The organism is Acinetobacter sp. Q85-2 (assembly GCF_013420555.1).
GTDB classification, from domain to species: domain Bacteria; phylum Pseudomonadota; class Gammaproteobacteria; order Pseudomonadales; family Moraxellaceae; genus Acinetobacter; species Acinetobacter indicus.
In genome coordinates, this window is the sequence record NZ_VOXW01000007.1 from 57,672 (window position 1) to 147,708 (window position 90,037).

General features: G+C 46.5%; 89 protein-coding genes, 1 tRNA gene, 1 other RNA gene and 1 pseudogene (1 of these 92 running past the window's edge). 37 read left to right on the forward strand and 55 right to left on the reverse strand.

The annotated features are described in order from the left end of the window. Window positions 1–841 carry the 5' end (the start) of a mechanosensitive ion channel gene (locus FTT68_RS05425; RefSeq protein ID WP_127798642.1) on the reverse strand. 950 nt of this gene lie to the left of the window's left edge, so the window shows 841 of its 1,791 coding nt (coding positions 1–841); its start codon is at window positions 839–841; its stop codon lies off the left edge, out of view. A gap of 199 nt (window positions 842–1,040) precedes the next feature. Beyond that, a complete protein-coding gene (locus FTT68_RS05430; protein ID WP_005179600.1) occupies window positions 1,041–1,373 on the reverse strand; it encodes a hypothetical protein in 333 nt (110 codons plus the stop codon). Between the two features lie 442 nt (window positions 1,374–1,815). Between FTT68_RS05430 and FTT68_RS05435 the strand changes: the two genes are divergently transcribed. After that, the gene (locus FTT68_RS05435; protein ID WP_034598216.1) at window positions 1,816–2,238 is read left to right on the forward strand and encodes a hypothetical protein; all 423 of its coding nucleotides are present in this window, start codon (window positions 1,816–1,818) and stop codon (window positions 2,236–2,238) included. A 147-nt stretch (window positions 2,239–2,385) separates the two neighbouring features. Here FTT68_RS05435 and FTT68_RS05440 read toward each other — a convergent pair whose 3' ends face one another. The 3 genes from FTT68_RS05440 to FTT68_RS05450 all read right to left on the reverse strand — a co-directional run bounded on the left by FTT68_RS05440 (window position 2,386) and on the right by FTT68_RS05450 (window position 3,826). Continuing rightward, window positions 2,386–2,682 carry a hypothetical protein gene (locus FTT68_RS05440; RefSeq protein WP_180056400.1) on the reverse strand — a complete coding sequence of 99 codons (297 nt, stop codon included), beginning with the start codon at window positions 2,680–2,682 and terminating at the stop codon, window positions 2,386–2,388. A 93-nt stretch (window positions 2,683–2,775) separates the two neighbouring features. Further along, the gene (locus FTT68_RS05445) at window positions 2,776–2,994 is read right to left on the reverse strand and encodes a hypothetical protein (RefSeq protein ID WP_180056398.1); all 219 of its coding nucleotides are present in this window, start codon (window positions 2,992–2,994) and stop codon (window positions 2,776–2,778) included. Window positions 2,995–3,064: 70 nt separating this feature from the next. Beyond that, complete coding sequence (locus FTT68_RS05450; RefSeq protein ID WP_034597870.1) at window positions 3,065–3,826, reverse strand: ferredoxin--NADP reductase; 762 nt, start codon at window positions 3,824–3,826, stop codon at window positions 3,065–3,067. An 85-nt stretch (window positions 3,827–3,911) separates the two neighbouring features. Between FTT68_RS05450 and gigC the strand changes: the two genes are divergently transcribed. Next, window positions 3,912–4,793 carry a LysR family transcriptional regulator GigC gene (gigC, locus tag FTT68_RS05455; RefSeq protein ID WP_005179612.1) on the forward strand — a complete coding sequence of 294 codons (882 nt, stop codon included), beginning with the start codon at window positions 3,912–3,914 and terminating at the stop codon, window positions 4,791–4,793. Between the two features lie 50 nt (window positions 4,794–4,843). Here the strand turns inward: gigC and FTT68_RS05460 are convergent, their stop codons facing one another. The 16 genes from FTT68_RS05460 to ndhC form a co-directional block, all read right to left on the reverse strand. Next, window positions 4,844–5,545, reverse strand: a complete 702-nt coding sequence (locus FTT68_RS05460) for a cold shock domain-containing protein (protein ID WP_016659365.1) — start codon at window positions 5,543–5,545, stop codon at window positions 4,844–4,846. A gap of 112 nt (window positions 5,546–5,657) precedes the next feature. Then, window positions 5,658–5,951, reverse strand: a complete 294-nt coding sequence (locus FTT68_RS05465; protein WP_005179613.1) for a cold-shock protein — start codon at window positions 5,949–5,951, stop codon at window positions 5,658–5,660. A gap of 80 nt (window positions 5,952–6,031) precedes the next feature. Then, window positions 6,032–6,667, reverse strand: a complete 636-nt coding sequence (upp, locus tag FTT68_RS05470; RefSeq protein ID WP_045796291.1) for a uracil phosphoribosyltransferase — start codon at window positions 6,665–6,667, stop codon at window positions 6,032–6,034. A gap of 122 nt (window positions 6,668–6,789) precedes the next feature. Next, window positions 6,790–8,283 carry an NADH-quinone oxidoreductase subunit NuoN gene (gene nuoN, locus FTT68_RS05475; RefSeq protein ID WP_005179615.1) on the reverse strand — a complete coding sequence of 498 codons (1,494 nt, stop codon included), beginning with the start codon at window positions 8,281–8,283 and terminating at the stop codon, window positions 6,790–6,792. Window positions 8,284–8,286: 3 nt separating this feature from the next. Beyond that, window positions 8,287–9,900, reverse strand: a complete 1,614-nt coding sequence (nuoM, locus tag FTT68_RS05480; protein ID WP_104491474.1) for an NADH-quinone oxidoreductase subunit M — start codon at window positions 9,898–9,900, stop codon at window positions 8,287–8,289. Between the two features lies 1 nt (window position 9,901). Next, window positions 9,902–11,797 (reverse strand): NADH-quinone oxidoreductase subunit L, encoded by a 1,896-nt coding sequence (gene nuoL, locus FTT68_RS05485; protein WP_104487499.1) that lies wholly within the window; start codon window positions 11,795–11,797, stop codon window positions 9,902–9,904. After that, a complete protein-coding gene (gene nuoK, locus FTT68_RS05490) occupies window positions 11,794–12,102 on the reverse strand; it encodes an NADH-quinone oxidoreductase subunit NuoK (protein WP_005179622.1) in 309 nt (102 codons plus the stop codon). Before nuoK ends, nuoL begins: the two co-directional genes overlap by 4 nt. Then, the gene (gene nuoJ, locus FTT68_RS05495) at window positions 12,102–12,620 is read right to left on the reverse strand and encodes an NADH-quinone oxidoreductase subunit J (RefSeq protein WP_171065113.1); all 519 of its coding nucleotides are present in this window, start codon (window positions 12,618–12,620) and stop codon (window positions 12,102–12,104) included. Before nuoJ ends, nuoK begins: the two co-directional genes overlap by 1 nt. After that, window positions 12,620–13,162, reverse strand: a complete 543-nt coding sequence (gene nuoI / locus FTT68_RS05500) for an NADH-quinone oxidoreductase subunit NuoI (RefSeq protein WP_005179629.1) — start codon at window positions 13,160–13,162, stop codon at window positions 12,620–12,622. The genes nuoJ and nuoI overlap by 1 nt, the downstream gene beginning before the upstream one ends. 16 nt (window positions 13,163–13,178) lie before the next feature. Beyond that, window positions 13,179–14,180, reverse strand: a complete 1,002-nt coding sequence (gene nuoH, locus FTT68_RS05505; RefSeq protein ID WP_005179637.1) for an NADH-quinone oxidoreductase subunit NuoH — start codon at window positions 14,178–14,180, stop codon at window positions 13,179–13,181. A gap of 3 nt (window positions 14,181–14,183) precedes the next feature. Continuing rightward, a complete protein-coding gene (gene nuoG, locus FTT68_RS05510; RefSeq protein WP_005179641.1) occupies window positions 14,184–16,862 on the reverse strand; it encodes an NADH-quinone oxidoreductase subunit NuoG in 2,679 nt (892 codons plus the stop codon). A gap of 11 nt (window positions 16,863–16,873) precedes the next feature. Then, entirely contained in the window at window positions 16,874–18,205 is a 1,332-nt protein-coding gene (gene nuoF, locus FTT68_RS05515; RefSeq protein WP_005179643.1) for an NADH-quinone oxidoreductase subunit NuoF, read from the reverse strand. Next, entirely contained in the window at window positions 18,202–18,711 is a 510-nt protein-coding gene (gene nuoE / locus FTT68_RS05520) for an NADH-quinone oxidoreductase subunit NuoE (RefSeq protein WP_005179645.1), read from the reverse strand. Before nuoE ends, nuoF begins: the two co-directional genes overlap by 4 nt. Window positions 18,712–18,725: 14 nt before the next feature. Continuing rightward, the gene (nuoC, locus tag FTT68_RS05525) at window positions 18,726–20,513 is read right to left on the reverse strand and encodes an NADH-quinone oxidoreductase subunit C/D (RefSeq protein WP_005179647.1); all 1,788 of its coding nucleotides are present in this window, start codon (window positions 20,511–20,513) and stop codon (window positions 18,726–18,728) included. 87 nt (window positions 20,514–20,600) lie between these two features. Further along, window positions 20,601–21,278, reverse strand: a complete 678-nt coding sequence (locus FTT68_RS05530; protein ID WP_005179652.1) for an NADH-quinone oxidoreductase subunit B family protein — start codon at window positions 21,276–21,278, stop codon at window positions 20,601–20,603. 6 nt (window positions 21,279–21,284) lie between these two features. Beyond that, a complete protein-coding gene (gene ndhC / locus FTT68_RS05535) occupies window positions 21,285–21,830 on the reverse strand; it encodes an NADH-quinone oxidoreductase subunit A (RefSeq protein ID WP_005179655.1) in 546 nt (181 codons plus the stop codon). A 470-nt stretch (window positions 21,831–22,300) separates the two neighbouring features. On the opposite strand from ndhC, the gene FTT68_RS05540 reads away from it, so the two are divergent. Then, on the forward strand, window positions 22,301–22,657 hold the full coding sequence (locus tag FTT68_RS05540) for a hypothetical protein (protein ID WP_104505625.1): 357 nt from the start codon (window positions 22,301–22,303) through the stop codon (window positions 22,655–22,657). A 36-nt stretch (window positions 22,658–22,693) separates the two neighbouring features. Here FTT68_RS05540 and FTT68_RS05545 read toward each other — a convergent pair whose 3' ends face one another. Then, window positions 22,694–23,602 (reverse strand): farnesyl diphosphate synthase, encoded by a 909-nt coding sequence (locus tag FTT68_RS05545; RefSeq protein ID WP_005179661.1) that lies wholly within the window; start codon window positions 23,600–23,602, stop codon window positions 22,694–22,696. 207 nt (window positions 23,603–23,809) lie between these two features. Beyond that, window positions 23,810–25,000 carry a 2-methylaconitate cis-trans isomerase PrpF gene (prpF, locus tag FTT68_RS05550; protein WP_180056396.1) on the reverse strand — a complete coding sequence of 397 codons (1,191 nt, stop codon included), beginning with the start codon at window positions 24,998–25,000 and terminating at the stop codon, window positions 23,810–23,812. 328 nt (window positions 25,001–25,328) lie between these two features. Between prpF and FTT68_RS05555 the strand changes: the two genes are divergently transcribed. Both FTT68_RS05555 and FTT68_RS05560 read left to right on the forward strand, forming a co-directional pair. Beyond that, window positions 25,329–26,684 (forward strand): amino acid permease, encoded by a 1,356-nt coding sequence (locus tag FTT68_RS05555; RefSeq protein ID WP_034597873.1) that lies wholly within the window; start codon window positions 25,329–25,331, stop codon window positions 26,682–26,684. An 85-nt stretch (window positions 26,685–26,769) separates the two neighbouring features. Then, window positions 26,770–26,845 (forward strand) — tRNA-Arg (locus FTT68_RS05560). 105 nt (window positions 26,846–26,950) lie between these two features. Here FTT68_RS05560 and FTT68_RS05565 read toward each other — a convergent pair. Further along, window positions 26,951–27,727 (reverse strand): IclR family transcriptional regulator, encoded by a 777-nt coding sequence (locus FTT68_RS05565; protein ID WP_005179671.1) that lies wholly within the window; start codon window positions 27,725–27,727, stop codon window positions 26,951–26,953. Between the two features lie 233 nt (window positions 27,728–27,960). On the opposite strand from FTT68_RS05565, the gene fahA reads away from it, so the two are divergent. The 7 genes from fahA to FTT68_RS05600 all read left to right on the forward strand — a co-directional run bounded on the left by fahA (window position 27,961) and on the right by FTT68_RS05600 (window position 35,048). Continuing rightward, on the forward strand, window positions 27,961–29,271 hold the full coding sequence (gene fahA / locus FTT68_RS05570) for a fumarylacetoacetase (RefSeq protein WP_104511580.1): 1,311 nt from the start codon (window positions 27,961–27,963) through the stop codon (window positions 29,269–29,271). After that, a complete protein-coding gene (maiA, locus tag FTT68_RS05575; protein WP_104500483.1) occupies window positions 29,258–29,896 on the forward strand; it encodes a maleylacetoacetate isomerase in 639 nt (212 codons plus the stop codon). Before fahA ends, maiA begins: the two co-directional genes overlap by 14 nt. 25 nt (window positions 29,897–29,921) lie before the next feature. Beyond that, window positions 29,922–30,497, forward strand: coding sequence for a VOC family protein (locus tag FTT68_RS05580; RefSeq protein WP_005179677.1), 576 nt, complete (start codon window positions 29,922–29,924; stop codon window positions 30,495–30,497). An 18-nt stretch (window positions 30,498–30,515) separates the two neighbouring features. Continuing rightward, window positions 30,516–31,217 (forward strand): CoA transferase subunit A, encoded by a 702-nt coding sequence (locus FTT68_RS05585; protein ID WP_180175236.1) that lies wholly within the window; start codon window positions 30,516–30,518, stop codon window positions 31,215–31,217. Window positions 31,218–31,220: 3 nt separating this feature from the next. Further along, window positions 31,221–31,868, forward strand: a complete 648-nt coding sequence (locus FTT68_RS05590; protein WP_180056392.1) for a 3-oxoacid CoA-transferase subunit B — start codon at window positions 31,221–31,223, stop codon at window positions 31,866–31,868. A gap of 454 nt (window positions 31,869–32,322) precedes the next feature. After that, window positions 32,323–33,585 carry an OmpP1/FadL family transporter gene (locus FTT68_RS05595; protein ID WP_168399310.1) on the forward strand — a complete coding sequence of 421 codons (1,263 nt, stop codon included), beginning with the start codon at window positions 32,323–32,325 and terminating at the stop codon, window positions 33,583–33,585. 311 nt (window positions 33,586–33,896) lie between these two features. Next, window positions 33,897–35,048: an OmpP1/FadL family transporter gene (locus FTT68_RS05600; protein ID WP_168397507.1), complete on the forward strand. Its 1,152-nt coding sequence runs from the start codon at window positions 33,897–33,899 to the stop codon at window positions 35,046–35,048. Window positions 35,049–35,175: 127 nt separating this feature from the next. Here FTT68_RS05600 and thrH read toward each other — a convergent pair whose 3' ends face one another. Further along, window positions 35,176–35,793 carry a bifunctional phosphoserine phosphatase/homoserine phosphotransferase ThrH gene (gene thrH / locus FTT68_RS05605; protein WP_075168141.1) on the reverse strand — a complete coding sequence of 206 codons (618 nt, stop codon included), beginning with the start codon at window positions 35,791–35,793 and terminating at the stop codon, window positions 35,176–35,178. Between the two features lie 202 nt (window positions 35,794–35,995). On the opposite strand from thrH, the gene FTT68_RS05610 reads away from it, so the two are divergent. Together FTT68_RS05610 and FTT68_RS05615 are read left to right on the forward strand one after the other, a co-directional pair. Continuing rightward, window positions 35,996–36,730, forward strand: a complete 735-nt coding sequence (locus FTT68_RS05610; RefSeq protein WP_180056390.1) for a phosphoadenylyl-sulfate reductase — start codon at window positions 35,996–35,998, stop codon at window positions 36,728–36,730. Between the two features lie 163 nt (window positions 36,731–36,893). Beyond that, on the forward strand, window positions 36,894–38,285 hold the full coding sequence (locus FTT68_RS05615; RefSeq protein ID WP_005179696.1) for a wax ester/triacylglycerol synthase family O-acyltransferase: 1,392 nt from the start codon (window positions 36,894–36,896) through the stop codon (window positions 38,283–38,285). 110 nt (window positions 38,286–38,395) lie between these two features. Here the strand turns inward: FTT68_RS05615 and FTT68_RS05620 are convergent, their stop codons facing one another. From FTT68_RS05620 to FTT68_RS05645, 6 genes are all read right to left on the reverse strand, one after another. Beyond that, window positions 38,396–38,569, reverse strand: a complete 174-nt coding sequence (locus FTT68_RS05620; RefSeq protein ID WP_005179698.1) for a PA1571 family protein — start codon at window positions 38,567–38,569, stop codon at window positions 38,396–38,398. A 132-nt stretch (window positions 38,570–38,701) separates the two neighbouring features. Continuing rightward, window positions 38,702–40,156: a ribonuclease G gene (gene rng / locus FTT68_RS05625; protein WP_005179701.1), complete on the reverse strand. Its 1,455-nt coding sequence runs from the start codon at window positions 40,154–40,156 to the stop codon at window positions 38,702–38,704. Window positions 40,157–40,196: 40 nt separating this feature from the next. After that, window positions 40,197–40,766, reverse strand: a complete 570-nt coding sequence (locus FTT68_RS05630) for a Maf family nucleotide pyrophosphatase (RefSeq protein ID WP_168370681.1) — start codon at window positions 40,764–40,766, stop codon at window positions 40,197–40,199. Then, window positions 40,751–41,245, reverse strand: coding sequence for a rod shape-determining protein MreD (gene mreD, locus FTT68_RS05635; RefSeq protein WP_168407983.1), 495 nt, complete (start codon window positions 41,243–41,245; stop codon window positions 40,751–40,753). Before mreD ends, FTT68_RS05630 begins: the two co-directional genes overlap by 16 nt. Further along, the gene (gene mreC, locus FTT68_RS05640; protein WP_005179707.1) at window positions 41,232–42,089 is read right to left on the reverse strand and encodes a rod shape-determining protein MreC; all 858 of its coding nucleotides are present in this window, start codon (window positions 42,087–42,089) and stop codon (window positions 41,232–41,234) included. Before mreC ends, mreD begins: the two co-directional genes overlap by 14 nt. A gap of 16 nt (window positions 42,090–42,105) precedes the next feature. After that, complete coding sequence (locus tag FTT68_RS05645) at window positions 42,106–43,152, reverse strand: rod shape-determining protein (RefSeq protein ID WP_005179708.1); 1,047 nt, start codon at window positions 43,150–43,152, stop codon at window positions 42,106–42,108. Between the two features lie 132 nt (window positions 43,153–43,284). Here FTT68_RS05645 and gatC point away from each other — a divergent pair, with 132 nt between their 5' ends. The 6 genes from gatC to FTT68_RS05675 all read left to right on the forward strand — a co-directional run bounded on the left by gatC (window position 43,285) and on the right by FTT68_RS05675 (window position 48,745). Further along, the gene (gene gatC / locus FTT68_RS05650; protein ID WP_005179709.1) at window positions 43,285–43,599 is read left to right on the forward strand and encodes an Asp-tRNA(Asn)/Glu-tRNA(Gln) amidotransferase subunit GatC; all 315 of its coding nucleotides are present in this window, start codon (window positions 43,285–43,287) and stop codon (window positions 43,597–43,599) included. A 49-nt stretch (window positions 43,600–43,648) separates the two neighbouring features. After that, the gene (gatA, locus tag FTT68_RS05655) at window positions 43,649–45,127 is read left to right on the forward strand and encodes an Asp-tRNA(Asn)/Glu-tRNA(Gln) amidotransferase subunit GatA (RefSeq protein ID WP_180056388.1); all 1,479 of its coding nucleotides are present in this window, start codon (window positions 43,649–43,651) and stop codon (window positions 45,125–45,127) included. Continuing rightward, entirely contained in the window at window positions 45,127–46,602 is a 1,476-nt protein-coding gene (gene gatB / locus FTT68_RS05660) for an Asp-tRNA(Asn)/Glu-tRNA(Gln) amidotransferase subunit GatB (protein WP_180056386.1), read from the forward strand. The genes gatA and gatB overlap by 1 nt, the downstream gene beginning before the upstream one ends. Before the next feature lie 60 nt (window positions 46,603–46,662). After that, window positions 46,663–47,637 carry a hypothetical protein gene (locus FTT68_RS05665; RefSeq protein WP_180056384.1) on the forward strand — a complete coding sequence of 325 codons (975 nt, stop codon included), beginning with the start codon at window positions 46,663–46,665 and terminating at the stop codon, window positions 47,635–47,637. After that, window positions 47,637–48,242, forward strand: coding sequence for a hypothetical protein (locus tag FTT68_RS05670; RefSeq protein ID WP_180056383.1), 606 nt, complete (start codon window positions 47,637–47,639; stop codon window positions 48,240–48,242). The genes FTT68_RS05665 and FTT68_RS05670 overlap by 1 nt, the downstream gene beginning before the upstream one ends. A gap of 281 nt (window positions 48,243–48,523) precedes the next feature. Beyond that, a complete protein-coding gene (locus tag FTT68_RS05675) occupies window positions 48,524–48,745 on the forward strand; it encodes a hypothetical protein (protein WP_180056382.1) in 222 nt (73 codons plus the stop codon). A 13-nt stretch (window positions 48,746–48,758) separates the two neighbouring features. Here FTT68_RS05675 and FTT68_RS05680 read toward each other — a convergent pair whose 3' ends face one another. The 3 genes from FTT68_RS05680 to sbmA form a co-directional block, all read right to left on the reverse strand. Then, window positions 48,759–49,259 carry a hypothetical protein gene (locus FTT68_RS05680; RefSeq protein ID WP_180056381.1) on the reverse strand — a complete coding sequence of 167 codons (501 nt, stop codon included), beginning with the start codon at window positions 49,257–49,259 and terminating at the stop codon, window positions 48,759–48,761. Between the two features lie 136 nt (window positions 49,260–49,395). After that, window positions 49,396–50,361: a hypothetical protein gene (locus FTT68_RS05685; protein WP_180056380.1), complete on the reverse strand. Its 966-nt coding sequence runs from the start codon at window positions 50,359–50,361 to the stop codon at window positions 49,396–49,398. 230 nt (window positions 50,362–50,591) lie between these two features. Continuing rightward, window positions 50,592–51,788, reverse strand: coding sequence for a peptide antibiotic transporter SbmA (gene sbmA, locus FTT68_RS05690; protein ID WP_104492124.1), 1,197 nt, complete (start codon window positions 51,786–51,788; stop codon window positions 50,592–50,594). A 375-nt stretch (window positions 51,789–52,163) separates the two neighbouring features. Here sbmA and FTT68_RS05695 point away from each other — a divergent pair, with 375 nt between their 5' ends. After that, on the forward strand, window positions 52,164–52,361 hold the full coding sequence (locus tag FTT68_RS05695; protein WP_127798682.1) for a hypothetical protein: 198 nt from the start codon (window positions 52,164–52,166) through the stop codon (window positions 52,359–52,361). 101 nt (window positions 52,362–52,462) lie between these two features. Here the strand turns inward: FTT68_RS05695 and pgaD are convergent, their stop codons facing one another. From pgaD to pgaB, 3 genes are read right to left on the reverse strand one after another with little or no spacing between them, the layout of a single operon-like run. After that, window positions 52,463–52,900, reverse strand: coding sequence for a poly-beta-1,6-N-acetyl-D-glucosamine biosynthesis protein PgaD (pgaD, locus tag FTT68_RS05700; RefSeq protein WP_180056379.1), 438 nt, complete (start codon window positions 52,898–52,900; stop codon window positions 52,463–52,465). Between the two features lie 32 nt (window positions 52,901–52,932). Then, window positions 52,933–54,192, reverse strand: coding sequence for a poly-beta-1,6-N-acetyl-D-glucosamine synthase (pgaC, locus tag FTT68_RS05705; RefSeq protein ID WP_180056378.1), 1,260 nt, complete (start codon window positions 54,190–54,192; stop codon window positions 52,933–52,935). Window positions 54,193–54,210: 18 nt separating this feature from the next. Further along, window positions 54,211–56,136 carry a poly-beta-1,6-N-acetyl-D-glucosamine N-deacetylase PgaB gene (pgaB, locus tag FTT68_RS05710; RefSeq protein WP_228289517.1) on the reverse strand — a complete coding sequence of 642 codons (1,926 nt, stop codon included), beginning with the start codon at window positions 56,134–56,136 and terminating at the stop codon, window positions 54,211–54,213. Window positions 56,137–56,712: 576 nt separating this feature from the next. Between pgaB and tehB the strand changes: the two genes are divergently transcribed. After that, a complete protein-coding gene (gene tehB, locus FTT68_RS05715) occupies window positions 56,713–57,579 on the forward strand; it encodes an SAM-dependent methyltransferase TehB (RefSeq protein WP_180056375.1) in 867 nt (288 codons plus the stop codon). A gap of 138 nt (window positions 57,580–57,717) precedes the next feature. Here the strand turns inward: tehB and FTT68_RS05720 are convergent, their stop codons facing one another. The 3 genes from FTT68_RS05720 to ssrA form a co-directional block, all read right to left on the reverse strand. Then, complete coding sequence (locus FTT68_RS05720; RefSeq protein ID WP_005179737.1) at window positions 57,718–57,828, reverse strand: hypothetical protein; 111 nt, start codon at window positions 57,826–57,828, stop codon at window positions 57,718–57,720. A 67-nt stretch (window positions 57,829–57,895) separates the two neighbouring features. Then, window positions 57,896–59,070, reverse strand: a protein-coding gene (locus tag FTT68_RS05725) for an IS3 family transposase (RefSeq protein WP_168407313.1) whose coding sequence is annotated in 2 segments (ribosomal slippage) — window positions 57,896–58,836 and window positions 58,836–59,070 — 1,176 coding nt in all. Because the reading frame shifts where the segments join, the coding sequence is not laid out codon by codon here. 152 nt (window positions 59,071–59,222) lie between these two features. Then, window positions 59,223–59,582, reverse strand: a transfer-messenger RNA (tmRNA) gene (gene ssrA, locus FTT68_RS05730). A gap of 132 nt (window positions 59,583–59,714) precedes the next feature. Here ssrA and glpK point away from each other — a divergent pair. Next, window positions 59,715–61,199 (forward strand): glycerol kinase GlpK, encoded by a 1,485-nt coding sequence (gene glpK, locus FTT68_RS05735; protein ID WP_180056373.1) that lies wholly within the window; start codon window positions 59,715–59,717, stop codon window positions 61,197–61,199. A 120-nt stretch (window positions 61,200–61,319) separates the two neighbouring features. On the opposite strand, the gene FTT68_RS05740 is transcribed toward glpK, so the two are convergent. Further along, complete coding sequence (locus FTT68_RS05740) at window positions 61,320–61,817, reverse strand: thioesterase family protein (RefSeq protein WP_035363265.1); 498 nt, start codon at window positions 61,815–61,817, stop codon at window positions 61,320–61,322. Between the two features lie 108 nt (window positions 61,818–61,925). On the opposite strand from FTT68_RS05740, the gene hemB reads away from it, so the two are divergent. Beyond that, a complete protein-coding gene (gene hemB / locus FTT68_RS05745) occupies window positions 61,926–62,939 on the forward strand; it encodes a porphobilinogen synthase (protein ID WP_005179750.1) in 1,014 nt (337 codons plus the stop codon). Window positions 62,940–62,955: 16 nt separating this feature from the next. Beyond that, the gene (gene thiO / locus FTT68_RS05750; protein WP_180056371.1) at window positions 62,956–64,080 is read left to right on the forward strand and encodes a glycine oxidase ThiO; all 1,125 of its coding nucleotides are present in this window, start codon (window positions 62,956–62,958) and stop codon (window positions 64,078–64,080) included. 54 nt (window positions 64,081–64,134) lie between these two features. On the opposite strand, the gene FTT68_RS05755 is transcribed toward thiO, so the two are convergent. Then, window positions 64,135–64,596, reverse strand: a complete 462-nt coding sequence (locus FTT68_RS05755) for an ABZJ_00895 family protein (protein WP_104495246.1) — start codon at window positions 64,594–64,596, stop codon at window positions 64,135–64,137. A 407-nt stretch (window positions 64,597–65,003) separates the two neighbouring features. On the opposite strand from FTT68_RS05755, the gene FTT68_RS05760 reads away from it, so the two are divergent. From FTT68_RS05760 to FTT68_RS05770, 3 genes are read left to right on the forward strand one after another with little or no spacing between them, the layout of a single operon-like run. Next, on the forward strand, window positions 65,004–66,254 hold the full coding sequence (locus FTT68_RS05760; RefSeq protein ID WP_180056369.1) for an exonuclease SbcCD subunit D C-terminal domain-containing protein: 1,251 nt from the start codon (window positions 65,004–65,006) through the stop codon (window positions 66,252–66,254). Window positions 66,255–66,263: 9 nt separating this feature from the next. Then, window positions 66,264–69,869, forward strand: coding sequence for an AAA family ATPase (locus FTT68_RS05765; protein WP_180056368.1), 3,606 nt, complete (start codon window positions 66,264–66,266; stop codon window positions 69,867–69,869). A 3-nt stretch (window positions 69,870–69,872) separates the two neighbouring features. Continuing rightward, window positions 69,873–70,970 carry an acyltransferase gene (locus FTT68_RS05770; RefSeq protein ID WP_104489467.1) on the forward strand — a complete coding sequence of 366 codons (1,098 nt, stop codon included), beginning with the start codon at window positions 69,873–69,875 and terminating at the stop codon, window positions 70,968–70,970. A gap of 45 nt (window positions 70,971–71,015) precedes the next feature. Here FTT68_RS05770 and FTT68_RS05775 read toward each other — a convergent pair whose 3' ends face one another. Then, entirely contained in the window at window positions 71,016–71,702 is a 687-nt protein-coding gene (locus tag FTT68_RS05775) for a YggS family pyridoxal phosphate-dependent enzyme (RefSeq protein WP_180056577.1), read from the reverse strand. 123 nt (window positions 71,703–71,825) lie between these two features. On the opposite strand from FTT68_RS05775, the gene FTT68_RS05780 reads away from it, so the two are divergent. Next, on the forward strand, window positions 71,826–72,863 hold the full coding sequence (locus tag FTT68_RS05780) for a type IV pilus twitching motility protein PilT (protein WP_180175237.1): 1,038 nt from the start codon (window positions 71,826–71,828) through the stop codon (window positions 72,861–72,863). Window positions 72,864–72,890: 27 nt separating this feature from the next. Then, the gene (locus tag FTT68_RS05785; protein ID WP_005179770.1) at window positions 72,891–74,009 is read left to right on the forward strand and encodes a PilT/PilU family type 4a pilus ATPase; all 1,119 of its coding nucleotides are present in this window, start codon (window positions 72,891–72,893) and stop codon (window positions 74,007–74,009) included. 74 nt (window positions 74,010–74,083) lie between these two features. Here the strand turns inward: FTT68_RS05785 and fur are convergent, their stop codons facing one another. Then, complete coding sequence (gene fur, locus FTT68_RS05790) at window positions 74,084–74,521, reverse strand: ferric iron uptake transcriptional regulator (RefSeq protein WP_005179771.1); 438 nt, start codon at window positions 74,519–74,521, stop codon at window positions 74,084–74,086. Window positions 74,522–74,633: 112 nt separating this feature from the next. On the opposite strand from fur, the gene FTT68_RS05795 reads away from it, so the two are divergent. Further along, entirely contained in the window at window positions 74,634–75,032 is a 399-nt protein-coding gene (locus tag FTT68_RS05795; protein ID WP_005179773.1) for an outer membrane protein assembly factor BamE, read from the forward strand. 42 nt (window positions 75,033–75,074) lie between these two features. Here FTT68_RS05795 and FTT68_RS05800 read toward each other — a convergent pair whose 3' ends face one another. From FTT68_RS05800 to FTT68_RS05845, 10 genes are all read right to left on the reverse strand, one after another. Continuing rightward, window positions 75,075–75,398 carry an RnfH family protein gene (locus tag FTT68_RS05800; RefSeq protein WP_180056366.1) on the reverse strand — a complete coding sequence of 108 codons (324 nt, stop codon included), beginning with the start codon at window positions 75,396–75,398 and terminating at the stop codon, window positions 75,075–75,077. Beyond that, entirely contained in the window at window positions 75,398–76,480 is a 1,083-nt protein-coding gene (locus FTT68_RS05805; protein ID WP_163145485.1) for a hypothetical protein, read from the reverse strand. The genes FTT68_RS05800 and FTT68_RS05805 overlap by 1 nt, the downstream gene beginning before the upstream one ends. A gap of 166 nt (window positions 76,481–76,646) precedes the next feature. Beyond that, window positions 76,647–77,102, reverse strand: coding sequence for a bacteriohemerythrin (locus FTT68_RS05810; protein ID WP_005179777.1), 456 nt, complete (start codon window positions 77,100–77,102; stop codon window positions 76,647–76,649). 256 nt (window positions 77,103–77,358) lie between these two features. Next, window positions 77,359–78,207, reverse strand: a complete 849-nt coding sequence (locus FTT68_RS05815; protein ID WP_075168090.1) for a class II glutamine amidotransferase — start codon at window positions 78,205–78,207, stop codon at window positions 77,359–77,361. Between the two features lie 86 nt (window positions 78,208–78,293). After that, complete coding sequence (locus FTT68_RS05820; protein ID WP_160241045.1) at window positions 78,294–79,106, reverse strand: GNAT family N-acetyltransferase; 813 nt, start codon at window positions 79,104–79,106, stop codon at window positions 78,294–78,296. A 114-nt stretch (window positions 79,107–79,220) separates the two neighbouring features. Next, a complete protein-coding gene (argB, locus tag FTT68_RS05825; RefSeq protein ID WP_005179783.1) occupies window positions 79,221–80,123 on the reverse strand; it encodes an acetylglutamate kinase in 903 nt (300 codons plus the stop codon). A 10-nt stretch (window positions 80,124–80,133) separates the two neighbouring features. Beyond that, window positions 80,134–81,558: a phosphomannomutase/phosphoglucomutase gene (locus FTT68_RS05830; RefSeq protein ID WP_127801487.1), complete on the reverse strand. Its 1,425-nt coding sequence runs from the start codon at window positions 81,556–81,558 to the stop codon at window positions 80,134–80,136. A gap of 183 nt (window positions 81,559–81,741) precedes the next feature. Then, the gene (dut, locus tag FTT68_RS05835) at window positions 81,742–82,194 is read right to left on the reverse strand and encodes a dUTP diphosphatase (protein ID WP_104473366.1); all 453 of its coding nucleotides are present in this window, start codon (window positions 82,192–82,194) and stop codon (window positions 81,742–81,744) included. Between the two features lie 30 nt (window positions 82,195–82,224). Then, window positions 82,225–84,264: a UvrD-helicase domain-containing protein gene (locus tag FTT68_RS05840; protein ID WP_005179787.1), complete on the reverse strand. Its 2,040-nt coding sequence runs from the start codon at window positions 84,262–84,264 to the stop codon at window positions 82,225–82,227. A 127-nt stretch (window positions 84,265–84,391) separates the two neighbouring features. Continuing rightward, window positions 84,392–85,042: an OmpA family protein gene (locus FTT68_RS05845; protein ID WP_005179792.1), complete on the reverse strand. Its 651-nt coding sequence runs from the start codon at window positions 85,040–85,042 to the stop codon at window positions 84,392–84,394. A gap of 242 nt (window positions 85,043–85,284) precedes the next feature. Here FTT68_RS05845 and FTT68_RS05850 point away from each other — a divergent pair, with 242 nt between their 5' ends. The 6 genes from FTT68_RS05850 (at window position 85,285) to FTT68_RS05875 (ending at window position 89,769) form a co-directional block, all read left to right on the forward strand. Beyond that, a complete protein-coding gene (locus tag FTT68_RS05850; protein WP_180175238.1) occupies window positions 85,285–86,205 on the forward strand; it encodes an acyltransferase in 921 nt (306 codons plus the stop codon). Window positions 86,206–86,223: 18 nt separating this feature from the next. Beyond that, window positions 86,224–87,279, forward strand: a complete 1,056-nt coding sequence (locus FTT68_RS05855; RefSeq protein ID WP_035363269.1) for a hypothetical protein — start codon at window positions 86,224–86,226, stop codon at window positions 87,277–87,279. A gap of 121 nt (window positions 87,280–87,400) precedes the next feature. Continuing rightward, on the forward strand, window positions 87,401–88,123 hold the full coding sequence (minC, locus tag FTT68_RS05860; protein WP_005179806.1) for a septum site-determining protein MinC: 723 nt from the start codon (window positions 87,401–87,403) through the stop codon (window positions 88,121–88,123). Window positions 88,124–88,191: 68 nt separating this feature from the next. Then, entirely contained in the window at window positions 88,192–89,004 is an 813-nt protein-coding gene (gene minD / locus FTT68_RS05865; protein ID WP_005179808.1) for a septum site-determining protein MinD, read from the forward strand. A 2-nt stretch (window positions 89,005–89,006) separates the two neighbouring features. After that, window positions 89,007–89,279 (forward strand): cell division topological specificity factor MinE, encoded by a 273-nt coding sequence (gene minE / locus FTT68_RS05870; protein ID WP_005179812.1) that lies wholly within the window; start codon window positions 89,007–89,009, stop codon window positions 89,277–89,279. 202 nt (window positions 89,280–89,481) lie between these two features. Further along, window positions 89,482–89,769 carry a PA4642 family protein gene (locus FTT68_RS05875; RefSeq protein ID WP_005179823.1) on the forward strand — a complete coding sequence of 96 codons (288 nt, stop codon included), beginning with the start codon at window positions 89,482–89,484 and terminating at the stop codon, window positions 89,767–89,769. A gap of 47 nt (window positions 89,770–89,816) precedes the next feature. On the opposite strand, the pseudogene FTT68_RS13965 reads toward FTT68_RS05875, so the two are convergent. Beyond that, window positions 89,817–90,037 (reverse strand): annotated as a pseudogene (locus FTT68_RS13965) (DDE transposase); the annotation flags it as partial.

A 90,037-nucleotide genomic window follows, 5' to 3' on the forward strand; every position in this document is an offset into this window, starting at 1 on the left:
TCGCCTCAATACCCAAGGCTTCAAATGCAATGATTAATGCAGTAATGATGATCAGGGCAAAAACAAAAGAACCGACCAGCTTCGGCAAGTTAGAGTTCTTGAACAGGCCAATTTTTTGCGCCTGCTGTTGCAGATTCAGACTGCCAATTAAACCTTCGACAATACCACGGACAATTTTAGCCAGAATATAACCGACAAAAATAATCACGCCGGCAATAAAGATATTCGGCAGATAAGAAATGGCTTCAGTCACCATGTTTTGTACTGGATACAACAGGCCGTTTAAGCCCAGAATCGACAGCACAATTGGCAAGAACAGTAGCAGGATTAACCAGTACACAATATCACTGATATTGCGGCTAATCGGGCTAACCCCGACATCGGCACTGAGCTTTTCATCCAGCTGGGTACGATTCAGTACGCGCTGCAGGCCCATTTTGACCAGCGTTGCGACAATCCAGGCAATAAAACCGACCGCAATGGCTGCCAACAACTGGGGAATAAAGACCAGGAAGCTTTGAATCATATTGCTAAACGGCCCACTGACACTGGTCAGATTCAGCACATTCAGCGCCGCGATAATCGCGATAATCATGATGATCCAGAAGGCAACTCTGGACAGAATACTTTCTACATTGGGACGGTGCCCGGTGGCATGCGACAGCTTCTGGTTGGTGCCCAGCTTTTCTAAGCCTTTTTTAATGGCTGCACCGACAATTAATGCAATAATCCAACCAATAATAAGTATGGCAATCGCCGATAAAATGGGATGAAACTGTTCCCAGTAGTACATGGCATCGAAGCCTGCACCTCTCGGGTTTCCATCAAAATAATCATTCATATGTCTTGCCCTCTTGTTATGACTTTCTACATTCGTTGTTCATGGCAAAAGATGCGCATCTTGATCATGGTAAAAATGAAAGGTTTAAGTACTTTGTATTTTTAAGTACCGTGTTTTTATGAAGTACCAAGCGTGTAAGAATGCACGGCTATCGCAAAAAACCCTGAGCTGACGGTCAGGGTTTATGCAATCTTCAGACTTATTGAGCGGTGGCCGTAGCGGTATCGCCATCAGTGGCAGTGGCTGAATCACCATCTACAGCGGTACCAATGTCGCCATCCACACCTGTGGTCGCCACACCTTCTTCAGCCATTGCGGGCGTACTGTTATTGGGTGTAGCCTGTTCTACATTGGCATTCGGATGCCCAGGTGGTGCCTCACTCGGTTTAGGATCACGATCCGCAAACATATACACCACCAGTGCCAGCAGAAAAACACCCACAGCAATCAAGATAAAAACTGGCATACGTTTTTTCTTTTGTACTTCTTCTGCGCTTGTGACATGAGGTGGCTTGTTAAAATCATGGCTCATGTTTCCCTCACTTCTTTTCTATTCGCTTGTCGAATTTCTATACTAACAAGAAGCATTGTTGTGTTGTGTGACAAAGCATTGTGAGATGGTGAAAAATGTAATTACAAAAATTGAAGTTTATTACTGCTTTCATTTTATTCAAAATTTTGACGCAAGCCGGGTTCAGCAGCTGATAGATCTTGTATGCTTTTTAATCACAACAAGCAGATGGATAACTGATGCAAAATTAGAAGAATAAGCACATGAAAAGGAATATAGAATCGCCTAGATGAGAGAAAAAATTCAGCAGCCTGAGCATTCTCCAGTGCTGATCAGCCCCTCCTTGCTTGATACAGCAAAATGCTAGGTAACAATTTGCTTCAGCTCGCCCACCACAAGCGCTGCCTTAACGCATACAAATGCGCTATAATATGTCACTCTTTTTTTCATGCTCCAGAATTTTATGGCGTATCGTCAACAAAGTGTAACGCTTGATCTTGACACTGACGTCACACATCAATGTGCTTTGCACTACACGCGTGATCAGCATTTAATCGGGATTATTGAGTTCAGTAAACCGAGCTTTCTTCTGAAATGGGGCGATCTGGAATATTTCCGCCGTCGTACTGAAGAGTTTTCAGTGATGCCGTTTCCAGACTGCATTAATGCCATGGTGATTGATGTGCGTAATGTCGCGGCCTGGCTCGATAATGAAGTGCCGATTATTCCATGGCGCTTACTGGAAGAAGAATGTCCAGTGCGTCTGGTGGTCCCTGCAGACCGTGTCGAACACTATGCCGGCTTTTTTGAACCGACCTGGCTGACTACTGATACAGAAACAGCGATTCAGGAAATCCGTCATTTTATGGATATGTTTGTGCATTAAGCATATTCAAGTGGTGCTGACACTTCATCAAAAAAACCTCATCTGAATCATACAGATGAGGTTTTTTAATAGAATATACGTTTCATTTAATCCGCTAGCGAATGGTAAAAATACACTGCTGCTTAAAACTGGATTTGGGTAGCCAGATCAGCTGTTTATAGCGCACCTGATCAATTCCAAAACTTTGCATTTTCTGGCGTGTATAGCGCCAGCCAATACAATCTTGATAGCGCGCATATCAGACGCTTGCCCTGCTATGGTCGATGCCTGCTGGACCTGAATTTTCTGGAAAAACGCAGTTTCTCTGGCGCGCATCGGGCCAATATACTGCTGATAGGCCTGCTCCATGTCTGCATCATCAAACCGCATTGGTTGCATGGCGCCGCCATACCAGCCCAGCTGACTGCGCCAGTTCAGATATTTGACCTTTCCGGCCGGAAACACATAATTGGCGCAAGAAGAAAAACAGTATTACCCGACTTCTACATTCAGTTGACGGGCATAGACCAGATCACCCAAATCCATCCCCAAGCCAATTTAACCCCCTTGACTGGTGATTTTCAGGGTCTGTACTTGCGGGAACTGCTTTAACAAGGCAGCTGCACGGGTATTGGCATCTTGGCTGAGCGGGCCAGTATAGATCAGCACATTTTCTTGTACCGTCACTTCTGTTTCCGTGCCTGTGATATTTGCCTGCAGCGTAGTTGCCGCCACCAGCGCGACGCTGGCCATAAGCATGGATTGAAACACTTGCATCACATCCTCACAGAACAATAAACCAGGCTGAGAACAGCAGACCATTGAAGTAAGCCTGTAGCACTCAAGCTTACCAGTAATTCTCTACCGCGATATTGCCTTCTCCACGGCGATTCATGCTCAGGCCACGCGCTTTTAGGGCTTCTTTGGTATCTTCCACCATTTGCGGGTTACCACATAGCATCACATGACTGCTGTCCGGATTAAAAGACAGGCCCACAGCTTTTTCCAGCTCGCCATTGGCGATTAACACTGGCAGACGGTCATGCAAAGGTGCGTTCGGATCACGGGTAATAATCGGCACAAATTTAAAACCTGTATGCCCTTCGCCAAAAGTCGCTGCAATTTCTTCAATCCGCTCGACATAGGCCAGTTCAGCGGCAGTACGGACACTATAGACCAGATGGATATGCTGGTATTTATTCCAGGTGTCGAAGTCTTGCAGCATCGACAGGAATGGTGCCAGTCCGGTGCCGGTACCCAAGAGCCATAAGTCTTGTGGCAAAGGCAACTGATAACGCGCCAAGGTTAAAAAGCCATAGGGGACTTTTTCCAGATACAGCTCATCGCCAACCTGTAGATGTTGCAGATTGGAGGTAAAGGCCCCATCGGGTACGACAATTGAAAAGAATTCCAGGGTTTCATCAAAAGGTGAGGACACCACTGAATAGGCCCGCACCACCAGTTCATCGCCGACTTTAAGGCCAATACGCGCAAATTGCCCGGCAGTAAATTTAAAGTGGGCTGGACGCGTCATGGTAAAGCTGAACAAAGTATCGGTCCAGCGATGTACAGATAACACCGTTTCTAGGCTAAATTTTTCAATTGACATAATTTGTACGTGGCATGAAAGACTGCGCTCATGGTAGCATGGCAGCATAATTTATTAATATTTTTTAAATGTTAAGGCTATATTCATGCGCATGACTTTACGCCAATTGGCTGTTTTTGTAGCAGTCGCTCAAGAAGGCACAGTAACCAAGGCCAGTGATGCCGTCAAACTGACGCAAAGTGCGGCGAGTATGGCTTTAGCAGATCTGGAAGATGGTTTAGGCGCACCATTGTTTGACCGTTTAGGTAAACGCCTGCAATTGAATGATCTGGGCCGTTTTTTACTCCCGCAGGCGCTTGAAATTCTAGGCCGCTGTGAAGCCTTTGAACAGGCCGCCAAAGGCGAGCTGCAAAGCATTGATTTGCGCCTGGGCGCGACCCTGACCATTTCCGATTATCTGATGCCGGATTTAATGGCCAACTTCCTGCAAATTCAGCCACAGGCGCATTTACAGCTGCAAGTCGGTAATACCCGTCAAATGATTGAAGCAGTCAACCAGTTCCAGCTCGATTTAGCCCTGATTGAAGGTTCCTGTCATTTACCGCAGCTGCAATGTATCCACTGGCGTGATGATGAACTGGCGGTCTGCTGTTCACCGAATCATCCGCTGGCGCAGCTAGACCGTGCCTTAACCGCAGAAGACTTTAAACAGGTGGAATGGATTTTACGAGAAGAAGGTTCAGGCACGCGTGAAGTGTTTGATAACGCCATTTTAAAAGATGTGCCAGATGCCAAAATCCGTTTAACCCTGGGTCATAATGAAGCCATTCTGAAAATTGTGGCCGGCGGCTTAGGCATGTCCTGTATTTCAAAACTGGCGATTGAGCCTTTACGTGAAAAAGGCCAGCTGGTGATTTTAGACACTCCATTCTGGCAACTGGCGCGGCCTTTATTTATGCTGGTGCATCGTCAGAAATACCAGGGTCCAGGTCTGAAAGCCTTTATGAAGTTCTGTGACAGCAAATAAGACTGTATTTAATCCATAAAAAAAGCGCCTGCAGGCGCTTTTTTCATACCTTATCGAAATTGGCTTTCACATGGAATCCCGTCGCCATCACCATCCATTTTGGTATTTGGGCAATTACGAATAAAGAATAAAGCCTCCTCATAAGACTTCATCTGACTACAATGCTCGCGGCCATCACATTTAAATTGTTCAGATGAGCTGCTACTTACCGGCAGCGCTTGCTCTACATTCTCTTGGACATTTTCTAAATTCTTTTTCCCTTTTTCACTAAGTCCAAGTTCCGGTAATTCGCCATGTACCGCTCTTTGCTCAGCTACGATCTGTTGCTGAGCAATCATCAGTTCTTCAAGTTTTTGCTGTTTCTGAGCTTGATATTCTTGATATTTCTTATATACCAAAATACTTAATCCTAAAATAATGATTAAGCCTAATACAGTAATGATCTTTGAGTTAAGCCATGAAGACTTCTTTTTATCTCTTGACGAAACTTTACCCTCGATATTTCTGTATCGTAGATTGTTCTGTTCAGCAGGCTCTGATACTTTTAGGTCTAAGCGCACAATATTCGCGGCTTTAAATTTTCCTGCATCTTCAACAATTATAAATTTTAGATTTTCACCGATTTTAGGTGGAACATTCTTATTGGGAAAATCTTTGATGTGGAAAAATAAATCTTTTGACTCTTTCTCTATCTGAATAAAACCAAAACCACGATCTTCATGATAGCTTTTGATTTTCCCCTCTTGAAACATAATGCGCTCTTATCTTTGATATTTTTAATAATTGTAATAAAAAAGAAGCTAAAAAGCCTCTTTTCTATTCTTATACTCGACTTAAGCAGAATATATAAATTCTACCTCAGTACTAACGTCGGAAATTGGACAGCAGGGAAGAAGTAATCGACTGGTTATGGGCGGCCACTTTGGATTTTTTGGCTTTGGCCGACTGGTCTTCAACCCGCTCAATTTTCACTGCTTTAAACTTGTTGCCGTTTTTGACCACATTAAATTTCACCCGGTCATTTCGCTTCGGTTCTATCCCATCGGCCGGGAAATCGGAAATATGAAAAAACACTTCGCCTTCCGGACAGGCAATAAAGCCGTAACCCTTGTCTGCGTTGTATTGCTTAACTTTACCCTGATATTGTTCGTTGCTCATCGACCTGTCCCCCTTTTGCGCTTCAAGCTTAGTATATAAAAAAGAGGCTATAAAAGCCCCTTCTCTGTTCACTAGCAAAATCAGTCTTTTTGCACGGAACCGAAAATTTTGTCACCGGCATCACCCAGGCCCGGTACGATATAGCCATTTTCATTCAGGCCCTGATCCACAGAGGCAGTGAAAATTACCACATCCGGATGCGCTGCTTCTACACGCTGAATGCCTTCTGGCGCAGCCACCAGCACCATCACGCGAATATCTTTACAGCCGCTGGCTTTTAACACATCAATCGCCGCCACTAAAGATGAACCGGTGGCCAGCATTGGATCAATGATCATAGCAATACGGTTTTGTACATCCGGCACCAGTTTTTTATAGTAGGTACGTGCTTCCAGCGTTTCTTCATCACGCTCTAAGCCCAGTACAGACACTTTGGCGCTTGGAATCAGGTTCAGGAAACCATCCAGCATGCCAATACCAGCACGTAAAATTGGCACCACAGTAATTTTTTTACCGGCAATACGGTCTACCGTGACCGCACCATTCCAGCCGTCAATTTCATGCTCGACCATTGGCAAATCTTTGGTCGCCTCATAGGTCAACAGCATGGTCACTTCTTGCGCCAGCTCGCGGAAGTTTTTAGTGCTGATATCTGCACGACGCAGTAAACCAAGTTTATGACGAATGAGCGGATGACGAATTTCATGGATAGCCACGGGAGAACACCTAAAAGGTTAAGATAAAATTCCGTCTATTATAATCATTTTTTAACCCTGATAAAAACAAAAAAGCCCTCAAATATTGAGGGCTTTTTGCTAGACAATTCTCTTTTTCAAGATTATTGCTGAGACAGCATGAAGTGAATTGGAGATAAAATCTCGGCTTCAAGCGCCATCTGGATAATTGGATCCGGATAAACACCAATCACCAATACCGCCAGTGCAGCCAGCAGAACCATGATCCCGCCAACACGTTGACCCCAGTGATCGACTGCATCCATTTTTGGTGTTTCTGGCGGAGTCATATACATCACCACCATCACACGTAAATAGTAATACAGACCAATACCCGAACCGACAATAATCATCGCTGCCAGGAACCAGTGCTGGGTTGTTACCGCAGCCATGACAATCAGGAACTTACCAATAAAGCCTGCAGTCAGTGGAATACCGGCCAGAGACAGCATCATCACGGTTAATACAGCAGTCAGCACTGGACGACGCCAGAACAGACCACGGTATTCAGCCAGACTTTCTGCTTCTGAAGTGTTGTTATATGGACTCGACATTAACGCTACGGCACCGAAAGCACCAATCGTGGTTAATACATAGGTAATCACATAAACAGTCACATTACCCAAGCTGGCATAAGTCAGACTGATCAGACCAATCAGCAGATAACCGAAGTGTGCGATTGAAGAGTATGCCAGGACACGCTTCAAGTTCACTTGGCGTACCGCCAGGAAGTTACCGACCACAATCGACAGTACGGCAATAATGGTCAGCAGTGTAATAACTGATTCTTGCAGGATGGCACCTGAAGTCAGCAAGTAACGTACGAACAGACCAATGGTCGCCACTTTGGCAGCCGTTGCCAGGAAGGTCGCGATTGGTGCTGGTGCACCCGCATACACGTCTGGTGTCCATTTGTGGAATGGTGCCAAAGATAGTTTGAATGCAACCGCAAAGATAATTAAGGCAATACCTAAAATGACCAGTGGCTGGTGCAGGTTCTGCATAAGCGCCTGTACAGAGTCATAGAATGACAGTGAACCGGTGTAGGCATAAATATACGCCATACCCATCAGCAACATCGCAGATGCGGTTGCTGAAAGTACCAGGTATTTCACCCCTGCTTCTAAAGACTTCGAACGCTGATGTGTATAGGCCAACAAGCCATATACCGGAATTGACATCAATTCCAGGCTGATGAAGAATGAAGCATAGTGCGAGCTTGCCACCATGAGCATTGCGCCTGCAACTGAGGACAACATCAGGATGTACAGCTCTTCACGATTGTCTTTATAGCTTTCAATATAAGCATGTGACAAGGTACAGCAAGCCAGTGCAGCAACCAGGATCAGTAACTGATAAACCAGTGTGAACTGATCAATCATAAACATGCCCATGACATTCGCTGGTGCAAAAGCACCACCGAATAATGAGAGCAGAATATACGCTGCAGCAAGGTTTAAGCCCACTACAGATGCTGTCGCAATCAGGTTATGGTTACGCTTGATTGCGGTGAGAATCATCACGACGATCGCAGTTAAAGCCACGATCATCACAGGAGCTAATGGCATAAGCTCGGAAAATGACATTGTGAAGTTCATGACTTATTGGATCTCCACATTTTCGAGTTGAGTGCTTACCTGTTCGGTCACTTCAACTAGCTCTTGAACTGGAATGTAGCTGTTTGCTAACCACGCCATGCTTGAATTGGAAATATCAAGGAAGCTTTGTGGATACAGACCAAGCCATAACAGACCAACGGCACAAATTAACAGAATCACAATTTCACGCGCATCCAGATCTTTTAACGGATTGCTGTAATGCTGTTTTTGCTCTTCGTTTGGTGTACCAAATAATGCTTTGTGAATCAGGATCAGACCATAAAGACCTGCAAACACCAGACTCACTGCAGCAATGATTGTAAATACAGGGAACTGGTTGAATGAACCCATCAGAATCAGGAATTCACCAATAAAGTTACCCAGACCCGGGATACCGACCAATGCTGCCACGAAGAACATCAGGAAGAAGGCCAGATACGGGAATTGACCACGAATACCACCCATCAGACGCATGTCACGGGTATGCACACGTTCATAAACCTGACCACACATAATGAACAATGCAGCAGATGACAAGCCATGTGCCAGCATCATGATCATTAAGCCTTGGTAAGTCAGGATATTACCTGCGTAAATCGCCAGTAACACAAAGCCCATGTGCGAAATAGAGGTATAAGCCAACAGGCGTTTCATATCGGTTTGCTGGAAGGCACACCAAGCGCCGTAGAAAATACCAATTAAACCGAAAATAATCGCGATGTCTGCAAACTGTGCAGAAGCCGCCGGGAAGAATGGAATCACAAAACGGAGTAAACCGTACGCTGCAGTCTTAATCAAGATACCTGCAAGGTCAACAGAACCTGCTGTTGGTGCCTGTGCGTGGGCATCTGGTAACCAGCCGTGTAACGGGAAAACTGGAAGTTTTACCGCAAAGCCGATGAACATACAGATCATGAAGGCATAAGCCACTGCTGGTAACTGTGCATCAAGCGTATTCGCCACCGCTAACAGATAGTGGTAGTTGAACGAGATGGTACCTGACAGCATGTAACCGTAAATCACCAGACCCAGGATGCCGATCAGCATGATCAGACCTGCAACCTGTGTATAGATGAAGAACTTGGTTGCTGCGTAAACACGCGATTTACCATCTGCCCCTTTATGCCCCCAAAGCGCAATCAGGAAGTAGATTGGAACCAGCATCATCTCCCAGAAGAAGAAGAACAGGAACAGGTCAATCGCCAGGAATACACCAATTACGCCACCTAAAGACCATAATAGGTTCAGGTGGAAGAAGCCCACGTTCTTCTGGATTTCACCCCAAGAACAGCCGACGGCCAAAATACCCAGCAGCGCTGTCAGGCCAACCATGAGTAATGATAAGCCATCTACCGCCAGGTGAATGTTAATGCCCAGGGTTTGAATCCAAGGCAACTGGAATTGGGCAGCCCAGCTTGGAACCTGTGCACCCAATTCATATTGATACGTACCTGATTGCCATAACGCCAGGGTCAGACCCAGCGTTACCAGCATACCCACCAGCGCAATATAGCGCGGCAGTTTGTCGTCGAGCTTGTCGACGATCCAACAAATAAAACCTGCAATGAACGGAACGAGGATCAGTGCGGGTAAAATGATATTGTTTGGAGCTTCCATCTTATTTCCCCACGACCTGAGTCACGACCACGACCAGCAGTAAAACAACAACACCGAGGGCCATACTAGAGGCGTATTCGCGCAATGAACCGGTTTGACGTGAACTGGTAAAGCTGTTGCCTGCTTTAACAATTGCAGGAAGCACCAGCCACAAGCCATCAATCGGATCGCGACCTAAAATTTTAGCGATAAGCAGGTAAGGCTTCACGAATACGATGTCATACAACGCATCGAAACCAAGTGCATTACGGCAGATATTGGCCAGACCTGAACCCAGAGAAGTCTGAGCAAAGCCTTTCACGGCATTGTAAGCAAACGCAAACAGCACCACGCCAACAGCAAGACCTGCCAAAGCAACCCCAATCGCGATGTATTCAGCACCATGTGCACCGGCTTCAAGCGCTTCAGGAATAATGAAGGCTGGAATTCGTGCAGCATCCAGAATGCTCATGACTGGTGCTTTCAGCACAATCGCCAGACCCGTTGAAAGCACTGCCAGAATTGCCAGTGGAGCCCAGTAAGTAATGCCTTTGATTTCATGATAAGGCGTGTTTTCTTTGCCGAAGAATACTACCCAGATTAAACGGAAAGTATAAATAGACGTTAAGAACGCACCTGCAACACCCACCCAATACAGTGTATTGAAGACTGGTACGCCAGCTAAATGGCTTTGTGTCCACACCGCGGCCAGAATCGCATCTTTAGAGAAGAAGCCGATGGTCAGGAATGGAATGGCTGCCAAGGCACCGCCACCAATCGCGAAACATGCAAACAGGAATTTGTTCTTGTAGAACAGACCGCCCATCTTGAAGATGTTTTGTTCGTGATGGTAAGCCAGAATCACTGCACCTGAAGACAAGAATAATAATGCCTTGAAGAATGCGTGAGTCAGCATGTGGAACAAACCTGCCTGGTACGCTTCAGCACCCACGGCCATAAACATATAACCGAGCTGACTCATGGTTGAGTAAGCCAGAATACGTTTGATATCGGTTTGAACCAGCGCTGCAAAACCAGCCACCAGCAAGGTTACCGCACCGGTAATAGAAATGAAGATCATCACTTCTGGTGCAAGTTCAAATACGCTGAACATACGGCAGCATAGATAAACACCCGCAGTCACCATGGTTGCCGCGTGGATTAACGCAGATACTGGCGTCGGACCTGCCATCGCATCTGCCAACCAGGTTTGTAACGGGATTTGCGCAGATTTACCAGCAGCACCCAAGAACAACATTAAGGCAGTCCAGATGGTAATTGATGAGCTTTGGGTCATAACCGCAGCAGCATTCTCAACGATATACTGTGTATTCAGGGTACCGAACTGTTGGTACAGCAAGAACAGTGCAATCAGCAGGAATACGTCACCCACACGCGTTACGGTAAATGCTTTAATGGCAGCAAAACCGTTGGCCGGGTTCTGGTAGTAATAACCGATTAACAGGTAAGAACACAGACCTACACCTTCCCAACCCAGGAACAATAACGCCAGGTTATCGCCCAGTACCAGCAGTAACATGCTGGCCACGAACAGGTTGAAGTAAGAGAAGAAACGTGCGAAGTCTTCCTCACCACGCATATACCAAGATGCGAAGATATGAATCAGGAAACCAACACCGGTAATCATGCCCATCATCAGCAACGATAAGCCGTCAAGCTGCAAACTGATGCCTGGGGCAAAATCACCCACGCTAAACCACGTCCACAAATGCTGAACGTAAAGTTCTTTACCGTTATTGACAAAGTCAAGGCCAGCAATCAGGGCAAATAATGCCGATAGACCAACTGCCCCTACCCCGATAATCGCCGCAACTTTCTCAGGAAGATTGTGACGCCCTGCCGCTAATAAAATAAAACCGATTAGCGGGAACAAAATTGTTAAATATAAATAACTCATCCGCGCATCTCACTAGCAGCATCCACATCCAGGTGATGGAAGCGATGATAGAACTGAAGGACGATCGCAAGACCGATACACGCCTCTGCCGCAGCCAGCGTCAGAATCAAGATGAACATGATCTGGCCATCTGGTTGTACCCAGGCACTACCCGCCAGAACGAACGCAAGTGCTGCTGCGTTCATCATGATTTCAAGGCTCATTAAAATGAATAACAGGTTGCGTCGCACCATTACACCGTAAAAACCCAGTGCAAAAAGAATGGTTGCAACGATCAAACCATGTTCTAAAGGGATGTTGCCCATTATTGTTTTTCCTCTTCTGCACCTGGTTCACGTTTACCTAAGTGGAATGCTGCAACCAGGGCTGCTAGCAATAACATCGCGGCAACTTCAACCAATAATAAATAGTGAGTAAAGAGTGCTTGACCGACTTCTTTAGGACCAACAATTTCGGTTCCCATGACAGCTGGCGTGCTGGAGTAATCCGATGCAAGCATCCATACCAGAACCAGACCCATCAGGAAGCTCATTAATGCTGGATATGCCCATGCAGATGAGTTGAGCCATTTGCTCTCTTGTTCAACAGTTTGCTGACCCAAGTTCAACATCATCACCACGAACACGAATAACACCATGATCGCGCCGGCATACACAATAATTTCCAGGGCACCGGCAAACGGTGCACCCACAATCATGAACATCCCTGCAACTGCAAGTAATGACACGATCAAGCTCAGTAACGCATGTACTGGGTTCGTGTTGGTGACAACACGAACAGTAGAGATAATGGCCACGAGTGCCATCAAATAAAACGGCCACATCATGGTAATAGACTCCGTACATCAACAGGTGCACTTTCTTTTTGTGCTTGACCTTTGTCTTTACCTGTAACTGCCATACCGGTTACACGGTAGAAGTTATAGTCAGGATATTTACCCGGACCTGAAATCAGCAAGTGTTCTTTTTCATAGACCAGGTCCTGACGAACATATTCACCCAATTCAAAGTCTGGTGTCAGCTGAATTGCAGTTGTCGGGCAGGCTTCTTCACACATACCGCAGAAGATACAGCGAGAGAAGTTGATACGGAAAAATTCCGGATACCAACGACCATCTTCCTGCTCTGCTTTTTGCAGTGAAATACAACCCACTGGACATGCAACGGCACACAGGTTACAGGCAACGCAGCGCTCTTCGCCATCTGGGTCACGTGTAAGCACGATACGACCACGGAAACGCGGTGGTACGATTTCTTCGGCTGGCACTTCCGGATATAAAATGGTGTCACGTTTGCGGGTTGCGTGGCTGAACACCATCCACAACGAGCGCACGATTGACCCAAATCCAGCTAGAAACTTATACATTTTGTTCTCCCTGCCCTTACCACAAGATAACCGCGCCAGTAACCAGCAGGTTCACCAACGCTAATGGCAAGCAAATTTTCCAGCCAAAGTTCATTACCTGGTCATAACGTGGACGCATTAAAGAACCACGTGCCAGAACGAACATCATTACAAAGAATGCTGTTTTGATAATGAACCAGAATGCTGGAGGTAAGAAATCAAGTCCGAATGGCGCTAACCAGCCACCGAAGAATAACGTCACGATCAGCGCAGAGATCAGCACCACGTTGACGTATTCCGCAACGAAGAACATCCCCCATTTCATACCGCCGTATTCAACGTGATAACCTTCTGCCAATTCCTGTTCTGCTTCTGGTTGGTCAAACGGGTGACGGTGCGTTACCGCAACACCTGCAACCACGAAAATCAAGAAGCCCAAGAACTGAGGAATTACAAACCAGACATCTTGTTGTGCTTCTACAATTTCACGCATGTTGAATGAGCCGGCAATTGCCACCACACCCATCAGGGAAATACCCAGGAACACTTCATAAGAAATGGTTTGCGCTGCAGAACGTAGACCACCCAGCAATGCATATTTGTTATTTGATGACCAGCCACCAAACAGAACCGCATAGACTGCAATACCCGCCATTGCCATAAAGAACAGCAGGCCGATGCTCATGTCTGCCACACCTAAATACGGTGATACAGGAATAACCATGAACGACAGTACCGCAGTTGCCATTGCAACTGCAGGTGCCATACGGAAAGTCAGCTTGTCAGCGAATTTTGGTGTCCAGTCTTCTTTGAACATGATTTTCAGCATGTCGGCGACAATCTGGAACATACCGCCCGGACCTACACGGTTCGGACCATAACGGTCTTGCCATAAACCGAGCAGACGACGCTCGATAAATGACATTAATGCTGCAACCAGTACCACAACCAGCAAGATCACAATCGCTTGAATGACTGAATAGGCAATTGGCCAGTTCTCAGCCCAAAGCGGTGTTTGACGCATTAATTCTTGTTCCATGAATTATACTCCTACCGCGACTGACACAGGCTCAGCAAGAGATACCGTCGGTGCTAGACCAATTGGGTAACCAATATAACCTGTAGGTAAATATTCAATCACTTGAACTGGAAGAACAATTGAAGTCTCGCCTGCTTTCACAGTGATCTTCTGACCATCTTTCAGGTTCAAACGGCTTGCATCCTGTTCACCCACGGCAAACATGGCTTCAGGAATGCGTGATTCCATCGCTGGTGTTTTAATGGTGAATTCACCTGACGCAAAAATATGATGCATTGGCACCAAACGGAAGCTGTCCGGATTGGCCAATACAGGGCTTGGTGCTACGAAGCTACGTGCTGGACGTTTTGGTAAACGGTCGAATAAACGTACGCCTGAATCACCACCTTTTAAGTGACCGCCCACGTTGTCCTGGAATTTGTTCCAGGCCTGTGGCGAGTTCCAGCCTGCAGACCACGCAAATGGCACCAGTGCAGATGGCGTCTGATTACCGACATAACCTTCCATCGAGAAAGTTAATGCAGAATCGACATCGGTCGGCTGTTTTGGTTCGTGAATCGAAAGCGGTGCACGAATGGCAGTACGGCCTGAGTAACGACGTGGTTCACGTGCCACTTTCAGACCATGGACACGGAAGCCCGCATCTGGTGCAACGTCTAAAATACCTTCTAATGCAGGTACGTTTTTCGCTACAGACTCGATCACATCATCCAGCAAGGTCCATGAAATCGCTTTGCCTTTCATGCCAGTTTCAAGGGCATGTAACCAGCGCCAAGATTCTTTAATCGCCAGTTCCGGCTTGTAGTAGCTTGGGTCATACACTTGGTAGAAACGCTGTGCACGGCCTTCTTGCGATACCACAGTACCATCACCTTCAGCGAAGCTTGCTGCTGAAAGTACGATGTCTGCTTTCGCCACAGTCGCAGTTTCAGAGTGGTCCAGCACAATAATGTCTTTACCTGCAAGTGCAGCATCGACCTGAGCCGCTGGTAAACGACGGTAAAGGTCATTTTCCACCACAATCACAGTGTCATAGTCTTGTGCAAAGGCTTGCTCCAAGCTCTGACCACCAAAGATCGCCAAGCCCATTGAGTTCACTTCAGGAACAGTCAATGTTAAGCCTGCATTACCAAGGTTTTGAGCCACTTGAGCCGCAGCTTCCATGATGGCAGCGTCTTGTAAGCTTGTACCAGAGATGATTAAAGGCTTCTTCGCCGCTTTTAAGGTATCTGCGATGGTTTGCGCAAATGCTTTGGCATCGTCATCTAAACCGGTAATCACTTCGCCTTTTACGCCAGCTGCAATAGCAAAGCCTAAACGCGCGATGTCATTTGGAGATGCAACCACTTCACCAGTTGCTACATCTGCTAGACGGGTTTGTGTTGCAGCCAGAATGTAAATCGGAGATTTCGCATCTTGCGCAATACGTTGTACTGGTTCAGCCAGCCATTCTTGAGTACGACGCTCTGCCGCCATTTCTTTGGCTTTGTTTTTCGCCGCTTGACGAACAGATAAAGCCATACGTGGTGCAGTTTGTGTCAGGTCTTCACCCAGAATTAACACGGCGTCATAGCTTTCAATTTCACGCATACCCGGGTTGTAAACACCTTCGGTTTGCATGATTGATGCCGCCAGTTCCACCAGACTTTGCTCTTTTTGCGACATACCGGTTGAGTAGTTGTCCTGACCAACCAGTTCGCGCAGTGCAAAGTTCGATTCAAGTGATGCACGTGGCGAACCAATACCCAGCACTTTTTTGCCTTGAAGATTCTCAATCACGGTGTCTAATGCCTGATCGACAGACACAGTCGTGACATTTTGACCATCACGGAATTGTGGCTGACGCGGACGATCTTCACGGTTTACATAACCGGTACCGAAACGGCCTTTGTCACACAGGAAGTACTGGTTCACTTCACCGTTGAAACGGTTTTCTACACGACGCAGTTCACCATAACGCTCACCCGGAGAAATGTTACAGCCTGAAGAACAGCCTTGGCATACGCTTGGCGCATACTGCATGTCCCACTTACGGTTGTAGCGTGCAGAGTGAGTTTTGTCGGTGAATACACCTGTTGGGCAGACCTCAGTCAGGTTACCCGAGAATTCAGATTCTAAAGTCCCTGATTCTGGACGACCGAAGTACACACGTGATGCGTTGGCATATACGCCAAAGTCGGTACCACCAGCATAGTCTTTGTAGTAACGCACACAACGGTAACATGCGATACAGCGGTTCATCTCGTGCGCAATAAACGAACCCAGTTCCTGGTTGTAATGCGTACGCTTGGTGAAACGGTAACGACGACGGTCGTGTTGCGTCATTACAGTCATATCCTGTAAATGACAGTGACCACCTTCTTCACAGACCGGACAGTCGTGTGGGTGGTTGGTCATCAAGAATTCAACAACAGAAGCACGGAAATCTTTTGCTTCTTTGTCTTCAATCGAGATGTAGGTATTGTCAGCAGCAGGCGTCATACATGACATGACCAGACGACCACGCGTATCTTCAGGATTCGCGTATTGCGTCACAGCACATTGACGGCAAGAACCGACAGAACCTAAGGATGGATGCCAACAAAAATATGGGATGTCGATGCCAAGGCTTAAACAAGCTTGCAGCAAGTTTTCTGAGCCGTTGACTTCATACGATTTTCCATCGACATGAATTGTAGCCATAGTCGAATTCCTTAAGCTTGTTCTACGTTGCTGGTCTGAGCTGCGGCATTCACCACTTTCGCTTCAAACTCGCCACGGAAATATTTGAGTGCGCCCATTAACGGTTCCATCGCACCTGGTGCGTGTGCACAGAAAGTTTTACCAATCCAAAGCTTACGGGTCAGTTCCTGTAAGTGATCGATGTCTTCTTTCGTACCCGTACCATCTTCGAGTGCTTTCAGTGCCTTCACCGCCCACGGTAAACCATCACGGCAAGGTGTACACCAGCCACATGATTCACGCGCAAAGAATTCTTCTAAGTTACGGGTTGCTGAAACCATACATTGGGTTTCATCGACCACCATCAGCAGACAGGTACCTAAACGTGAACCCGCTTTCATGATGCTTTCTGCATCCATTGGCAGGTCAATGTGCTCAGCAGCCAGGAAGTCTGTTGATGCACCACCGGGTAACCATGCTTTCAGCTTCAGGCCGTCACGCATACCACCGGCATGTTCTTCAATCACTTCACGTGCAGTGGTACCAAAAGGCAGTTCCCAAAGACCCGGGAATTTCACCTTACCTGATGCACCGTAAATTTTCGTACCTGGATCTTTAGATTTACCCGCAGACAGGTTGATGTACCACTCAGGACCACGTAACAAAATAGCTGGCAAGTTGTTGTAGGTTTCTACGTTGTTGACAATCGTAGGACGACCCCACGCCCCTGCAACTTGCGGAAATGGCGGTTTGGTACGCGGATTGGCACGGCGACCTTCCAGCGAGTTAATCAGTGCAGTTTCTTCACCACAGATATAACGACCCGCGCCGGTGTGCACATACAGCTCGAAGTTCCAGCCAGAACCCAGGATGTTGTCACCCAGGTAACCTTTGGCACGAATCTGCTCAATTGCTTCATTTAAGTATTGTGCAGCTTCGATGTACTCGCCACGGATAAAGATATAGCCGTGAGTCGCTTCCAGTGTATAAGCTGCAATCAGCATGCCTTCAATCAATTGATGTGGAAGTTTTTCCATCAACAAACGGTCTTTGAAGGTACCCGGTTCCATTTCGTCGGCATTACAGATCAGGTAACGTGGACCTGAATTGTCATTTGGCGCCATCAGCGACCATTTGATGCCTGCCGGGAAGCCTGCACCACCACGACCTTTAACGGTTGCAGCTTTCACCACATCCAGCACTTCAGCCGGTGTCATGCTAATGGCTTTTTTGAAGCCGGCATAACCATCAAGCGCTTCGTAATCATCTGCATTACGAACATGCTCTTGTTTACTCAAACGCCAAGTTAATGGATGAGTTTCTGGGTTACCGTCGCCATAAATTGGTTTTGGTTCGGTATTCATACATACTTCTCCAATAACTGTTTAATTGATGTCACTTCAACCAGACCGTGAGTATCTTCATCAATCATTAACGTTGGACCTTTGTCACAGTTGCCCAGACAGCAGATTGGCAGCAAAGTGAAACGACCATCTGCAGTCGTTTGACCAAACTGAATACCAAGCTCGCGCTGGAACGCTTCTGCCAAAGTTTCCGCCCCCATCAAGAAGCACGCGATAGAGTCACACAAAAGAATAACGTGACGACCTACCGGTTGACGGTAAATACGGTTATAGAACGTTGCTACCCCTTCTAAATCAGCAACACTGATTGAAAGCAGTTGAGCAATCGCATTGAGCTGTGCGTCATCAATCCAGCCATTACGGCGTTGTACACACTTCAGCGCATCCAGAGATGCTGCACGTGGGTACGGATAGTGACCAATGTGATGTTCGATTTCGTGGATTTCATCCGCAGTTAAAATCCCTTCAACATTCACACGTGGCTTTTTATCAGTCAAAATCATCATAATGCGTTTACCCCTTAGCGATCCACGTCAGCCATTACGACATCAATTGTCGCTAAATAAATAATCAAGTCAGAGACCAGACTGCCGTTAATCACCGAAGGAATTTGCTGTAAGTGCGTGAAGGTTGGTGTACGGATACGGGTACGATAACTCATGGTTGACTTGTCTGAAGTCAAGTAGTAGTTCGACGCCCCTTTCACCACTTCTGCCATTACAGATGCTTCACCTGCCGGCATGACAGGACCCCAAGACACGCTCAAGAAGTGCGTAATCAGGGTTTCAATATCTTGTAATGTCTTGTCTTTTGGTGGTGGAACGGCCAGAGGATGATCCGCTTTATATGGACCAGATGGCATGTTATCCAAGCACTGCTTGATGATTTTTAAAGACTGTTCGATTTCGCGGTAGTGAACGATGACACGCGCATAGGCATCACCTTCGTACTCCACCGGCACTTCGAAGTCATAGTTTTCATAGCCGCTGTATGGACGGTATTTACGTACGTCAAAGTCGATACCTGTTGCACGTAAACCGGTACCTGTCACACCCCAGGCCAATGCAGATTTTGCATCGTACTGCGCTACATTGCGGGTACGGCCTTCAAACACCGAGTTTTTCAGCGCTGCAGTATGGTATTCTTTCAGACGTTTTGGCATCCACTCCAGAATCTCGCGGATCAGGTGCTGCCAGTTGTTTGGAAGGTCATGCGCGGTACCGCCAATACGGAACCAGGCTGGGTGCATACGGTAACCGGTGATCGCTTCAATCGCGTCATAAATCTTCTGACGGTCGGCGAACATATAGAATACTGGGGTCATACCGCCGGCATCCTGAATTGCTGTACCGATATAAAGCAAGTGGTTATTGATACGGAACAGTTCCGACATCATCACACGGATACATTGTGCACGCTCTGGCACCTGAATACCGGCCAGCTGCTCCACACCCATCACATACGGCATGTTTTGCGCACAACCACCGAGGTAGTCGACACGGTCGGTATACGGAATGAATGAGTGCCAGGTTTGACGCTCAGCCATTTTTTCCACACCACGGTGGTGGTAGCCGATGTCGGGTACACAGTCTTTTACTTCTTCACCATCCAGCTGCAAGATGACACGGAACGCACCGTGCGCAGATGGGTGGTTAGGACCTAAGTTCAGGAACATGAAGTCTTCGTCTTCGTTACCACGGGTCAGACCCCAGTCTTCCGGTACAAAACGCAAGTGTTCCTGTTCAAAATCCTGCTTGGCCTGGTTCTGCATATACGGGGTATATTCAGTGGCACGTGCAGAATATTCCTTGCGCAGCGGGTGACCTTCCCAATAGGTTGGCAGCAAGATACGACGGAGCATTGGATGCCCTTCGAAGTTAATGCCGAACATATCGTAAGCTTCACGCTCGTACCAGTTGGCATTTGGCCAGATATTGGTCGCAGTCGGAATATTCAGATCGTTCTCATTTAGCGCAACTTTGACACGGATATCGCTGTTACGTTCTAACGACAACAGGTGATAGAACACGGTAAAGTCAGATGCAGGCAATCCGTCGCGGTGCGTACGTAAACGCTCATCTACCGCAGACAGGTCAAACAGCATCACGTATGGACGTGACACTGTACGCAAGAACATCAAGACTTCTTGTACGCGTGCGCGCTCAACCCAGACCGTTGGAAAATCTTCAAAAGTCGTTTGCACATAGAAGTTCTCACCAAATTTGGTTTTGAGCTCTTCTACAATTGCAAATGCTGGGCGGGAATCAACTGCTGTTGATTCTGGCATAGCAATGTCAGTTTCAGCCATTGGCTTGGCTTCCTATTTAATACAAATTCAGTCAACCTAAACGACAACTACACCCATAACGGGTGCACCACGATTTTGTCGCTTAAATTATTTAATTTCATCCATAGAGCGCAGGTTTTTCACCGCAATACGCTGTGCTTGCTTACGGTCACGTTCTGGCATCATCTTTGGCTTATACACTGGCTTAAGATCATCACCAATCACCGCAGACAGCGGACGGCGCTCTAATTGAATTTGGTCTTGCAACAACATTAATGCCTGAATTAAGGCTTCAGGACGTGGTGGGCAACCTGGGATATACACATCGACAGGAATGATTTTATCCACACCTTGTACAACCGAATAAATATCGTACATACCGCCTGAGTTTGCACATGCACCCATTGAGATGACCCATTTTGGCTCAAGCATTTGCTCGTACAAACGCTGGATTACTGGGGCCATTTTCACGAAACAGGTACCGGCGACAATCATGAGGTCGGCCTGACGAGGTGAAGCACGAATAACCTCGGCACCAAAACGTGACAAGTCATGCACGCCGGTTAAAGTCGTTGCATACTCTACGTAGCAGCAAGATGTACCAAAGTTAAACGGCCAAACTGAGTTCTTACGCCCCCAGTTTACTGCTGTATGTGCCAAGTCTTCTAAACGAGTCATGAACACATTTTTATTCACTTCTTCTTCAAGCGGATCGGTAACGATCTGGCGCTCCTGAAGTGGATATTGATCAGCATCCGGATTCGCACGGGTTAAGGTATATTTCATCCCGAGTTACTCCTTATCAGATGATATAGCCTGTGATTTTTTCACATGACCAGCAGATTGAGCAGGAATTTGACCAGTAGGGTCGATTACCAGCTCTTCAATTGAGTTAAAGCGGGTAATTTCTGCAAGATCCATATTTGGTGAACCGATTTTAGGTTTAATCCCTGCAGCTTTACGTTTGTCAGATGGAGCCCAGTTCAGTGCACCGGTTGACAGTTCGTAAATCAAACCAACGAGTAAAACTAAAATAAATACAGCAGCAGTTGCAAAACCAACCCAGCCTACTTCACGAACAGAAGCTGCCCATGCGTAGAGATAGAGGGCTTCTAAGTCGAACACAACGAAGAAAATCGCAACTAAATAGAACTTGGCAGACAAGCGAATGCGTGCACCACCTGCACTCACAACACCTGACTCAAACTGCTCCTGCTTGGCACGGCCCCATGATTTACCCCCTAGGAGTAACGGGACAGTGAGCATAAAGACGCATAAAAATGTAACGCCGATCACGAAGGCAATAATTGCCCATTCGTATGGAGTAATGGCACTCATGCGGGGATAACTCCTGGCAGGCCTATTTATTAACAAAGAATGTATGTATTGGCCTTCAAATACACCAAACACAAAATTAATCCCGCCAATTGTACCTGATTTATGATTTCACTTGCTAGCTTATAAGCCTTAGTCTTTCGGATGATTTTTCCGCGAAACAAATGCCAGAGCACCATTCTGTTGGCCCCTACAGGCCATAATCGCTTTACTAAATCAAGATGTGTTTATTTATTAATTTTTCCAAAATTTTGCATGAGTCGCTGCTATTGATCACTAAATTTGCAATGGCCAATCCTGCCAGCCGTATTCGGCTTCATTTACACCGAATTAAAATGATGATCTTATTCTGCGCCTGAATGCCGGCGTGATTTGTATATTTTTGCAATTTAAAGCGCTTAAGGCTTCATCAATCTGAAGGCTTATGGTATTCCTAAGAAGAACTATAAATTTCAATAATAAGGAGTACATACATGAGCTTAAAATTTACCCATCATCCTGAGTACTTTCTTTTTGCCCAGCTAATTATGCGTCATATTGAAAATTATATTGAGAAACATCCAGACGCGAACAATGCCATTTTCGATTTACGTGATATTTACGAGCTGTTCCGTCAGGACAAAGCCTCAGCCAGTATTAACCTCGATGGTATTTTAAATATTGCTGATGAGTACACGGTGGATACCCTGGACGGTGACCAGAAACTGATTAGCCGTTACAATATTGATGCCAAAGACAATAAGCTGCTGTTTGACTTTAATCAGGCTGCACTGGAAGGCCTTAAGAAAGGCAAAGCCCTGATTGCTCCGGATGCCAAAATCCAGGAATAAAACAAAAAAGCGTGTTTTGACAACACGCTTTTTTAATTAACTTTTACGTTGCCATAAAAATTGTGAAATGGCTCTTAATGCGGCGGCATCTTCAGCAAAATAGTCTAGCGCCTGCAGGGCCTGATCATGCAAATCTGTGGCATAAGCCTGTGCCTGCTCCAGCCCCATCAATGCCGGATAGGTCGATTTCTCCACCTGTTCATCCTTCCCGGCAGTTTTTCCTAACACTTCAGTATCAGAAATAATATCCAGAATATCATCCTGGACCTGGAAGGCCAGACCAATCACTTGCCCATATTCACGCAGTTGTGGAATCGCGCGATCGGTACCCTCAAAAATCGCTACCGCGGCCATCATAATCGCCGCAGAAATTAAAGCACCGGTTTTATTGCGATGAATCGTTTCTAACGCAGCCTGATCAACCTGTTTGCCTTCGGCCTGTAAATCCAGCACCTGTCCGCACACCATCTTGGAAGACGCGGTCGCCAGAATCTGCATCTGCTTTAGCACAATTGTCGCATCTACTGCCGCCCCCTGATCAAACAGACGGCTGCCCAATACCTCAAAGGCCATTGACTGCAAAATATCACCCGCCAACAGTGCAGTATCTTCACCAAAAGCCGCATGACAGGTCGGCTGGCCACGGCGCAGCAAATCATTGTCCATACAAGGCAAATCATCATGCGCCAGCGAATAGCAGTGAATCAGCTCAATCGCCACCGCTGCACGGCGCACTGCCGCCATATTGGTATTCGGTTTTAAGGCTGCTGTGGCATAACACAAGGCCGGACGCACGCGTTTTCCACCCAGCATTACTGCATGATAGACCGCCCCTTTTAAAGGCTCAGGAATGGCAAAAGCGTCTAAGGCTGTCAATAAATCTTGTTGGATACGTTGTTGCGCTTCAGTCAACACGGTTACAGGGACGTCAGTGAGAGATGACACATTTGCCTCGAATTGGTTATTCTATAAGATTGTTAGCCGTCACTGGCCAACCCCCTGTCCGCATTGTACCTCTAATTTAAGTTTTTTTAAGCCTTAACTACAGACAAGCGGATATTTCAATTTTTCAGCTTTCAATCTCAACCCATAAAAAACGCCCCTATTGAACATAGAGGCGAATTCATTAATTCAGGCAAAATCAAGTCAGCGTTATTCCAGCACCTCGGCCGGTACACGTACCCAGCCTTCCATCAGCACCCGCGCACTACGGCTCATCACCGCTTTTTTCACCTGCCACTGACCGTTTTCCTGTACCGCTTGCGCGCCGACGCGTAAAGTCCCGGAAGGATGGCCAAAACGCACCGCTTCACGCTCGCCACCACCAGCAGCCAGATTCACCAAGGTCCCCGGCACGGCAGCAGCTGTCCCAATGGCCACCGCAGCAGTGCCCATCATGGCATGATGCAGTTTACCCATCGACAAGGCACGCACCAGCAAATCGACATCTTCAGCCTGAATATTTTTACCACTTGATGCAGTATAGTTCTGTGGACGCGCGACAAAAGCAATTTTTGGAGTATGCTGACGTTTTGCCGCTTCCGCTACATCATCAATCAAGCCCATCTGCTTGGCCCCATAGGCCCGGATTTTTTCAAAACGCGCCAGCGCCTCCGGATTACTATTAATATCATCCTGCAATTCGGTGCCGCTATAGCCAATTTCATCGGCATTTAAAAAGATGGTCGGAATACCGGCATTAATAAAGGTCGCCTGAAAAGTCCCGACATCTGGTACCACAAAGCTGTCCACCACATTGCCAGTCGGAAACATGGCCCCGCCCTCTTCGCCATCATCGGCCGGATCTAAAAATTCAATTTGTACTTCTGCTGCCGGAAAAGTCACACCATCCAGCTCAAAATCACCGGTTTCCTGCACCTGACCATCGGTGATTGGCACATGCGCGATAATGGTTTTCTGAATATTTTTCTGCCAGATGCGTACGGTACACAGACCGTTTTCCGGAATTTTATCGGCATCCACTAGCCCCTGACTGATGGCAAAAGCACCCACCGCAGCAGTCAGGTTGCCACAGTTACCGCTCCAGTCCACAAAAGGCTGATCAATTGCCACCTGACCAAATAGATAATCGACATCATGCTCCGGCTGGCTGCTTTTGGCCAGAATCACGGTTTTACTGGTACTGGAAGTGGCGCCGCCCATGCCATCAATCTGCTTGCCATAAGGGTCCGGGCTACCAATGACCCGTAGCAGTAGCTGATCACGAATTTTTCCAGGCACTTGCGCTTCGACTGGTAAGTCATCTAATTTGAAAAAGACACCTTTACTAGTACCGCCACGCATATAGGTGGCTGCAATTTTAATTTGTGGAGCGCAGCGCATTCTTATCTAATCCTTTGATTTTTCGTTGTATTACATAATCCAAAGCAAGGTTTTTGCTTGCTTTAAATGATAACGTCTTTTACTTAAAAAATCAGGCGAACTGGACTTAAGTATAAAATTTACCCAAATCTTGGGCTGTAGACTTGAAATTTTCAAGCCTAAAAAAATATAGCCAATAAAATTAATATCTTGATTCAATTATTGTTTCAACAAAATGACCATTTTTCGATTTTATGAGCTGTTCTGAAGCGACTGGTGATCTACTAGGCTAATTTGCAACTATCTATTACAATCGAGCCACTTATTATACATTGTCGGGCTGAACACTTTGAACAACGAGTCTTCTCAACTTCAGCGTGGCTTAAAGAACCGTCATATCCAACTCATCGCCATGGGCGGCGCGATTGGTACTGGCTTATTCTTAGGTTCCGCTCAAGTCATCCAATCCGCAGGTCCCTCTATTATTTTAGGCTATGCGATTGGGGGTTTGATTGCATTTTTAATTATGCGCCAACTGGGCGAAATGATTGTTCATGAACCGGTTGCAGGTTCTTTCAGCCATTTTGCTTATCGCTATTGGGGGAAATTCCCTGGCTTCCTGGCCGGCTGGAATTACTGGATTTTATATATTCTGGTCGCCATGACCGAACTCACCGCTGTCGCCAAATATATTAACTACTGGTGGCCGCATATTCCGGCCTGGTCCTCGGTCCTGTTTTTCTTTATTGTCATTACCCTGATCAACCTCGGCAATGTAAAATTTTATGGGGAATCAGAATTCTGGCTGGCAATTATTAAAGTGGCCGCAGTAGTATCGATGATCATTTTTGGTCTGTACCTCCTGTTGACCGCAGATGCCAACTCGACTGCTTCATTTAGCAACCTCTGGAGCCATGGCGGATTCTTCCCGCACGGCTTTGAAGGCTTATTCTTCATGCTGGCCTTCCTGATGTTTGCCTTTGGCGGGATCGAGCTAATTGGTATGGCAGCAGCAGAAGCGCAGGATCCGAAAAAGACTATTCCCAAAGCCATCAATCAGGTGGTGTTCCGTATCCTGATTTTCTATGTTGGTTCATTGACCATTTTACTATCGTTAGTGCCATGGAATCAGCTGGAACTGGGCGGTCTGGATAAAAGCCCATTCGTGATGATCTTTAGCCAGTTAGGCATTGGCTGGGCGGCACATCTGCTGAACTTTATTATTTTAACGGCGGCGCTGTCGGTTTATAACAGTGGTATGTATGCCAATAGCCGGATGCTGTTCGGTCTGGCCCAACAAGGCAATGCGCCAAAAGTATTCCTGAAAGTGAACAAGCAAGGCGTGCCAATTCCTGCGGTGCTGTTCTCTGCCCTGCTGATTTTTGGCTGTGTATTGTTGAACTACTTTGTACCGGAAGATGCTTTAAGCCACCTGATTTATATTGTGGTCGGTGCCTTGGTACTGAACTGGGCCATGATTACCCTGACTCACCTGAAGTTTATTCAGGCCATGAAAAACTCAGGTCAAACCACCTCTTTCCCTGCACTGTGGTCACCTGTGGGTAACGTGATTGTGCTGCTGTTTATTGCCACCATCCTGTACATTATGTGGACCCAAGGCTTTAGCGAATCGGTGTATATGATTCCGGTCTGGATTGTGCTGATGTGGGGTCTGTTTAAATTGCTAAAACAAAAAAACAGCTAAGTTATTTTTACTGACAAAAGAAAAAGTTATTACTTCGGTAATAACTTTTTTTTCAGCTTTTTTTCAGCTAAATTAAGGGCGTTTTGTGCCCTTAGCTTAACTGGATAGAGCAGTTGCCTCCTAAGCGACCGGCGTGGGTTCGAGTCCCGCAGGGCACACCATCGTATCTATAAAAAAGGAAGGTGCATCTCCTTCCTTTTTTATCTTCAGCACTTCACCGAGATGAAGCAACTCGCGTAGCTGCCTTGGCGAATTCCCCCACCATTTTAAATCGGCTGTAACTGTGCGCTTAAACGTGCTGCCATCTCTCTTAAATACTGGATTTTTGGATGCTGCATATCCAGCGGCAAATCCGAAGCAGTGCCCAACACCGAAATCGCATATTCAATTTCATGGTGCTGATTTAATACCGGCACACAAATCGCATGAATTCCGGCCAGCAAATCGCCTGCGACCGTGGCCACACCTTCACTTAGAATCTGCTGTTTTAATGTTAAAAATTCATCCCAGTTCTGCGGATAGACCACTTTCTGCTGTGCCTGATGCTGCTGCCATTCTTTTTCCAGCAAAGGTCGCACCAATGCTTCCGGCATAAACGCAGCATAAGCCCGGCCGGTGGCCGAATTCAGCATCGGCATGATCGAACCGACACGGGTAATTACCGAAACTGGCTGATTCGGCTCTAGCCACTGTACAATCAGTGGGCCTTGCGTCGTCCATTTGCTAATCTGCAATCCACAATCCAAATGCCGGTGCAGTTCATTAATCTGTGCCTGTGCCGCCTGCAGACTGTCACTGCGCTGGATACAGCTCAGACCAAAACGATAAGCCTGATCGCCCAGTGCATAACGACCATCTTCCAGCTGCTTGGCATAATTCATACGTACCAGACTGACCATATAACGGTGCACCTTGGCCGGATGCATGGCCAGTTTTTCAGATAAATCTTTGAGCATGACCGGATGACGATAGGTCATCAGCGCATCCAGCACGGTTAAACCCACCTCTAAAGATTGCACGCCCACCTGATTCTTTTCTGACATAAGAATTTTACTCTCCTGTAAACACCGAGCATTTTAGCGTGCTGTTCTGATTTATAAATGCATCTCTGCAGAATTCTTTTATTTACTTTTTTACGATATTCGTAATTTAATTAACCATTGTGTAATTAATAAAAATGAGTATGATGAGATTTATGACAAAAATCAAGTGATCCAGATCACTCCCCAGATAGAAAACACTGGACCGTTTTCATCGAGATATGCAGGAACCCCATATGACTCAGCAAGCATTTGTAGACGTTGCAGCACATTCAGATTTCCCGATTCAGAACCTGCCGTATGGCGTATTTAGCGAAAGCCCAACGGGCCATCGCCGTATTGGGGTGGCCTTAGGTGAATGGGTGGTGGATTTGGCTGTGCTGGAAGCGAACGGTTTTCTCAGCATTCAGGCCGGCGAAAGTTATTTTAATCAGCCGACCTTGAATAAATTTATTGAATCGGGTCAACACAACTGGCGCAAAATCCGTCAGGAATTACAAAGCCTGCTGTCTGCCGACAACCCGACATTACGTGACAATGACAGTTTACGTGCACAGGCTTTCTTCGCTCAGGCAGAAGTGCATATGCATCTGCCGGTACATATTCCGGGCTATACCGATTTCTATTCATCTAAAGAACATGCCACCAATGTCGGCTGCATGTTCCGCGATCCGAAGAATGCCCTGCTACCAAACTGGTCAGAATTACCGGTCGGTTATAACGGCCGCGCCAGTTCTGTGGTGGTGAGTGGTACACCGGTGGTACGTCCATCTGGCCAGATCAAGTTACCGAATGCCGAACGTCCTATTTTCTCGGCCTGCCGTAAACTCGATTTTGAACTGGAAACCGGCTTTATTGTTGGCAAACCGAACAAACTGGGTGAACCCATCTCGATTGAAAATGCCTGGGAGCATATTTTTGGTATGGTGCTGTTCAATGACTGGTCAGCACGTGATATCCAGCAATGGGAATATGTGCCTTTAGGGCCGTTTAATGCCAAGACCTTTGCTTCATCCATTTCACCATGGATTGTGACCATGGAGGCGCTGGAACCGTTTAAAACCCGTACCCCGGTGCAAGAGCCACGTCCCCTGGCCTATTTACGTGAAGAACAGGTCGATAACAGCTATGACATCCATTTGTCGGTTGAGCTCAAAGCCGCACAATCGGAACAGAGCGATGTGATCTGCCAGACCAACTTTAAATATATGTACTGGTCGATGGCACAGCAACTGACCCATCACACTGTTTCAGGCTGTAATGTTCAGGTTGGCGATTTAATGGGTTCCGGCACCATTTCTGGTCCAACGCCGGATTCTTATGGCTCCTTGCTGGAACTGACCTGGAACACCAGCAAACCGTTAACTTTGGCCAACGGTCAACAGCGTGGTTTCCTAGAAGATGGCGACACGCTAATCATGAAAGGCTACTGTGAAAAAGATGGCCTGCGCATTGGCTTTGGTGAAGTCAGCGGCACCGTCTTGCCTGCAGTGCAATTTAACTTTGCCACAGATGAAGCGCAGGATGCTGCCCATGAAACTGTATAGTTATTTTCGCAGTTCAGCTGCTTACCGGGTGCGGATTGCGCTGAACCTGAAGGGCTTAAAAGCTGAGATTATTCCGGTACATTTGCTAAACAATGGCGGCGAACAGCATCAGCCTGCCTATCGTCAAATCAACCCAAGCGGCCTGATTCCGGCCTGGGTGGAGGATGATTTTCAGCTGAGCCAGTCGCTGAGCATTCTGGAATATCTGCAAGAAAAATATCCGCAGCCAGCCCTGCTACCGGCCGATCTACAGCAACGCGCCAAAATCCGCGCCTTTTGCCAGAGCATTGCCTGCGATATTCATCCGATTAATAACCTGCGCGTGCTGCAATATTTAAGCGGAACGCTACAACTCAGCGATGAACAGAAAACGGCATGGTATCAGCATTGGGTGACTTTGGGCTTTCAGAGTCTGGAGGCACAATTGACCGATTCCAATGGCCGTTTCTGTTTTGGCGATCAGCCCACTTTTGCAGACTGCTGCCTGATTCCACAGGTCTATAACGCCCAGCGCTTTCATGTCAATTTAACCGACTTTCCAAAAATTGCCGCGATTTATAGCCATTGTTTCACTCTGCCTTCATTTCAACAGGCCGCACCCGAAGCACAGGCAGATGCCGCTTAAGATTCATCAATAAGGATATTGAACCATGACCATTCAAATTGAAAAAATTCACCACGTTGCCTATCGCTGTAAAGATGCCAAAGAAACCGTCGAGTGGTACAAAAAAAACCTGAATATGGACTTTATTCTGGCTTTTGCCGAAGACTATGTACCGTCGACCAAAGCCTTTGACCCATACATGCATTTATTCCTGGATGCCGGCAATGGCAATGTACTGGCCTTTTTTGAACTGCCGACCCAGCCAGAAATGGGCCGTGATGAAAACACGCCGAAATGGGTGCAGCATATCGCCCTGAAAGTCAAAGACCGCGCTGCACTGCTCGAAGCCAAAGCGCATCTGGAAGCCAATGGTGTCGAGGTTTTAGGCGTGACCAATCATGGCATTTTCCATTCAATTTACTTTTTTGATCCGAATGGCCATCGTCTGGAACTGGCCTATGATGATGAAGCTGCGCCAGAAAAAATCGCCCTGATTACTGAAGACATGAAGCATGAAATGCTGGAGCAATGGAGCAAAACCAAACGCGCGCCGCATCACACCCATTTCCTGCATGCCTCCGAGTTAGACAACAACGCTGGCAGTGCCAAAGTCGACAGCTAAACAAGCAGGTTAAAACAGATGAATAAAGTAGTAGCAACTGCTGAGCTGGCGTTGGCCGATGTGGTGGCCGATCAGCAAACGCTCGCGGTGGGTGGTTTTGGTCTCTGTGGCATTCCTGAAGCCTTAATTGAAGCGCTAAAAAATACCGGAGTGACTGGACTGACTTGTATTTCCAACAATGCTGGGGTCGATGATTTTGGTTTGGGCAAACTGCTACAGACCAAACAGATTAAAAAGATGGTCTCCTCCTATGTTGGTGAAAATAAGGAATTTGAACGCCAGTATTTAAGTGGTGAACTGGAAGTGGAACTAACCCCTCAAGGCACACTGGCAGAAAAATTACGTGCTGGCGGCGCGGGGATTCCAGCCTTTTACACGCAAACCGGGGTCGGCACGCTGATTGCCGAAGGCAAAGAAGTTCGTGAATTTGAAGGAAAATCCTATATTCTGGAACACGCCTTAACAGCTGATGTTGCCCTGATTAAAGCCTATAAGGCAGATAAAGCTGGAAATCTAATATTCCGCAAAACTGCCCGTAACTTTAATCCTGAATGTGCCATGGCCGGCAAATTTACCATTGCGGAAGTCGAGCAGATTGTGGAAATCGGCGAGCTGGACCCGGACGAGATTCATCTGCCTGGAATTTATATCAACCGTGTGGTACTGAACAGCACACCCGAAAAACGGATTGAACAGATGACCTTAAAGGCGGAGGCTTAAACCATGACATGGACGCGAAATGAAATGGCCCAGCGTGCTGCGCTTGAGCTGCAAGATGGCTTTTATGTTAATTTAGGGATTGGCCTGCCCACCCTGGTTGCTAACTATATTCCAGAACATATCAACGTCTGGCTACAGTCTGAAAATGGCCTGCTGGGCATTGGTGAGTTTCCGACTCAGGACACGGTTGATCCCGATCTAATTAATGCCGGGAAACAGACTGTAACCGCACAAGCGGGTGCATCATTTTTCTCGAGCGCAGAGTCCTTCGCCATGATTCGTGGCGGACATGTCAACATTGCCATTTTAGGTGCCATGGAAGTGTCGGAACATGGCGATTTGGCTAACTGGATGATTCCAGGTAAAAAAGTCAAAGGCATGGGCGGCGCCATGGATCTGGTGGTTGGGGTACAGAAAGTCGTGGTGCTCATGGAACACTGTGCCAAAGATGGCAGTCCAAAACTGCTTTCCGAATGTAGCCTGCCTCTGACCGGTCAAGGTGTCGTCAACCGGATTATTAGTGATCTCGGCGTGATTGATGTGACTGAACAGGGCTTAAAGCTCGTAGAACTGGCCAAAGATGTGACCCTTGCACAAATTCAGGCTGCTACAGGGGCAAAGCTGATCACAACGGGGCTAGATGCAGCTTAAATTCCACAGATCAGGAGCAGCGATATAGCTGCTTCTGTTTTTAACCCACTAATCACCTGATTTTTGAGAGCATGCCGGTTTCTAAAATTTTGAATTAAATCTCAAAAATTATAGTTTCAAAGAAATAAGCATCAAATTTTCAGCCATTAAAATTGATCAAATTTCAATCAATTAAAAACATTCAAACAAGAGATTGATTTTAAATTTTATTCTTTAATTTTCAATCACTAACAAGCAAAAAACCCACACCAATTAGAACAAATACTCTATTCAGCGTATTTTTTATACTGATTAGTTTTTTCTAGAGCATTTACTCTTATTTTAATTGTGATATTTTTGTCACATGGAGTAACAAATGGTCTCGGTTTGCACAAATCGAAATCATCCAAAATGAAAGCTTAAAGCATCAACAAAAACTGTCATAAAAGACTTTATAGCCCAAGGGAAATGTATAATGAAATTAAAAGCACTTAGCACAGCAATGATTTTAGCAACTGTACCAATGACAGGTGCTTTTGCTGCAGCAATGGATCGTTCTGGTCAATCCATCGCTGCGTTCTTACAGCCGGGTAACTACTTTGAAGCAGGTATTTCTGTATTAGACCCAGATGTTTCTGGTAAAACTACAGCAATGACCACTCTTACGGGGCAGCAAATTCCATCACACGCAACAGGTGATATGGCGAGTGATTATTACTTCCCATCAGCTGCCTTAAAACTACAAGTCACAGATCAGTTTTCTTTTGGTGTAATTTACGATCAACCATTCGGGGCAGAAGCTGAATATACCGCTCAATCAGCAGCATTTAATCCGACAGGAAGTGATGGTACCCGCGCTGAAGTAACAACTGAAAATCTAAGCTTCTTATTTGGTTTCCAACCAACTGAAAATTGGAATATTTATGCAGGTCCAGTTTATCAAACAGCTAAAGGTAGTGTAGCACTACGCGGTGCAGCATATAGTCTATTAAATGGTTACGATGCAACCATGAAAAAAGACAGTGAAATTGGTTGGTTAGCAGGCCTAGCTTTCCAAATCCCTGAAATTGCACTTAAAGCTTCTTTAACTTATCGCTCTGAGGTTGAGCATGAGTTAGCAACTACTGAAGCAATACCCCAACTAGGTATTGGTCCGATGGTGCTTGCGCCAGCAATGCCTCTTACACCAACAGGAAATACCAAGGTAACAACTCCACAGTCTGTTAATTTGGATTTCCAAACAGGAATTATGGCAGATACCGTTGCTTTTGCTAACGTACGTTGGGTAGATTGGTCTGACTTCAGTATTCGCCCACCTGCTTTTGGCGAAACTTTAGATGGTTTAGCAGAAGCATCTGCTTCACCACTCGTACCTGCTCCATTAAAACCTACGCTAGCAAGCTTAAAAGGTGGCAACCTTGTTGAATATAACGAAGAGCAATGGTCAGCTACGGTTGGTGTAGGCCGTAAACTTACCGACAAGTGGGCAGGCAATGTCTCTGTAGGTTGGGACTCTGGTGTCGACAATCCTGTAACTACTCTTGGTCCAACTGAAGGCTACTGGAATGTAGGTCTAGGTGTACAATACTCACCTGCACCAAACTACTTCATTGCGGGTGGTGTTAAATACTTCTGGTTGGGTGATGCAAAGGCTTTAACAGTTGCTAACCCGAATGTTGGTGAGTTCACAGATAACCATGCAATCGGCTACGGTCTAAAAATGGGTTACCGCTTCTAATTCCAATATTTTTCAAAAGAGCCACCCTTCGGGGTGGCTCTTTTTGCACTTAAAACTCCTCTTTTTTATACAAGTGTTAACTAAATGTTTAAATTTAAAGCAATTAAACTCGTATTTACCCAAACATTACCCTAAAAAAATTATTTAATAAAATTCAATTACTTAAGATCTAAAAATAGTACTTTTACTCTAATCAACTGCTATTTATAACTTATTCAGTTCATTTATTCTGCGAAGTTGAGCATTTACTCTTTTTTTAAATATGTTACTTTTCCTGCACTTTTTGTTACATAAAGCATCAGGGAACGACCATGAAGCTCAATAAAATTTATTCGGCTATATTACTTAGTACACTCCCACTTACGCCTGCGCTTGCTGCTGGTTTAGACCGTTCTGGTCAATCTATTGCTGCATTTTTACAACCGGGTAATTATGCAGAAGCAGGTATTTCAGTTTTAGATCCCAAAGTTCAATCTAATCAATTGAAAGTTAACGATATGGCAGAAGATTATTATTTCCCTTCTGCTGCGATTAAAGTACAAGCAACTGAGCACATTTCTATAGGTCTTTTATATGACCAACCATTTGGCGCCGAATCTCTCTACCCTTCAAATAATCTAGTTTTTGGCGCGAATGGTGAAGCAACCCAAGTAGAAGTAGAAACACACAATCTTTCAGCTTTAATTGGTTACCAACCTACAGAAAACTGGAATTTCTACGCAGGTCCTGTTTATCAAACAGTTAAAGGTAATGTATCTTTACGCGGTACAGCCTACTTATTACTTTCTGGCTACAACATTGACCTGAAAGAAGACGATGCATTTGGTTGGTTAGCTGGTGCAGCTTACCAAATCCCTGAAATTGCTCTAAAAGCAGCGATCACGTATCGCTCTGAAATTAAACATGAATTAGATACTACAGAAACTTCAAATGTTTATATTCCATCATACGGTATTGATCTACGTTCTATGACAAGCCAAACAGAAGTGGTTACACCACAATCTGTGAACCTTGATTTCCAAACAGGTATTGCAAAAGATACTTTAGCTTTTGCTAATCTACGTTGGGTACATTGGGATCAGTTTGCCGTAAGCCCAGCAGCTTTAGCAAGTGCTAGTAAACTCGCTAAAGGTAAAGCTCAAAATTTAATTGACTATTCAGATGATCAAATTTCTGCAACCGTTGGTGTAGGTCATAAATTTACTAGCAAATGGTCTGGTTCTGCATCTGTAGGTTGGGATTCTGGTGCAGGTAACCCTGTAACTACTTTAGGCCCTGTTGAAGGCTTCTGGAGCGTAGGTTTAGGCGGTCAATATAGCCCTGCGGAAAATTATTTTATTCAAGCTGGCGTAAAATACTTCTGGTTGGGTGATGCCACTGCACGTACGGGTACAACAGACGTTGGTGAATTTGAAGACAACTATGCTTTGGGTTATGGTCTAAAAATCGGCTACCGCTTCTAAAACACTCTCTTGATGCAAAGCTTGTTTGGGGGCGCCTTCGGGCGCCCTTTTTTATTGTTTTAATGAATGAAAATCTCAATAAAAAAGCCGCATAATTTGCGGCTTTCCTTAGTTCAGCGGGTATCCATTAAGCTGGAATATCACGCACAGAAGCTTTACGGATCGCTTCTTTTAGCGCTTCATAGCCATGAATGGCCGGGAACTGTGGAAATTCTGCAATCACATTTTCAGGTGCATCAAACAGGAAACCGGCATCGGCTTCGCCAAGCATAGTGGTGTCATTATAAGAATCGCCTGCGGCAATCACACGGAAATTCAAACCATGTAATGCTTTTACCGCCTGACGCTTCTGGTCAGGTTGACGCAGCTTGTACGCGGTGATCATGCCATTTTCATCAGTTTCCAGTTTATGGCAGAAAATAGTTGGCCAGCCCAGTTGCTTCATTAACGGATGAGCAAATTCATAGAATGTATCAGATAGAATAATTAGCTGGAAATGGGTACGTAGCCATTCCACAAATTCTTTGGCACCCGGAAATGGGCCCATATCGGCAATCACTTCCTGAATATCATTTAAACCCAAACCATGCTGTTTTAAGATATTCAAACGCTGTGTCATTAATACATCATAGTCAGGAATATCACGGGTTGTCGCTTCTAGCTCTTTAATCCCAGTTTTTTTTGCAAAGTTAATCCAAATTTCTGGAACCAACACACCTTCAAGATCAAGACATACAACTTCCATGAATGCTCCCCATATCTGTCATTGAAAAAAATTTGCTCTATCATAGACCAAGATCGTGCTTTTGACTTGTTCTTTTTTAAATCTATTTTTTTCATAAGCATTGATTTTTTAGTGATAAGTCGGTTTTGGCATTTCTATTAAAATACAGCCGAAATAAATTAATATAGGTTTTGTCATCTCCAAGCCTATAGCCAGGAATATTATGACTACCATTCCCACTATTGATCTCGTTGACGCGCTTGCCGCCGAATATGCAGATAAATTTCCAAGTGAAATTCTAAAACTGGCACTCAGCCAGCCAGGTGAAATTGCGATTTCCTTTTCAGGCGCTGAAGATGTGGTGCTGATTGATATGGCGGCCAATCTGGGTCTGCCTTTTCGTGTCTTTAGCCTGGATACCGGCCGTTTGCATGGCGAAACCTATCAATTTATTGAAACCGTTCGCAAGCACTATAATATTCCAATTGAAATCTGTTTCCCGGAAACTGAAGCGATTCAGCAACTGGTTAATGAAAAAGGCCTGTTCAGTTTCTACGCCGACGGTCATCAGGAATGCTGCGGCATCCGTAAGGTTCAGCCGCTGCGTAAAAAGCTGGCCACGCTAGATGGCTGGATTACCGGTCAGCGTAAAGACCAGAGTCCAGGCACGCGTAATGAAATTCCGGTGGTTCAGGCTGACCCGGGTTTTTCTGGTCCTGGCAAACAGCTCATCAAGTATAATCCTTTGGCCAACTGGTCCAGTAGCGATGTCTGGAATTACATCCGTTTAATGGAAATTCCATATAATCCATTACATGAAAAAGGTTTTATTTCGATTGGCTGTGAACCGTGTACCCGTGCGGTGCTACCAAACCAGCATGAACGCGAAGGCCGCTGGTGGTGGGAAGATGCAACCCATAAAGAATGTGGACTTCACGCCGGAAATCTGAAAAAATAAATGCGCTAGACCACTGCCCAGCAGTGGTTTATTTTTTTACGCAACAGAATAAACAAAGTTCCGCGTTTATATGATAAACACTATATACTAAGTCAGTTCACCTATAATTCTAAAAAGCCGTTCCAATGAGGGTCGGTCATATTGCAGTGAGGCAATTAACGCTATGCGTCCATTACATCCGATTGATTTTATCTTTCTGTCTTTAGAAAAACGCCAGCAACCAATGCATGTTGGGGGGTTATTCCTATTTCAGATTCCAGAGAACGCACCTGAAACCTTTATTCAAGATCTGGTCGAAGACATCCGTAATTCTCAATCGATGCCGATTCCACCATTTAACAATAAATTAAATGGACTATTCTGGGATGAAGATCCTGAATTTGATCTGGACCACCATTTCCGTCATATCGCCCTGCCTCATCCGGGACGAATTCGTGAATTACTGACCTATATTTCTCAAGAACACAGCGCGCTGATTGACCGCGCCAAACCGCTGTGGACCTGTCATATTATTGAAGGCATTGAAGGCAACCGCTTTGCTATGTACTTCAAAATCCATCATGCCATGGTTGATGGCATTGCCGGCATGCGCTTACTGGAAAAATCGCTCTCACACGATCCGGATGCCAAAAGTATTGTACCGCCTTGGTGTGTAGAAGGCCGCCGCGCCAAACGCCTGAAAGAGCCAAAAGCCAGCCGCTTTAAAAATATTGCAGCAGGCCTGAAAAGCCAGCTGGAAGCCACACCGCGAGTCATGTACGAGTTATCACAAACCGTAATGAAAGATATGGGCCGTAATCCGGATTATGTCTCCAGCTTCCAGGCGCCAAGTTCAATTCTGAATCAGCGCGTCAGTTCTTCACGCCGCTTTGCTGCACAGTCCTATGAGTTTGCCCGTCTGCATAAAATTGCCAAGGCCCTAGGCGTGACGATTAATGACATTGTGCTGGCCATCTGTTCAGGTGCCTTACGTGAATATTTACTCAGCCAGAATGCCCTGCCAAGAAAACCACTAATTGCCATGGTGCCCGCCTCAGTCCGTAGCGATGATTCCGATGTATCCAACCGGATTACCATGATTCTGGCCAACCTGGCGACGCACAAGGACAATCCGCTGGAACGTCTCAGCATTATTCGCCGCAGCGTGCTGAATGCCAAAGAACGCTTTAAACGCATGAATGCCAACCAGATTCTGAACTATAGCGCCTTTGTTTATAGCGCCGCCGGCCTAAACATTGTGTCTGGTTTAATGCCAAAACGTCAGGCCTTTAACCTAGTCATTTCCAATGTGCCGGGACCGCGTGAAGCGCTGTACTGGAATGGTGCCAAACTCGAAGCGCTGTATCCGGCTTCAATTGTGCTGGATGGTCAGGCGCTGAACATCACCATGACCAGTTATCAGGACAAGCTGGAAGTCGGTTTAACAGCCTGCCGCAATGCCCTGCCAAAAATGCAGAACCTGTTACAGCATCTGGAAGATGAAATTCAGCGTTTCGAACGGATTATTGAAACGGTAGATGTGACCTTGGACGAGGTGGAACAAAAAGTCAGTTAAAAGACTCGGCCCAGGCCGGAAGAACATCGAGATTCAGACGAAAAGTATGAATCTCTTTTTTAAAATTGTGATGATAAGAGAAAAAATTAAGGGGCTTTCAAAAAGGCCCCTTAACTTTTAATGGTTCGACATTGTTTTAATAATTGCTGACAGACGGTGCGAATCATGGCGGTAGTAATTTGTACTTCTTTACCTTGCTCATCTACGATATACGCCGCACTGTGTACAGTTTTTGGTTCTAAAACTTTAAGACTTTTATTAATCACGACTTCGCTCATACCCATGATAGACCTCATTTTGCTGAAACCGTAAGGGAGATTACGGCTTTGGCTCTGGTGTATGCTTAGTATTGTGAATCTACCTAAAAAAGTAAAATTTCAGATGTAACAACTGTTTAACGATATCCTGTTACAATTTCAGCTTAAAATGATATCGTATTGCTCTTGCGTGTATAAATTTTCAACCTGGAATTTTATGACACGATTCACGAAATGCTCCAGATCCGCGACAGCTGGTGCTTCTGCGGTTAACAGCCGGTCAATCACTGATGGATGGGCAACGACAGTAAAGCCACGCTGAGATTCGAAGGCACGTGCATAGCGCATAATTTCTCGAAAAATCTCGTAACACACTGACTCGGCTGTTTTCACATAACCGCGGCCCTGACAGGTTGGACAAGACTCACACAGCAAATGTTCCAGAGATTCACGGGTACGCTTACGGGTCATTTCCACCAGACCCAGTTCAGACACCTGGGTAATTTTGGTTTTGGCATGATCGCGTTCCAGCATTTTCTCGAACTGGCACATCACTTCTTCACGATGCTGCGCTTCCTGCATGTCAATAAAATCAATGATGATAATCCCGCCCAAGTTACGCAGTCGCAACTGACGTGCAATCACCTGTGTGGCTTCCATATTGGTTTTAAAGACCGTGTCTTCCAGACTACGCCCGCCGACATAAGAACCGGTATTGATATCAATGGTGGTCATGGCTTCGGTCTGATCAATCATCAGATAGCCACCCGATTTCAGCGCCACGCGGGTTTGGAGCGCCTTCTGGATATCTTCTTCGACATTGTATAAATCGAACAGCGGCCGCTCACCCGGATAATGCAACAAGCGATTTTGCATATTCGGCACAAACTCATCGACAAAGTCTTTTAGCTTGGCATAAATTTCACGTGAATCGACATAGATTTTGGCGGTTTCTTCATTGGCCAGATCGCGAATCACACGCTGCGGTAAAGGTAGCTCTTCAAAAATTAAAGACGGCACCGCAATAATTTTCTGTTTACGCTGAATATGCTCCCACAGCTTGGCCAAATAGGCCATATCCTGGGCAATGGCGGCCTCTTCCACCCCTTCTGCGGCGGTACGAACAATCACCGAGCCCGGCAGTTTATGCTGTTTCTGAATGCGTTCAATCATCGAGCGTAAACGGTCACGCTCTTCATCCGATTCAATCCGCTGTGATACCCCAATATGGCTGCCAAACGGCATCAATACCAGATAACGCGAAGGAATTGACAGATCGGTCGACAGACGCGCACCTTTGGTACCGAGCATGTCTTTCATGACCTGCACGGTAAGGATTTGCCCCGGCTGTAACAGCTCGAAAACATTCGGGGTCGGCTGGCTGCGTGGCCAGACCATGTCATTGATGTGTAAAAAAGCGGTACGTGACAACCCAATATCGACAAAGGCGGCCTGCATGCCTGGCAGCACCCGTACCACTTTGCCTTTATAAATATTTCCTACTAAACCACGTTTGGCGGTACGTTCAACAAATAATTCATTGACCGTGCCGTTTTGAATTAACGCGACACGACATTCCATAGGCGTGACGTTAATCAACAACTCGTCAGACATAATACAACTCAAAGCCTTATAAAAATTCTTGTAGCAGCAGTTAATTTAGTGCCTTAACTGTCTGTAATAACTGTACGGTTTCATGCAGCGGCAATCCCACCACATTGCTATAACTGCCTTCAATACGCGGAATATAACGTGCTGCAATGCCCTGTATGGCATAGGCTCCCGCCTTGCCCACCGGCTCTCCACTGGCCCAATAACGCTCCATGTCAGCTTGGCTCAGCGCTTGAAATTCAACCTGGGTACGTACCACTATACTGTATTTTTCTGCTTTTGTGCGTACGCAAACACCTGAAAATACATCATGTTTTCGACCAGAAATCTGCTGCCACATGGCAAAGGCATGCGCCTTGGATTCTGGTTTTCCTAAAATCTGCCCATCAACGCCCAAACTGGTATCAGCGGCAATCACAATCGCCTCTGGAAAACGTGCCAACACAGCATCAGCTTTGGCACAGGCCAGCCGCTCAACATACTGCTCAACTGGCTCATCTGGCAAAATAGACTCGTCGATGTCCGGGCTGTAAATCTCAAATTGCAGCCCCAACTGTTCAAGCAGCTCACGGCGTCGAGGTGAGCTGGAGGCCAGAATTATACGCTGCGCCATTTTCGTAGCAGATAATACAGCACCGGCCAGACCAGAATGCTGGACAGCACCGGTTGCCAGTGACGGGCAAATGGAAATTCAATACCAGCCATAACCTGTAACAGCCAGATCAGCGCCAGATGGACCACAATGGCAATACTGGCAATCACCCATAAATTGGCAAAAGTCATCACCCGGCGTTCACGGGTCAAGAATCGCGCCACAAAAGTAATTAATACAAAACTTAAGGCATTCATGCCCAGCGGTGCATCCAGCAGCAAATCTGTAAACAGGCCGGTGCCAAAGGCAAACCAGACGCCGCACCAGGTCGGCTGGCTCATGACCCAGAACAGCATTACCATCATCATAAATACCGGACGCCAGCCCGATAAGGCATAAGACAAGGGATAAACCAGCAGCACCGAGGCAATAATGACCGAGAAAATAATCGGGAATAAAGGATCTTTGGGTTTGCGCTGGCCCATTTTAGCGATTGGCATGTGGCTGCTCCCGTGATAAGGATTCAGAGAATAACACCACCACATGATGTCCACCGGCCAGCTGTGCAGCAGGAATCACATCAATTTGCGCAAACTCGCCTGAGTTATGCCGGCTGACCTTGGAAATGGTTCCGACCAGATAGCCTGCCGGGAAATGTTCACCAAGTCCGGAGCTATAGACTTTTTCACCGACTTTGATATTGGCACTGGTCGGCACATATTCCATTTTTAAACGGCCTAGATCACCCGTACCCGAAACAATCGCGCGCATACCGGTATGTTCCAGACGTACCGAGAGCGAATGTTCTTTATCGGACAGCAGCATTACCCGGCTACTATGCGGATAGACATCAACAATCTGGCCCATAATGCCACGATCATCCAGCACGGTTTGCCCGACTTTGAGCTGACGGTTGGCACCACGGTTAATCACAATAATATGCCGTAGCGGATCGGCATCGGTACCAATCACTTCGGCAATTTCCATGCGTCCGTCAATGATCAGCGGCGTATCGAGCAGGCCACGTAAACGGGTATTTTCGGCAGACAGTTCGGAGAGTTTTTGCAGGCGTACCTGTGCCTGAAGCAGCTCGGCCTGCATCGCGGTATTTTCACGACGCAGCTGGGCTTCAGATTTACTTTGTTGACTTAGCCATTCTCGCGACAACACCGGATAACTTGCCAGCGCATAAATCGGATTATATGCCGCGTACAAGAGATCCCTTGCCGGTTGAATTACATGCGGCATGCGCCAGTTAAAAAACAGCACCACCAAGCATGTAATGACCGCAATAATAAAGGAGCGAAAAGATGGCGGTTGTCTGGAAAACAGATGTGATTGCACCGCCGGGTCCTTTTGATTAGCCTACAAATAACATGTCATGGTTTGGATTATCAAAGAATTCCAGTACCTTGCCACCACCACGGGTGACACAGGTTAAAGGTTCTTCAGCCACAACCACTGGCAAGCCGGTTTCTTTGGCCAGCAGCTTGTCCAGATTACGCAGCAAGGCACCACCGCCGGTCAGGACAATACCGCGCTCGGCGATATCTGAAGATAATTCTGGTGGTGTTTGTTCCAGCGCCGATTTTACTGCGGACACAATATTTTGTAACGGGTCAGAAATCGCCTGAGTAATTTCATCAGAAGTCACGGTAATGGCACGTGGCACCCCTTCGGCCAGGTTACGGCCACGTACTTCAATTTCCAGAGGCTTCGCACCTTCTTCCGGAACTGCCATGCCCACTTCTTTCTTGATGGTTTCTGCTGTGGTTTCACCAATCACACAGCCATGCGCTTTACGGACATAGTTGATGATCTGCTCATCAAACACATCGCCCCCAATACGCAGTGAATCTGCATAGACACAACCTTGTAGCGAAATAATCGCAATTTCAGTTGTACCACCGCCCACATCGACCACCATCGAACCACACGCCTGCTCAACCGGCATACCGGCACCAATTGCTGCAGCCATCGGCTCTTCAATTAAACGGACATCACGCGCACCGGCATTAAACACTGCCTCACGAATGGCGCGACGCTCAACCAGCGTCGATTTGCATGGCACACAGACCACCACGCGCGGTGCAGGCGGAAACAGGCGCTTTTCATGCACTTTACTGATGAACTGGTTCAGCATGGTTTCAGTCACTTCAAAGTCGGCAATGACGCCGTCTTTCATGGGACGAATGGCAGAAATATTGGCAGGTGTACGACCCAGCATCTGTTTAGCATCCAGACCGACTGCGGCAACGATTTTCTGTGAACCGCTGTGACGAATTGCCACAACCGTCGGTTCATTTAATATAATGCCTCGTCCTGGCGCATAAATAAGTGTATTTGCTGTACCTAAATCAATGGCTAGATCTGGTGAAAACAAGCCTATTAGTCGTTTTAGAATCACGGAGTCGTTCTCGATTAAACTTTATGTGGACGCAAGTTGGCAACTTTAACTAAATGTGATGCTTTGGACAAGTCAATCGCTTATTATAACGCACGATATTTTGAAAATTTTTAATACTGATTAGGTGATGTTATGTCTACATCGGATGCACAGCATTCTGCAGATTTAAATGCACAAACAGTTTCAGCAATCGCCAATCTTGCTCGGTTGTCGCTCAATGATACGCAATCTGCTGAATATGCTCAAAGTCTAAATAAAATTTTAGGCATGATGGAAACCTTAAAAGGCATCGATACCGATGGCGTTGAGCCACTCAAAAGCCCATTTGACCACCCTCAACCGCTACGTGAAGATGTGGTGTCTGAAGATAACCATCGTGAGGAATATCAGGCCGTTGCACCTGCCGTGCAGGACGGTTTGTATCTGGTACCACGCGTAATTGAATAATTTTTTCAGCGCTCATCTTTTTGTTGAATTCAGGTAAAGAATATTTCTCATGACAGATTTACATCGCTTATCCATTCGTGAACTGACTGAGGGTTTAGCCAATGCAAAATTCTCTGCTCGCGAATTGACCGAACATTATTTAAAACGCATCGAAAAAATTGATGCCCAGGTCAATGCCTATGTCACCGTAACTGCGGAACAGGCGCTGGCCCAAGCCGATGCTGCCGATGCGTTGCGTCAAGCTGGCGGCGCTGGTGTGCTGACCGGTGTGCCTATTGCGCATAAAGATATTTTCTGTACCCAAGGCATTAAAACCACCGCTGGTTCTAAAATGCTGGATAACTTTATCTCGCCTTACGATGCTACGGTGGTTGCCAAAGGTAAAACTGCTGGCTTAGTCACTTTAGGTAAAGTGAACATGGACGAATTCGCAATGGGTTCGACCTCGGAAAGCTCATACTTTGGCGCAACCAAAAACCCGTGGGCACTGGATCGTGTACCGGGTGGTTCTTCAGGTGGTTCGGCTGCGGTGGTCGCGGCTGATCTGGCGCCATTTGCAACTGGTACCGATACCGGTGGTTCGATTCGTCAACCAGCTTCTTTCTGTGGCTTGACCGGTTTGAAACCAACCTATGGCCGTGTATCGCGTTTCGGTATGATCGCATACGCATCATCTTTAGACCAAGGCGGTCCTATGGCGCGTTCTGCGGAAGACTGTGCGTATCTGATGAACGTGATGGCGGGTCATGATACCAAAGACTCAACGTCGGTCGAGAAAGATGTCGATGATTACGTGGCGAACCTAAACGGTACATCGGTAAAAGGTTTACGTATTGGTATTCCAAAACAGTACTTTAATGTTGCCGGTCTGGCCGCAGATGTAAAAGCGCGCGTTGAAGAATCGCTGAAAAAATTAGAAGAGATGGGTGCCATTCTGGTTGAGGTTGATCTCAACATGACTGAAGCCTATGTACCAACTTATTACCTGATTGCGCCAGCGGAAGCATCTTCTAACCTGTCACGTTATGACGGCGTACGTTATGGCTATCGCTGTGAAGATCCAAAAGATATTCTGGACCTGTACAAACGTTCTCGTTCAGAAGGTTTCGGTGCCGAGGTACAGCGCCGTATCCTGATTGGTACCTATGCCCTGTCTGCCGGTTATTACGATGCCTACTATGTAAAAGCGCAGAAAGTCCGTCGTTTAATTCAGCAAGACTTCCTGAAAGCCTTTGAACAGGTGGATGTGATTGCTGCGCCATCTGCACCGACTACCGCCTATAAAGTGGGTGCTGACCTGACTCCGGTAGAAATGTATCTGGGTGATATTTACACCCTTGCGGTGAACCTGGCCGGTCTGCCTGCCATTAATGCCCCTGTTGGTTTTGACCAGAACAACCTGCCAGTTGGCTTACAGCTGATTGGTAATTACTGGTCAGAATCTCAATTGTTGTCTGTGGTGCACCAGTACCAACAAGCCACCAATTGGCATACACAACGTGCGGCAATTGCTGAGGAGAACGCATAATGGCGAAGAATAACGCGAAACCAAAATCTAACCTGATTGATGGCTGGGAAGTCGTGATTGGGATCGAGATTCATACCCAGCTTGCGACCAATTCTAAAATCTTCTCAGGTTCATCAACCGAGTTTGGTAATGACCCAAATACTCAGGCCAGCCTGGTAGATTTGGCCATGCCAGGTGTACTGCCTGTACTGAACAAAGAAGTGGTTGATCTGGCAATTCGCTTTGGTTTGGGGATTGATGCCTACATCGACCAAGCCTCTGTATTTGCACGTAAAAACTATTTCTACCCGGATTCGCCTAAAGGCTATCAAATTAGCCAGATGGACAACCCGATTGTGGGCCTCGGTCATATCGACATCCAGCTTGAAGATGGCACCACCAAACGTATTGGCGTAACCCGTGCGCATTTAGAGGAAGATGCAGGTAAATCGATCCATGACCAATTCGAAGGCATGTCAGGCATCGACTTAAACCGTGCAGGCACACCACTTTTAGAAATCGTATCTGAACCCGATATGCGTTCTGTTGAAGAAGCGGTTGCCTATATTAAAGCGATTCACACGTTGGTGCGCTGGTTAGGGATTTCTGACGGTAACATGGCGGAAGGTTCATTCCGTGCGGATTGTAACGTATCTTTACGTCGTCCGGGTCAACCATTCGGTACACGTTGTGAATTGAAAAACCTCAACTCATTCCGTTTCATTGAACAGGCGATTAATGTTGAAATTGAACGTCAAATGGAAATTTTGGAATGGGATGGTACGATTGACCAAGAAACGCGTTTGTTTGACCCTGTGAAGATGGAAACGCGTTCAATGCGTTCGAAGGAAGAAGCCAATGACTACCGCTACTTCCCTGATCCAGACTTGTTGCCTGTGATTATTCCTGACGCGCAAATTGAAGCCATTAAGGCGACTATGCCTGAACTTCCTGCTGCACGTCGTGCACGTTTCGTGGCGGACTTTGGTGTGACTGAGTATGATGCTCACGTGCTTACATTAACTCGTGAAATGTCAGAATTTTACGAAGCTGTAGTTGCTGCGGCTGGCGGTGCTGCACAAGGTAAGATTGCGGCAAACTGGGTAATGGGTGAATTCTCAGGTGCTTTAAATAAAGCAGGCTTAGATTTGGCTGATTCTCCTGTATCTGCGGAAAAACTTGGCGGTATGATCGCGCGTATTGTCGATAACACCATTAGCGGTAAGATTGCTAAACAGGTGTTCGGCTTTATGTGGGACGAAGGCAAAACTGCGGACGAGATTATTGCGGAAAAAGGCTTGAAACAGGAAACTGATACAGGCGCAATTGAAGCGATTATTAAAGAAGTTCTTGCTGCCAATGAAAAAATGGTTGAAGAATATAAGTCTGGTAAAGACAAAGCTTTCAACGGTCTTGTTGGTCAAGTCATGAAAGCGTCTAAAGGCAAAGCCAACCCTGCTCAAGTGAATGAATTAATGAAGAAATTGATTGGTTGATTTATTCGCTAATTGGTTGATTTCGTGTTATAAGAACCTCGCTTAATGCGGGGTTTTTTTATGATTAAAATACTTAGTGAACTTCAACAAGATTTAAATGATGCGAAAGAGTTTAATCAAAAGCTTCAAGACCCTAATATTATTAAAAATCCACTTCTTGAATCACAATTACAGCAACTAATAAATCAACTAGAAAACCTACAAAATAAAATTAAAAGCTATCAAGATGAACTAGATACCTTTGATAATCTGAAGGAATTGTTATCAAATACAATAGGCAATGTAAAAGAAAAATTTAATATAATTATGCTTGATACTTCAAATAATTACTCTCGTTTAGATCTGCAAAAGCAAATTAATTATATAAATTCAGCATTAGATTTAATTGATAATTTTCAACATAGCTATCGATATATAAATGACGTTATCAAAGTAGCAATTGATCAACAAATTGAAGTAGCAAACCAAAAGTTAGAAAAATTTGATCAGGTAACAAACAAATTACAAGGGGTTGCAACAGAACAGGTTTATTATGAAGCACACACTACCTATAAAACTAGATATAAAAATCTCGAAAATTTAGGCTATGGCATAATAGCTTTAAGTTTTGTTTCTACATTTGTTTGTCTATGGATATACCATCGCTATCCACATTTACTTTATTCTCTAATCACTTTTAAAATTACCTTTATCTTAGTCGCGATATTTCTTATTACCTATTTTTTTAAACAGGCTACCCAATACAGAAAATTAGCTGATAGTGCTGAACAGCGTCATCTAGAGTTACAAGCGATTCCGTCCTTTTTATCTACAATGAGTAATGAAACTCAAAATGATGTAAGGAAAGAATTAGCTTTAAAATATTTTGGACAGCCCCTAGATGAAAAACATTACTCTACTACAGAGAGTTTAGTACAAGACCAAATTAAGTCATCAACTGAAGTACTAAAAATGACAACAAGCTTATTAAAATCCGAAAGATCACTTCTCAATACTGTAAATGATAATGATCAATCTTCTAAGACTAATGCATAATGACCATCAAAAAAGTATCCTCTATCGCCAAACTCGAAGACTTAGGACGTATTCAGCTTTCAAAGTCTTTATTTATGCGTGACTTCCTCTATAGCGAAATCGCCAACTGGTACGGTGTACCCAACTTCCCCGATCATCCTGACATTGCCATTCGCACAGGCAAAGAACTTTGCCAACAATTGTTAGAGCCACTCCAAGACAAGTTTGGACGTATTGCGATTCGTTCAGCTTATCGCTCTCCAAGCGTGAACCAACTCGGCAATGAAAAAGGACATAACTGCGCAACGAACGAGAAAAACTTTTCCAGTCATATTTGGGACTATCCCGATGCAAAAGGTTATGGAGCAACAGCGTGTATTGTCATTCCATCATTTTTAGAACTTTATGAGAAAGACCAAAGCAATTGGAAACAACTTGCTTATTGGATTCATAACCATCTGAACTATAACCATCTGCAATTTTTCCCAAAACTATGTGCTTTCAACATCGGTTGGCATGAACAACCTACTCGGGAAATTTATAGCTATATTCAGCCTAAAGGCTATTTATTACGTGGTGAGGCGATGAATAAAGAATTTGAGCAGTTTTATCCCGATCTTATTTAATAGCCCTCCTTGCGAAGCTTCGCTTCTCACCTTTTAAAAAGGGAGACTTTGTCACGTAATCCATTAGAACCGCGTAGTTCCCTCTCCTGAGCAAATTTTAAAGCACTGCTTTAAAATGAAGCGCAAGAAAGGAGAGGGTTAGGGAGAGGATTATTAAAAGCTTCTCGCTCCTGAGCAAATTTTAAAGCACTGCTTTTAAAACGAAGTGCAAGAAAGGATAAGGGCTAGGGAGAGGATTAATATTCATGTTATAAAATCTAAAACATCAAAGAAAAACAAAAATGACACCTGAACTTTTACTCTTCGCTATCCAAATTACCATTGGCATATTCGCACTGGTTATCATCATTTTGCTGATGATTCCTAAATGCCGTAAATGGCTCTCTGAAATGCAGCCTGAACCACGTAGAAAACAACGCGGATTAGATTTTTCCTATGGAATTGAAGTGATCTTCTACCCCATTTACTGGCTGATTAAAATCATCATCGCTATCTTCAAATAAACCCCAAAACCACTTATTCCCCCCGGATCACCCCCAACTTATTCCACACATCTGGCGTCAAAAAGGTCATCATCAACTTGTTTAAATCCAGATAACGCAGTACACCACTCAGCTGACTTTTAATTTCAGGCGTCTTTAAAAGTTCTTCACCGGTAATTTGTCCCAGCTCCTGAAAACTACTGCCGACCGCTTGGATGCCTTCAGTCTGAATCACTGCTTTGGCCTGCGCAGAACATTGCTCTACCAGTATCCGCTGCAAAACGGTTGCCAGCTTTTGATCTAAAACCTGTTTTTGTTCTGGCGTCACCTGACTCAAATGTTTTAAATCCGGATGTGCAGATAGCGCCACAAAGGTCCACTGCAAGACCGCAGTTTTATCGGTTGCCGTGGTCGACTTCACCAGACAGTCACTCAGCTGATCAACGGCCGGACCAGCCGTACTCACTTGTGAGCAACCCAAGAGCGCAATCGCCAGGCCCCATCCTCGTAGCTGCTTTAGACTCAACTGCATCATGCTATACCTCACTAATATCGGCTCATACCAGAAATAGCCTATTTGTAGCATGCAAGCAGCAATCTCACCTGTTATGACTGTGTAACGCGCATAAAAAAAGGAGAAGTGATGTGCTTCTCCTTGTGACTTATACTGACTATTTCATTTGCCTGAGCATACGCTTGGCACCGGCATGATTATGCTGGTTGGCCAGCTCCTGCAAAATCCGTTTGGCTCGGGCTTTGGGCTGGGAAAAACGGTTACTAAAACTCGGCACAGCGCTTAAGCAACGCGCCAGCAAAATCCCCGATTCAGCATAGACATTCCGCGCATTGGTGCCCTGCAACCGGCCATAATTATAGGCCCGCTGTGCGCTGTTACAGGCATTTAACTCATTGCGGCCGCTGTTTAAATCACGGCGTGCAGCGACATAATATTTCATCTGCTGCTGTTGTGGGGTCGCAGCCACCACAGGCGCCGCTTTTACGGGTGCAGGGGTTTTCTCGGCTGGAAGTTCCGGTGTTTCTTTTGGTTCGGGCTCTTTGGCAACAGCTTTAGTGTTTTTATTATTCCGATTAGTGCTGGTATTAGCCTTCTTGCTACTGGAAGATGCCGAACGATAAAAACGCCGTGCTTCATCTTCCGTCATGACTTGAGTAAGTAAATGCACAATGCGGACTTCACCCTGGCCATCGCGTTTACGCTCGCTGACCGGCTCAATTGAAACAATCCAGTCCGGGCCATTTTTTCTGACACAGCGATAGGCACCAATGCCCTGATTAACATCACGATAAGTCGCCAACAGTTTTTTGGACCAACTGTTTTTCAGCATCGACATCGTACTTTTATAGGCTAGTTTTAAATGGCCTTGCTGCGACTGACAATAGCTGCCCATATATTTGCGCGGAATCAGCGATTCTGCCGCCAGCTCTTTACGCTGCGGTCCCCAGTCATACACATAGGCTTTGGCTGAACCATTGGTCTGATTCAGATTTTTTTTCGCAATCAGCTCTTGTGGCGAAGCAAAGTGCTTCAAGGCATCTGGACTAAAACTTTCTACACTGACACAGCCCGAAAAGACGACACCGACCCCAGCCAACATCATGAAGGTTTTGACATTCACGTCTTTATTCTCTATTTTTCCCCACTCAAAACATAGCTCAAATAGGCGCAAATAACAAATCTAGCCAATTGATTTTACTTGATATTTCTCGTTTATTTATTACTACTGCCCCGCACTATCATCTGATAAATGCAAAATATCCAGAGTTTTAACAACGAAACCTGAACGCCTTAACACTTTCATCCGATCATTAAAAAACCCGCCTTAACAGCGGGTCAGTTGGGAATGACTTAATCATCCAGGGTCGATTCAAAGGCTTTTAAACGTTTATAAATCGACAGCAGTTCAATAATGGTTGGCCAGGAGGCAATTAAATACTGGAACGATTCACGTACCTTACCGAACACGTTACCAATCTGCATCATCAGGCCAAGGGTAATCGCTCCCGCAGCAATACTTGGGAACAGCACAAACAGACCGTAAATATTGTCCAGCTGCATGTACCAGATTCGTACCAGGTTAAAATAGGCATAATGGAAATACAGGCGGAAATAATTCAGACGAACCTTGCTAAACAGCTCTTTTAAAGTCAGCGGATCGGCACGCTCGGCATGATCTTCACCATAGACCAGCTCTTTACGATAAGCCGCTTCCACCTTCTGGTTATTAAATTCCAGTCCTGGCAGTTTATAACCGACCACCATCAGTAGTACGGTACCAAACACCGCCCAACCAATTGCCGCCCACACCAGCGCATAAGGAATTTCGCCCAGAATTGGCAGGGTTTTCACATGGCTCGATAGCGTTACCAAAACCGGTAAAAAGGCAATCAGGGTAATGAGCGCTTCAATCAGACTGACGCCCAGACCTTCGGTGGTACGGGCAAAGCGCATGGTATCTTCCTGAATACGCTGCGATGCCCCTTCAATATGACGTAACCGGTCCCAGTAGGCGGTGTAATAATTGTTCATTGCCGTCCGCCAGCGGAACACATAGTGGCTGACAAAGAACAGGTTAAATACCGAAACCGTGACCGCCACAATTGCCACATACAAAAAGGTCATGATCTCGGCATAGAGATTATTCACATCACCGCCGCCATTACTCAGCATTTGCTGGATCAGGTCATAAAACGGGCTGTACCAGGCGTTAATGACCACGCTCACCTGCACCCAGAACCAGATATTAAACAGAATGAAAGATGAGCCCCACACTGACCAGCGCTGCCAGGGATTATCCGATTGAATCCGCCAGAAAATTGCAAAAATGGCTGTGGCCAGAAAATACCAGAGATAGAACCAGAGAAATGCCGGTGACCAGAAACGGCTAACCCCAATCGGGAGTTCTGCTTCATGATAGCCTTCAGGCAAACCGATGAGGGTGCCCCAGCCTTGTCCACCGGAATACCACAGCACCAGATTAAGAATGAACCAGAGTAACAGCGAACTAAAAAACCATTTCGGATGTGGAAAAAATGACTTAAACATGCAGTGTTCTATTTCCTTTATTCTTTTCAAGACGTTGAAAAGCCGCGTTTACAACATTGCAGCGTGCAATGCGCCACGCGATGACTTCAACATGAGCAATATACAAGATTTCCCCGACAGCGCATGTACTTTTCAGTACCGATTTTTCCACTAACCGGTATTTAAAGCGATATAAACCCCCGGAAATCACCCTGACTATTTTCAGTAAAATAATGAAAAATCAAGAGTTTACAATAACAATTTTTAGACTAAGAATTTAACTTTATTTTTTAAGATATCAATCACTTATTTATAATCTGACGAATAAAACCCATATTCCCGACCAGACAATGCTAAAATAAACATGTGATACATAATACATTTTTAAGGGAAATCATGATGGAAGTGAAAGCTGTTGAACTTATTCAGCCTCTGGTACTTGAGAAAGAGAACTGCCCACCTATCCATTTTGAGACAGGCACTATCTTAAAAGTCCTGATGACCACGCCAACAGCATATCTGGTCACGGCCGGCACGGAATTTAATTTCACCATTTCATTTCAAGATGAACACAAGGTCTGGCGCAAGCTTTAATCCTCATTCCAAGCGCGATTCTTATCTCCATTCAGGCAGCTTATCAGGCTGCCTGTTTTTTTGCAGATATAAAACCAGAGCAGCCGAATTCCAGCCAACCTTTAAGATACAGGGTGCTGGGAATGTGCCTGTAAATCGACAATCTTGCCCTCCTGATCATGATAGACCGTGACAATTTTGGCCTGACGGGATTGCGTTAACATCACCGGTTCCAGCTGAAAATGCTCGGCAAACTGGTTTAGCGGTGCCGGTTGCATGGTCTGGATGGAATATGCCGGAATATAGTTGGTCCACAGCCATAAACTCAAGCCACAAGCCACCAGCGCACTAAAACCGTTTTGCAGAATACTTAGCATCAACTGGGCCACTTGCTGAATCAGTGCATCCCGTTCCAAATCCAGTAAACCCAGACTGCTTAAAACCGGCTGCCACAACAGGCCCCAGGTCAGCCATAAGCCGGCGGTACACACGTTCGAGGCATAACGCTTTTGCCACGGCAATGCATAGCGATAATCAATAATTAAAGTATTGGCTTTCACAACTTTACTCTCAACACATCACATCGCGACAGTTAGCTGTCACGTTTAATTCCACGATCGGGACTGATCCAGCGTGCACGTTTCCCTTCCCCACGCAGCAGCATTTTTGGAAACGCCACAATACTGGCCGATACGGTAATCAGCCAGAACATGAACGGATACCAGATCATCCAGAAATAGTTTCTGGCCAGATTTTTTTCATAGCGGCTGTCCATCCATTTGCTGACCATAAACTGGAACAAACAGGTCGCGCCCAGCACAATACCCACCCCTTGCGGTAAAAACGGCGATTGCAGTTCCGGCAACGGTAAAATAGGCAGGCAGAAACTTAACATCCAGAGCAGACACAGCAACAGCAGCAGATATGACCAGACCAGAGTCAGCATCATTTCCAGAATCAGCGGCCACAAATAATTCAGCTTGGGCTTAAAAATTACATCAATATTTTTATTTAACACCTGCGCCCCACCCATGGCCCAGCGCAAACGCTGTTTCCATAAGCCTTGCAGGGTTTCCGGCATCAGTACCCAGACCAGTGCATTCGGTTCAAATTCAATTTTCCAGCCGGCACGCTGCAGTTTCCAGGAAATATCAATATCTTCGGTCAGCATATCGTGCGACCAGTAACCGACCTGATGTACCGCGCTTTTACGAAAGGCGGTAATAGCGCCGGAAACAGTAAAAATACGGCCATAGGTGCGCTGGGCACGTTTAATCATGCCAATAATCGAGGAGAATTCTCCGACCTGGACCCGGCCCAATAAGGTCGAGCGATTGCGAATTCGCGGATTGCCCGTAACGGCGGCCACCGCCGGATCACGCTGGAAATGGCGTAACATCCAGCTGGCGGCATGCGGATCGAGCAAGGCATCACCATCAATTCCAAGCAGGTATTCGGCATCGGTGACCAGACTGCCAGCTTGCAGGCCCATGGCCTTGCCCTGATTTTCTGCCAGATGCACCACCCTTAACCGTGGATGCTGGGCCGCCAGACGGTTCAGTACCTCGCCAGTATTGTCCGAGCTGCCATCATTAATCGCGATGACTTCAAAGTTGGGATACTTTAATGCCAGTGCCTGGGTGATGGTTTCCTCGGCATTATCACCTTCGTTAAAACACGGAATGAGCACCGCCACCAAAGGATATTCCTGTAAAGCTGGCGGCTGAGTAAAGGTCGGATCTTTGCGTTCTTTGACATAGAAAATCAGCGCGCCCATCATCCATAAATAGGACATGAACAGCGGATAATAAAACACAAAGTTCAGCACCGATTGCCAGAGTTCTTGCAACATGGTTGTTCCTCTAGCCGGTTACGGTGCAGATGCGGGCAGAGACTGGAAAGCTTGACGCAGCACAGCCGGATCAGGATGATTCTGGATTGGATCATCCGGATAATAGGCAATGTGCTTCACACCGGCCTGATAGAGTTTCTGAATTGTTTCCGCAATTTCCGCAGATGGAATTTTATTGCCACTGCGCCAGTCGACCGCCTGCAATTCAAACACCGTTTTACGCAGCCCTTGCGGATACTGCTGCACCCGACTCAATAGCTGCTGATAAAACTGCGCCGGATCATCGACCTGTTCCATATATGGCATGGCCATAATCGCGGTAAAGTCATAACGGTTTAGCGACTGTTCCAGCGACTGGGCATACCAGTTTTCTGAATAGGCCGATAGTGCCACCTGTGCATACAGGTTACGCGAGGTCTGCAAATAAGGCTGATACTGACGTACGGTCTCGGCCAACTCCATGGCAAAATCATCAATCACTTTGACTTTATAAGCTGTCCATTTCTGTAAGGCGGCATCATCAGCACGCAGTTGTGCCAGATCAGTCGCTAAGCCCTGCTGCTGATAGGCCTTTTTGGCCCAGCTGCTGGCATCTTCATAATCGGACAAGGTGGCATCATCATGGAAAATAATGCCGTTGAACTGTGCCGATTTGGCTAGATCTTCATAAATGCCTTTAATGGTGTTGCGGGCGCGCGGCGAAAATGGGCTTAAACGGTGATAGCCCATGTTCAGATGCTTACCGCTATGCGGCTGCTCGGTTTGCACCAGATCTTGGGCCACCGGATTCGAGACCGGTAATTCCCAGGCAAATACCGGCATCCAGGCATAGACACGACGTACCTGAGTCCGGGTCTGGATTTGCCAGGCCACACGGTTAAACAGGTCGGCACGCATTGGAATATAACGGTTCGGGAAATAGACCAGATCGGCCGAGCCATTGCCATCCGGATCAGAAAATGCCTGCAAATATACGGTATTGACGCCAATCTGCTGAATCCGGTCCAGCAATAAGCCTAAATTACGTTCCTGCTGCTGCGGGTCCGGATCATAAATATAGTCAATATCGACATGCATGATCTTTTGCGGACGATCATTGTCCGTGCGCTGCTGCTGATGTTTCTGGATTTCTTTGGCCAGTAGCGCTGCATCCATGTGTTTTTGAATCAGGATTCGCGGCAATCTGGAAAAACTGTTTACAGGTTGATTCTCGGCATCATCTAGCGTCAGGCTGATTGGCATCTTCAGTTTTTCGGCAATTTTTACCGTATGCAAGTTATAGCGACCATAGGGCCAGACCATAATTTTGGGCGCTTTCAGGCCATGTTTTTGCAACAGGCGCTGATTGGCTTTTAAGTCCTGCTGAATACGTTTCTGATAAGCGTTGTTATCTTCATAACGCTGCTGCTGCGGAAAATAGGCACGTGCTACGGTGGCTGGCAATTCATTGCCCTGCGGATTGGCCACAATGCCTTTATGCAGGTCATAACTGTGGCTGGCAATTTCCACCAGACCGCTGGCCTGTAATTCTTTTAACTGTGCCCAGCTTAAAAAATGCTGGCGTGACACCAGTTGCCCGCCAAAATTAACCTGTTGCTGTTCTGCTGGTTCTAACCAGCGCCCAACCACCGACAACACGGCCGGAATATTCCGCTGTTTTAAAACAGGATAGACATGCTGATAAAAACTTTGATAGCCATCATCAAAACTGAGCAAGACTGATTTTTCCGGTAGCGCCTTGTTGTGTTGCTGTGCCTCTAACAGTTGCTGACTGCCAATAAACTGAAAGCCATTTTGTACCAGCCAGTCCAGATGCTGCTGCAATTGTTTAGGCTCAATCGCATATTCAGGCATTAACGGTTGTGGTTCAGAAGTGACTTCGTGGTAGGCAAGGATCGTCAAGTTTTTCATTTCATTTCCCGCCTGTGCCCAACCCATGAGCATACTACAAAGAAAGAAAACAAAAATCTGGACCGCTTTAATAAACTGAAATAGAGGAGACATAAGGCGCGCGGAATTCATGGTACAGACAAGAAGATACGATGCTACATTCGAGCAATTGCGCAGATTCAACCATTATTTTATTATTATTTGTGTATACATTTGTTAGTTAATCCCGTTTTTTTGCTTTTTGCCCTTGCTTTCAAAATAAAGCAATAAAATATTTATCATTTTATATCATTCACTTAGTTTTACTTATTTTTTAGCCACCCGCCAACGGGTCAGTTGATAATTTTCTAAAGTGTATAGGCTTTTCTAAGCCCAAAATGCGACCTGGTTTTCACTTTTAAATTCTCACTATTTGATACTGAAGCATTTTTCAAAACGCTAATACATCTGCAAAAATGGAAATGTGGAGATCATTTTGAGCTGAAGATTCACCGCTAAAATAGTATGGATTGAGTCATCTAGATAATTGGAAGTGGGCCGATGAAATCATGCCCTTTCCCCTTCCTTCTCTGGCATATTGTGCAGGCTTAAGGTTTAATGACATTTACCCCAAGTGCACATGGAGAAAAGATGCAAACGCTCGTATGCTATAAACAGCTACCGATCTGGACACAAGACACTATCCCGCCTGGCTTTTTACGCCAGCACAATACCAAAGCCGGCACTTGGGCCCAACTGAAGGTTTTAAAAGGTGAATTACATTTTGCCTTGCTCGATGAAGCAGGCACGCTGTTGTCTGAACATCTGTTTAGCCCGGAACAGCAACCGCCCATGCTTGAGCCGCAAGTGTGGCACAAGATTGTTTCGGCCAGTGCCGATGTCGAATGTCAGCTCAGCTTTTATTGCACAGCCAATGACTACTTTGCCAAAAAATATAAACTGACCCCGACCCATTCAGAAATTCTGGCCGCACAGCCATCTTTACAGGGCAACACGGCGCTGGATGTTGGCTGTGGCAGTGGTCGTAATGCGCTGTTTTTAAGTCAGCACGGTTTTCAGGTCGATGCCTGGGATGTCAATGCCCAAAGTCTGGAGCGCCTGAACGAGATTATTCAGCAGGAACAGATTCAGAACATTCATACCACGCTACGGGATTTAAATATTAATCCACAGATTCAGGGTCAATACGATTTTGTGTATTGCACGGTGGTGATGATGTTTTTACAACCCGACACCATCCCGACTCTAATTCGGCAGATGCAGCAGGCCACCAAAGCTGGCGGCCTCAACCTGATTGTTTGTGCAATGGATAGTGAGGATTATCCGGTTCAACCGGACTTCCCTTTTAGCTTTAAAGCCGAAGAGTTAAAGGCTTATTATGAGGGCTGGAATTTGCTGAAATACAATGAAAATATCGGTGAACTGCACCGTGTCGATGAGCAAGGCAAGCGTATTCAACAGCGCTTTGCGACATTATTGGCACAGAAAACAGCGTAAAATTTACCTTTACCATGTAAAAGCTGATCGTCTAGATGAGGGTCTGCTTTAGAGGAGGACTACAAAACAGTGATGGTCAGCAAGTTTAAGAACTTGCTGATGATTCAATAATTATTGGATAAAACGAATAAGAAAATGTTACAGCAGATATTCCCAGATCACATAGCCCAGACCAAAACCAATCAATGAATACAGTGTAATAATAAAGAAGACAAAACTCGCGCTATTTTTCTTTTTTAAAAAGCTCATTGTGATCTCAACGGTAAAATCTGTTGTCACATCTTACCCCCAGTTTAAGGATTTTTAAAGAGTGATCCTAGACAGTATTGTGGACAGTCGGTCCCTCTAAACTCTTAAAATGTTTCTGTTCAAATGCTTCTGGGCTTAACCAGCCGTTTGCGGAATGCCTTCTGACCCGATTGTAATAAATCTCAATATAGTCAAACAAGACAGCAGTCGCCTCTTTTCGAGTGGCAAACACACTGCCATGTATCACATGACCTTTCAATGTATGAAAGAAGCTTTCGGTCACTGCATTATCCCAACAGTTCCCCCTGCGTGACATACTTTGAATACAGTTATTCGTTAATAATAGCACCCTAAAATCACGACTACAGTACTGTGAGCCTGAGAAGCACTGCTTCGCAAGGGAATGCACCATGACACCCGTTGGATAACCCTGACGAGCCATTGCACAATTAAATGCATCACACACCAATTGACGGTCTATTCGATGGCTGGTTTGCCAACCCACAATACGACGACTAAATAGATCCAGCATCACACATAAATACAGCCAACCTTGCGTGGTACGGATGTAGGTAATATCCGTTGTCCAAACCTTGTTAGGCTGAATGACTGTAAATTGACGCTCCAACAGATTTGGTGCTGTAGGCAAACGATGGTTTGAATCTGTCGTATGCTTGTATTTACGTGCAATCCTGCTACGTAAACCAAGCTTTTTAAGCATTCTTCCAACGGTTCGTTCGCTCATGCTGTAACCTAAATCATGCATGTCATGTACCAATGAAGGTGCACCCAATCGTGCATGATGCTGCCAATATACGGCTTTTAAATCATTATATTTTTGCGCTGTATTGGCCTGGCGTTTTCGCCAGGCATAATAGCCTGAAGTGCTGACACCCAGGCATTTACAGACAGAAGATACAGTGACTCCATTCACAGCTAGATCTTGAATTACCGTGTACTTTTCTTGGAATGATCTGTCAGAAAGTACACATGCGCTTTTTTTAAGATGTCATTGGCTTCCCTGAGCTGTTTGACTTCTTTCTCTAATTCCAAGATCCGCTGTTGTTCTGGTGAAAGTTGACGTTTGCTTGAACCTGCCGGATTGGTTTCACGAATCCATTTATCTAATGTTGAATAACCCACACCTAATTTCTGGGCGATTGCAGCTACAGACTCGTGTGAGTTTGAAAGTGCATAATCAATTGCTTGCTGTTTAAATTCAGGACTAAAACGTTTAGCCATTTCGGATAAGAACAAGCAAGAAATTGCAAAATTAAGCGTGGCACACACAGCATAAGGCCACTGATATTTCTACTTGTTGGAATAAAAATGTGGCAAAAATGTGGCAAATAAAAAAGCTACTTACATAAGTGGCTGATTTATAAAATAAATTCTGGTGGAGGTGGCGGGAGTTGAACCCGCGTCCGCCAACACTACGCTCGAGAATACTACATGCTTAGATATCGTCTATTGTTTTAACACTTTAAGACCCGACGAACAGGGTTCAAAGTGCGATCCTCTAAGTTTGGTATAAAGCCCCGAGGCTTGGCTCTATACGGACTTGTGTGCGTTCGCTTCAGTCGGGTTCACTGACCACAAGTATTCAGTGAAGCGGACAAGCGGCCCTTAGGCAGCTAGAGCGTAAGTTTCGTCGTTTGCGACTATTTAAATGCAAATTTGATTTACGAGAGAAAATGCGCTCTCGGCATGCATCTATGAGTTTCATCATCAGCGTCGAAGCCAATAACACCCCCAGACTACAGCGCCATCATAGCATAAAAGTTGAAAATTACGAGATCATTTCACAACTATTCACCGCAAGATCTGCGCTTAATAACATAATTGCGCTAATATTTTAAATTTCAAGTCAGATAACAGTATAAATTATGACTTATTTACTCGCCCTTGATCAGGGCACGACCTCAAGTCGCGCGATTATTTTTAATGAACATGGACAGGTTCAGGCCAGCGCGCAACGCGAAACCCAAATCAACACCCCGCAATCCGGCTGGGTGGAACAGGATGCCCAGGAAATCTGGAGCAGCCAGATGGCTGTGGTGCAACAGGCGCTGGCGTCCGCACGGATTCTGGCCAAAGATATTCAGGCCATTGGCCTCACCAACCAGCGGGAAACCACTATCGTCTGGGACAAACGCAATGGTCAGCCCTTGGCGCCGGCCATCATCTGGCAAGACCGGCGCGCAGCCAACTGGTGTAATCAGCTGCTGCAACAGGGACTGCAACAAAAAATACAGCAGACCACCGGATTATTAATTGACCCTTATTTTAGTGCCGGCAAGCTGGTCTGGTTGCTTAAGCATATTCCCGGTCTGGCCGAACTGGCAGCGCAAGGTCATGTTGCCTTTGGTACCGTCGATAGCTGGCTAATCTGGAACCTGACCCAAGGCGCCGAGCATGTAATTGAAGTCAGCAATGCCTCACGCACCATGCTCATGAATTTACAGACCCAAAGCTGGGATGAAGAATTGCTGCAACTGTTTCAGATTCCCGCTTCGGTCTTACCAAAAATCATCAGTTCCGACCATTATGTGGCCGATACCGCTGCCGGCTTACTCGGCGCCCGACTTCCAATCAGCGGCATTCTGGGCGATCAGCAATCTGCCCTGTTCGGCCAGTCCTGCTTTGAGCCGGGCATGGCCAAAAACACTTATGGTACCGGCTGCTTTATGCTGTTTAATACCGGTTCGACACTGCAATACAGCCAGAATAAACTGCTCAGCACCTTGGCCTGGCAATGCCAGAACCAGACCCATTATGCGCTTGAAGGCAGTGTGTTTATGGCTGGTGCGATTGTGCAATGGCTACGCGATGGTTTGGGCATCATTCAACAGAGTGCCGAGGTCGAACAGCTGGCCAGTCAGGTCCGCGATACCGATGGCGTGGTGCTGGTGCCGGCTTTTACCGGTCTAGGTGCGCCGCATTGGGACAGTGATGCACGTGCCCTGCTCTGCGGTATGTCGCGTGGCACTCACAAAGCCCATATCGCCCGGGCAGCGCTTGAAGCAATTGCCTTTCAGGTGGCCGATGTTCTCAGCGCGATGCAGTCAGATATTCAGCAACCGCTCAAAGAATTACGGGTCGATGGCGGCGCCAGCTGTAATGATATGCTAATGCAGTTTCAGGCCGATCTGCTCAATGTGCCAGTGTTAAGGCCGCAAATGCGAGAATCCACCGCCTGGGGCGCAGCGGCAATGGCCGGGCTTAAATCCGGGGTATTTAATAGCTTAAGTGATATTGCTGATAACTGGCAGCTGGAACGCGCGTTTGAACCCGGCATGGGAGAAGATCAGCGCCAGGCACATTTACAAAAATGGCAACAGGCGTTAAAACGTGCCCGTTCTGATCTTTAAACGGTGCACATCCTGCGAAATCGCTCAAGCTTGATTTTTACGCTATTCACCGCGACTGATCCAAATAAAAAACAGGCCCGATTGAGCCTGTTTTTTTATCTGCCAATCAATCCATTTGGATTAATAAGCATAAGACGCAATTGCGGTGGCAATAGCTTTATGTTCATCATTGACCAGAGTCATGCGCATGGTACAGCCTTTACGGCCCAAACGCAGGGTTTCAGCACGGGCCGTAAAATATTTGCCTCGCCCCGGCGCCAGATAATCCACCCGCATATCCACCGTGGCCAATCGGGTCACTTTCTTGATGGTATCAGGTAACTGCTCCGGCTCGGTGCGCTTATACAGCTCGCCCATCGCCACAATCCCGCCCACACTGTCCAGAATTGTCGCAGCCACCCCGCCATGTAAAATCTGGAAAGCCACATTGCCAATCAGCTGCGGCTGCATCTTGATATAGGCTTCAATCTGCTGATCCACCACGCGCATCTGCATACCGTTATGCTTAAAAAATGGTGAACTGTTAAAGGCCTGACACAATTGCTGTAAGACGACATCAATATCTACTTTCGAACCCAAATGAATGCCTCCGGTCCACTTTTTTGCCATATCGCTCATAAATTGGCCAATTACCTTAAATTGAGAAAAAACGCATGTATTTTGCCCCACAATCCTGTTTATGGGTCTACAATATTGCCTAGTTTAATACTGATCAGTGAGATTGTTATGACTTATACGTTCAATCGTCCCGCATTTCCTGCCACTCGTATGCGTCGTATCCGTAAAAATGACCAGCTACGTGCCATGGTGCGAGAAACCCAGCTCACGGTTGATCATCTCATTTATCCAGTATTTGTTTTACCCGGTCAAAACCAGACCCAAGATATTCCAAGCATGCCCAACATTCAGCGCCTGTCGGCCGATCTGCTGCTGAAAAAAGCCGAACGCCTGCTGGAACTGGGCGTGTCTAAACTGGCGCTGTTTCCGGTCACCCCACAAGAAGATAAAAGCCTGACCGCCGAAGCCGCCTGGCGCGAAGATGGCCTGGTACAAAGCACGGTCCGTTTACTGAAAAAAGAACTCCCGGAGATGGTGCTGATTACCGACGGCGCCCTCGATCCGTACACCACTCATGGTCAGGACGGCATTATTGATGACAGCGGTTATGTGCTGAATGATGAAACCGTAGCAGCCTTAATCAAGCAATGCTTAAGCCATGCCGAAGCCGGTGCCGATGTGGTGGCACCAAGTGACATGATGGATGGCCGTATTGGTGCTATCCGTCAGGCACTGGAAGCACAAGGTCATATCTATACCAACATCATGGCTTACTCGGCCAAATATGCTTCCAGCTTTTATGGCCCGTTCCGTGACGCCGTCGGCTCGGCCAGCAATTTAAAAGGCGGCAATAAATACAATTACCAGATGGATATTGGCAACCGTGCAGAAGCGCTGCATGAAATCGCGCTGGATATTCAGGAAGGCGCCGACATGGTGATTGTCAAACCAGGTATGCCGTATCTGGATATTGTCCGTGAAGTCAAAGATACCTTTGCTGTGCCAACCTTTGTTTATCAGGTCAGTGGCGAATACGCGATGCTGGCTGCTGCCATTCAAAATGGCTGGTTATCCGACAGCGTGATCATTGAATCGCTGATGAGCTGCCGCCGTGCCGGTGCCGATGGCATCTGGACCTACTTTGCAGAAGAAGCCGCACTCAAACTCAAAGACATGAAATAAGGATATTGCCACTGCAATGAAGCACATTGCCATGATTGGCGCCGGCATTAGTGGACTGATGTCGGCGCTGGAGCTCTTGGAACAGGGCTGCTCGGTCAGTATTTTTGATCAGCAGCAATCCGGTCAGGCCGCTTCCTGGGCCGGTGGTGGTATTCTCTCTCTAATGTATCCGTGGCGTTATCCGGCTGCGGTAAATGTGCTGGCGCAATCGGCCAAAACTGAATATCTGCGCTGGAATGCCAAACTTCAGCCTGACACCGGCATTGATTTTCAGATCCATGAAACCGGTATGCTGATTTTTGATGAAAGCGATTTTGACATTGGCCTGAATTTCGCCGAGCTGTTTCAGCAACCCATGCAGCAGGCAAAGCATCTGCACAGCGCCGAACTGCATCAGCTGAATCCGCATATTTCCGCACAGTTCCAGCAGGCCATCTATTTCCCGCAGCTGGCCAATGTGCGTAATCCGCGTTTATTACAGTCAATTCTGTGCTATTTAAAGCAGCATCCACGGGTGCAGCTGTTTGAACACTGCCCGATTGAACGCCTAGAACTGCACGGTCAGCAGGTATGCGCTATTGTTGATCAGGCCGGACAGCGTTATCAGGCCGATGACTATGTCTTGACCACCGGCGCCTGGTCAGCGCGCTGGGCCGAGCAGCTTGATGTACAGATTCCGGTACGTCCGGTGCATGGACAGATGGTGCTATTCAAAACTCCAGAAAACTGGCTGCCCACCATGTGCATGAATCAAGTCATGTATCTGATTCCGCGTCAGGACGGCCATATTGTCTGTGGTTCCAGTATGGCAGAACAGGGCTTTGATACCCGTTTGAATGCCGATACCACGGCCCATATTCTAGAGGCCAGCTATGCCATGGTGCCGGCCTTAAAAGACCTGCCAATCGTCAAGCAATGGGCCGGTTTACGCCCGGGCTCACCAGACGGCGGTATTCCCTATATTGGCTTGATGCCCGAGTTTGACAATCTGTGGGCCAATTTTGGCCATTTCCGTAATGGTCTGTGTATGGCGCCAGCCTCTGCACGTTTGCTGCGTCAACTGCTATTGGGCCAGACCCCGGATGTATCTCCTGAGGCTTATAGTCCGACCCGTTTACAGCGTGCTGCACTGGCCAGTTAAGATCGGATCGATTCCCCTACCCGAGATGAGGCGAAGGGAAATACACCAGATAATTTAGCCCTGATGCTGTGGGCCAAACATTCTGGCCGCCATTCGCTGCGCCTGTTTACCATAAAACCAGTACGTCAGCAGATACAGCGGAATGGCAATTAATAACCACATAATCACCACCACGCTTAAAAATTGCGGCTGCTGTAAATACAGCAGAAAATCCTGCCAGATGGTTGGATTCTGACGGGAAAAAATCCAGATGCCGAGTAATAAAAAGGCCAGATTATAGCCCCAGAAAATCAGGCTAAAACCTAAGGTCAGCTTTTTACGCTCGGCCTGAGACGGTGCGCGCTGCTGCTGTTTTAAAAATTTAAACAGCACCCAGATCATGGCAACCAAGTAAGGCACTGCGGTTAAAATGCCGCCCACACCTGCCGGTAACAATGCAGCCAGTACCCCGCAGATACAGGTAAAGATCAGACAGAAAAATAAAAACCAGAGAAAATAACGTGTTAGAGAAATCATTAAACTGTCTACCTGAGCCATAAGCAACTAGTATAAAAAAAATTGATTTTTTTTGCATGATCCTGTCAACCGTTGTGCCCGAACAGGCGTTATATAGGGCACAAGCTTCATCTCCGGCGAATTTGTAACGGCATCCACAAATTTTTCGGGAAGCTTTGCTAAAGCAATAAGCGAATGTGAATCAAGTTTTTGTATAGCAGCCAAATGCTTTGTTCATCGCACTTTTTATTTGGCCGACGATTTATCATCACTCGAATCGTCGGCTTTTATTTGTCTGGCCTTTGCTGGTGAGCAGCACTCATCTTCAGGACAATAAAGATTAAACCTTAGCGTTTTCTATCGGTACAGAATTTTAAATTTCGCCCTCAGCTATAGTATGCTTACCTAAAGCAAAACAGGTTGATGACATGGCAGTGCATTTTTTTCATACGTCAGATTGGCATTTGGGGCAATTTTTCCATAACCACGATCGTGAATATGAACATGCACAGTTTTTAGACTGGTTATTAGAACAAATCCAGGAAAAACAGCCGAATGCCCTGTTTATTGCCGGGGATATTTTTGATGTGATTAACCCGGCCTCCAGCGCGCAGCGCCAGCTGTACCAGTTTCTGGCCGATGCCCACGCCATTGCACCGCACATGCAGACCCTGATGATTGCCGGCAACCATGACTCCGGCTACCGCATTGAACAGGTGGAACCGTTGCTGGCCAAGTTTAAGGCCAAGGCGGTTGGGGTGATTCAGCGCAATGCCGACAACCAGCTGGATCTCGACCGTTTACTGGTACCAATTTATGATGCCGAAAATACGATTATTGCCTGGTGTCTGACCCTGCCGTTTTTGCGCACTGCGGAAATTACCGGACTGAATGAGCAGACCCAGAACGCCCAGAATGCGATTGCCTATTTACATCAGCAGTTGATTGCCGAAGCCAAACGCCGTAAAACGGAAGATCAGGCACTAATCCTGATGTCACATGCGCATATGCAAGGTGGCGAAACCTCAGATTCAGAACGGCCGATCATTATTGGTCATGAAGAAGCACTTTCCACTGCCCTATTTGATGATGTGATTGACTATGTCGCGCTGGGGCATCTGCATAAACCGCAAAAAGTCCAGCATCCACATATCCGCTATAGCGGCTCTCCAATTCCGCTGTCTTTTAGTGAAATCCAGTACAAGCATCAGGTGCTCGAGGTCAAGATTGACCCGCAGGCTGCGCCCGAACAGCGCCTGCAACTGGGCTCACTGCTGATTCCGCGCAGTGTACAGCTGCACCGTATTCGCGGCAGTCTGGATGAAGTGTTTCAGCAACTGAAAGCCCTCCCGCAAGGTACGGTGGAACGCATCTGCCAGCGTGATTATCTGGAAATTGAATACAGCACCGATGTACCACCACCGGTCGATTTACGCCAGCAGATTGAACAGACCTTACCGGAACAGCGCTATCGCCTGTTACGCATTTGCCGGGTCTACACCCCACAGGAAGATCAGGCCGCAGATCAGTCCAAAATTGATCTGGCCCCGCCCACACCGGACAGCTTATTCAAACAGTTGTGGAGCAAAATGGGCTATCAGCCGGATGCCTCGGTCGAGCGAGATTTTATGCAGCTGCTGATTGAAGCGCAGCATAGCCTTGAACAAGAACAGCCATAAGGATCAGACATGAAAATTTTACGTTTAAGTCTGAATAATCTGGCTTCTATTGCCGGCACCCAGGACATCAACTTTGAAAGCGCACCGCTGGCTCATGCCGGACTGATTGCGATTACCGGAAAAACTGGGGCCGGTAAATCGACCCTGCTCGATGCCATGTGTCTGGCGCTGTATGACCAGATTCCGCGCTTAAACGGCGCTGCCGGGGCGCTTAAAGATGCCAGCGGTCAGGGCATCTCGATTAAAGATTCTAAAAATATTCTGCGCCGCGGCTGTACCCAAGGCTTTGCCGAACTGGAATTTATTGCGCTGGATCAAAAGCGTTATCTGGCACGCTGGGAAGTGCGCCGCGCCCGTAACAAGGTCGATGGCAATTTAAAAGTCGAACGCGCGATTACCGCTGTGGAAGATCAGCGCGTGCTGACCCAGAAAATTTCGGAATGCACCCCGACTGTTGAAAAGCTGATTGGGCTGAGTTTTGAGCAGTTTACCCGCGCCGTCTTGCTGGCCCAGTCTGAAGTGGGTGCGTTTTTAAAGGCCAAAGATCAGGACCGCGCCGACTTGCTGGAATATCTGACCAATTCCCATATTTTCAGTCTGGTCAGTCAGAAAGCCTTTGAAAAAATCCGCCAGATTCGCAGCGAAAAAGAACAGTTACAACAACTGATGGGGCATATTGAGTTGCTTAGTGATGAGCAGCTACAAGCCCTGCAACAGCAGCATGCCCAGAGCAAACTGAGTCTGCATGAAAAACTGCAAAGCGAAAAACTGCTGTTGAATGATTTAAGTTGGTACAAGCAGCAACATCGTCTGCACAGTGAAATTCAGGCCAAAAAAGAATTTTATCTGGTGCAGGTCGATGCCAACCAGAAAATGCAGCCGCAGCGTGACCTGCTGGCGCAGCTGGACCAGTTTCAGGAAATCCGTGAACAGTATCTGCAGCAGCGCCAGCAACAGTTGCAACAGCAACAGCTGGCGCAGCAACTTGAGCAATTCCAGCCGGAATTTCAACACTGTGAACAGCAGCATCAGCAGGCACAGCAGCAGCTGGAACAATTGCAGCACAGCGCGCAACAACAGCAGAAAGAACAGCTACAGTTACAACCCGTGTTAGAACAGGCACTACAGCTGGATGGCCAGATTGAGCATCTGATTCAGCGCTATAAAGAAGCCGATGCCCAGCTGAAACAGATTCAACATGAAAAAATTACGCCACTAACCACCCAGCAGCACGGCCAGCAACAGCACTTACAGCAGTTGCATATGCAGTTAGAACATCTGGAACAGCAATCAGTCCAGCATACCTTTCTGGCAGTATTTGACCGTGAGCCGCACAGTATTCTGCAACGCTTACAGCAATTTCAGAAATTACAACAACAGCTGCAGCAGCAGGCACCGGCACATGCGCACAGTTCACTGGCCCAGTTGCAACAGCAGCTAGATGATGTAAAACAGCAACAGGCCGATGCGCTCCAGCAGGCCGGCTCAATGGCTGAACTGGAACAGCAAGCAACAGAACTGGAACAGCAGCAGGTACAGCACCAGCAACACAGCCAGCAGCTGGAACAAGCCCTGTTCCTGTTACAACACATGCTGAACGAGCAGCAGGAACAGCAGCAATTACAGCAGCACATGACCCAGCTTCAGGCCGAGCTAAGCAGCTTGCAACAGGCGCAAACTGAAGCACAGCAGCACTACCAGAATGCCCAGACGGCACGTGAACAGCTGGAACAGATTTTTGCCCAGCAGCGTTTATTGCAGGCACAAAGTGTGCAGGAGTTGCGTCAGCAGCTGCAAGCAGAACAGCCGTGTATGGTCTGCGGTAGCACTGAGCATCCATTTGTCAGTCATCAGGATTTGCTGGAATCTGCACTGCAGTCGGTGCAGGACACCCAGTTACAACAGGCCCAGCAGCAGGAACAGCAGTGCCAGCAGCAGCTCCAGCAATTACAACTACAACATTCCAAACAGCAAACCCTGCTGGAACAGAAACAGCTACGCTCTAGCCAGCTTCAAGACAGTGTGCAACAGAAACTGCAGCAGGTTCAAAAGCTCAGCCCAAGCACACAGCTGGATGATACAGCACACGATCTGACCGCCTTGCAGACCACACTGCAACACAAGCTAAATCAGCAGCAACAGCAGTTACAGCAGCTAAAAACTCGCCAGCAACAGCTGAAAAGCCAGACCCAGCAGCTGCAACATTTGCAGCAACAGATTCAGTCCCTGCAGTTACTCTGTCAGCAATTCCAGCAGCTGGAACAACTGATTGAACCGGTTACCCAGGCACTGGAACCGGCCCAGCAAGCGCAATGGGCGAACCAGGCCGAGATGTGTCAGACTCTTATTGCCCTGCTGAGCAGCCGGACTCAATACCTGCAACAGCGCGAGCAATGCCTGCAACAGCAGCAGGAATTACAGCGCCAGATCAAAGACGGCGAACAGCAACTACAGTTCTATCAGCAGCAACAGCAACAGCTGAGCAATGACCTTACCCATGCACAAACTCAAGGCAGCCAGTTGCGCCAGCAGGTACGTGATCTCAGCCAGCAACATGCTGGACAGGTGCTGGATACCGGCAAAGCCTGGCAGCAGCTGTTACGAGAGCAGCAGCAACAACTCCAGCAGCAGGTAGAACAGCAACACCTGCACTGCCGTCAGCTGGAACAGCAATTCCAGCAGGCGCAGCTGAAACAGCAAGACCTGCATACACGCCAGCAGCAGCTTCTGGAAAGTGTACAGCAGCTACAGCACAACATTCAGCAGTGGCAAAGCCAGCATCCACAGTTCACTGCCGAGAAGATTGAGCAGTGTCTGGGTATTGATCTGGCCAGCTGGCAGGCCATGCGTCAGGCCATCCAGCAACAGCAGCAAGCCATGCTCAGTGCACAAAGTGCGCTGGATGTATTGCAGGAGCAATTCCAGCAGCATCAGGCCCAGCAACCAACTGCCAGCTATGATGAGGTGACCACCCAACTGGAACAGCTGGAACAAGAAAAAAACAGCTTGCAGGAGCAGTTTAACCAGCTGGAAACCCAGTTACGCATGCAGCAACAGGCGCAGGCACAACTGTCCAAATTCCAGAGCCAGATTGAAAAAATTCAGGCTGAAGAATATCGCTGGGGCCGGATTGCCGATTTAATTGGCAGCAAGGAAGGCACCAAATTCCAGAAAATTGCCCAGGAACATCATCTGGATATTCTGGTGGAACATGCCAACCAGCAACTGCAGCCACTGGCGCCGCGTTATCAGCTACAACGTATTCCCAACAGTCTGGGCCTCGCGATTCTGGATCATGACATGAATGGCGAAATCCGGCCGGTACTGTCTTTATCGGGGGGTGAAACCTTCCTGGTATCACTGGCGCTGGCACTGGCCATTGCCAATATGGCCTCCGGCTCCATGAAACTGGAATCGCTGTTTATTGATGAAGGCTTTGGGACGCTCGATCCGGCCTCGCTACATATGGTGATGAACGCACTCGACCGGCTGCAAAGCCAGGGCCGTAAAGTGGTGCTGATTTCCCATATTCAGGAAATTCACGAACGGATTCCGGTCCAAATTCAGGTCAAACCAATTGGTGCTGGGGCCAGTACCCTGCAGATCGTAGGCTAGACCATGTTCTGGCACTATCGTCCGCTCTCGCCGCAGCTCAGCCTGCAGCTGGAAAGCCTGCGCGGATGGAGTGCCATTCTGGTGCTGTTCAGCCACTGTTTTCAGGCCTTTATTGGTCCGCTGGATCAAACCCTCTATTCGGGTGTGCGTCTGCTCGGACAAGCCGCAGTGATGATGTTCTTTGTTCTAAGCGGCTATCTGATTGGACATTCCATCCGTCACAATATCCATCGCCATCGACAGTTTTCAGGCTTGGCCTATAGCCGGCAACGCTGCCAGCGTATTCTGGGACCATTTTTATTTGCCATGTTGCTGACCTTGTTATTGTATGCACTGGCGCCCTATTTCTTTGCATCCGGCTCCCATAACATTGAGGCGAGCCAAAGCTTTATGATCCGGCACAGCTATGACATTAGTGCAGCCGATTTTCTCGGTTCACTGTTTTTCGTCAATGGTTTTGTAACGCCGACGGTATCGGCCAATGCTGCCCTCTGGAGCCTGAGCTATGAGGTCTGGTTTTATGTTCTGGCCGGCTGTCTGGTGACATTCAGACCTGGGAGCATCCTGCTGTTTTTAACCCTGCTGCTTGGCTTAAGCCTGCTCAATATCCAGTTCCTGATTTATTTTCTGGTCTGGTTGTTGGCTTTTGCTTTTGCTAGTCCGGCATGGAGCAAACAGATTCCAGCCGCCCAACTGCACTATTTTAAATCCGGTTTTCTGCTCTTGGCGGTGCTGATTGCCCTGTTTGATGCCTACCAGTTTCACTCCATTTATCTGGCGCAGTACTATACTGGCGAAAATTTCAGGCTGTTTAACCTGTGTATCGGGATTGCAGCGGCCTGCTGGCTGCTACAACTGGCGCGTGGTGAACGGCAGATTCAGGTGATCTGGCCGGCTTCCGCGCAGTTTTCCTATACCCTGTATATCACCCATTTCCCGTTGCTGATTTTTATCCTGGGCTGTTTTCCGTTTACGCTGCAGCACGGTTTAGGAGTAGCTCTGCTCAGCCTGATTATCACAATGGCGGTGCTGATTGGTTTTGCCTGGCTGGTGGCGCAAAAACTGGAGCCACCACGCCGGATTGAACGACACTTGTCCTAAGCAGACTGTGACACCAAAGAACAATCTGAATATTGTAATGCAGCATTATTTCGAATAATCGCGCGCACCAAATAATGCCGTACCAATCCGCACCATGGTCGAACCTGCGGCAATTGCTGCATTTAAATCACCGGACATGCCCATACTTAACGTATCCCAATCTGCAGGCTGTGCATGTTGCGCCTTGACCGTATCAAACAGTTGTTTGGCATCCTGAAAGGCGGCAGTGTTATTTGGTGCCGGAATCACCATCAGGCCACGTAAACGTAAATTCGGCAACCGACTGATCTGCTCGACCAGCGCCGGTACTTCAGCAGGGCTACAGCCATCTTTGCTATCCTGTCCATCAATATTGACCTGCAGGCAGATATTCAGTGGCGCCTGCTGATCGCTGCGCTGATTGGACAAGCGCTCAGCAATAATCAGCCGGTCTACCCCATGCACCCAGGCAAATTTTTCAGCCAGATGTTTGGTTTTGTTGCGCTGCACATGGCCAATAAAATGCCACTCAATCTCTAAATCCTGCAGCACCTCAATTTTTTCCAGCGCTTCCTGTAAATAGTTTTCGCCAAAGGCTCGCTGTCCGGTCTGGTACATTTCCTGCAACACAGCACTCGGATGGGTTTTGGAAACCGCCAGCAGCTGGACCTCTGCCGGGTCACGCTGCGCCTGCTGACAGGCATGCTGAATTTGTTCTAACACATGTTGACGCGATTTTTGCAGGCTATTCATTGATGCGGTTCTCATTTTCATTCATCTTTTTTACTTTGCCCTCGTGCTAGGTGTTGGTTAAGCTGAGGGAAAGCCGTATTATTCTAACAAAATAATTAAGATTTATATGATCTCGGGGAACTTATGGATATTACAGAACTATTGGCCTTTTCGGCAAAAAATGGGGCATCGGATTTACACCTGTCGGCAGGCATGCCGCCACTGATTCGTGTGGATGGTGAAGTACGCCGCATCAATTTGCCCGCCTTGGAACATAAAGAAGTCCACAAGCTGGTCTATGACATCATGAACGACAAACAGCGCCGTGATTATGAAGATAACCTGGAAACCGACTTCTCGTTTGAAGTCCCGGGCGTGGCGCGTTTCCGTGTTAACGCATTTAACCAGAACCGCGGTGCAGGCGCGGTGTTTCGTACCATTCCCTCTAAAGTGCTGACCATTGAAGATTTGGGAATGGGTCAAATCTTTAGAGATATCTGTGACTATCCACGTGGTCTAGTGCTGGTCACGGGGCCGACGGGTTCGGGTAAATCCACCACCCTGGCGGCGATGATTGACTATATCAATGACAATCGCTATGACCACATCCTGACCGTGGAAGACCCAATCGAATTTGTACACCAATCTAAAAAATGTTTGGTTAACCAACGAGAAGTACACCGTGATACGCATGGCTTTAACGAAGCATTACGTTCGGCACTGCGTGAAGACCCTGACATTATTCTAGTGGGTGAGATGCGTGACTTAGAAACCATTCGTTTGGCACTGACTGCTGCTGAAACGGGTCACTTGGTATTTGGTACGCTACACACCACCTCTGCAGCAAAAACCATTGACCGTGTGATTGACGTATTCCCTGCCGAAGAAAAAGACATGGTACGTGCCATGTTGTCTGAATCTTTACAAGCCGTCATTTCACAATCCCTGCTCAAGAAAAATGGTGGTGGTCGTGTAGCTGCGTATGAAATCATGATTGGTATTCCTGCAGTGCGTAACCTGATTCGTGAAAACAAAGTAGCTCAAATGTACTCGGCAATTCAGACTGGTGCCAACTACGGTATGACCACCCTTGACCAGAGTTTGAAAAACTTGGTATCGCGCGGTGTGATTAGCCCACAAACGGCTCGTACGGTTGCAAAACAGCCAGAATCGTTCCTCTAATCGTGTGCAGGAAGCCAGGACAGCGCTATGGACTTTAATGATTTATTGAATTTAATGATTCAGCAAAAAGCATCGGACCTGTTTATTACGGCCGATGTTGAGCCTTCCATGAAAATTAACGGCCAGATTGTGCCAGTGGCCAAATCCAAACTGACCGGGGAAATTGTTGGCCAGCTGCTCAACTCGATTATGACCGACAAGCAGCGCAAGGAATTTGCCGATACCCGTGAATGTAACTTTGCCATCACCAACCGTGATAAAAGCGCACGTTTCCGTGTCAGCGCTTTTCAGCAGCGTGATGAACCGGGCATGGTGCTGCGTCGGATTGAAACCAAAATTCCGACTATGGAAGAACTGAAACTGCCACCGATTTTAAAAGATCTGGCCATGACCAAACGTGGCATCATCATCTTTGTCGGGGCAACCGGTACCGGTAAATCGACCTCTTTGGCGTCAATTATTGGTTATCGTAACCAGAATTCCAAAGGTCATATCATCACCATTGAAGACCCGATTGAATTTGTGCACGAACACGCCGGCTGTATTATTACCCAGCGTGAAGTAGGCATTGATACCGATTCGTTTGAAGTGGCACTGAAAAACACCTTGCGTCAGGCCCCAGATGTGATCCTGATTGGTGAGATCCGTTCACGTGAAACCATGGATTATGCAATTGCCTTTGCCGAAACCGGTCACCTGGTATTTGCCACCCTGCACGCCAACAACGCCAACCAAGCCATTGACCGGATTATCCACTTCTTTGAGGCTGACCGTCATGGCCAGCTGTTTATGGATTTATCACTGAACCTGAAAGCCATTGTGGCACAGCAGCTGATTCCTACTATTGATGGCAACTCACGTCGTGCCGCGATTGAACTGCTGATTAACTCGCCACTGGTGTCCGATTTAATCCGTAAAGGCGATGTGCACGAAATTAAAGACCTGATGAAGCGTTCACGTGAGTTGGGTATGCAAACCTTTGACCAGGCCCTGTATGACCTGTATAAAGCCAAGCAGATCAGCTACAAAGATGCCCTGAAACATGCCGACTCGCCAAACGATTTGCGTCTGCAAATCAAGCTGTCGGAAGAAGGCGGCGAGCGTTTAATGCATGCCACTTCAAATATTACCTTCGATGGACAATAATTTTAGGCAAAAAAAACAGGCTGATCTTCAGCCTGTTTTTTTATAGGTTGATTTATTGATGGGCAGTTTTGCGCTTATTTTTTACGGAACGCTTCGCGGCATTCAGGCGCATCGCAGTAGCCATATAAATTCAGTGAGTGACCGGTCAGTTCAAAACCAAACTTTTTCGCCACTTCATGCTGTTCGTGTTCAATCACGTCGTTGGTAAATTCCACCACTTTATTACAGTTCTGGCATACCAGGTGGTCGTGGTGATCTTCCTGCATAATTTCAAAAACCGAATGATTATTTTCAAAATTATGACGCTCGATAATCCCCGCGGCTTCAAACTGTGTTAACACGCGATACACAGTTGCTAAACCCACATCTTCACCCTGTTCGAGTAAAGTCTTGTAAATATCTTCCGCGCTTAAGTGATGTTGTCTTGAATTTTCTAATAATTCCAATATTTTAATTCGTGGAAGTGTAACTTTAAGGCCAGCTTTGCGTAGATCTTGATTTGAAATAGGCATGAAAAAAGGTCTCTCAACAAAATTAAAGTTGGAATATGCAACAAAGTTAAGATGCAGTATGATCTATGCTTGGATCGAATGCATCAATAATTAATTGGGATAGTGTAGCAAAATGCAAAAAGTCATGTTGACGTTATTCGTCACTTCATTGCTCATGGGTTGTTCGACCTTGGGCGTTTATAAAGTAGATATTCCTCAAGGCACCCCCTTAACCCAAGCACAAGCTGCAAAAATTCAGGTCGGCATGAGCCACCAACAGGTCCGCTTTTTGCTGGGTAGCCCAACCATTTCAGATCCAATGAATCCTTTACGTTGGGACTATATTTACCATTATATCCCAGGAACCTATGCTAAAAAAGCCAAGATTCCCGCTGCACAAGGTCAACACTTAAAAATCTACTTCGATCAAACCGGTATTGTGCAGAAAATTGAAGGTTTAGAAACCATTCCTGAACAGCAACCAGGCTTACCGGGTTCAAAAGAAGCAATTTTAACCGCGCCCCCACTATAGCCCCTTTCAGATAAAAAGAAACCCCTCAGTGAGGGGTTTTTCTTATGAACTCAATTGCTTAAAGCGATTGCCTTTGGCATAGCGGCCCACCGGGTTTTTCGCTGCTCGTTTGCGGCGGATATCTTTCGGATTAATGGTCAGCGGCCGGTAAATCTCGACCCGGTCACCCGGTTGCAGTGGCTGCTGCGCATCGGTTAAACGGCTACCAAAAACTCCCAGTTGCAGCGGTTCAGGCAAACTGACCTGTTCGCTAATCCCGCTCTGCTGAATCGCATCCAGCGCAGTCATGCCATTTTGATACGGCACTGCCAGATGAAACTGCTGTTCGGCTGAGGCAAAAGCCACCCAGACATACTGCGCAGTCATCAGAACATTTGTCCAATCACGGCCAGCAGCGCAGCAATAATTGCCAGTGGCAAGACAATACGGATGGCAATACGCCACAGGTTATAAAAGGCTTCACTGCTGAAGTTCATGGATTTACGCAAATGACTGATTTTCATGATCCAACCGGCGAAAATCGCATAAATCAGACAAATCACCAGGCCCCAGATCATCAGCAGCGGATTTAACACACTGGCCAGACCTGGAATGGCCCAGATCAACGTGGCTGCCAGCAGAATGATCCATTGAATTGCCACTGCAATCTGACGCTGTGCCAACTGTTCACGTGCCAGTTGCAGGATGAGCGCAGCAGCCATCACCACAGCAAAAGCCAGCGCAAAAGCGGGTAGCTGAGCAGTCGCGGCAAAGAAAGCAAAGGCAATCACGGCCAGTAATTGCGCCAGCCAGATCGGGAACACGGTTTTGGTCGCCACCTGTTGCTGCTGTACCGCTGGCAAACTGGTTTGCCAGTACAGCCCCAGACCTAGGCCACTGGCCACCAACGCCAAGACCGTAGCATTGCCCCACTCGCCAAACTCAAGCGCGGTCATTTGCCATTCAGCAACCGGAGCACCCATCACTTGCGCCAGAATAAAGGCAGCAATCACACCGACCGCAGTCAGGCCAAGCAGCAGCAGACGCGAAATAAAAGACAATGCCATGGCAACCAGTGCCAAGCCAATAAAAATCCACAACGGTAGAATCGTTGGCAGTGCCAGCTGGGTCAGCATTTGGCTGACATTAAACAGCATCGCGCCTGCTAAAAATGGAATAAACACCGCGGCCAGCCAGCCCACCAGACGCCACTGTGCAGAGGCATCGGCATCACGGGTCAAACTGGATAGGGCCTGCAAGGCTGTAGTTTTTGAACGCTTGGCCAGCGCAATTTCCATATAGGTCAATGGCAAGGCCAGCACCAGCATGGTACCTAACCACAGCAGCCAGAAGTCCAGTTGACGTTCCAGCTGAATGCCAGTGACCGGTGCCAGTGTGGCAATCAGAATAAATGATAAACAAAATGCCATCAGCGGCGATAACCATCGTGACATAGCATTGTCCTGCATGATGCTTTCCTAATAAAAATCTATCGCTATTTTGCCCTTGTCACCCGGGAAAATCAAAAACTAAAAAAGAAAAAGCAAACCATTGCCATCAATGGTTTGCTGCGCTAGTTTTTAGTCCAATATTGTTGTTCTCTGGTTTTATTAATTGTGCAGTAATTTATTCTGTTTATGAGAAGAAACGGGCAAACCAGTTTTTACCTTTTTTCTTTTCTTTTTCCTGAATAATACCCATCATATTTTCTTTTACAGCGCCAACATAATCTGCATCATCATGCTGAATATGGTTAATTAACCATTTTGACAACACTTCGTGCAGTTCTCCTTCAATGGAATGCCCCATTTCAAAGCGTTCACGATACGACTCGATTTTTTTAATAAATAAGTCATGTACGCGTTTATGTGGTACGCGGTATTTATAACCGGCTTCTTCTTGTAAAGATTCTTCAAAGGTAAAATGAGACTGGGTATAGTCAATAATATTATCGAGAATCTGTTTAATACGGGCACGATCGGTATTTTCACCAATCTCGACAATTTCGTTAATATAATCAAGAATACGTTTATGTTGGTCATCAATCACATCGATGCCAGTATTATATTCTGGAATCCACTTCATTTTCATACGACCACCCCTGAATCAAATGATTTATAAGCTTTGAGCATAGTAGCCATATTTAATTTAAAATAAAAATGAAGTGATTTACTTGGGATTCCTGTTTCTGCCAACAAATTCACACAAACCCTTGTTTTATAATGTTTATATTATTTTAACCTGAGTAAAAGAGTCAGTTATTATTTAACCGTTTTATTATTTTCTGCCGTATTTTTAGACTTAAATAAAATACGGCACTATTTAAAATAAAATATACAACAGTAGATTAATATTGATCGGCGCGGGTAATCCGTTTTAATTCCGGATTCAGACGTTCTTTTTCCAAACGTTCAATATAAGTCAGCTGTTTTCTGATCGGCTGTCCCTGCTGGAATAAAATCATTTCGCCGGGGCTAAAAGCCTGCCAGGTTTCATTTTGAGTCAACGGTTCAGTGGTAATCACCGCCACCCGATCTTCCGGTGTGGTAACCTGGCTAAAATCGACCTCGACATCAATATCAATTAATTGTGCCGGTTTAAACGGGTATTCACGCACCAGCCAGTGCAGTTTGGTGGTGGCATAGCTAAACAGCGCCTGACCATTAGACAGACAGAAGTTAAAGGTGCCATGCTCGGCAATTTTCGGGGAAATTTCGGTCAGCAGTTCAAAGAGCTGCTCTAAAGACGGTTCCACAAAACCGAATTTCAGCACCATCTGATCGAGCAAATAACAGAATGCCCGCTCGCTGTCGGTATTACCCACCGGGGTAAAATGACCGCTTAAGGCTGGATCAAAATGGTGTAAATCGCCATTATGGGCAAAAATCCAGTGGCGTCCCCACAGCTCCCGAATAAAGGGATGGGAATTTTCCAGGGTAATTTTGCCTTGCGTGGCTTTGCGAATATGCGCAATCACATTGCGTGATTTAATTGGATAGTTGCGTACCAGCTCGGCAATCGGTGATTCCACTGCCGACTGGTTATCGACAAATAAGCGGCAGGCCTTGTCTTCAAAAAAGGCGATGCCAAAACCATCACTATGGTCGGAAGTAATGCCAGCGCGTTGTGAAAAACCACGAAATGAAAAGGTAATATCAGTAGGTGTTGCACAATTCATTCCGAGTAACTGGCACATACAAGATTTCAACATCTGATTAAAACTGCATTTATTGTGCATGACTCTGTCAGGCCATGCAAATCACAATCGCTGCAAAGTTTTATTTATTCCACAATGTGGCGGGTATTTTTCTTGAGTACCATCTTTTTTAGCACCTGGTTCATTTCGACAAAGACAAAATAATCCAGACAGTTAAACTCCTGATCATAATAGGCTTCGGTGGACAGCTTGCCCTGCATTTTCAGGTAAATATCAAACAGCTTGGGAATCCGGCCCTGTTTCAGCGAAGTCATTTCAGAGGCCTGCGGAATATACGCCTGTTTCGAGGCAATGCTACAGCGCTGCTGTTCGCTTAACTGCTGGATATACTGATGGGTATGATAGGCACGCGCTTCATTGCCTTCTAAACGCACACTAACACAGCCAATCAAATAGCGGGCTTTCATGCTCCACAGTACTTTCGGCACCAGATTCAGCCATAAAATGGATAGAGCTTTACCGGCCCGATGCCGTGGATGCACGCAGGTACGGCCAATTTCCACAATATTGTTGAGATGCTTTAATTGCTCTTCAATGGCAAATTCGCTGGCACTATAACTTTGCGCCAGTTCATACCCCTGAAACAGTTTTAATCGGGTATAGGCCACAATTTCCCCACTGGCCTTATCCCTTAATACGGCATGTTCGCAGCCAAAATCGTAAACATCCTGATCCAGTCCATGCTCAAACTGCAAACCGAACTGGTTGGCAAACTGCTCGGCACGAAATTGCTGTACTTCTTTTAACTGTTTTAAATTTTCAACCCATTCAAAGCTGTATTCTGTTTTTGTTGTGGTTTTAAAATCATATTTGGTATGATTTTTTTTGCTTAAAGGAAAACTCAAATTTTGTCGATATTGATTGAGTTTGGCTAACATCGATCAGCACTCCTAATGTTCTGCCTATACACTAGGCGATGCAGATGACAATTCAATGACCAAAAATCAGCCATAAAAAAAGGCCTCCTTAGAGACCTTGAGTTGTTTTAACTCTTAGTGTTTGGCGGCACGGTTGGTAATTAAAGTGCCCACTCCATGGTCAGTAAAGACTTCCAGCAAAGAGGCATGTGGCACACGGCCATCGACAATATGCGCACTGACCACGCCATTTTTGACAGCATCCAGCGCACAGCCTACTTTCGGAATCATACCGCCATAAATTACGCCAGTTTCAATTAACTGATCGACTTCCTGAGTGGTTAAACCGGTCAGCAGGTTCTTGTTGGCATCCAGTACACCCGTAATGTTGGTCAACAGAATCAGTTTTTCTGCGCCCAAAGCTTCAGCGACCTTACCAGCGACCAGATCGGCATTAATATTATAGGTATTCCCCTCTTCATCGACGCCCAACGGTGCAATCACCGGAATAAAATCGCTTTGGGTAAACATTTCCAGTACGTCGGTTTTCACGCCGACCACTTCACCGACCAAGCCTAAATCAATTTTCTGTACTGAGCCATCTTCTGCAGTTTTTTCCATCAGCAGTTTTTTGGCCCGAATCAGGTTGCCATCTTTACCGGTCAAACCAATGGCACGACCGCCATGCTGGTTAATTAAATTGACGATAGATTTATTCACGCTACCGCCAAGCACCATTTCTACCACTTCCATGGTCGCCGGATCAGTCACGCGCATGCCATCAATACGGTCAGATTCGCGGCCCAGCTGTTTCAGGAAGGAATCGACTTGCGGACCACCGCCATGCACCACAATCGGGTTTAAACCGACCGTTTTAAGCAGCACAATGTCACGTGCAAATGAACTTTCCAGCTCAGGATCGGTCATGGCATTGCCACCATATTTCACGACCAGCGTTTTACCCATAAAACGTTGAATATACGGCAAAGCTTCTGTCAGAATCTGTGCTTTGTCGATGCCAGTCTGTTGCTGTGGCATGCGCCTCTCCTTATTGAGCATCTAAAATGTCTTGAGCAATCTGCGGATAACGGTTGCTCAGCATGGAAACAAAGGTATGACGAATATCCGCTAATCGTGCCGGATTATCGGCATCAAAACGTACTGTAAAATATTCGCCCGTATTCGATGCTCGAATAATGCCAAAACCATCTTCAAAATCAAGTCGAACGCCATCAATTTTACTTAATTGTGCGGCCAATGGCTGACTTAAGGTTTCAAGCTCATGTAAAACATGCGCTGAAGCAATGTTGTGGGTGCTGATATAAGTATCTTCAGTACAGCAGCGTTCAGGATATTTGGCCAGCAGTTCAGACAGGCTTCGCTCCGGGCGCTGGCTTAAATATTCCATTACCCGCAGCGCAGCATACAGGCCATCATCATAACCAAAGCCACGCCCGTCATTAAAGACATAGTGCCCGGCATATTCACCGCCAAACACCGCGTTTCCCTTTGATTGCGCCAGATACTGACGCAGGAAGGTGCTGCCGGTACGAATCATCACCGGATGACCACCCAGCGCGCGTACCGTATTACGCACCATGGTCGAACACTTCACATCAAACACCACTTCATGCTGTGGATGTTGCTGTAAACACATTTCGGCAAACAATGCCAGCAAACGGTCTGCACCAATCACTTTGGCCTGTTCATCGACCAGAACCAGACGGTCGCCATCGCCATCCAGTGCAATGCCTAAATCTGCCTGATGCTGCTGTACCGCCTGTTTCAGCTTGCTTAAATGTTTTTCCTGAGAGGGATCTGGGGCATGATCGGGGAAATGCCCATTGGCCTCACAGCGGATTGTGATCAGCTCGCAGCCCAGTTTTTGCAAGACCAGCGCAGCGCAGCGACCCGCTGAACCATGCAGACCATCGAGTACCACCTTAAAACGGCGCTGTAATTGAATATCATCGAGTAGCGCCTGCTGATATTGCAGGCAAAATTCCGAATAAATCTGATGCGGCTGTTCAGCCACAGGCTGCTGGCGATGCGCCAGAAAATAGTTGCTGGCATGGGCCGCCACCTGCTGGATTTTGTCTGGCGTCGGTGGTTCTCCACCCAGAATCCATTTAATACCATTGTCAGATTTGGCATTGTGACTGGCCGTGACCATAATGCCATTGCCATCAAACTGGCGGGCGATGTAATACAGCATCGGACTGGAACAGCAGCCCATTAAGGTCGGGCTTAAGCCCTGCTGCTGGAGCACCTGCATGATCAGATCGGCATAGGCCGGACTGCTGAGACGGGCATCATAACCAATCACCACACGTGTGCTGCCCGTGTTTTTAATTTGTACGGCCAAACCCAACGCCACCGCTTGCACCAGTTCAGGCGTCAGCAAAGTCACCTTGCCACGAATGTCGTAAGCACGGAAAACCTGAAAAGGGAAACTGGACTGTTGAATATCCATGGCAGAACTACTTTATATATGAATAGGGAGAATGATTGTTTTAGGCTTTTTAATATAAGAACTGATTCTATGCGGCCGAAAACAGAATTCACGCTACAAAATGTAATTTTAAGTGTTTGTTGCGTTACTTTCTAGCGTGTTGTGATAAAGCCTAATGTTTAGGCTTTATCATTCAAGCAGATTTTAAGCTTTACCGGTATGGCCAAAACCGCCAGCACCACGTTCGGTGGCTTCAAATTCATCGACCAGATCAAACTGGGCTTGTACCACCGGCACCAGCACATATTGCGCCAGACGCTCACCTGGTTCCAGGCTAAATGCAGTCTGACCACGGTTCCATACCGACACCATCAGCTCACCCTGATAGTCAGAATCAATCAGGCCAACCAGGTTGCCGAGCACAATACCGTGTTTATGGCCCAGACCCGAACGCGGCAGAATTAAACCGGCAAAATGCGGATCTTCAATATAAATCGCCAGACCGGTTTTCACCAATACGGTTTGACCCGGCTCAATGACAGTGGTCTCATGCACGCAGGCACGCAAATCCAGACCTGCCGAACCAGAGGTGGCATAGGTTGGCATTGGCCATTCTTGGCCCAAACGTGCATCAAGCACTTTTACCTGAACTTTCATCAGTAATTCCTGTTTATATCAATGAATGGTTTAGCGTTTAATTAACGCACGTAAATTTTCCAGATAATGCTGGGCCTGCAGTTTCGGATCGATATCGCCAGCCAGCTTTTTCTTGCGACCCAGCCATTCCAGCTCATCTTGTGGCATTTCATCTAGGAAGCGGCTTGGGGTCATCTGTTTCATCTGCCCGCCAGCCTTACGCTGCTCGGCCAGGGTAATGGTGAGGCCTTGACGCGCACGGGTAATGCCCACGTACATCAAACGGCGTTCTTCTTCGACCGTTTCAGCCACAATCGAGTTTTTATGCGGCAGAATTTCCTCTTCCAGTCCAATTAAATAGACATACGGAAATTCCAGACCTTTGGAGGCATGCAAGGTTAATAAGTTGACCTTGTCAGTGTCTTCTTCCTCCTGTTGCTGCTCCAGCATATCCAGCAGCACCATTTTACGGATCACGCTTTCAATATTTTTTTCGTCCACATCTTCAGCGCGGTTAATCAGGCTTTGAATACTGCTGTACAGCACTTCAATATTGTCCAGCTTGGTTTTTTCCTGCGCAGGCGTGGCGGCGCTTTCTTTGACGTAGTCGATATAACCAGCTTCGTTCATCATCTGGCGGATGATTGGCACCGGTTCATCATCTTCCAGCAATTCACGGGTAAAGTTCTGGATAAAGTCGGCAAACTCGGCCAGCTGAGTCGTGGCTTTTTTCGGAATGGCCATGGTCAAACGCTGATCACCTGCTGCTGCCAGCAAGGACAGATGGTTTTCCTGTGCAAATAAGCCCAGTTTTTCCAAGGTCACCGGGCCGATGGCACGTTTTGGCGTGTTGATAATGCGCAGGAAAGCACTGTCATCTTCCGGGTTAATAATCAGCCGTAAATAGCTCATCACATCTTTAATTTCTGCCCGGGCGAAGAAAGACTGACCTCCTGACAGCTTGTACGGAATCTGCATCTGGCGCAGCTGGGTTTCCAGAATACGCGCCTGGAAGTTACCGCGATACAAAATCGCATAATCTTTCCAGTTTTTACCGTTCATCAGTTTATGCGTGATCAGGTCTTTGACCACGCGCTCTGCTTCATCATCATCATTGCGGCAGGTAATCACCCGGATGACTTCACCATGGCCTTTGTCCGACCAGAGTTTTTTGTCAAAAATATGCGGGTTATTGCCAATTACCGTATTGGCCGCTTTTAGAATCCGGCTGGTGGAGCGGTAGTTCTGCTCCAGCTTGATCACTTTTAAATTTGGGAAATCTTCTTTTAAGAGCGCCATATTTTCCGGTTTGGCGCCGCGCCAGGCGTAAATGGACTGGTCATCATCCCCTACGGCGGTGAACTGTCCCATTACCCCGACCAGAAGTTTGACCAGAATATACTGCGCGGTGTTGGTGTCCTGATACTCATCGACAAGCAAATAACGCACCCGGTTTTGCCATTTATCGCGGACTTCAGCATTTTCCTGCAATAACCGGGTTGGCATCACAATCAGGTCATCAAAATCGACTGCGTTATAGGCACGTAAATTACGCTCATACAGCTGATATAAATGCGCCATCTGGATATCTTCTGGCGTTTCACAGGTTGTATGTGCCTGCTCCGGTGGAATCAGGTCATTTTTCCAGTCCGAAATCATTTTCATGGCCCGCGCAATCAGCTCTTTGCTTTCTGCACCCGATAAATTGTCGCGATGCATCAGATCCATCAGAATGCGTTTGCAGTCGTCGGCGTCCAGAATCGAAAAGTTAGCTTTGAGCGGGGTATGTTTCAGCTCTAAACGCAGTAAATTTAAACCGAACGTATGGAAGGTCGAGACCGAAAGACCTTTGGCTTCTTCACGCGACAGCAACTTACCAACCCGCTCTTTCATTTCACGCGCAGCCTTGTTGGTAAAGGTCATGGCGGTAATCCGGTGCGCCGGAATACGGCATTGCTGCACCAGATAGGCAATTTTCCGGGTAATTACCGAGGTTTTACCTGAACCTGCACCTGCAAGCACTAACAAGGGTCCTTGAGTATATTTCATGGCTTCAAGTTGCTTGTCATTGAGTTGACTTGCCAGTGACATAGTGTTTCCTCTATTTCGGTTCGAGCTCGATTATAGTCATCTCCACCACAGTTGCCTAATCTAAAATGCTGCTTTTCTGGTCATAAAAAAAACCACCCGAAGGTGGTTTTTTGAATTCTGGACCGAATTACTGGATCGCGTAAATGCTGATCTCAACACGACGGTTTTGTTCACGGCCTTCTGCAGTTGCGTTAGACGCGATCGGGTTCGATGAACCGTGACCTTGGGCATTAATACGTGCAGTTGATACACCACGAGATGCCAGGTAGCTCGCTACAGATTGCGCACGCGCCTGAGATAACGGGATGTTGATAGAGTCATTACCAGTGCTGTCAGTATAACCTGTCACCAAGATACCGCTCTTGTTATCTTCAGTCAGAACTTGCGCCACTTTATCTAGAGTTGCATAGAAGTTTGGCTTGATGTTTGACTTGTTGGTATCAAAAGTAATGTTACCTGGCATGATCAGGCCAACAGAACCATCTGGGTTACGGTTAACATCTACACCGGTACCAGCCATTTGTTGACGTAATTTTTTCTCTTTATTGTCCAGGTAGATACCTGCAGCACCACCGAGTACCGCACCAATTGCTGCTGCACGGTTGTTTTGTGCGCTGGTATTGGCATTCCCTTTAGAAACACCATAACCTGCTGCCGCACCAATAATGGTTCCTAATGCGGTTTTGTCATATTCTACGCCGCCCAGGTTATTACCAGTGGTTTGACAACCTGTTAATACCATTGCCCCGACTACTGCTGAAATTGCTAGTGCACGCATCGCATGCCTCCTTACTTGTGTTTTTCGTATATGGGAAAGTTTGGATGAAATAAAGTGCTTAGACCATTGATTTTTTGTTAATAAATAAACTTTTATTTACAATTTGCAATAATCTCATGTTGTTCTACGCATAAGTTCACCATAATTTCTACACAGTTTCACTTCAACACTTTTTTATTTTAAAAACAACAATTATATTGGGCAGAACTTCGTATAAGTTGTTTTTATATTCAGGACTGTTTATGTCATCTAAAACCAATAAGCAACCGCTCTTAAAAAAAATCACAAAAGGGCTTACGGTCAGCTCAGTGATTACCGGCAGCACTTTTTTACATGGACCGCCGGTACTGGCTTTGGGCCTGACCAAATTGTTCAAGAAATCGGCCAAGGTCGACCAGACCAATATCCAGATTACCAACAGCTGGCTGAGTGTCAACAACTGGCTGATTGACCATGTATTACCCAATACCCACTGGGACATCAGTATTGAAGATGGTCTGGAACTGAGCATGCAGGGCCGTTATTTAATGACCTGTAATCACCAGAGCTGGGTCGATACCACCGTCAACCAGTATTTCGGTTTAACCCGTATGCCACTGACCCGTTTCTTTACCAAATGGGAGCTGATCTTTATTCCTTTTGTCGGACAGGCCTTTAAAATTCTGGGCTTCCCGATGATGAAGCGGCATACCAAAGAACAGATTGCCAAAAATCCGGCGCTAAAAGACCGCGATATGCTGGAAGCGCGTAAATCTTGCGAACAGCTGCTCAGCCAGCCGTTTACCCTGCTCAACTATCTGGAAGGCACGCGCTTTACCCAGGAAAAGCATGATCAGCAACAATCACCGTATCAGCATCTGCTGAAACCCAAAGCTGGCGGTCTGGCGCTGGCGCTGAATATTCTGGGCAATGAAATTGATGCGCTGGTAGATATGACCATTGTGTATCCGGACGGCGCACCGGGTTATGGTGAATTCTGGCTGGGTGAAGTGCCACGTATTGCGGTCAATCTGCGAAAAATTGACATTCCAGACTGGGTCTTGGGTGGTGACTATGAAGAAGATGCCGCATATCGGGAACGTTTTCAGGACTGGGTGCATCAACTCTGGATAGAGAAAGATCAGCTCATTCATGAGATGAAACAGAAATTTGCTGAGCAGTAAGCGAGTACCAAAAGCATTATGAAGAAACGCGAAGAGCCGGTGATCAAATCTTCCTTTCACTTTGTCAGAAAGGACTCATGGAGCTGGAAAGTGGTGCTGGTATACGACATCTTTATGATGGCGTTAATCCTCATCAACCTGTTCTGCCTGAGTGCCAATGCCATTTTGATGAGTGATTTTGGTGACTGGCTCTTCAACTTTATTCAGCTGCCAGAGGTATTGCAGTTTTATCGCACGGAACTGCGTCCCTGGGTCATTATTACCGAAGGCTGGTTTACCACCTTCCTGATTATTGAATTGCTGGTACGTTGGGGCCTGGCGATTATTTTCCGGCATCATGCCCGCTGGTGGTTCTTCCCTTTCGTGCACTGGTATGAAGTGCTGTCGATTCTGCCACAGCTGCGTTTTCTGCGTTTATTACGCGCCGTGGCGATTGGCTACAACCTGTATAGTCATGGCTACAAGGTCATCCCGGACAGCATCTTCCGACGTGCCAACTTTTATTACAACCTGGTGATGGAAGAACTGTCGAGCCGGATTGTGCTGACCATTGTCAATAACCTGCAACGTGAACTGAGCAGCAGCACTGGTCATCGCCAGTTTATTGATGATCTGGTCGAGCAGCACCGCAAACTGCTGGCCGCAGCACTGGCCGACATCTTGCAGCAATCTTTGGGTAAAGAATTGCAGAGCCAGCGTCAGAGCATTGCCGAAAATGTCGGTCAGGTGGTGAGTCAGGCCATTGAAGATACCCCGGAGCTGACCCAGTTACTGCGCCTGCTGCCAATTGTCGGCGGACGTATGGAACGGCAGATTCAAAGCATTGGCCAACGTTTGGGCGAAAATATTACCCAAGGGCTGATTCAGCCTTTTGCCCATCATGACACCCTGCCAGATAATGTGGCCTATGCGCATATTGCGGATAAAGTCAGCCAGATCGAGATTGAACATAATCCGCATATTGATGCGTTGGTAGAATCTGCGGTATTTGAAACCCTGGAAGCCATTCGCAAACAGGTCAAAGTGAAAAAGTGGCAACAGATCCTGAATGAGCAGGAAACTGACAAAGAATAGCCAGCAATAAAAATATTTAAACCTTCGGCTAGAGTATTCGGCCGAATTGTTCTAGGATTTGCTCTATTTACAACATTTACTTCGACAACAATGAACAGGTCAGAAGTCTTAAGGAATCATTATGGCTGACATACGGATAAAAGGCAGAATGGTCAATGCGATTCGCATTAGCTTAGATACAGATGATCATGATGCGATCCGCCAGCAATTGAGCCCAATGTTACAAAAAGGGTTTCCACCCCAAATTCCGGCGGTGATTGAAAGTTCGGTAGATCAGGAATTAATTGCCCTGATTCAACTGCTGATTGATCTGAATGTACAGCCACTGGCCGTGGTAGAAGGCATTCTGTCGGAACAGGCGCGTGCCATCCAGTTCCCGGTAATTCCGCAAGATCGTCAGTTACAACAGATCAAAGCCACCCAGGAACAGGTCATTGAAACTCCGGCAGAACCTGAAGCGCCTGCCGCAGAAGCCGCGGTGGTAGAAGCTGCAGCGGCACGAATTTCGCATGTGACCTCTTATCACGATGAAATTCTGCGTACCGGTCAATGTCTGGTCCAGAACCAGGGCGATATTATCTTGAAAGCTGGTATTAACAGCGGTTCGGAAGTGATTGCTTCAGGAAATATACATATTTATGGTAGCGTTCGTGGTAGAGTCATTGCCGGCGCAGGTGGGAACAGTTCAGCACGAATTTTCTGTCATTCCCTAGAAGCAGAATTGGTATCTATTGCAGGCACTTACTGTGTGGCGGACGATATTCCCCCGCACGTAACGAAAAAACCGGTACATATTTACCTAAATGACAACCAAGAGCTTGTATTTGAAGCTCTGGAATTTTAATGTATAAATAAACACCAAAAAACCCCATACACAAAAGGGGGATTTAAACCATAACAGGAGTGGATTCGGTGGCGAAAATTGTTGTCGTAACATCAGGCAAAGGTGGCGTAGGTAAAACTACAACGAGTGCATCTTTTGCAACAGGTTTAGCCCTACGTGGCCACAAAACTGTTGTTATCGATTTTGACGTGGGTTTGCGTAACCTGGACTTGATCATGGGTTGTGAACGTCGCGTTGTTTATGATTTTGTGAATGTTTTAAATAATGAAGCGCGTTTACAACAAGCATTAATTCGCGATAAAGATATTGAAAACCTTTATATTTTACCTGCTTCTCAAACTCGTGATAAAGATGCCCTGACCGATGAAGGTGTGGCACGTGTCATGGATGAGCTTGCTCAAGAGTTTGATTACATTATCTGTGACTCACCAGCAGGGATTGAGCGTGGCGCCATTTTAGCCATGTACCATGCCGATGAAGCGATTATTGTGACCAACCCTGAAATTTCTTCAGTACGTGACTCGGATCGTATTATTGGCATGCTCGACAGCAAAACCAAAAAAGTAGAACAAAACGAAGGACGTATCCGTAAGCATTTATGTATCACACGTTTCAATCCGGAACGTGCCGATAAACAGGAAATGCTCACCATTGACGATATTTCAAAAGATATTTTACGTGTACCGACTTTAGGTGTAATTCCAGAATGTAAAAGCGTTCTGCAAGCATCTAACGAAGGTAAGCCAGTCATTCTGTATAGCGAAACTGAAGCGGGTCAGGCGTATGATGATCTGGTGGCACGTTTCTTGGGTGAAGAGCGTCCATACCGTCACATTACTGCTAAACCTAAAGGCTGGTTAGCACGATTATTTGGAGCGTAATTATGGCAGGATTCTGGAGTAAATTATTTAGCAGCGAAGAAAAAGCATCAAGTGCTCAAACCGCCAAGGATCGTTTAAAAGTCATTGTTGCTTCTGAAAATGGTTTAGGCCGCCGCCTGAGCCAGGACAAAATTGACCAGATGAAAAAAGAAATCATGCAGGTCGTGAACCGCTATGTTCGCGGTGTCGATGAACAGCACATTCAAATGTCGGTACGTTCTGAAGCCAACATTGAAATGCTTGAAATGAATATCAATTTGCCTGAAGAGCGATAATCTGATTTTTGATTAGTCAAGCAAATTGAATCAAGGCAGAATATGAGGCGGAAATAGCAAACTTAAAGCATTGCTTTAAGGATTTGCCCAGCCGCAAGACGAGAAGCTGTGCTTCAAGATAAAGTGCACAAAGACACTTTGCCTCTTGCGAACTCATATTTTGCCTTTTTTTCATTTCGAAAAACTATTCCAGGAGATTGCGATGGCATTGTCTCAACCAGCAACATTCAATGAAGAATGGTCAGATGAGCGTGTATTTGCCTACCTGAATCAGCTTCCTCCTCATGGTGTGAATGCTGATTTCCATGTGCTTTACCATGCATTTAAACATATGCGCCCAACAGACTATGAGCGCTTACTGACCCAGTTTGTTGCCGATGGCCGTGATGTAAATGCCACCAATCCTGAAGGACAGCGCATTCATGACGTGATTGCAGAATTCCCGCGCCAAAGCGCAGAATTCTTGGCAGTACTGGCAAAATTTGCTTAAGTCGCACTGCCGATAAAAAGCCCACCTATTGGTGTAATGCCAGTCAGTTAAGAGATTGACTGGCTTTTTCTTGGGTATTTTTGAGGTTTTCCTTTTACAACCCTTGGATAACTCCTCACTCTTCTCTCAGGTATAACATATCGATTAGATTTCTCCATTAAACTTTCCAGATGTTTGGGTAGATTACCTGCAGAAGCCAAAGAGTCGAATCTGAGTAAATTAAGAAGGGCAATAGATGCAATATGAAAACTGATCCTCAACGGGCTTA

What these genes read in the sequence shown, in the direction of transcription:
- FTT68_RS05430 (WP_005179600.1), bottom strand. Translation starts at nt 1,373, where the DNA reads ATGAGCCATGATTTTAACAAGCCACCTCATGTCACAAGCGCAGAAGAA.
- FTT68_RS05435 (WP_034598216.1), top strand. Translation starts at nt 1,816, where the DNA reads ATGGCGTATCGTCAACAAAGTGTAACGCTTGATCTTGACACTGACGTC.
- FTT68_RS05445 (WP_180056398.1), bottom strand. Translation starts at nt 2,994, where the DNA reads ATGCAAGTGTTTCAATCCATGCTTATGGCCAGCGTCGCGCTGGTGGCG.
- FTT68_RS05450 (WP_034597870.1), bottom strand. Translation starts at nt 3,826, where the DNA reads ATGTCAATTGAAAAATTTAGCCTAGAAACGGTGTTATCTGTACATCGC.
- gigC (WP_005179612.1), top strand. Translation starts at nt 3,912, where the DNA reads ATGCGCATGACTTTACGCCAATTGGCTGTTTTTGTAGCAGTCGCTCAA.
- FTT68_RS05460 (WP_016659365.1), bottom strand. Translation starts at nt 5,545, where the DNA reads ATGTTTCAAGAGGGGAAAATCAAAAGCTATCATGAAGATCGTGGTTTT.
- FTT68_RS05465 (WP_005179613.1), bottom strand. Translation starts at nt 5,951, where the DNA reads ATGAGCAACGAACAATATCAGGGTAAAGTTAAGCAATACAACGCAGAC.
- nuoN (WP_005179615.1), bottom strand. Translation starts at nt 8,283, where the DNA reads ATGAACTTCACAATGTCATTTTCCGAGCTTATGCCATTAGCTCCTGTG.
- nuoM (WP_104491474.1), bottom strand. Translation starts at nt 9,900, where the DNA reads ATGGAAGCTCCAAACAATATCATTTTACCCGCACTGATCCTCGTTCCG.
- nuoL (WP_104487499.1), bottom strand. Translation starts at nt 11,797, where the DNA reads ATGAGTTATTTATATTTAACAATTTTGTTCCCGCTAATCGGTTTTATT.
- nuoK (WP_005179622.1), bottom strand. Translation starts at nt 12,102, where the DNA reads ATGGGCAACATCCCTTTAGAACATGGTTTGATCGTTGCAACCATTCTT.
- nuoJ (WP_171065113.1), bottom strand. Translation starts at nt 12,620, where the DNA reads ATGTGGCCGTTTTATTTGATGGCACTCGTGGCCATTATCTCTACTGTT.
- nuoI (WP_005179629.1), bottom strand. Translation starts at nt 13,162, where the DNA reads ATGTATAAGTTTCTAGCTGGATTTGGGTCAATCGTGCGCTCGTTGTGG.
- nuoH (WP_005179637.1), bottom strand. Translation starts at nt 14,180, where the DNA reads ATGGAACAAGAATTAATGCGTCAAACACCGCTTTGGGCTGAGAACTGG.
- nuoG (WP_005179641.1), bottom strand. Translation starts at nt 16,862, where the DNA reads ATGGCTACAATTCATGTCGATGGAAAATCGTATGAAGTCAACGGCTCA.
- nuoF (WP_005179643.1), bottom strand. Translation starts at nt 18,205, where the DNA reads ATGAATACCGAACCAAAACCAATTTATGGCGACGGTAACCCAGAAACT.
- nuoE (WP_005179645.1), bottom strand. Translation starts at nt 18,711, where the DNA reads ATGATGATTTTGACTGATAAAAAGCCACGTGTGAATGTTGAAGGGATT.
- nuoC (WP_005179647.1), bottom strand. Translation starts at nt 20,513, where the DNA reads ATGGCTGAAACTGACATTGCTATGCCAGAATCAACAGCAGTTGATTCC.
- FTT68_RS05530 (WP_005179652.1), bottom strand. Translation starts at nt 21,278, where the DNA reads ATGAAATATACCTTAACCCGTGCGAATCCGGATGCTGATCAATATCCA.
- ndhC (WP_005179655.1), bottom strand. Translation starts at nt 21,830, where the DNA reads ATGAGTGCCATTACTCCATACGAATGGGCAATTATTGCCTTCGTGATC.
- FTT68_RS05540 (WP_104505625.1), top strand. Translation starts at nt 22,301, where the DNA reads ATGAGCTTAAAATTTACCCATCATCCTGAGTACTTTCTTTTTGCCCAG.
- prpF (WP_180056396.1), bottom strand. Translation starts at nt 25,000, where the DNA reads ATGCGCTGCGCTCCACAAATTAAAATTGCAGCCACCTATATGCGTGGC.
- FTT68_RS05565 (WP_005179671.1), bottom strand. Translation starts at nt 27,727, where the DNA reads ATGTCAGAAAAGAATCAGGTGGGCGTGCAATCTTTAGAGGTGGGTTTA.
- fahA (WP_104511580.1), top strand. Translation starts at nt 27,961, where the DNA reads ATGACTCAGCAAGCATTTGTAGACGTTGCAGCACATTCAGATTTCCCG.
- maiA (WP_104500483.1), top strand. Translation starts at nt 29,258, where the DNA reads ATGAAACTGTATAGTTATTTTCGCAGTTCAGCTGCTTACCGGGTGCGG.
- FTT68_RS05580 (WP_005179677.1), top strand. Translation starts at nt 29,922, where the DNA reads ATGACCATTCAAATTGAAAAAATTCACCACGTTGCCTATCGCTGTAAA.
- FTT68_RS05585 (WP_180175236.1), top strand. Translation starts at nt 30,516, where the DNA reads ATGAATAAAGTAGTAGCAACTGCTGAGCTGGCGTTGGCCGATGTGGTG.
- FTT68_RS05590 (WP_180056392.1), top strand. Translation starts at nt 31,221, where the DNA reads ATGACATGGACGCGAAATGAAATGGCCCAGCGTGCTGCGCTTGAGCTG.
- FTT68_RS05595 (WP_168399310.1), top strand. Translation starts at nt 32,323, where the DNA reads ATGAAATTAAAAGCACTTAGCACAGCAATGATTTTAGCAACTGTACCA.
- FTT68_RS05600 (WP_168397507.1), top strand. Translation starts at nt 33,897, where the DNA reads ATGAAGCTCAATAAAATTTATTCGGCTATATTACTTAGTACACTCCCA.
- thrH (WP_075168141.1), bottom strand. Translation starts at nt 35,793, where the DNA reads ATGGAAGTTGTATGTCTTGATCTTGAAGGTGTGTTGGTTCCAGAAATT.
- FTT68_RS05610 (WP_180056390.1), top strand. Translation starts at nt 35,996, where the DNA reads ATGACTACCATTCCCACTATTGATCTCGTTGACGCGCTTGCCGCCGAA.
- FTT68_RS05615 (WP_005179696.1), top strand. Translation starts at nt 36,894, where the DNA reads ATGCGTCCATTACATCCGATTGATTTTATCTTTCTGTCTTTAGAAAAA.
- FTT68_RS05620 (WP_005179698.1), bottom strand. Translation starts at nt 38,569, where the DNA reads ATGGGTATGAGCGAAGTCGTGATTAATAAAAGTCTTAAAGTTTTAGAA.
- rng (WP_005179701.1), bottom strand. Translation starts at nt 40,156, where the DNA reads ATGTCTGACGAGTTGTTGATTAACGTCACGCCTATGGAATGTCGTGTC.
- FTT68_RS05630 (WP_168370681.1), bottom strand. Translation starts at nt 40,766, where the DNA reads ATGGCGCAGCGTATAATTCTGGCCTCCAGCTCACCTCGACGCCGTGAG.
- mreD (WP_168407983.1), bottom strand. Translation starts at nt 41,245, where the DNA reads ATGCCAATCGCTAAAATGGGCCAGCGCAAACCCAAAGATCCTTTATTC.
- gatC (WP_005179709.1), top strand. Translation starts at nt 43,285, where the DNA reads ATGTCTACATCGGATGCACAGCATTCTGCAGATTTAAATGCACAAACA.
- gatA (WP_180056388.1), top strand. Translation starts at nt 43,649, where the DNA reads ATGACAGATTTACATCGCTTATCCATTCGTGAACTGACTGAGGGTTTA.
- gatB (WP_180056386.1), top strand. Translation starts at nt 45,127, where the DNA reads ATGGCGAAGAATAACGCGAAACCAAAATCTAACCTGATTGATGGCTGG.
- FTT68_RS05665 (WP_180056384.1), top strand. Translation starts at nt 46,663, where the DNA reads ATGATTAAAATACTTAGTGAACTTCAACAAGATTTAAATGATGCGAAA.
- FTT68_RS05670 (WP_180056383.1), top strand. Translation starts at nt 47,637, where the DNA reads ATGACCATCAAAAAAGTATCCTCTATCGCCAAACTCGAAGACTTAGGA.
- FTT68_RS05675 (WP_180056382.1), top strand. Translation starts at nt 48,524, where the DNA reads ATGACACCTGAACTTTTACTCTTCGCTATCCAAATTACCATTGGCATA.
- FTT68_RS05680 (WP_180056381.1), bottom strand. Translation starts at nt 49,259, where the DNA reads ATGATGCAGTTGAGTCTAAAGCAGCTACGAGGATGGGGCCTGGCGATT.
- sbmA (WP_104492124.1), bottom strand. Translation starts at nt 51,788, where the DNA reads ATGTTTAAGTCATTTTTTCCACATCCGAAATGGTTTTTTAGTTCGCTG.
- FTT68_RS05695 (WP_127798682.1), top strand. Translation starts at nt 52,164, where the DNA reads ATGATGGAAGTGAAAGCTGTTGAACTTATTCAGCCTCTGGTACTTGAG.
- pgaC (WP_180056378.1), bottom strand. Translation starts at nt 54,192, where the DNA reads ATGTTGCAAGAACTCTGGCAATCGGTGCTGAACTTTGTGTTTTATTAT.
- pgaB (WP_228289517.1), bottom strand. Translation starts at nt 56,136, where the DNA reads ATGCTCATGGGTTGGGCACAGGCGGGAAATGAAATGAAAAACTTGACG.
- tehB (WP_180056375.1), top strand. Translation starts at nt 56,713, where the DNA reads ATGCAAACGCTCGTATGCTATAAACAGCTACCGATCTGGACACAAGAC.
- FTT68_RS05720 (WP_005179737.1), bottom strand. Translation starts at nt 57,828, where the DNA reads ATGAGCTTTTTAAAAAAGAAAAATAGCGCGAGTTTTGTCTTCTTTATT.
- glpK (WP_180056373.1), top strand. Translation starts at nt 59,715, where the DNA reads ATGACTTATTTACTCGCCCTTGATCAGGGCACGACCTCAAGTCGCGCG.
- FTT68_RS05740 (WP_035363265.1), bottom strand. Translation starts at nt 61,817, where the DNA reads ATGAGCGATATGGCAAAAAAGTGGACCGGAGGCATTCATTTGGGTTCG.
- hemB (WP_005179750.1), top strand. Translation starts at nt 61,926, where the DNA reads ATGACTTATACGTTCAATCGTCCCGCATTTCCTGCCACTCGTATGCGT.
- thiO (WP_180056371.1), top strand. Translation starts at nt 62,956, where the DNA reads ATGAAGCACATTGCCATGATTGGCGCCGGCATTAGTGGACTGATGTCG.
- FTT68_RS05755 (WP_104495246.1), bottom strand. Translation starts at nt 64,596, where the DNA reads ATGATTTCTCTAACACGTTATTTTCTCTGGTTTTTATTTTTCTGTCTG.
- FTT68_RS05760 (WP_180056369.1), top strand. Translation starts at nt 65,004, where the DNA reads ATGGCAGTGCATTTTTTTCATACGTCAGATTGGCATTTGGGGCAATTT.
- FTT68_RS05765 (WP_180056368.1), top strand. Translation starts at nt 66,264, where the DNA reads ATGAAAATTTTACGTTTAAGTCTGAATAATCTGGCTTCTATTGCCGGC.
- FTT68_RS05770 (WP_104489467.1), top strand. Translation starts at nt 69,873, where the DNA reads ATGTTCTGGCACTATCGTCCGCTCTCGCCGCAGCTCAGCCTGCAGCTG.
- FTT68_RS05775 (WP_180056577.1), bottom strand. Translation starts at nt 71,702, where the DNA reads ATGAATAGCCTGCAAAAATCGCGTCAACATGTGTTAGAACAAATTCAG.
- FTT68_RS05780 (WP_180175237.1), top strand. Translation starts at nt 71,826, where the DNA reads ATGGATATTACAGAACTATTGGCCTTTTCGGCAAAAAATGGGGCATCG.
- FTT68_RS05785 (WP_005179770.1), top strand. Translation starts at nt 72,891, where the DNA reads ATGGACTTTAATGATTTATTGAATTTAATGATTCAGCAAAAAGCATCG.
- fur (WP_005179771.1), bottom strand. Translation starts at nt 74,521, where the DNA reads ATGCCTATTTCAAATCAAGATCTACGCAAAGCTGGCCTTAAAGTTACA.
- FTT68_RS05795 (WP_005179773.1), top strand. Translation starts at nt 74,634, where the DNA reads ATGCAAAAAGTCATGTTGACGTTATTCGTCACTTCATTGCTCATGGGT.
- FTT68_RS05800 (WP_180056366.1), bottom strand. Translation starts at nt 75,398, where the DNA reads ATGACTGCGCAGTATGTCTGGGTGGCTTTTGCCTCAGCCGAACAGCAG.
- FTT68_RS05805 (WP_163145485.1), bottom strand. Translation starts at nt 76,480, where the DNA reads ATGCAGGACAATGCTATGTCACGATGGTTATCGCCGCTGATGGCATTT.
- FTT68_RS05810 (WP_005179777.1), bottom strand. Translation starts at nt 77,102, where the DNA reads ATGAAAATGAAGTGGATTCCAGAATATAATACTGGCATCGATGTGATT.
- FTT68_RS05815 (WP_075168090.1), bottom strand. Translation starts at nt 78,207, where the DNA reads ATGTGCCAGTTACTCGGAATGAATTGTGCAACACCTACTGATATTACC.
- FTT68_RS05820 (WP_160241045.1), bottom strand. Translation starts at nt 79,106, where the DNA reads ATGTTAGCCAAACTCAATCAATATCGACAAAATTTGAGTTTTCCTTTA.
- argB (WP_005179783.1), bottom strand. Translation starts at nt 80,123, where the DNA reads ATGCCACAGCAACAGACTGGCATCGACAAAGCACAGATTCTGACAGAA.
- FTT68_RS05830 (WP_127801487.1), bottom strand. Translation starts at nt 81,558, where the DNA reads ATGGATATTCAACAGTCCAGTTTCCCTTTTCAGGTTTTCCGTGCTTAC.
- dut (WP_104473366.1), bottom strand. Translation starts at nt 82,194, where the DNA reads ATGAAAGTTCAGGTAAAAGTGCTTGATGCACGTTTGGGCCAAGAATGG.
- FTT68_RS05840 (WP_005179787.1), bottom strand. Translation starts at nt 84,264, where the DNA reads ATGTCACTGGCAAGTCAACTCAATGACAAGCAACTTGAAGCCATGAAA.
- FTT68_RS05845 (WP_005179792.1), bottom strand. Translation starts at nt 85,042, where the DNA reads ATGCGTGCACTAGCAATTTCAGCAGTAGTCGGGGCAATGGTATTAACA.
- FTT68_RS05850 (WP_180175238.1), top strand. Translation starts at nt 85,285, where the DNA reads ATGTCATCTAAAACCAATAAGCAACCGCTCTTAAAAAAAATCACAAAA.
- FTT68_RS05855 (WP_035363269.1), top strand. Translation starts at nt 86,224, where the DNA reads ATGAAGAAACGCGAAGAGCCGGTGATCAAATCTTCCTTTCACTTTGTC.
- minC (WP_005179806.1), top strand. Translation starts at nt 87,401, where the DNA reads ATGGCTGACATACGGATAAAAGGCAGAATGGTCAATGCGATTCGCATT.
- minE (WP_005179812.1), top strand. Translation starts at nt 89,007, where the DNA reads ATGGCAGGATTCTGGAGTAAATTATTTAGCAGCGAAGAAAAAGCATCA.
- FTT68_RS05875 (WP_005179823.1), top strand. Translation starts at nt 89,482, where the DNA reads ATGGCATTGTCTCAACCAGCAACATTCAATGAAGAATGGTCAGATGAG.